Source organism: Providencia sp. PROV114, from assembly GCF_032704305.1.
GTDB lineage: Bacteria > Pseudomonadota > Gammaproteobacteria > Enterobacterales > Enterobacteriaceae > Providencia > Providencia rettgeri.
This window is the reverse complement of the sequence record NZ_CP120528.1, coordinates 3,632,680-3,748,022: the sequence shown is the minus strand read 5'-3', so window position 1 is coordinate 3,748,022 and position 115,343 is coordinate 3,632,680. Positions and strand designations below refer to the sequence as shown.

Annotated in this window: 107 protein-coding genes and 1 tRNA gene (2 of these 108 only partly in view); 58 read left to right on the top strand and 50 right to left on the bottom strand. The window is 39.7% G+C overall.

Annotated features, from left to right (window positions below):
• From P3L37_RS16845 to P3L37_RS16820, 6 genes are all read right to left on the bottom strand, one after another.
• A protein-coding gene (locus tag P3L37_RS16845) for a hypothetical protein (RefSeq protein WP_109912685.1) crosses the window boundary here: on the bottom strand, positions 1-64 show its start. The gene continues 569 nt to the left of window position 1, outside the view; 64 of the gene's 633 nt are visible here — the first part of the coding sequence; the start codon lies at positions 62-64; its stop codon lies beyond the left edge, outside the window.
• Positions 65-74: 10 nt separating this feature from the next.
• Complete coding sequence (locus tag P3L37_RS16840) at positions 75-545, bottom strand: CYTH domain-containing protein (RefSeq protein ID WP_109912684.1); 471 nt, start codon at positions 543-545, stop codon at positions 75-77.
• A gap of 164 nt (positions 546-709) precedes the next feature.
• Positions 710-1,681 (bottom strand): LysR family transcriptional regulator, encoded by a 972-nt coding sequence (locus tag P3L37_RS16835; RefSeq protein ID WP_109912683.1) that lies wholly within the window; start codon positions 1,679-1,681, stop codon positions 710-712.
• A gap of 242 nt (positions 1,682-1,923) precedes the next feature.
• On the bottom strand, positions 1,924-2,424 hold the full coding sequence (locus P3L37_RS16830; RefSeq protein WP_004259262.1) for a RidA family protein: 501 nt from the start codon (positions 2,422-2,424) through the stop codon (positions 1,924-1,926).
• A 123-nt stretch (positions 2,425-2,547) separates the two neighbouring features.
• Positions 2,548-3,966, bottom strand: coding sequence for an NAD(P)/FAD-dependent oxidoreductase (locus P3L37_RS16825; RefSeq protein WP_272667412.1), 1,419 nt, complete (start codon positions 3,964-3,966; stop codon positions 2,548-2,550).
• 921 nt (positions 3,967-4,887) lie between these two features.
• On the bottom strand, positions 4,888-5,550 hold the full coding sequence (locus tag P3L37_RS16820; protein WP_109912682.1) for a DUF1028 domain-containing protein: 663 nt from the start codon (positions 5,548-5,550) through the stop codon (positions 4,888-4,890).
• 163 nt (positions 5,551-5,713) lie between these two features.
• On the opposite strand from P3L37_RS16820, the gene P3L37_RS16815 reads away from it, so the two are divergent.
• Genes P3L37_RS16815 through P3L37_RS16790 form a run of 6 tightly spaced genes read left to right on the top strand, consistent with a single transcriptional unit; the run spans position 5,714 to position 12,757 of the window.
• Entirely contained in the window at positions 5,714-7,273 is a 1,560-nt protein-coding gene (locus P3L37_RS16815) for an ABC transporter substrate-binding protein (protein ID WP_272667411.1), read from the top strand.
• Between the two features lie 55 nt (positions 7,274-7,328).
• Positions 7,329-8,276, top strand: a complete 948-nt coding sequence (locus P3L37_RS16810) for an ABC transporter permease (protein ID WP_004907851.1) — start codon at positions 7,329-7,331, stop codon at positions 8,274-8,276.
• On the top strand, positions 8,273-10,087 hold the full coding sequence (locus P3L37_RS16805; protein WP_109912680.1) for a dipeptide/oligopeptide/nickel ABC transporter permease/ATP-binding protein: 1,815 nt from the start codon (positions 8,273-8,275) through the stop codon (positions 10,085-10,087). The genes P3L37_RS16810 and P3L37_RS16805 overlap by 4 nt, the downstream gene beginning before the upstream one ends.
• Positions 10,087-10,890 (top strand): ABC transporter ATP-binding protein, encoded by an 804-nt coding sequence (locus tag P3L37_RS16800; RefSeq protein WP_109912679.1) that lies wholly within the window; start codon positions 10,087-10,089, stop codon positions 10,888-10,890. Before P3L37_RS16805 ends, P3L37_RS16800 begins: the two co-directional genes overlap by 1 nt.
• A 30-nt stretch (positions 10,891-10,920) precedes the next feature.
• A complete protein-coding gene (locus tag P3L37_RS16795) occupies positions 10,921-11,691 on the top strand; it encodes a FadR/GntR family transcriptional regulator (RefSeq protein ID WP_109912678.1) in 771 nt (256 codons plus the stop codon).
• A 4-nt stretch (positions 11,692-11,695) separates the two neighbouring features.
• A complete protein-coding gene (locus P3L37_RS16790; RefSeq protein ID WP_109912677.1) occupies positions 11,696-12,757 on the top strand; it encodes an osmoprotectant NAGGN system M42 family peptidase in 1,062 nt (353 codons plus the stop codon).
• Positions 12,758-12,826: 69 nt separating this feature from the next.
• Here P3L37_RS16790 and dsdA read toward each other — a convergent pair whose 3' ends face one another.
• Positions 12,827-14,161 carry a D-serine ammonia-lyase gene (dsdA, locus tag P3L37_RS16785; protein WP_110731637.1) on the bottom strand — a complete coding sequence of 445 codons (1,335 nt, stop codon included), beginning with the start codon at positions 14,159-14,161 and terminating at the stop codon, positions 12,827-12,829.
• Between the two features lie 12 nt (positions 14,162-14,173).
• Complete coding sequence (gene dsdX / locus P3L37_RS16780) at positions 14,174-15,511, bottom strand: D-serine transporter DsdX (protein WP_109912675.1); 1,338 nt, start codon at positions 15,509-15,511, stop codon at positions 14,174-14,176.
• A gap of 216 nt (positions 15,512-15,727) precedes the next feature.
• On the opposite strand from dsdX, the gene dsdC reads away from it, so the two are divergent.
• From dsdC to P3L37_RS16765, 3 genes are all read left to right on the top strand, one after another.
• Positions 15,728-16,699 carry a DNA-binding transcriptional regulator DsdC gene (gene dsdC, locus P3L37_RS16775; RefSeq protein ID WP_051128906.1) on the top strand — a complete coding sequence of 324 codons (972 nt, stop codon included), beginning with the start codon at positions 15,728-15,730 and terminating at the stop codon, positions 16,697-16,699.
• A 43-nt stretch (positions 16,700-16,742) separates the two neighbouring features.
• Positions 16,743-17,783, top strand: a complete 1,041-nt coding sequence (locus tag P3L37_RS16770; RefSeq protein WP_109912674.1) for a LacI family DNA-binding transcriptional regulator — start codon at positions 16,743-16,745, stop codon at positions 17,781-17,783.
• 125 nt (positions 17,784-17,908) lie between these two features.
• A complete protein-coding gene (locus tag P3L37_RS16765) occupies positions 17,909-18,376 on the top strand; it encodes a hypothetical protein (protein ID WP_109912673.1) in 468 nt (155 codons plus the stop codon).
• A gap of 52 nt (positions 18,377-18,428) precedes the next feature.
• Here P3L37_RS16765 and ghrB read toward each other — a convergent pair whose 3' ends face one another.
• From ghrB to P3L37_RS16745, 4 genes are read right to left on the bottom strand one after another with little or no spacing between them, the layout of a single operon-like run.
• The gene (ghrB, locus tag P3L37_RS16760; RefSeq protein WP_109912672.1) at positions 18,429-19,403 is read right to left on the bottom strand and encodes a glyoxylate/hydroxypyruvate reductase GhrB; all 975 of its coding nucleotides are present in this window, start codon (positions 19,401-19,403) and stop codon (positions 18,429-18,431) included.
• Positions 19,404-19,413: 10 nt separating this feature from the next.
• Positions 19,414-20,694, bottom strand: a complete 1,281-nt coding sequence (locus tag P3L37_RS16755; RefSeq protein ID WP_109912671.1) for an MFS transporter — start codon at positions 20,692-20,694, stop codon at positions 19,414-19,416.
• A gap of 13 nt (positions 20,695-20,707) precedes the next feature.
• Positions 20,708-21,688 (bottom strand): sugar kinase, encoded by a 981-nt coding sequence (locus P3L37_RS16750; protein ID WP_109912670.1) that lies wholly within the window; start codon positions 21,686-21,688, stop codon positions 20,708-20,710.
• Positions 21,689-21,692: 4 nt separating this feature from the next.
• Positions 21,693-22,475 carry a sugar phosphate isomerase/epimerase family protein gene (locus tag P3L37_RS16745; protein ID WP_109912669.1) on the bottom strand — a complete coding sequence of 261 codons (783 nt, stop codon included), beginning with the start codon at positions 22,473-22,475 and terminating at the stop codon, positions 21,693-21,695.
• A gap of 473 nt (positions 22,476-22,948) precedes the next feature.
• Between P3L37_RS16745 and P3L37_RS16740 the strand changes: the two genes are divergently transcribed.
• Positions 22,949-24,295, top strand: a complete 1,347-nt coding sequence (locus P3L37_RS16740; protein ID WP_109912668.1) for a phosphoethanolamine transferase — start codon at positions 22,949-22,951, stop codon at positions 24,293-24,295.
• A 63-nt stretch (positions 24,296-24,358) separates the two neighbouring features.
• Here the strand turns inward: P3L37_RS16740 and P3L37_RS16735 are convergent, their stop codons facing one another.
• From P3L37_RS16735 to P3L37_RS16705, 7 genes are all read right to left on the bottom strand, one after another.
• Positions 24,359-25,831 carry an FGGY-family carbohydrate kinase gene (locus P3L37_RS16735; protein WP_109912667.1) on the bottom strand — a complete coding sequence of 491 codons (1,473 nt, stop codon included), beginning with the start codon at positions 25,829-25,831 and terminating at the stop codon, positions 24,359-24,361.
• Between the two features lie 11 nt (positions 25,832-25,842).
• The gene (locus tag P3L37_RS16730) at positions 25,843-26,706 is read right to left on the bottom strand and encodes an L-ribulose-5-phosphate 3-epimerase (protein ID WP_109912666.1); all 864 of its coding nucleotides are present in this window, start codon (positions 26,704-26,706) and stop codon (positions 25,843-25,845) included.
• An 18-nt stretch (positions 26,707-26,724) separates the two neighbouring features.
• Positions 26,725-27,759 carry an ABC transporter permease gene (locus P3L37_RS16725; protein ID WP_004259206.1) on the bottom strand — a complete coding sequence of 345 codons (1,035 nt, stop codon included), beginning with the start codon at positions 27,757-27,759 and terminating at the stop codon, positions 26,725-26,727.
• A 13-nt stretch (positions 27,760-27,772) separates the two neighbouring features.
• Positions 27,773-28,762 carry an ABC transporter permease gene (locus tag P3L37_RS16720; protein WP_004259203.1) on the bottom strand — a complete coding sequence of 330 codons (990 nt, stop codon included), beginning with the start codon at positions 28,760-28,762 and terminating at the stop codon, positions 27,773-27,775.
• Positions 28,755-30,272: a sugar ABC transporter ATP-binding protein gene (locus tag P3L37_RS16715; protein ID WP_004907876.1), complete on the bottom strand. Its 1,518-nt coding sequence runs from the start codon at positions 30,270-30,272 to the stop codon at positions 28,755-28,757. The genes P3L37_RS16720 and P3L37_RS16715 overlap by 8 nt, the downstream gene beginning before the upstream one ends.
• Before the next feature lie 157 nt (positions 30,273-30,429).
• Positions 30,430-31,422: a substrate-binding domain-containing protein gene (locus P3L37_RS16710; protein WP_036958239.1), complete on the bottom strand. Its 993-nt coding sequence runs from the start codon at positions 31,420-31,422 to the stop codon at positions 30,430-30,432.
• A gap of 209 nt (positions 31,423-31,631) precedes the next feature.
• Positions 31,632-32,444: a DeoR/GlpR family DNA-binding transcription regulator gene (locus tag P3L37_RS16705; protein ID WP_004907878.1), complete on the bottom strand. Its 813-nt coding sequence runs from the start codon at positions 32,442-32,444 to the stop codon at positions 31,632-31,634.
• A gap of 455 nt (positions 32,445-32,899) precedes the next feature.
• Here P3L37_RS16705 and araD point away from each other — a divergent pair, with 455 nt between their 5' ends.
• Positions 32,900-33,598 carry an L-ribulose-5-phosphate 4-epimerase gene (gene araD / locus P3L37_RS16700; RefSeq protein WP_004907879.1) on the top strand — a complete coding sequence of 233 codons (699 nt, stop codon included), beginning with the start codon at positions 32,900-32,902 and terminating at the stop codon, positions 33,596-33,598.
• Positions 33,599-33,792: 194 nt separating this feature from the next.
• On the opposite strand, the gene P3L37_RS16695 is transcribed toward araD, so the two are convergent.
• From P3L37_RS16695 to P3L37_RS16665, 7 genes are all read right to left on the bottom strand, one after another.
• Positions 33,793-34,836 (bottom strand): tyrosine-protein phosphatase, encoded by a 1,044-nt coding sequence (locus tag P3L37_RS16695; RefSeq protein WP_109912665.1) that lies wholly within the window; start codon positions 34,834-34,836, stop codon positions 33,793-33,795.
• A gap of 13 nt (positions 34,837-34,849) precedes the next feature.
• Positions 34,850-35,680, bottom strand: coding sequence for a PTS system mannose/fructose/sorbose family transporter subunit IID (locus tag P3L37_RS16690; protein WP_004907883.1), 831 nt, complete (start codon positions 35,678-35,680; stop codon positions 34,850-34,852).
• Entirely contained in the window at positions 35,677-36,468 is a 792-nt protein-coding gene (locus P3L37_RS16685) for a PTS mannose/fructose/sorbose/N-acetylgalactosamine transporter subunit IIC (RefSeq protein WP_004907885.1), read from the bottom strand. Before P3L37_RS16685 ends, P3L37_RS16690 begins: the two co-directional genes overlap by 4 nt.
• Before the next feature lie 46 nt (positions 36,469-36,514).
• Positions 36,515-36,988: a PTS system mannose/fructose/N-acetylgalactosamine-transporter subunit IIB gene (locus P3L37_RS16680; protein ID WP_109912664.1), complete on the bottom strand. Its 474-nt coding sequence runs from the start codon at positions 36,986-36,988 to the stop codon at positions 36,515-36,517.
• A gap of 9 nt (positions 36,989-36,997) precedes the next feature.
• Positions 36,998-37,429 carry a PTS sugar transporter subunit IIA gene (locus P3L37_RS16675; protein ID WP_109912663.1) on the bottom strand — a complete coding sequence of 144 codons (432 nt, stop codon included), beginning with the start codon at positions 37,427-37,429 and terminating at the stop codon, positions 36,998-37,000.
• Positions 37,430-37,616: 187 nt separating this feature from the next.
• Entirely contained in the window at positions 37,617-38,468 is an 852-nt protein-coding gene (locus P3L37_RS16670; RefSeq protein WP_109912662.1) for a MurR/RpiR family transcriptional regulator, read from the bottom strand.
• Between the two features lie 223 nt (positions 38,469-38,691).
• Positions 38,692-40,185 (bottom strand): UxaA family hydrolase, encoded by a 1,494-nt coding sequence (locus P3L37_RS16665; RefSeq protein ID WP_222959946.1) that lies wholly within the window; start codon positions 40,183-40,185, stop codon positions 38,692-38,694.
• A gap of 237 nt (positions 40,186-40,422) precedes the next feature.
• Between P3L37_RS16665 and exuR the strand changes: the two genes are divergently transcribed.
• Positions 40,423-41,184 carry a transcriptional regulator ExuR gene (gene exuR / locus P3L37_RS16660; protein ID WP_004907894.1) on the top strand — a complete coding sequence of 254 codons (762 nt, stop codon included), beginning with the start codon at positions 40,423-40,425 and terminating at the stop codon, positions 41,182-41,184.
• Here the strand turns inward: exuR and P3L37_RS16655 are convergent, their stop codons facing one another.
• From P3L37_RS16655 to P3L37_RS16645, 3 genes are all read right to left on the bottom strand, one after another.
• The gene (locus tag P3L37_RS16655) at positions 41,185-41,919 is read right to left on the bottom strand and encodes a Crp/Fnr family transcriptional regulator (protein WP_227024198.1); all 735 of its coding nucleotides are present in this window, start codon (positions 41,917-41,919) and stop codon (positions 41,185-41,187) included.
• Between the two features lie 165 nt (positions 41,920-42,084).
• The gene (locus tag P3L37_RS16650) at positions 42,085-43,395 is read right to left on the bottom strand and encodes an MFS transporter (RefSeq protein ID WP_042851501.1); all 1,311 of its coding nucleotides are present in this window, start codon (positions 43,393-43,395) and stop codon (positions 42,085-42,087) included.
• 249 nt (positions 43,396-43,644) lie between these two features.
• The gene (locus tag P3L37_RS16645; protein ID WP_004907900.1) at positions 43,645-44,757 is read right to left on the bottom strand and encodes a mandelate racemase/muconate lactonizing enzyme family protein; all 1,113 of its coding nucleotides are present in this window, start codon (positions 44,755-44,757) and stop codon (positions 43,645-43,647) included.
• Between the two features lie 328 nt (positions 44,758-45,085).
• Here P3L37_RS16645 and P3L37_RS16640 point away from each other — a divergent pair, with 328 nt between their 5' ends.
• Complete coding sequence (locus P3L37_RS16640) at positions 45,086-46,405, top strand: polysaccharide deacetylase family protein (protein ID WP_004907902.1); 1,320 nt, start codon at positions 45,086-45,088, stop codon at positions 46,403-46,405.
• A gap of 34 nt (positions 46,406-46,439) precedes the next feature.
• On the opposite strand, the gene P3L37_RS16635 is transcribed toward P3L37_RS16640, so the two are convergent.
• The 9 genes from P3L37_RS16635 to P3L37_RS16595 form a co-directional block, all read right to left on the bottom strand.
• A complete protein-coding gene (locus P3L37_RS16635) occupies positions 46,440-47,543 on the bottom strand; it encodes a fatty acid desaturase family protein (protein ID WP_110731644.1) in 1,104 nt (367 codons plus the stop codon).
• Complete coding sequence (locus tag P3L37_RS16630) at positions 47,533-48,657, bottom strand: sterol desaturase family protein (protein WP_109912659.1); 1,125 nt, start codon at positions 48,655-48,657, stop codon at positions 47,533-47,535. Before P3L37_RS16630 ends, P3L37_RS16635 begins: the two co-directional genes overlap by 11 nt.
• On the bottom strand, positions 48,650-49,264 hold the full coding sequence (locus P3L37_RS16625; RefSeq protein WP_110731645.1) for a phosphatase PAP2 family protein: 615 nt from the start codon (positions 49,262-49,264) through the stop codon (positions 48,650-48,652). Before P3L37_RS16625 ends, P3L37_RS16630 begins: the two co-directional genes overlap by 8 nt.
• Positions 49,261-50,541, bottom strand: a complete 1,281-nt coding sequence (locus tag P3L37_RS16620) for a F390 synthetase-related protein (protein ID WP_204163275.1) — start codon at positions 50,539-50,541, stop codon at positions 49,261-49,263. The genes P3L37_RS16625 and P3L37_RS16620 overlap by 4 nt, the downstream gene beginning before the upstream one ends.
• Entirely contained in the window at positions 50,535-51,338 is an 804-nt protein-coding gene (locus P3L37_RS16615) for an MBL fold metallo-hydrolase (protein ID WP_004907913.1), read from the bottom strand. The genes P3L37_RS16620 and P3L37_RS16615 overlap by 7 nt, the downstream gene beginning before the upstream one ends.
• The gene (locus P3L37_RS16610) at positions 51,332-52,339 is read right to left on the bottom strand and encodes an NAD-dependent epimerase/dehydratase family protein (RefSeq protein WP_109912655.1); all 1,008 of its coding nucleotides are present in this window, start codon (positions 52,337-52,339) and stop codon (positions 51,332-51,334) included. Before P3L37_RS16610 ends, P3L37_RS16615 begins: the two co-directional genes overlap by 7 nt.
• Entirely contained in the window at positions 52,336-53,334 is a 999-nt protein-coding gene (locus P3L37_RS16605; protein WP_004907922.1) for a 3-oxoacyl-[acyl-carrier-protein] synthase III C-terminal domain-containing protein, read from the bottom strand. The genes P3L37_RS16610 and P3L37_RS16605 overlap by 4 nt, the downstream gene beginning before the upstream one ends.
• A gap of 78 nt (positions 53,335-53,412) precedes the next feature.
• Entirely contained in the window at positions 53,413-54,318 is a 906-nt protein-coding gene (locus P3L37_RS16600) for a LysR family transcriptional regulator (RefSeq protein WP_109912654.1), read from the bottom strand.
• An 81-nt stretch (positions 54,319-54,399) separates the two neighbouring features.
• Entirely contained in the window at positions 54,400-55,395 is a 996-nt protein-coding gene (locus P3L37_RS16595) for a nitrilase family protein (protein ID WP_042851748.1), read from the bottom strand.
• A 1,289-nt stretch (positions 55,396-56,684) separates the two neighbouring features.
• Here P3L37_RS16595 and P3L37_RS16590 point away from each other — a divergent pair.
• From P3L37_RS16590 to P3L37_RS16565, 6 genes are all read left to right on the top strand, one after another.
• Complete coding sequence (locus P3L37_RS16590) at positions 56,685-56,921, top strand: helix-turn-helix domain-containing protein (protein WP_004907928.1); 237 nt, start codon at positions 56,685-56,687, stop codon at positions 56,919-56,921.
• Between the two features lie 239 nt (positions 56,922-57,160).
• Positions 57,161-57,718 carry a fimbrial protein gene (locus tag P3L37_RS16585; protein ID WP_109912653.1) on the top strand — a complete coding sequence of 186 codons (558 nt, stop codon included), beginning with the start codon at positions 57,161-57,163 and terminating at the stop codon, positions 57,716-57,718.
• A gap of 77 nt (positions 57,719-57,795) precedes the next feature.
• Positions 57,796-60,291 carry a fimbria/pilus outer membrane usher protein gene (locus tag P3L37_RS16580; protein ID WP_004907932.1) on the top strand — a complete coding sequence of 832 codons (2,496 nt, stop codon included), beginning with the start codon at positions 57,796-57,798 and terminating at the stop codon, positions 60,289-60,291.
• An 11-nt stretch (positions 60,292-60,302) separates the two neighbouring features.
• Complete coding sequence (locus P3L37_RS16575) at positions 60,303-61,031, top strand: molecular chaperone (RefSeq protein WP_004907935.1); 729 nt, start codon at positions 60,303-60,305, stop codon at positions 61,029-61,031.
• Between the two features lie 85 nt (positions 61,032-61,116).
• Complete coding sequence (locus P3L37_RS16570) at positions 61,117-61,593, top strand: fimbrial protein (protein WP_004907936.1); 477 nt, start codon at positions 61,117-61,119, stop codon at positions 61,591-61,593.
• Between the two features lie 12 nt (positions 61,594-61,605).
• Positions 61,606-62,571, top strand: a complete 966-nt coding sequence (locus P3L37_RS16565) for a fimbrial protein (protein WP_109912652.1) — start codon at positions 61,606-61,608, stop codon at positions 62,569-62,571.
• A 141-nt stretch (positions 62,572-62,712) separates the two neighbouring features.
• On the opposite strand, the gene P3L37_RS16560 is transcribed toward P3L37_RS16565, so the two are convergent.
• A complete protein-coding gene (locus tag P3L37_RS16560) occupies positions 62,713-64,359 on the bottom strand; it encodes a fumarate hydratase (protein WP_109912651.1) in 1,647 nt (548 codons plus the stop codon).
• A gap of 859 nt (positions 64,360-65,218) precedes the next feature.
• Here P3L37_RS16560 and potA point away from each other — a divergent pair.
• The 4 genes from potA (at position 65,219) to potD (ending at position 69,172) form a co-directional block, all read left to right on the top strand.
• Positions 65,219-66,328, top strand: coding sequence for a spermidine/putrescine ABC transporter ATP-binding protein PotA (gene potA / locus P3L37_RS16555; protein WP_004907942.1), 1,110 nt, complete (start codon positions 65,219-65,221; stop codon positions 66,326-66,328).
• Positions 66,315-67,178 (top strand): spermidine/putrescine ABC transporter permease PotB, encoded by an 864-nt coding sequence (potB, locus tag P3L37_RS16550; protein ID WP_004907944.1) that lies wholly within the window; start codon positions 66,315-66,317, stop codon positions 67,176-67,178. Before potA ends, potB begins: the two co-directional genes overlap by 14 nt.
• The gene (gene potC, locus P3L37_RS16545; RefSeq protein ID WP_004907946.1) at positions 67,175-67,963 is read left to right on the top strand and encodes a spermidine/putrescine ABC transporter permease PotC; all 789 of its coding nucleotides are present in this window, start codon (positions 67,175-67,177) and stop codon (positions 67,961-67,963) included. The genes potB and potC overlap by 4 nt, the downstream gene beginning before the upstream one ends.
• Positions 67,964-68,122: 159 nt before the next feature.
• Positions 68,123-69,172 carry a spermidine/putrescine ABC transporter substrate-binding protein PotD gene (potD, locus tag P3L37_RS16540; protein ID WP_109912650.1) on the top strand — a complete coding sequence of 350 codons (1,050 nt, stop codon included), beginning with the start codon at positions 68,123-68,125 and terminating at the stop codon, positions 69,170-69,172.
• A gap of 241 nt (positions 69,173-69,413) precedes the next feature.
• Here the strand turns inward: potD and P3L37_RS16535 are convergent, their stop codons facing one another.
• Positions 69,414-69,971: an NADPH-dependent FMN reductase gene (locus P3L37_RS16535; RefSeq protein WP_109912649.1), complete on the bottom strand. Its 558-nt coding sequence runs from the start codon at positions 69,969-69,971 to the stop codon at positions 69,414-69,416.
• Between the two features lie 302 nt (positions 69,972-70,273).
• Here P3L37_RS16535 and P3L37_RS16530 point away from each other — a divergent pair, with 302 nt between their 5' ends.
• The 20 genes from P3L37_RS16530 (at position 70,274) to P3L37_RS16435 (ending at position 86,101) form a co-directional block, all read left to right on the top strand.
• A complete protein-coding gene (locus P3L37_RS16530; RefSeq protein WP_109912693.1) occupies positions 70,274-70,846 on the top strand; it encodes a TetR/AcrR family transcriptional regulator in 573 nt (190 codons plus the stop codon).
• A 79-nt stretch (positions 70,847-70,925) separates the two neighbouring features.
• Positions 70,926-71,768: a transcriptional regulator gene (locus P3L37_RS16525; RefSeq protein WP_110731647.1), complete on the top strand. Its 843-nt coding sequence runs from the start codon at positions 70,926-70,928 to the stop codon at positions 71,766-71,768.
• A complete protein-coding gene (locus P3L37_RS16520; protein WP_004907954.1) occupies positions 71,765-72,283 on the top strand; it encodes a FidL-like protein in 519 nt (172 codons plus the stop codon). The genes P3L37_RS16525 and P3L37_RS16520 overlap by 4 nt, the downstream gene beginning before the upstream one ends.
• A 714-nt stretch (positions 72,284-72,997) precedes the next feature.
• Positions 72,998-73,276, top strand: coding sequence for a BMC domain-containing protein (locus tag P3L37_RS16515; protein WP_004249182.1), 279 nt, complete (start codon positions 72,998-73,000; stop codon positions 73,274-73,276).
• A gap of 20 nt (positions 73,277-73,296) precedes the next feature.
• Positions 73,297-73,581 (top strand): BMC domain-containing protein, encoded by a 285-nt coding sequence (locus P3L37_RS16510; protein WP_004907958.1) that lies wholly within the window; start codon positions 73,297-73,299, stop codon positions 73,579-73,581.
• 15 nt (positions 73,582-73,596) lie between these two features.
• Complete coding sequence (locus P3L37_RS16505; RefSeq protein WP_004259063.1) at positions 73,597-73,875, top strand: BMC domain-containing protein; 279 nt, start codon at positions 73,597-73,599, stop codon at positions 73,873-73,875.
• A 70-nt stretch (positions 73,876-73,945) separates the two neighbouring features.
• Positions 73,946-75,580: an acetaldehyde dehydrogenase (acetylating) gene (locus P3L37_RS16500; protein ID WP_110731648.1), complete on the top strand. Its 1,635-nt coding sequence runs from the start codon at positions 73,946-73,948 to the stop codon at positions 75,578-75,580.
• A 26-nt stretch (positions 75,581-75,606) separates the two neighbouring features.
• Complete coding sequence (locus P3L37_RS16495) at positions 75,607-75,864, top strand: EutN/CcmL family microcompartment protein (protein WP_004259057.1); 258 nt, start codon at positions 75,607-75,609, stop codon at positions 75,862-75,864.
• Between the two features lie 7 nt (positions 75,865-75,871).
• Positions 75,872-77,002: a 1-propanol dehydrogenase PduQ gene (locus tag P3L37_RS16490; RefSeq protein ID WP_110731649.1), complete on the top strand. Its 1,131-nt coding sequence runs from the start codon at positions 75,872-75,874 to the stop codon at positions 77,000-77,002.
• A 58-nt stretch (positions 77,003-77,060) separates the two neighbouring features.
• Complete coding sequence (gene cutC, locus P3L37_RS16485; protein ID WP_110731650.1) at positions 77,061-80,492, top strand: choline trimethylamine-lyase; 3,432 nt, start codon at positions 77,061-77,063, stop codon at positions 80,490-80,492.
• Positions 80,493-80,585: 93 nt separating this feature from the next.
• Complete coding sequence (cutD, locus tag P3L37_RS16480; protein ID WP_042851506.1) at positions 80,586-81,536, top strand: choline TMA-lyase-activating enzyme; 951 nt, start codon at positions 80,586-80,588, stop codon at positions 81,534-81,536.
• Positions 81,537-81,549: 13 nt separating this feature from the next.
• Positions 81,550-81,987 (top strand): BMC domain-containing protein, encoded by a 438-nt coding sequence (locus P3L37_RS16475; RefSeq protein WP_272667410.1) that lies wholly within the window; start codon positions 81,550-81,552, stop codon positions 81,985-81,987.
• Positions 81,984-82,628 (top strand): phosphate propanoyltransferase, encoded by a 645-nt coding sequence (locus P3L37_RS16470; protein WP_004907971.1) that lies wholly within the window; start codon positions 81,984-81,986, stop codon positions 82,626-82,628. Before P3L37_RS16475 ends, P3L37_RS16470 begins: the two co-directional genes overlap by 4 nt.
• 14 nt (positions 82,629-82,642) lie before the next feature.
• The gene (locus P3L37_RS16465; protein WP_109912643.1) at positions 82,643-83,335 is read left to right on the top strand and encodes a hypothetical protein; all 693 of its coding nucleotides are present in this window, start codon (positions 82,643-82,645) and stop codon (positions 83,333-83,335) included.
• A gap of 61 nt (positions 83,336-83,396) precedes the next feature.
• Positions 83,397-83,825, top strand: coding sequence for a DMT family transporter (locus tag P3L37_RS16460; protein WP_004907975.1), 429 nt, complete (start codon positions 83,397-83,399; stop codon positions 83,823-83,825).
• Between the two features lie 21 nt (positions 83,826-83,846).
• Positions 83,847-84,173, top strand: coding sequence for a DMT family transporter (locus tag P3L37_RS16455; RefSeq protein ID WP_004907976.1), 327 nt, complete (start codon positions 83,847-83,849; stop codon positions 84,171-84,173).
• A 195-nt stretch (positions 84,174-84,368) separates the two neighbouring features.
• Positions 84,369-84,704, top strand: coding sequence for a tRNA-binding protein (locus tag P3L37_RS16450; RefSeq protein WP_222959943.1), 336 nt, complete (start codon positions 84,369-84,371; stop codon positions 84,702-84,704).
• Positions 84,705-84,778: 74 nt separating this feature from the next.
• Positions 84,779-85,021 (top strand): type II toxin-antitoxin system ParD family antitoxin, encoded by a 243-nt coding sequence (locus P3L37_RS16445; protein ID WP_004907981.1) that lies wholly within the window; start codon positions 84,779-84,781, stop codon positions 85,019-85,021.
• The gene (locus tag P3L37_RS16440; RefSeq protein ID WP_042851508.1) at positions 85,014-85,319 is read left to right on the top strand and encodes a type II toxin-antitoxin system RelE/ParE family toxin; all 306 of its coding nucleotides are present in this window, start codon (positions 85,014-85,016) and stop codon (positions 85,317-85,319) included. The genes P3L37_RS16445 and P3L37_RS16440 overlap by 8 nt, the downstream gene beginning before the upstream one ends.
• Before the next feature lie 80 nt (positions 85,320-85,399).
• Positions 85,400-86,101: a helix-turn-helix domain-containing protein gene (locus P3L37_RS16435; RefSeq protein ID WP_110731651.1), complete on the top strand. Its 702-nt coding sequence runs from the start codon at positions 85,400-85,402 to the stop codon at positions 86,099-86,101.
• Between the two features lie 74 nt (positions 86,102-86,175).
• On the opposite strand, the gene P3L37_RS16430 is transcribed toward P3L37_RS16435, so the two are convergent.
• Both P3L37_RS16430 and P3L37_RS16425 read right to left on the bottom strand, forming a co-directional pair.
• Positions 86,176-86,583, bottom strand: a complete 408-nt coding sequence (locus P3L37_RS16430; RefSeq protein ID WP_004907987.1) for a DUF2628 domain-containing protein — start codon at positions 86,581-86,583, stop codon at positions 86,176-86,178.
• Positions 86,584-86,816: 233 nt separating this feature from the next.
• Positions 86,817-87,197 (bottom strand): DUF1992 domain-containing protein, encoded by a 381-nt coding sequence (locus tag P3L37_RS16425; RefSeq protein WP_004907989.1) that lies wholly within the window; start codon positions 87,195-87,197, stop codon positions 86,817-86,819.
• A gap of 457 nt (positions 87,198-87,654) precedes the next feature.
• On the opposite strand from P3L37_RS16425, the gene P3L37_RS16420 reads away from it, so the two are divergent.
• From P3L37_RS16420 to P3L37_RS16370, 11 genes are all read left to right on the top strand, one after another.
• Positions 87,655-89,226, top strand: a complete 1,572-nt coding sequence (locus P3L37_RS16420) for an AbgT family transporter (protein WP_004907990.1) — start codon at positions 87,655-87,657, stop codon at positions 89,224-89,226.
• Between the two features lie 674 nt (positions 89,227-89,900).
• On the top strand, positions 89,901-90,431 hold the full coding sequence (locus P3L37_RS16415; protein WP_109912640.1) for a fimbrial protein: 531 nt from the start codon (positions 89,901-89,903) through the stop codon (positions 90,429-90,431).
• Positions 90,432-90,517: 86 nt separating this feature from the next.
• A complete protein-coding gene (locus P3L37_RS16410) occupies positions 90,518-92,992 on the top strand; it encodes a fimbria/pilus outer membrane usher protein (RefSeq protein WP_110731652.1) in 2,475 nt (824 codons plus the stop codon).
• 23 nt (positions 92,993-93,015) lie between these two features.
• Complete coding sequence (locus tag P3L37_RS16405) at positions 93,016-93,750, top strand: molecular chaperone (protein WP_109912638.1); 735 nt, start codon at positions 93,016-93,018, stop codon at positions 93,748-93,750.
• A complete protein-coding gene (locus P3L37_RS16400; protein WP_272667409.1) occupies positions 93,751-94,737 on the top strand; it encodes a fimbrial protein in 987 nt (328 codons plus the stop codon).
• Between the two features lie 508 nt (positions 94,738-95,245).
• The gene (locus P3L37_RS16395; protein ID WP_109912636.1) at positions 95,246-95,548 is read left to right on the top strand and encodes a helix-turn-helix domain-containing protein; all 303 of its coding nucleotides are present in this window, start codon (positions 95,246-95,248) and stop codon (positions 95,546-95,548) included.
• A 209-nt stretch (positions 95,549-95,757) separates the two neighbouring features.
• Complete coding sequence (locus tag P3L37_RS16390) at positions 95,758-96,291, top strand: fimbrial protein (protein ID WP_004907996.1); 534 nt, start codon at positions 95,758-95,760, stop codon at positions 96,289-96,291.
• 131 nt (positions 96,292-96,422) lie between these two features.
• Positions 96,423-98,903 (top strand): fimbria/pilus outer membrane usher protein, encoded by a 2,481-nt coding sequence (locus P3L37_RS16385; protein ID WP_109912635.1) that lies wholly within the window; start codon positions 96,423-96,425, stop codon positions 98,901-98,903.
• Positions 98,904-98,909: 6 nt separating this feature from the next.
• Complete coding sequence (locus tag P3L37_RS16380; RefSeq protein WP_109912634.1) at positions 98,910-99,635, top strand: molecular chaperone; 726 nt, start codon at positions 98,910-98,912, stop codon at positions 99,633-99,635.
• A 3-nt stretch (positions 99,636-99,638) separates the two neighbouring features.
• Positions 99,639-100,622 carry a fimbrial protein gene (locus P3L37_RS16375; RefSeq protein WP_109912633.1) on the top strand — a complete coding sequence of 328 codons (984 nt, stop codon included), beginning with the start codon at positions 99,639-99,641 and terminating at the stop codon, positions 100,620-100,622.
• Between the two features lie 69 nt (positions 100,623-100,691).
• Positions 100,692-101,345, top strand: coding sequence for a response regulator transcription factor (locus P3L37_RS16370; protein WP_110731653.1), 654 nt, complete (start codon positions 100,692-100,694; stop codon positions 101,343-101,345).
• Here P3L37_RS16370 and P3L37_RS16365 read toward each other — a convergent pair.
• The 7 genes from P3L37_RS16365 to aspA form a co-directional block, all read right to left on the bottom strand.
• Complete coding sequence (locus P3L37_RS16365) at positions 101,323-104,526, bottom strand: ATP-binding protein (RefSeq protein WP_226538027.1); 3,204 nt, start codon at positions 104,524-104,526, stop codon at positions 101,323-101,325. The genes P3L37_RS16370 and P3L37_RS16365 overlap by 23 nt on opposite strands.
• Positions 104,527-104,616: 90 nt before the next feature.
• Positions 104,617-104,958 carry a helix-turn-helix domain-containing protein gene (locus P3L37_RS16360; protein ID WP_109912631.1) on the bottom strand — a complete coding sequence of 114 codons (342 nt, stop codon included), beginning with the start codon at positions 104,956-104,958 and terminating at the stop codon, positions 104,617-104,619.
• Positions 104,959-105,739: 781 nt separating this feature from the next.
• A tRNA-Phe gene (locus P3L37_RS16355) sits at positions 105,740-105,815 on the bottom strand.
• Between the two features lie 126 nt (positions 105,816-105,941).
• Positions 105,942-106,514, bottom strand: coding sequence for a division control transcriptional repressor DicD (gene dicD / locus P3L37_RS16350; RefSeq protein ID WP_410479550.1), 573 nt, complete (start codon positions 106,512-106,514; stop codon positions 105,942-105,944).
• Between the two features lie 220 nt (positions 106,515-106,734).
• Complete coding sequence (locus P3L37_RS16345) at positions 106,735-107,028, bottom strand: helix-turn-helix domain-containing protein (protein ID WP_004908080.1); 294 nt, start codon at positions 107,026-107,028, stop codon at positions 106,735-106,737.
• Positions 107,029-107,662: 634 nt separating this feature from the next.
• Complete coding sequence (locus tag P3L37_RS16340) at positions 107,663-108,985, bottom strand: anaerobic C4-dicarboxylate transporter (RefSeq protein ID WP_004258703.1); 1,323 nt, start codon at positions 108,983-108,985, stop codon at positions 107,663-107,665.
• 144 nt (positions 108,986-109,129) lie between these two features.
• The gene (gene aspA, locus P3L37_RS16335; protein ID WP_004908081.1) at positions 109,130-110,554 is read right to left on the bottom strand and encodes an aspartate ammonia-lyase; all 1,425 of its coding nucleotides are present in this window, start codon (positions 110,552-110,554) and stop codon (positions 109,130-109,132) included.
• 436 nt (positions 110,555-110,990) lie between these two features.
• Here aspA and P3L37_RS16330 point away from each other — a divergent pair, with 436 nt between their 5' ends.
• The 4 genes from P3L37_RS16330 to P3L37_RS16315 all read left to right on the top strand — a co-directional run bounded on the left by P3L37_RS16330 (position 110,991) and on the right by P3L37_RS16315 (position 114,421).
• The gene (locus P3L37_RS16330; RefSeq protein WP_004908083.1) at positions 110,991-111,506 is read left to right on the top strand and encodes an FxsA family protein; all 516 of its coding nucleotides are present in this window, start codon (positions 110,991-110,993) and stop codon (positions 111,504-111,506) included.
• A gap of 163 nt (positions 111,507-111,669) precedes the next feature.
• Positions 111,670-111,963: a co-chaperone GroES gene (locus P3L37_RS16325; RefSeq protein WP_004908085.1), complete on the top strand. Its 294-nt coding sequence runs from the start codon at positions 111,670-111,672 to the stop codon at positions 111,961-111,963.
• Between the two features lie 51 nt (positions 111,964-112,014).
• Complete coding sequence (gene groL / locus P3L37_RS16320; RefSeq protein ID WP_109911639.1) at positions 112,015-113,658, top strand: chaperonin GroEL; 1,644 nt, start codon at positions 112,015-112,017, stop codon at positions 113,656-113,658.
• 418 nt (positions 113,659-114,076) lie between these two features.
• Positions 114,077-114,421, top strand: a complete 345-nt coding sequence (locus P3L37_RS16315; RefSeq protein WP_004908089.1) for a DUF4156 domain-containing protein — start codon at positions 114,077-114,079, stop codon at positions 114,419-114,421.
• Between the two features lie 44 nt (positions 114,422-114,465).
• On the opposite strand, the gene epmB is transcribed toward P3L37_RS16315, so the two are convergent.
• On the bottom strand, positions 114,466-115,343 hold the 3' portion of the coding sequence (gene epmB / locus P3L37_RS16310; protein ID WP_110731654.1) for an EF-P beta-lysylation protein EpmB. 151 nt of this gene lie beyond the right edge of the window; the window shows 878 of its 1,029 coding nt (coding positions 152-1,029); its start codon lies beyond the right edge, outside the window; the stop codon is at positions 114,466-114,468.

Genomic DNA, 115,343 nt, shown 5'->3' with positions numbered 1-115,343 from the left:
CTCTAGGTACTATTTTACTTGCATCTTCTTCTGATATCGCAATATTTTTAGTTAATGTATTCATAAAATTCCCCTTATTTTTTCCATGTGGTATAAGGATTAGCAACAAGATTAGAATTAAAATATTTGGGGTCTGAAGATATTTCGTCGCCTACCCATTCGGGTTTTTTAAAGGATTGGTTTTCATCGCTAAGTTCGACTTCAGCAACAATTAACCCTTCGTTAACACCAAAAAATTCATCTACCTCCCAAATTAAGCCATCGAAGGGGATTTTATAACGTTTCTTGTCGATAATGGGTTGTTCTGCTAATTGCGTCAGCATAGCAACACAATCAGCATGGGGAATTTCATATTCATATTCAGTTCGAGTAATACCGACGGTAATTCCTTTAATTGTTAAGAAGGCTTTATCATCGATAGTTCTTATTCTAACGGTACGTTCTTTCTGGCTATTTAAATAACCTTGGGTGTAACGAACACCATTGGCTAATTCTCTCCATGAATCACCCGATACTAAAAATTTACGTTCAATTTCTTTAGCCATTATGATTACTCCTGAGAAGAACAAAGTGGTTAATTTTTATTATTAACCATGCATTTTATTTAAAACCATCTTTGCACATTCATAGAGGAACCAAAAATCAGCAAGTTGTATGCGTAATATAAGTAAATATTATAGTTGCTTATCTGTTGTATAATTGATGCGATTTAGATATTTTCGGTATGAATAAGTTGCGCTATATCACTATTTAATGATATTTCGTCAGATATTTCGCGTAATAGCATAATAAATTGAAAAGCAGCTGCGGAAAGCGAACGATTAGTTTGATAAGTTAAATAATAATCTGCATCAACATCAAAGGCATTAATTTGTAGCTGGATCAATTTTCCAACACTAATATCATCGATAACACTTAAATAAGGCAACGCGGTAATCCCAAAACCACTTGCGACTAATCTTTTTGTCGCCTCTAAATTAGTGACAGTAATAATAGGGGGAGGGGAATCATGGAGTGCAATATGTGCTTTTAGCCAATCTTCAATTTTAGCACGAGTGCGTGTTCCCTTTTCCCTCATCACGAGAGAAGCGTTTGTGAACTCTTCTATTGTTAATGGACGCTGAAGTTGTAGAAGTGGAGAATTGGGACCGACAACGGCGATATAGGGCTCCCGGTGTAAGAATACTTGGTTTACATTCGGTACAATAGGGACTCGGCCTGCTAAACCAATTTCTGCCTCTTGTTCTGCTACCCAATCCATCACTTGCTGTGAATTGCCAATTTTTATTTTTATATGAATCAGCGGATAGCGAGTATTAAATTGTTTTAGGATATCTGGCAAATAATAACTGCCCATAACAGCAGTTGCTGCAATTGTTAGCGTTCCAGTTTGTAATAAATTTAAATCTTGAAAGACATGCTCTATCTCATCAAATAATGAAAATAATCTTTTGGTATAGCTATAGAGTACTTTTCCTTCACTGGTTAAGGTGATTTTTTTTCGGGAACGATCAAATAAAGCAACCCGTAGAGAATTTTCTAAACCTTGGATTTGTTGGCTAACAGCTGGTTGGCTCAAAAATAAAATATGTGCTGCTTGAGTAAAGCTACCACTTTTAGCCACGTAATGAAAAGTTTTAAGATGGTCTAAATTCATTCGACTGACAGTATTGTGAGTCATTTTTGTTTACCCGCGATGTCATATTTTTCAGCCCTGATCCGTTCTTTGAAATTATAAGTAGGTGTGAAACGGTTGCACAGAAAAGGAGTGATAATTTGTGACCGCACAGAGGATAGGGGGATAAATAATAGCGGTAGCGTGAAGTAATGTATCAAAAAAAGAATGGAATAGGGTTATTAGGGGGAAATATAATGGGGCATAATGATTATGCCCCATTATTGATTATTCTTCGTTAGAAGAACTTATTTTTTTGCAGCAGGGCGTACCGCTGTCACTTCGATTTCTACTCTCCAAGCTGGGTTAGCCAGTTTAGCGACTTGGAAGGTAGAACGAGCTGGCAGATTAGTAATTTTCTCAGACTCATAGAACTTGTTGTAACCAGCCATAAAGCCAGCGAAGTCCATAGTACCTTGAGTTTCTTCACCACCAACTAAGAATACTTGCATTTTAACAACGTCATTCATCGTCAAGCCCATACCTTCGAGGTTAGCTTGGATTTGTTTTAATACGTTGATTGTTTGTGCTTCGGTATTACCATAAGACTCTAAAACGCCTTCTTTTGCGTCAGCAGAGATTTTAGAAGGAACTTTTCCGCTTAGGAAAATGAGGTTGCCCGCGTTGATTTCTACTGATTCAGAGATAGGGAATCCTTTCACTGGAACGCGTTTAACATCATCGGCTGCATTCGCACTTGCTACACCTAAAATCAAAGGCAGAGAAAGCAATAAAGTTTTATAGCGCATGTAAACTCCTTAACATTATCAAAGTAAATAGGATCTATTAGTTTTATCAAAAATTAAACTTTCATGTAACTTTAAACTATTCGCTAATAGATCCACAGTAAAAATCGCTTTTTTTCCTGTTTTTTAGCTAAAACGGGAAAGTTTATACGGCGTAGGATCAATAAATGGTGTTTCGCCCATTAACAATTCTGCCGTTAATCGACCAGATGCAGGGCTTTCCGTCATACCCCAGCCTGTGGCGGTGTTGATGACTAGTCCTGGATACTGCTCGATTGTTGAAATAATTGGAATTTCATCATCCGTTGGTGCAACGGTACCACCCCAACGTTCAACCACTTTAGACTCTTTAAATACTGGGAATTCTTTTCTCAGTCTTTCCAGAACGCCATCTAAGTGTTCGTTGTTTGGTGTATTAGTTGCGGTACGGAACTCTTCAAAAGGTGTTTTCTCGTCTAAGTTCCAAGACGTTGCCATCATGAAGGAGTTGAATAAATCTTTACCAAGAGAGAACTCTAATGGTAATTCCCCGCCGCCTAATACGTGTAGGAATCTTGGTCCTAACAGGAAGCTGTCTTTTACGATAGAGCTAGTAAAGATACGTGGCGCAACGGCGTAGGTACCATCAGCTTGTTCACGGAAGTGAATACCGTTAGGTAAGTGGACGTTACCTTTTGGTGCGCCTGGTACGCCAGTAATACGCTGTTGTGATAGGTAAACGTTCAGTGTTGGAGCATCAATGCCTAAGTTACCCATGAACAGACGCGACCAAATACCGCCCGTCAGAACAACACGAGAAGTTTTGATTGCACCTTTTTCTGTGACAACATCAGAAATTTTGCCGCCCGCCGTTTCAATACCACGTACTGCGCAATTGGTGTAGATGCGAATACCGATTGATTTTGCGTAGTTTGCCATGGTTGGTGTGACAACTTCAGGGTCAAGGCTACCTGAGTCTTCTTCAAATCCACCGATTTTCCATGGAGTTTGTGCATCAACCAGACGATTCGCCAGTTCAGTTCCTTCAATCATACGGGTACGTAAAGGTGTATCGAAACCTGGATTTTCAGATGCAGATTTAATCCACGCTCTTGAAATTTCTAAATCTTCTTCGCTTGAAGGTACTTCAACACGGCCTTGAACACGGTAGCTGGTATCAGCACCGATTTTTTCGTTCATGCCAAGCCATTGAATTTTTCCGTAATGGTGTAAAGGGAAAATAGCTGGGGAAGTCTTATAACTGATAATTTGGCTATATGCACGGCCTGATTGCTCACCACCGACAACACCTTTTTCACAGATAACAACATTAAGACCTTTTTCAGCAAGGTTAATTGCAGTCATGATCCCTTGAAGGCCGGCACCGATGATGACTGCATCTGCAGACTCTGGTAATTTGCCTTCTGTGCCAGCAACAGCTGGTACACGTGATTTAGTCGATTCAAAACGACCTTCACGATTGATCATAGGAACAACCGCAGCACCCCCTGCTAAAACACCAGCAGCACCAACCCCTAATAATAGCTTTCTTCTCGAGATTTTCATCTATAACCTCAATAACAATCTTGTTTTTTATATAGTAAATAATTTCAAATTGAGATTATGATCTTATCATATATTTCATAATTATTAAGTATGGGTAGCATTTGTTAATAAAGTTGGGTGAATGATTCGCGAAAGTAAATTGATATTGTCAGTGTTGTAAAGGGTTTGTCGGAGATTATGCTGTTTTTCTAATTTGTGATTTATTATTTTTTATAACTAACTGTCATGAAAAGTGTACGGGTGTAAATATAAATATTTCGCTTAAATAGTGTTATAAAGAGTGAAACCAAAATAAGGGATGAATATTTCATCACAGAAGAAAGTGCTGAATATCCCTTAAATGCTAAAGGGGGGGGTGAATATAAAAAATATGTTTTAAATGAAATAAATGAGTTATTTTTTGTTCGTTTGATTATTAATTATACGTAGAGTCAGAGCAATATAATTCATATTGATTTAAAAATACTCACTTATTTGTATGTATTTTATACATCTAGGTGGTGTTTTTTAATTTATTGATAATTATGATTATTTTGTTTTCATCTATTTTTTAGCGTAGTAACTGAGTGAGGGTAATAACCTAATTGTTATTAAGGTTAATAATCTTGATAAATTAACAAAGTGCATTTGTAGATTACGAAAAACCAGTCACTTTGATTACTTTGAGTATTATAGCTAAATAATTAGAGACTTTGGTTTCCACTACTGTGCAGCAAATGATTAAGATGCTGCAAGATAGAAATCAATTATTAAGAATATATTATAAAATAGTTTTTTGGGATGAATGAAAGAATTAAGAATAATAAAAAAATACATAATTATTCATTGAGTTAATAATAAAATGATTTATTAACCATTTTGTTTCAGGGTGTATATCATTAAATTATTTTACATTATTAGTCGATACACACCTAAATAGCATCAATTACGAGTGATATATTCATTTCCTGTAGGAATTTGTGCAAAAAAATCAGCATAATCTTCGGAACGAACCTGTTGAAGAATGATGGAAAGCGCTGATAGCGGTGCTTCTGACCAGTCACTGCGAATATCGATATCTGGATATTGTCGGTTATTCCATACTTTTAATGCAGCGGAACGGATCCCTCTGTAGTCACCACCTTTATCTGCACCTGCTTGCATGGCGATGAGTAATCGATCAGCCAGAGCTTGATGTGAGTTGTTATGGTAGCTCTGATAAATGGCATTCAGGACTTGCTCTCCAACTAACATATTTCCAGCAATGGCTAAGTTAGGCTCCGATAAACTTCCGCACCAAGGTAAGCAATTTTGGCCGGTCCAATCAGCTGTACCTCCATGATTATCAAGAACAATCAGCTGTCGTTGCTTCCGCTCAATATCTTGCGTTACAAGGTAGTCTAAGCTGTTATTTGCATTATGGCCTTGCTGCAAATATTCAATACCGGTTAAGCCTGCAATTGGGTTTGTCATTGCTTGAGTGGCGATGGCTCCCGTTTGGCTTTTACCGTGTAAGACTAATGCTCCAACCGCAGGACCACCTGTTGCCGTCGCTGCACCTATTTTTCCTGTCAATGGGCAGCGCGCCACAATTGAAAATGTCATTTTGCACCTCATAAATTAGACCTTGATCAAATTTATCATTATAAATTCTTGCTTGAAATATAATTTATCATCATAAATAAAGAAAAAGATAAAATTATTAACAAAATTGACACAAATCACACTTCACAATCATATGGCAATGTCAGTACTCGGGGAGGAGCGAATGAATATGCGTTTATGTAGGTGGATAGCCAGTTTTTGGCTTTTATGCTTTATTTCGCTACCGACATTGGAGGTGAACCACCCGAATGTTTTGTTATTAGGGCAAGTTGCAGAGCCGCAGTCATTAGACCCGCAAGTTGCAACCGCTGCGAATGATTCCCGAATTTTGGTTAACTTGTACGAAGGGTTAGTTCGTAATGCTGATGGCACATTAACGCTTGAACCTGCTTTAGCCCAATCATGGTCTATTAGTGATGATGGCCTCACATACACTTTCCACTTGCGTGAGAATATAAAGTTCCATGATGGCAGCCCCTTCAACGCGGATGCAGTCAAATTCACGTTTGAACGAATGTTGGATAACCAGCACCCGTATTACCATACTGGGCCATTCCCATTATCGTTTTTTTTCTCTGCGATAGACAAGATTACAACCCCGAATGACAAGACTGTGGTTTTTACCTTAAAAGAACCGTTTGCCCCGTTTTTATCAAACTTAGCCACACCCGCAGGGCTGATTGTTTCACCCGCAGCAGTAAAGCAATATGACAAAGACTTTAGTCGCCATCCCAGCGGAACAGGCCCCTTTAAATTTGATGAATGGACGGCAAACCAAAGGGTTGTCATATCCGCTAATGAAGACTATTGGGATGGTAGACCCAGCTTACAACATGTTGTTTTTCGGCCTATTACTGACGCCAATACCCGGGTAGCCGAAATGTTATCAGGGGGGATTGATGCCATGGTTGAAGTCCCTGCTGATAATGTCCCGTTATTTGTTAATGACAACCGCTTCCATGTTTATGAAGCTGTAGGACCTCATGTTTGGTATGCCATGCTTAATGCGTCTCAGCCACCGTTTGATGATGTGCGTGTAAGGCAAGCAGTTAACTACGCGGTAAATAAAGAAAATATTGTGAAATATATTCTTCAGGACTCCGCAGGCGTCGCACAAGGTCCGATTCCATCAGCTTTCGATTGGGCATTTGATGAAGAAACCAACGCTTACCCTTATGACCCTGAAAAAGCTCGCCAATTGATAGCAGAAGCGGGGGCACAAGGGCAAAAAATTATTTTTTATGTCACCGAAGGGGGCTCAGGAATGTTAGACCCGATTCCTATGGCTACTGCTATTCAAGCTGACCTAAAAGCGGTTGGTTTAGCTGTCGAAATTCAAACCTTTGAGTGGAATACCTACTTATCCAAGGTCAATGCAGGCCTCAAACAAGCGCATATGGCCGAAATGGCGTGGATGACGAATGACCCAGATACCTTACCTTTTTTAACCTTGCATAGCGCTTCTTGGCCGGATAAAGGCGGATTTAACTCCGGTTATTACAGTAACAAGCAACTGGATGAATTGTTAGATAAAGCGCGGGTCACAAATAACCTTGAGGAGCGCGCTCAGTTATATCGACAAGTTCAAAAAATTGTTCATCAAGATGCACCTTGGTTGTTTGTGGCGAACTGGAAGCAAAATGCGGTCGCTAATGAGCATGTTAAGCATTTCAAATTGCAGCCTAATTTTAACTTATTACTTAAAGACGTTCGTAAAGATTGATTAATTAATGTGAGTTAGCTATTCAATTAATTATTTGATTTTATGGGGAAAAACTATGTGGTTATACTGTTTGAAACGCATTTTAGCGACCATACCCATACTGATTGGTTTGACGTTAATTGTCTTTTTTATCATGGCAATGATCCCTGGAGAGCCAGCTCAAGCACTGCTTGGCCCTTGGGCGACTCCTGAAAATGTGGCTAGAGTAAAAACAGAGCTTGGGTTGGATAAGCCGTTATATCAGCAATATTTTATTTGGATGAATAATTTGATTTCGGGAGATTTTGGCCGCTCATTTGTCCTTAACCGACCTGTTGTTGATGAGGTTTTAGAGCGATTTTCTGCCACATTAATTTTGGGCGGAAGTGCGCTGTTACTCAGCTCAATTTTAGGGCTATTGGCCGGGGTTCTTTCTGCCATTCGTCAATTTAGTTGGAGTGACCGATTTATTACACTCGCCGTTTTATTGGGTATCTCAATGCCATCTTTTTGGATTGGTTTATTGATGATTATGCTTTTTTCTGTTCAATTACAATGGTTTCCGGCATCTGGAATGTACGATATTTGGCAAGGCGGTGGCCTGAGTGATTTATTGCATCACCTTGTTTTACCTGCTGTGACGCTTTCATTGGTTGCGACAGGGGTGATAGCACGTTTGACGCGCACAGCAATGTTAGAAGTACTGCGACTTGATTTTATTCGCACCGCAAGGGCAAAAGGCTTAAGTGAGCGCAAAGTGATTTTCCGCCATGCATTTCGTATGGCATTAGTTTCCGTCATTCCCGTCATTGGTATCCAAGCGGGCTTTGTTTTTGGTGGGGCGGTATATATTGAAACCGTTTTTCAATGGCCGGGGCTAGGCGCCATGTTGGTGAAGGCTGTGGCAACTCGTGATTTGTTTTTAGTCCAAGGGGGCGTATTGATTGCCGCGGCGTCCTATGTCTTTATCAATTTACTTGCGGATGTTGCGCAAGCCATATTAGACCCGAGGTTGAAATCATGAGCCAATCTGTGACCCCTGTTATTCAGCATCGTCATCGCCAATCGGTCGGCTCGTTACTGCTAGCGAACCGCCTAGCAACTTTGGGGCTATTTACTTTATCTATCATTATGCTCTTGGCATTCTTAGCGCCTTGGCTCCCCCTTGCTAATCCTGATGAAACTGATTTAGTTAATCGGCTACTTCCCGCTTTTTCGTCTGGTCATTTATTAGGTACTGACCATTTAGGGCGAGATATTTTATCTCGATTGCTGTGGGGAACGCGAGTGTCTCTATTAGTCGGTATTTCAGCAACACTAATCGCTGCAATATTCGGCACCCTGATTGGTTTAGTGGCTGGGTATGTCGGCCATCGCACCGATACATTATTGATGCGTTGTATTGATATGCTAATGGCATTTCCATACATTCTATTGGCATTAGCCATTGTCGCGGTACTTGGGCCAGGGTTACTCAATGCGTTATATGCGATCGCATTAGTGAATATTCCCTTTTTTGCTAGGAATATTCGTGGGTTAACAGTGGGTTTACGCGATAGGGATTTTATTCAAGCAGCTAGGTTGTCAGGTAAAAACCATTTACAAGTCCTATTAACAGAAGTGTTACCGAATGTCTTGCCAATCATTGTGGTTACTATGTCAACGACCATCGGTTGGATGATTTTAGAGACGGCAGGTTTGTCATTTTTAGGGCTAGGTACTCAGCCACCTAATGCAGACTTAGGTTCAATGCTAGGACAAGGGCGCGCACAGATGTTTGTCGCTCCTCATGTGGCATTGGTACCCGGTATTATGATCTTTCTTATTGTGATTAGTTTTAACCTGCTAGGGGATGGCGTGCGTGACATTCTTGATCCCCGGTTAAAATCGGGAGCCTTACAGCGATCACAACCAATGACACAAACCGATAGAGTTAATATTCCTGCGAAAACGGGAGGTGAACAAGCGGTATTAGAAGTCAAAGATTTGTCGGTTGCTTTTCGCCAAGGAAATCAATTACGTTTAACTGTAAAAGGGATCAGTTTTACTGTTGGGGCGGGGGAGTGTCTAGGGTTAATTGGGGAAAGCGGCTCGGGTAAGAGTGTCACCGCTTTATCTGTGATGGGGCTGCTCGCATCACCTCCGGCATTGATTACGGCGGGGGGAATTTATGTGGAACACGAAGAAATGCTGTCATTGCCGCTATCTGTTATGCAGCGCCGTCGCGGTGCGAAGGTTTCATATATTTTCCAAGACCCACTGACGACGCTCCATCCCCAGTTTACCATCGGTGTGCAATTACGTGAGGCCATCACCGCTCACCAATCTTTGTCACTCTATGAGGCGAAAAACAAAGCCATTGAATTGTTGGACAGCGTCGGGATCCCAGATGCGCGAGAACGTTTCGATGCCTATCCCCATGAGCTTTCGGGCGGACAGCGCCAGCGGGTAGGGATCGCAATGGCTCTGGCTAATGACCCCGTGTTGATTATTGCTGATGAGCCGACCACCGCATTAGATGTCACAGTACAAGCGCGAATTCTAGAATTACTTGACCAGCTACGCCGTGATCGCGGTGTTGCGCTCTTATTTATTACCCATGATTTTGCGGTCATTAACCAAATTTGCGACCGTGTTGCGGTGATGCAGCAAGGTGAGATAGTCGAAACCGGTGATACGCAAACGGTATTACGGCAGCCTCAGCATCCTTATACACAACGTCTGATCGCCAGTGTACCTAAGTTAGGGGAAGGACGTGGGTTTTTAAAACAAGTCCAACAACTCTATGGTCATCAGCCCGATAGTAATGATTTGACATCGGCACAGGAGGTTTAATGAAAAAAGTGATTGAGGTTAATCAGTTAGTGAAAACCTTCGGGCAGCCAAGAAGCCTATTTCACCCTCGAGGGCGCCAAGTTCATGCATTAAAAAATATTTCTTTATCACTTTATGAAGGTGAAACTCTGTCGGTGGTTGGGGAGAGTGGCTCAGGGAAAAGCACTTTAGCGCGTATTTTAGTTGGCTTGGACCGCGAGACCTCAGGAGATATTACTGTCTTAGGACAAACTCGTGCAGAGTGGCAGCAGCAAGGTTCACGAGCTTTTGGGCAAGCCATTCAGTATGTTTTTCAAGACCCTGTCGCATCTTTGAACCCGCGAAAAACCATTGGAGAAACTTTGTCTGTTCCGTTGAAATATTTAAAACACATGAACTCATCACAAAGAGCGGCTCGGCTGGCGGAATTACTTGAGGCCGTCAATATGCCAATCGATGCTTTAGCTTGTTATCCCCATGAGTTTTCGGGAGGGCAAGCACAGCGGTTAGCCATTGCGAGAGCTTTAGCCGCAGATGCACGAATATTAGTACTAGATGAGCCGGTTAGTGCGTTGGATGTTTCGGTACAAGCGCAAGTTTTGTTGTTACTAGAACAACTTAAACAACAGTTTTCGTTATCCTATTTATTTATTAGTCACGATTTAGCGGTAGTGGAATCAATAGCAGATCGAGTCGCCGTACTCTATTTAGGGGATTTGCTAGAATGTCGAGATACCCGCAGCTTATTTGCCGCACCGGAGCATGAATATACGCGAAATTTATTGGCTAGTGCCCCTCGTATTCGTGTTGATTCAGTCGCTTAGAAACTTATTTAAACCAGTTGAGAACCTAATATGAGCACCAATAAGCCGACAACGATAGAACCAGTACGTATTAAGCGGACTGATGAAATCGTCAATGCAATAAAAGAAACTATCATGGCCGATAACCTCATACCCGGTGACCGTTTGCCACAAGAAAAAGAACTTATTGAACATTACAACGCCAGCAAAAGTACTGTGCGAGAAGCACTGAAATCACTGGAAGTTCAAGGGTTAATTAAAACGAAAACCGGGCCGGGTGGTGGTGCGTTTATTGATTCCATGACTGAATCGCGAGCAATGAGTTTGTTATCGAACTATTTGTTTACGCGGGATATATCAATCAAAGATATTTATACGTTACGTAAATTACTAGAACCGGTGGTTGCGGTTAGTGCGATTGACAACATCGATAATGACGGTATCCAGAAGCTATACGATACCATCGCCATTTATGACCATGAACCCGCAGATGAAAACGAACGCTGGCAGCAACGGATGGCAGAACTGGATTTTCATGCGGTGGTTGCCAGCTATTCCGATAACGTTTTATTAGTGTTTATTTGCCACTTTTTACAGCGTTTACTCAAAGATTTAGCGGTTTGTAAGGACATTTATTTAAAACCTGAGCCCGTCGACAGGCGCCAAGGTATTGAATACCAATATCAATTAATCGAGGCTTTACGCCGTAAAGACGCCGAGAAGGTTCAATCGGTGATGGAAGCACACATGGCCTACGCAGAAAAAGCTATGTTAGCGCTACAAGCCACATTGCAAGAACGTTTTTTAAGTGAAGATAGGTAACGTAATGATAGATAAAGCATATCTGACCTCTGTATTAAAAACATTGTTATGTACGCCTAGCCCGGTTGGGATGACTGAACAAGCCGTTGCGCGGACACATCAATGGTTGACTGAGTTGGGGTTCACGCCGAAATATACACGCCGCGGAGTGCTATATATCACGCTTGGCTCTGAAGAACCTAAACGTGCATTAGCCGCACACCTTGATACGCTTGGGGCGATGGTGACACAACTCAAACCAAATGGGCGCTTGGCACTGCGTAATACAGGCACATGGGCAGCACGCTTTGCGGAAGGTGCAAGGGTGACGGTATTTAGTGACAATCACCAATATCGCGGCACTATTTTGCCATTAAAAGCGTCTGGGCATCGCTTTAATACTGAAGTTGATACTCAAATTGCGGATTGGGATAATTTAGAAATTCGCCTTGATGCCCCTTGTTATAATTTCGCTGATTTACAATCCCATGGCTTAAATGTCGGTGATATTGTTGCGGTTGATGCACAACCCGAATTTATTGATAACGGCTTTATTGTATCGCGTCATTTGGATGATAAGGCTGGATGTGCGGTGATGTTAGCCGCATTAAAATCACTGGTGGATGATGGCGTTGTGCCTGAGGTGCCTTGCCAAATGATGTTCACAATTTCAGAAGAGGTCGGAATTGGCGGTACACACGGTTTTGGTTCGCAAGTTCAAGAATTGTTAGCGATTGATAACTCAGTTTCTGCCCCAGATCAAACCACACGAGATGACGCATTGACTTTAGCCTTTCGTGACAGAACCGGCCCGTTTGATTTGGCAATTACACGACATTTGCTGCAATTATGCCAGCAGTATGATATTCCTCACGTCCGCGATACGTTTAAACATTATCGTTCTGATAGTGCTGCGGCCATTGATGCCGGATGGGATATTCGTGCGGCTTTAGCGTGTTTCGCACTAGACAGCTCCCACGGCTGGGAAAGGACTCATTTGGACTCGTTAGTGGCGCTCGCGACCTTAGTGAGACGTTATATTGAAAGTAATTTAGTGCCATTACCGGGGCAATTATTACAAAGCTAATAAGGTGTGGTTGATACTAAAAAGCCCTCTTCTCATTGAACGCGAAGAGGGCGTTGAATACATTAATTGTTAACTTAGGTTGGCTTGTGATAAATATTTTTGCATCTCATTCACAGGCACCATACCGCCCCCCGTTGCCCATACAAGATGTGTTGCGTTGGCCAGTTTCGTCGGCGTGAGGGATTTGGATTGCAAATAACCCGTGTTTTGCGTGACATGTACGCAGCCAGTCATACCTGCCAAGGCTGACGGTTCTAATTTAATCGACTCAGTTTGGTTGAGTAAACCTAACAGGTTATACATTTCGCTATCGTCAATGGTGTAATAACCATCAATAAGCCGCTCCATTGCACGCCCCACAAAACCGGATGCACGGCCAACTGCCAGCCCGTCTGCGGCGGTAATATTATCAATACCAATTTCTTGGACTGACACACCATCATGTAGGCCAGTATGCACTCCTAGCAGCATACAAGGCGAGTGCGTTGGTTCGGCAAATAAGCAATGGACGGCATCACCAAAGGCCAGTTTTAACCCGAAAGCGACACCACCGGGGCCACCGCCGACACCACAAGGTAAATAGACAAATAGCGGGTGGTCGTTATCCACAGTAATCCCTTGCTCTAAAAATTGTCTTTTTAGACGAAGGCCTGCGACAGCATAGCCGAGAAACAGGGTGGTTGAGTTTTCATCATCAATAAAAAAGCAGTTAGGATCTTTTTCGGCTTCTTTACGGCCTTGCTCAACTGCGATGCTGTAATCTTGCTCATATTCCACCACATTCACACCATGTGAACGCAATTTGTCTTTTTTCCACTGTCTGGCATCAGCGGACATATGCACGCTGACGCTAAAGCCGAGTTTAGCGCTCATAATGCCGATGGACATACCAAGGTTACCGGTTGAACCGACTGCAATACGGTATTGGCTAAAGAATTGGCGAAATTGTTCAGAGAATAAAATTTCGTAATTATCATCTGTCGATAAAATACCGGCGGCTAAGGCAAGTTTTTCCGCATGAGTGAGTACTTCATAGATCCCCCCTCGGGCTTTAATTGACCCCGAAATTGGCAGGTGACTATCTTTTTTCAGTAACATTTTTCCCGCGATTGGCGTTTGATAACGTTTTTCCAGCGCGGCTTGCATGTTTGGAATATCGATAACTTCAGATTCGATAATTCCTTGTGTTGCTTGAGTTTCTGGAAACGCTTTCATCAAATAAGGCGCAAAGCGATTTAAGCGCGCTTCTGCATCTTGCACATCTTCAATGGTTAGCCCGACATAAGGCAAACCCGCTTGTGTCGTCGTGACATTTGGGTTGAACCACGCAATTTGCTTTAAATCGATTAAGTCCTGAACTAAAGGGTAGTCAGCAATTAACTTATCAACATTTATCTGAGTCATAATTACTCTCTTTTAAATCACAAATGAAAGTGCAAAAGTCCCTGCCAGCGCGACGAAAGATGCAATCAACGTGGCGACACTGTAAAAACGGAATGTTTCGGCTAAAGTGGCATTACAGTACTGTTTGACTAACCAGAACAGCGAGTCAGTGACGATAGTGCAACCAATTGCGCCTGAACCAATGGCTAATGTCATGATTTCTGGGCTAATATGCGGGTACATTGGCATTAGCGGAGCCACAATCGCAGTTGCGCCCATCATCGCAACAGTGGCAGAACCGACTGCGGCATGCAGGATGATTGCCACTAGCCAGGCCAGTAAGATTGGGTGCATATCAATACCCGATAGCACCATCGCTAAGGAGTCACTCAGCCCACTGCCTTTTAAGATACCGTTAAATGCCCCTCCCGCACCGATAATCAATAAAATATTAGCGATTGAGCTAAAACTCTCTTCGGTTTTGCTGAGTAATACGCTCATTCCCATATTACGTCGGATCCCTAACATGTAATAAGCGACAAAAGCGGCAATAAACATAGCGGTTATTGGGTTACCAATAAACTGTAAAAAGGTAAATAACTGGTTATCTTTGCTCATGTTTAAATCAGCGGCTGTTTTGATCAACATGAGGATAATTGGCAGTAAAACGGTAAACAGTGTGGCACCGAGAGACGGTAAATCTTTCTCTTCTCGTACTTCGAGGTCAGAGAAGGCTTCTGGCACCGTTTTAAATGGTAAGCGGTCACCTAAGAACTTAAGGAACAGCGGCCCACCCACTAATGACGCGACTAAGCCTACTGCGAGCCCTGCCACAATCACTGTACCAATGTCAGCACCTAATTCATTTGTGACAAAGAGAGCCGCAGGGTGTGGTGGTACAATACAGTGTACCGCCATCAGTGCGGTACATAATGGGATAGCCAGTTTTAATAACGAGGTATTGGTTTTTTTCGCAATAGAAAAAGCTAATGGGATTAGCAGGACAACGCCCACCTCAACAAACAGCGTAATACCGCAGATTAAGCCAATCAGCACCATGGTAACGTCAGGCGTTAACCAACGGCTCTTTTGTAATGTCACCCCAATGCGCTCTGCTGCACCGGAGATTTCCATCATTTTACCGAGTATGGTACCCAAGCCGATAATAGCGGCTAAAAACCCAAGTGTACCCCCAATGCCATTTTCGATGGCGCTGACCATCTCTAATGGGTTCATTTGCATGGAGATACCGACAAAGAAGCTGGCGAGTAAAAGTGCTAAAAAAGGGTGAAACTTAAACTTAATAATTGAAACGATGATTAGTAAAATACTGATAACTAAAGTACCAATCATCCACATTGTAGAGTCCATATCCTACCTCTGATCATCTTGTTGTTGTTCTTCTATTGGATAATAAATATTCAGAGGTGACAAACGATGAAACATGCAGTTTAGATGAACTAAATTAACCCAAGGCTGTGATATTAGTCATGTAAATTGGATTTTAGAGTCTTTGGGACACCTAAATTCATCTTAAAATGGGTATTGTAGGGATTATTAGGCATCATGGTTTTTATTGGGGGCATTGTGTCGGCAAATTTCAATCAATTTGAGCAATCTGGATTTATTCAATGGAATAAACGGCTATCAAGTTATCAACTATCGCGCTTGCATACCTTTGAAGCAGCAGCACGGCATCTTTCTTTTGCCTTAGCGGCGCAGGAACTTTCGTTAACACCAAGTGCAGTTAGTCACCGAATTAACATGTTAGAAGGGGAATTGGGGTTTAAATTATTTGAGCGTTTTCATCGGCGTATTGAGCTAACCTCTGACGGGGAACGAATTTACTGGGCTCTACGTAAAAATTTGGATGATATTAACCAAGAAATCATTGATATCAAAAACCAAGAAATCTCGGGTGAACTGACGGTGTATTCACGGCCATCTATCGCTCAGTGCTGGTTAATCCCCAAAATTGCAGATTTTGCTAATCAATACCCCTCAATTCAGTTGAATCTCTTAACGGGAAACGATGATGTTAATTTTCGTGGGTATGGTATTGATATTGCTATTTATTATGATGATATGACAAGATCTAATCTGTATTGTGAGGATTTGATGACTGAATCTATTGTGCCTGTTTGTAGCCCGCAATACGCGCAGCAATATGATTTACTTAATAATATTCATCAACTAAAAAATTGCACTTTATTACATGACCGTCAGGCATGGAGTAGCAACTCCGATTATGATGAATGGAAAGCGTGGAGTGAGCATTACCAGTTGGCACTGTTTCCACATCGTCGCAACCTGTGCTTTGATCGTTCCGATTTAGCGATTGTTGCCGCAATGAACCATGCCGGTGTGGCAATGGGGCGTAAACAATTGGTTGAAAAACGGCTGAAGCGACAAGAACTGGTGATGCCATTTGGCGATATTTCGCTGAAGTGCCAACAACGCTATTATTTTGCCATGTTGAATGAAAAACGAAACCCAAAGGCAGATATATTTATTCAATGGCTAAAACAGCAAGTTAACGCAATACCGCAAGTAAAATGACACTTATTCGAGTAAGATAACCACTTGGTGATGTTTTTAGAGAATGGAAAAACCGAAAGCTATGGCCCCGAAAACGCAAAAAGTTGCCACGATCAAAGATGTCGCTGCCAAAGCTCAGGCAGGGAAAACCAGTATCTCACGTTATTTGAATGGTGAATTTCATTTGCTTTCAGATAATTTGCGTCAACGTATTGAAAGCGCTATTCGTGAATTAAACTATCGGCCAAACCAAATGGCGCGTAGCTTGAAACATGGGCGGACAGGCTTGATCGGTTTGATTATTGCCGATATCGGTAATCCATTCTCTGTTGAAGTGCTAAAAGGGGTGGAAGCCGAGTCAATCAAACAAGGTTTTATGACCGTCGTTTGCAATGCGGATAACAGCATTGAACGTGAATGCCAATTTATTCAACTGTTAAAAGGTTACCGCGTGGATGGGCTTATCATAAATTCAGCGGGTGTTAACGAACAATTTATTGACGTACTGAAAGAAACCACCCTGCCTTTTGTCTTATTAGATAGAAAAATCGACAATTTTCCCAGCGATATGGTTGGATTAGATAACCCCGCATCCGCACAAATGGCCTTTAATCATCTGGTTGAACAAGGGTTCGAAGCGATTTGCTTCGTTACTGAGCCTATTGTGTATAACAGTGCACGCCAAGAGCGCTTACAGACATTCCAAGCGTTATCGCAGAATCATCAACATATTCAAAGCGAATTTCATGAAGTCACCTTGCCTGATCCGGCAAAATTAGAAGCCATCGTTGCTGATTTTTGTACTGCACATCGTGGTATGCGTAAAGTGATTGTCGCCGCCAATGGCGTACTGACCTTGCAGCTGGCGTATGTCATGAATAAACAAGGGTTACGCTGGGGGACAGATATTGGCTTTTTAAGTTTCGATAACCTCGAATGGGCTGCATTAGCTGGGCAAGGGGTGACCTCGGTGTCTCAACCGACAGCGGAAATGGGGCACAAGGCGGTGGAGTGCTTATTAGAAAAACTGGAAAACCCGGATAAACCTCCAATGCAATACTTATTTAATGGGGAATTGCTGATCCGTAAATCGACGACATTGTAGCTTTTGAACGCTAAATTGTTCGGCTCTTAAGATTTGGTTACCATTTTTCAATTTAGCTTAAGGTGTATTGCAGGTATATTGGCATGTAGATTACGTTATAACCATTTTGAGAGTGTAGGGAACATATGAAAAAGATAGGGATATTATTGCTAGCTAGCCTTATTTTAGCGGGGTGTAGCACCAGAAGTCAGGTTAAAGAATATACCTGCCAAGTTGACCAAAGTTATAATCACATCACGATAGAGCGTAATGGTAAGTTTTTCTTCCCCACCGGTGCCAGTAAAGTTCAAATCTTTTTCAATAATAATCAAATTAATGTTGTTGATTTTGTTGGCTATGAGTATATGAGTTATCCGCTAGTGAAAAGCACAGAGCAGCAACGTGTTGAGAAAATAAAAGATTTTAATGTTGTGATCAACAAAGGTGATTTTTATTCTGATGTCAATGGCATGTTGGAGATTTACTCACCCAGCCAAAAAACCATCGGATTATATTATTTAGCGCCGTCAACCAGTAAACTTAATTCTATCCAGTTTCTGACGGAGTGCGAGCGAACAAATTTTGCTCGTCAGGGCAGTACCCATAGCCACTAACTCTTTATTTAAAAGCCCTAATTTATATGATTAGGGCTCGATAGTATTTCTGCTATTTCCTAATTTCAGGATTTACACAGTTCTTGCTCAGATCGCCATTTAAGGCTGCAATCAAGTTATCGACGGCACATTCTACCATCGCATAGCGGGTCTCATGGGTCGCAGAACCGATATGCGGCAGTGCGACCACATTAGGTAGCGTGAGTAGTTTAGAGTTGCAGGGAAGGGGTTCAACTTCAAACACATCTAAACCTGCTCCTTGAATTGTGCCTCTTTCTAATGCGTCGATCAGCGCGGCTTCATCAACGATCCGGCCTCTTGAACCGTTGATCAAAAATGCACTGGGTTTCATTTTTGCCAACTCATTTTTACCGATCAACTTTTCGGTTGATGCTGATAATGGCAGCACGACACAGACAAAATCAGATTCTGCCAGCAACGTATCGAGGTCACAACGGCGTGCGTTAAGTTGGTTTTCTGCATCAGGATGGGTATGGTTATTGTAATAGAGAACCGGCATTCCGAAGCCTAAATGAGCGCGTTTGGCAACGGCATAGCCAATGCGTCCCATACCTAAAATGCCGATAGTTTTACCATTCACATTACTGCCGTATGCATCTTCACCAATGCTTTTTGTCCATTGGCCATTTTTTACCATTTCAGCCATTTCGATAATGCGGCGTGCACTGCAAAGCACTAACGTAAAAATGGTATCCGCAGTTGTTTCGGTTAATACATTAGGCGTATGCATCAAGGCGATCTTTCTGGTATTCATTGCATCAATATCAAATTGGTCGATACCAACGGAAATGGTCGATGCCGCTTTCAAATTTGGTGCATTGGCAATGTCATCTGCGGTGATAGGATAACTGGCCCCGATAATGCCGTCAGCGCTGGATAACGCTTGTTGAAAGCTAACAAGATTCTCAGGTGTAATGCTGTCAAATGCAGTGACATTAAAGTGCTGTTGTAGCCGCTCAAGTTGATCCGCGGGAATGGATTTATATAAAATAATGTTCTGTTTCATAGTATCCCTTTTAAGCATGTTTCGTGATGACCGCATCACTATTTTGTTCTTGGCTTGGTTTGACAATTAAGGTAAAGAAGACCGAGGCTAATAGTGCGAGCCCCATAAACATATACGAAGCACTTGGGCTACCGGTCGCCCCATTTAAATAGCCAACAAACCATGAACCAAAGAATGAACCTAATGCGCCCATACTATTGATTAATGCCATTGCACCACCTGCAACGTTCTTTGGCAACATTTCAGGAATGATAGCGAAGAAGGGCCCGTACGGAGCGTACATTGCAGCGCCTGCAATCACCAATAAGGTATAAGAGAACCAGAAATTCGTGCTACCGAGCAGGTATGAGCCGAGGAAACAAACCGCCCCAAGCAAAAGCATTGGCCAAACGAATAGTTTACGGTTATGCATACGGTCAGATGCCCATGACACGAGGATCATGGCTAAGGTTGCAGCAAGGTAAGGCACGGCAGAAAGCCAGCCTGTTTCTACCATTCCAAGGTTGGATGCCCCACGAATAATAGATGGCAACCACAGTACAAAACCATACACCCCAATGCTCCAACAGAAATATTGAGCACATAGTAAAATTACATTACGAGACTTAAAGGCTTCGCGGTAATTGCGAACAGGCTTGATATTTTTTTGTTCGTCACTAAGAATTTTATCTAATGTCTCTTTTTCAGTCTGGCTGAGCCAGCTCACTTGGCTGGGTTTATCACGTGCAGTTCTCCACCAGAAAAAAGCCCACAAAATCGCAGGAACCCCTTCAATGATAAACATTTCCCGCCAACCGAATGCCTGAATGAGGTAACCGGATAGCACAGACATCCACAGCACTGTAACTGGGTTGCCTAAAATTAAAAAGGTGTTGGCGCGTGACCGTTCTGACTGAGTAAACCAGTTACTGATATAGATAAGCATCGCAGGCATGACTGCGGCCTCAACGACTCCAAGGCTAAAGCGAATAATTACCAACATCGGAATATTGCTGACCATCCCTGTTAGGCTAGCAAAAATTCCCCAGAGAAAAATACAGGCAAAAATCAGTTTGCGGACACTGCGCTTTTCCGCGTAAATAGCGCCAGGTATTTGGAAAAAGAAATAGCCAAGGAAAAATAATGAGCCGAGTAGCGACGACATCCCTTTGGTAATACCTAAGTCGGCATTGATACCTGCGGCGGCGGCAAAGCTGTAGTTTGCTCTATCCAAATAGGCAAGGCTATAGGTGATAAACACGATTGGCATGATGCGCCACCAACGTGACATTGCTGGAGTATTCATTGTCATAATCGATTTCCTTTTAACATACCGCTTTAGTGGTGGCTGCGTAGAGTAATGCCATTTCATGCTGCAGTTGCGCTTGGGTTGGTAAACCTTCACTATCACCTATAACTTGAATGGCTCTTGCTCCAACAAAATTACCTCTTGCAACAGCTTGCGGTAATGTTAAGCCTTCAAGTAAGGCGCTAATGACGCCAACGGCAAAGCCATCGCCAGCTCCAACGGTATCAATGACGTGTTTAACATGAACGGCAGGAGATATGCCCTGCTGGTTATCCGCTGTTTTATAATATGCGCCGTGTTCTCCGGTTTTAATCACAACGGCTTCAACACCGTGAGCGAGATAAAAATCAGCAATAGACTCGGGTTGGTCGAAGCCTGTCAGAATTTTGCCTTCTTTTAAGCCAGGTAAAACCCAATTAGCTTGAAACGCGAGTTGGTTGAGCTGTTTCACCATTTCTGTTTCACTCTTCCATAGAGAAGGGCGCAAGTTTGGGTCAAATGATAGTGTTTTGCCTGCATTTCGCATCCATTTCGCGGCATACAGTGACAGTTGGTAGCTGGTGGGTGAAAGCGCGGCTGCCACACCACTTAAATGCAAATGGCGTGCGGATAAGAAATAATTTTCATTAAAATCGGTTAAATCTAAATGGCTTGCCGCAGATCCTTGACGGAAATACTCCACGATGGGATCGGTTCCATTTTCAGCTTTAGATTTAAGTTGAAAGCCTGTTGGGTAATGAGAGTCTACCGTAACACATTGAGTATCCACATGTTCATTATCTAATGTGGCTTGGATAAAACGCCCGAAAGAGTCATTACCTAAGCGGCTTATCCATCCTGTTCTTAACCCAAGGCGTGAAAGGCCAACAGCAACGTTGAGCTCTGCTCCTGCAGCACGGCGAACAAAGTTTTCGACCTCATGCAATTTCCCTGTTTGCGTGGCGACGAACATCATCATGGCTTCGCCAAGAGTAACTACATCTAATTGATTTTTCATTAAATTAATTTCCCCTTTCACTGAGAGAGCTTTTAACAGAGAAGTTCTTTAATAGAGAAACATAGTATTCAGTGACTGCGCGTAAATCATGCCCTTCGAGCGGAAACTCGATACCACAAGGAGCGTCATTTGGTAGAAGGTTGAGTACTTCTTTCCATGTGCCGTCGCTGTCATCAAGTGCTACAGCAACGCGTTTATTGCTACGCAATTGGCAGGCTTTAACGTGAATGTAAGCGACTTGGGAAGCAAAAATATGTGCAGCTTTTAACGGATCTTCCCGATGCCAGTACCAGTTCGCCATATCAAACGCCATTTTTATAGGCATATTTTGGTGTTTTACATCAGCAAAAAAACGTTCAAGAGGCGCAATATGGCCACCGACTTCGGTTTGGTCATTCTCGATCACTAACTGCGTGTTGTATTGATTGAGAAGATTAATGACTTCCAATAAATCATAATTTTCTGGTAATTCACCGAGTGATAGTTTTAAAAAGCGAGCATTAAGTTGTTTGGCATCTTCAAAATAGCCTTGTAGTTTAGTGATAGAGATAGGGCTACGTTGCTGAAATAGCGTGTCAGGCACGGAATAAACGGCGGTGAGTTGCCTTGATTGTAACCCTTTGGCAATATCCGAAAGATTATCGCTTGGTAGTAAGAGTTCTTGGCGAATCTCTGCGCCATCCGCATGGCTGTTTTGAATAATATCTAATACAGCCTGTTGGCCACCTAATTGTTTTACGGTTTGTGCCCCATAGGCGGCGGTGACAACAATAATGTGTTTGCTCATGACTTTCCTCTCTCTGAATAGGGCATTAGCCTATTTGTCATTGCGAATAACTCATTATGGAACCGGTTCCATTGTGCTTTCTAGTGACAAAAGAGCAAAATCAGAGCTATATCACTAACCCAATAGCGACAAATGTTTAATTGCCGATCTTTATCACAACTCTAGATGTAATGGGTGTAACGCCTATTATTCTTTCTGATCAATACATTTATATTCCATAACTAATTGATTATTATTTTTTTATATACAGGCAATATGAAAATGTACCTAATAAATGCGTGATTCTTCATAATTAATTATTGTTATCGGTATCTCAATTTCGTCTTCTTCGCCTTTCAATGAAATAATATTTCAATATATTAATCACGGTGTGAAATTTTAGTGCAATTACTGCATTAATTTCACAAACTCTACCCTGACTACACCACAGCAACTCATAAAAAATAATAAGTTACGAAGATGAGGTTCTGAATATGAAAGTAATGAAATTAACCGCACTTTGTAGTGCGCTTCTGTTAGCTAGCGTTACATGGGCTCAAGCAAATACTAATGAAAGTGCGGGAGTCTATAAAAAAGCCTGTACACCAGAGTTAATCCAAGCAGCAAAAAGCAATGCAGATCTTTGCTATGGGGTGAATACGGCTAGTGATATTCAAATTACTAAAAAAAATGATGATAAATATAAGATAAAAGTCGTCATTATTGGTGAAAGTACCAATAAAAATTATATGAATACTTATGGTTATCCATTAGAAAATACACCATTTCTTTCATCGGTAAATGGACGTTTTTTCAATAATTTTATTAGTGCAGCATCCAATACGGTACCGACCTTAACGCGTGCATTAGCGAAAAATGATTTAAATACAATCACACAGCACCATGAAAAGCCGTATTACAATAATAATTCGGTTGTTGATTTAGCCAACAAAGCGGGTTATGAAACCTATTACATCGGTAATAATGGCAGCTTTGGTGATGATGAAATTGGCTTTACAAATTATTTTCTAAAGGCGAATTATTTTTTACCGGTTAGAGACAGCAAGCCTGGTTTTGACAACCTTTTCGTGCAAGAAAAGGTTGTCGTTGATGACAGTGTGAATAAACTCACCAATGATTTTAAAATGTTACCTGCCTTTAAAGCCGCGTTAAATAACCCATCCGATAAAGAAAAAGTCATTTTTGTTCATATGTGGGGGCCTCACCATGATGGTTGGCCGAAAGGAGCTTGTGAACTCGTTAAAAATAATTACAACATTAACCCTGAGCAATTTGATACGGGCTGGGGAAGTATAGCGAACTGTTATGTTTCAGCGATTAAACTGAGTGATGATTTTATTAGCGATATTTATAGTATCTTGCAAGAAAATAATAAAAATGGGGATAACCCATTCTCCATTTTATATTTTTCTGACCATGGGCAAGGGCTAGTCAAAGCTAATAAACAGCACGTAAAAGCACTGGAAGCAGAGTATAAAGGGTATATCAAAGAAGGAAATCTATACTTACGTCATGGTCAACTCGTGAAAGGGGCATATCAAGTTCCATTAGTGGTCATCAATTCGGATGATACTAAACGTGAATTTCGCGATGAAACGTTAAGTGAGTGGAATTTATTTGATTATTTCGCGTCGTGGTTAGGCGTAGAAACTAACCTAACATCCCCAGCGAAAAGTATCGTAGCGGAGACTATCACACCTGAAAAAGATATTGATGTCTTTGTTTTCCCACGGGATGAGTTTGTGAAGTACGATAGCTTGCCGCAGGATACCGTATTATCACCAGCCACAGTTAATACCCAAGTCGTCGCTGACAATTAATTTGTCAAAAAATAAGGCAGAACCGAATTATCTGTTCTGCCTTTATTATCTTTATTCAATAGGTTATTGACTCAATGCATCGGCAACCGCTTTAAAACGGGCAAATTTATCACGTAACTGTTGATACCCAACGGTGTTTGGTTGGTAAGTGGTGATTTTAGGGGTACTTGCTGCAATGGCGACATCAAAACCTGAGTAGTAACCTGTTCCGACAGCGGCACAAAGTGCTGCAGCTTGGCAACCTGATTGCTGTACGTTGACGACATCTAACGGCAAGTTACTGGCATCACAGAACATTTGCATCCACAATGGTGACTGTGTTGGGCCACCCGTGAAGCGAATAGATTCAGTTGTATTATCAAGTCCAACGATACGGTCTTGGTGCAATAAATGTGAAAATACAATCCCTTGATAGATAGCATAAACAATATCGGCATCCGTATGGTGTGAACTTAATCCGAGTAGACCACCGTGCAAATTACTGTGGTAGTTAGAACCGTACAGCCAAGGGAAAAATAGAATATCGTTTGGCCGCGTTGCCCCTTCAGCCACACAGTGATTTAGTACATCATAATCTTGCAAACGTTGATTGAAGAAGTGACGAGTGAACCACGCGAGGTTACTGGCGGAAGTCGGGCTGCCTTCGTGGACAAAATAGGTACCTGGAATACAGTATTTACTCCATACGTATGGGTAATCTGAAGGCACGATTTCATCGAAGACACGTGTTGAAATGGTCCAAGTTCCGGCTACGGCGCTGAGTTTATCTTTTTGACTCACCCCTGACGCCAACGCTGCACCCACGACATCAAAGAAGCCACCAAATACAGGGGTTCCTTCCACAAGCCCAGATTCTACAGCAGCTTTGTGGGTTACCGTTCCTGCTAATTGCGCTGAGTTAATTACTGGGGCCAGCTTGTCATTTGCTTCATCAATACCAAATAGTTGGCATAATTTAGGATCATAGCTCGACAGGGTTTGGTTAAATAATTGGCTACCAGAAATATTGGTTTCTTCGCAGGCAATTTGGTCGGTTAGACGGTAGCGGATGTAATCGTGGACCATCAAAACATGCTGAGTATCACGATAATTATCAGGCTCGTATTGTTTTAACCAGCGTAGTAGGGCCACAGGATGAGAAGCCCATAATTGCTGCAAACTCAATGGATAAGCTTTATCCGCAGTGCCATCTTGGTGCCATTCATCAACAATAGATTGAGCGCGTGAATCAGATGACACAATCCCATTTCTAACCGGTTTTCCTTGGCTATTGAGTAAATACAGCCCTTTGCCGTGAGAAGAAAAGCTGACACCGGAAATTTGGGCGGGACTGAGTTGGCTATTTTGAATCGCTTGGCGGATCACGCTGCAAGTCGCTTCCCACAGCATCTCCATATTACGTTCACTAAAACCTGCTTGTGGACTCTCAGTGGGAAAAGAATGTTCAGCAACGGTAATTTCTAGGCCTTCTGCGGTGTAGATACCCGCTTTAATGACGGTACCACCAAGGTCAACACCCATAAAAAATGCATTCATTATCGGCTCCTTTAGGCGTTGTACCAGCCTGCTTGTTGCATTTTGTCTTCCATCCAATGACGGGCTTTGATAATTTCAATCAGCGGCTCATCGGCTTTTTCTGTCCACATTTCAATTAGGAAGGAACCGCGGTAATTTAAACGTTTTAATAATTTGAATAAATTAACAAAATCTACGCAGCCTTCACCGAAAGGCACATCACGAAATTGGCCTTTGCAGGTTTCGGTCACTGCATACGTATCTTTTAAGTGAATCGCTGCGACGTGTTCAATTCCTTGGGTGAATTCTTTTTCGACATCATTACCCCATGCGGTTAAGTTACCGACATCAGGATACACACTGAACCAAGGTGAGCGAATCTTATCGGAAAGCGTTTGCCATTTGCTAATGGAATTCATAAAAGGCGTATCCATGATTTCCACTGCACACATCACTTGAGAAGCGGCTGCAATTTCACTGACCCATTGCATGCCTTTTTCGAAATTAGCAATCGTTTCGGCATCTTGCTCTTCATAGTAAACGTCATAACCCGCAAGCTGTATAGTACGAATACCTAAGTCTTGAGCGAGCTTAATGGCTTTTTCCATTAAGGTATAGGCCATCATACGGGTGGCTTCATCATGGCTACCGAAAGGAAAGCGGCGATGGCCGGATAAACACATACTTGGAATGCGAATGCCTGTTTCTTGAATGGCGCTAACAACTTCCAGGCGTTCTGCGGTGCTCCAGTCTAACCGAGCTAAACGCTCGTCAGTTTCATCTACTGACATTTCCACAAAATCGTAACCCGCAGATTTTGCGATAACTAATTTTTCTAACCAACTGCTGTTTTTCGGTAATGCTTTTTCATAAATACCAATTGGATGCTTGCGCATGGTTTTCCCCTTGAAAAATTAACTTTGTGTCGATGCTTTATTAAGGCGTTGGTTGCGGTTCATCGCACGTTTAGCACTCCATTTTTCTTTGAAGAACTTGAATGCTAATGCCAAGATGAGCGTGATCCCCCAAACAGCGAGGTTAAAGTGCAGGCTCACGCCTAGCAGGCTTAAACCTGTCGCAATGACCTGTAAAACCAATAAGGCACAGAACACTCGGCTAACCTTACCAACCCCCCCAAATGGGTTAGTTCCACCTAATACGATGGCAAGAATGGTGAGCAGTAAATAGGAATCTCCGTAGCCCATACGTGCAGAGTTAAAGCGAGCCATCATGATTAGCCCAGCTAACACACATAACAGACTAGAAATGGTGTATATCGCAATCATGACACGGTCGGTACGAATACCGCTGAACCACGTTGCATTGATATTACTGCCACTCATATAGATATTTTTACCTAGCCGAGTACAGCCTAGAAAAAGCGCTAAGAGAATTGCGGTAACGATGAAAATAATCATCGCGATTGGCACCCCAAGCACGGTATCGGAACCAATGGCACGAACAATGGGCGGCATGCCACTCAGTGCCGCTCCTTTGGTGAGGTAAACACCAATACCGCTGATAATCGTCATGGTGCCGAGAGTGACTAGAATAGGGTGTGCCCCGATGTGGGAGATCATCAGTCCCGTTAAGCTACCAATAATGACCGCAATTACGGTTGCGCCAATTAATGCGAAGACTAACCACATCAGCTGTGTACCCGTTCCTGCATCCACCGGAAGGTAATTGATAAACACCCAAGCCATAAACAGGCCGGTTAAGTTAGCGGTACTAATAATTGCAAGGTTTAAGCCGCCACTTAACATAGGTACAAACATGGCAAAGGTAAGTAAGCCCAATTCAGGTAACTGAAAAGTGATACTTAAAAACGTGTTTTGGGTAAAAAAGTGACCTGGCATGGCAATACTAAATGCGGCGATAGCCAGAACAAAGATTGAAAGCAGTCCGATAACAGAGCCATCAATTTTAAAAAAAGCATTTTTTTTCATGGTGATATTCCTGTTAAACAAAACCTACGTCCGTCTCTTTACGTTTTTTGTAGTGAGTAATACAAATCGCAATGAGAATAACCAGCCCAATGACGATATTGACGAAGTAGTTTGAAACACCAATCAGGTTTAGGCCGTTTTTCAAGATACCAATCAGGAAAACGCCCATTAGTGTACCTATCACAGAGCCTCGTCCACCGGATAAACTGGCGCCACCTAATACAGCTGCAGCAAGCACATCCAGCTCTCCGCCCACAAGGGCACTCGGTACCACTTCGCTCATTCGGTAGGTTTGCAACATGCCGCCAATCGCCGCCATTGCACCAAGGTAGCCATAGGCAAACAAGTAAATCACTGAAACACGGATACCAATACGAGATGCAGATTCTTGACTTCCTCCTACAGCGTATAACTGACGGCCGATGTGGGTTTTATTCATCAAAATCCACGTTAAGAAGGCAATGCCAAGCATCACAATTAACGGCAAGCCAACTTGGTAATATTCGCCATCCACTTCAAAAGGCAAGATAGTCACAGGGTCAACCCACCAATCAGGCAAGTCATAAATACTGTGCCCATTGGTTAACCACATCAGCATCCCAAACAGCAGTGATTGCATACTAATGGTGATAATGATCGACACAACATTCAGCGAATAAATTAAAATGGCATTGATTAATCCAAAGGCGATACCGATGATAATCGCTAATGTGATACTGACCGCAGGGCTTGCAATAAAACCTTGTAATAACCAAGTCGCAATCACGTATTGCACTACGGAAGCCACAGCAGCAAACGAAATATCAATGCCCCCAGTGACAAGAACCACAAATAAGCCCAAGGCGAAAATACCCGTCACCGCATAGCTTTCACTGAGGTCGAGTAAATTTTGAATAGTCAGAAATTGCGGGCTCATCAATGTGAAGAACACCACCATGATAAGAATGACCCAAGTCAGCCAGCCTTCGACAGATTGTGGTCGTAATTTTTGCCAATTAGCCATTGATGATTTCCTCCAATTGTTGCTCATTGATGGAATCTGTCACAATTTCTTTGACGATAGAGCCTTGTTTCATATGTAAAATTCTGTCGCAATTGTAATAAGCTTCGGAGGCTTCATCGGTAATTAATAAAATAGAGATACCGACACCTGACAAACGGTGAATGAGTTTGTAAATACTGTCTTTTGCACCGATATCGACGCCAACGGTTGGCGAATCTAAAATCAGTACTTTAGGGCGTGTTAAAATCCATTTGGCAAGTACCACTTTTTGCTGGTTACCGCCTGAAAGTGTTGAAAGGGCGTTATTTGGGTCGGTGACTTTAATATCTAAGTCGGCTATCCACTCTTGTACGATGTCTTGGCACTGTTTTTCATCGATTAAATGCCATGGTGTTTTGAGTCGATCAAGAATCGAAATCACCATATTGTCTGCGATGGATTGCTGTAAGATAGCGCCTAAAGTCAGGCGGTCTTCAGATACATAACCAATACCACGCTTAATAGCGTCGGTGTTATTTTTTAACTTAACAGGCTTGCCTTCGATGAATAATTCGCCGCTGTCTGGATGGGTAATGCCAAACAACGATAGCGCTAATTCGGTGCGGCCTGAACCAAGCAAACCACATAAACCTAATACTTCGCCGCGTTTTAAATTTAAGTTGATATCACGATATTGCCCAGCTCGACTGAGGTTTTTTATCTCGAGTACAGTGCGTCGGTCTTCCGCGTTATTTGGTGGCTTACGTTCATGGACAATGTCTAAGCCAGTCATTAATTCAGTAATTTTGCGTGTAGTTAAGCCTTCAGCAGGCCATGTCCCAATTTTTTGACCATCACGGATCACTGTGATGCGGTCAGAGATCTCTTTGACTTCTTCTAGTCGATGACTCACAAAAACAACGGTAATTCCCTTATCTTTTAGGTAATTAACTGTTGAGAGTAGTTGGTTGACTTCTGTACGGGTCAATGAAGCTGTTGGTTCATCCATAATCACCAGACGTGCATCGGCGACTAAAGCTCGGCAGATAGCAACTTGTTGGCGTTGAGCAATGGGTAAGAATTGTACCGGTGTGTCAGGGTCAATGGTGAAAGCCAACTCATTGAGGATTTCTAACGCTTTTTCGCGCAGTTGTTTTTTGCGAAACCAGCCAAAATAGCCTTTGAGATTCAGCTCAAAAGCGATATTTTCGGCAACGGTTAAATTTGGAAATAACGACAAATCTTGGTAGATAACTTGTACACCTAATTCACGGGCTTTATCTGGCGTCAGCCGATGATAGCTTTTTCCATCAATTTCAATTTTGCTACCGTCATCAGGGGCATAGACACCACTGATGGTTTTAATTAATGTGCTTTTCCCACACCCATTGGTGCCTGCTAAACAGTGCACTTCACCTTTGTTGAGCGTCAAATCGATATTGCGTAATGCACGGTGACCACCGAAGCTTTTGGAAAGGTCTCGCAAGGTAATGAGTGGATCGGATTTGTCAGCTTTTGAGGTGCTTGTCATAAGTACAATTCCTACTGCAAATAAATTGGTGTTGGCTTGTTCGTGATGAGTTCGAGCTACTGTGTTAGTACAGGCAACTCGAACTCAAAGAACATAAAATTTAATATATTGATAAATATTGTATTTTTGTTGTGAATGTTATTTTAACAGGGTGAAATTACAGACCGACTTCGACTAATTTTTTAGTATTTTCAATATTCAAATTAACGGGGTTATCACTCAAAATGGTGTTACCACTGACTTTGATTTCACCCATATCACCAATAGACACGCCATCTTTAATTTCTTCACCATTCATCATGGCAGTCGCAACCTGTACAAATACTTGTCCTGCGACTTTTGGATTGGAAATATAGCCGCCATCAATTGCACCTTTTTCCAGTAATTTGATGCCTTGGCCTGGCGTAAATGTCCCGAATACACAGGTTTCATCATTTTTGCGGCGTTTATCAATGGCACGGCCTGCACCGATAGGGCCTTGTGAACCAAATGACATGATGCCTTTTAAGTCTTTGTGTTTAGATAATAAATCATTGGCTGTGCGCATTGAGTCATCAACGGATTCGGCAACACCAAAGCGGTCATCGACCATTTGCATTTTCGGGTAATTTGCTTTTTGGTAAGCAATTGCCGCGTCGGCCCATTCGTTCACTAATGGTACTGTCAGGCTTCCCACAAACATGGCATATTTGCCTTCTTCGCCCATGCATGCCGCCATATCTCTCATATGGTTAGCCCCCATACTTTGGGTATCAAGTAATTCAAAGTCCCAATCTGCATTTTTTTGGTTTGGTGATTCGTGGGTAATGACTTTAATTCCAGCGTCTTGAGCTCGCTTTAATACAGGTTCAAGAACTTTAGCGTCGTTAGGGACAACGCCAATGACATCTACTTTTTTGGCGATTAAATCTTCGATAGCACGAACTTGTTCTGCAGGGTCAGCAGTTGTTGGGCCAACTTGGAAGGCGTTTACTCCCAGTTTTTTGCCTTCTTCAGTAATACCTTGTTCCATAACATTAAACCAAGGAATACCACCGACTTTCACGACGACACCCATGGTAAAGGGCTTTTGTGCTTTTTGTGATTCAGCCATCGCGACATTTGAAAATAGTGCAACGCTCATTAAACAAGGTAAAACTAGCTTCTTCATGTTCATAGTTGTATTCCTTAGTGTAGATGGATACTAAATCAAGAATTTTCATTTTTAGAAATAATGAATTTCTCATATTTAGATATGCCTATAATTAAGTGCTAGGAATTATGAGTAAATAATATCCCTGCACTTATTTAATACAGAAAATAAAATGGAACTTATTAATTTTACTTACATTACAGCTATATAATTTTTATTTTTATAAATTATTTGTCACACTCGATAATTTTAAGATTAGAGAATTGTTTTTGAAAATTATTATCATTTAGTTTGTTTGTAATTAATACGTCAATATCATCAAATGTACAAACCTGACTAAATGCATACTTTCCTAATTTACTATTATCCGCGAGCAAAACTTTATTTTCAGAAACCTGTAACATAATATTTTTTAATTTTGAGTTTATTTCACTGCCATCGCGAATACCATTTTCGATATTGAATCCTTGGCATGAAAGAAATAAGGTTTTTATCTGAAAGCTACGAATAATACTTTCTGCAATTGGGCCATGAAAATCATCATGACGTTCTGAATATTCCCCACCAATACCAATAACACGAACTCGGTCACGGCAGGCCAACGCTTGGATAATTTTGACCGAGTTTGTCACCACAGTGATGTCGATATCGGGTATTTGCCGTGCTAGAAACCAGCAAGTACTGCTGTTATCTAGCATAATACAGTCACCAGGCTGAATTAATTTTAGTGCAGCCTTCGAAATTTTCATTTTGGCATCAGGATGTTCTTCAGTTCTTTTACGAAAAGACTCTGCGCCATCAACCATTTGACTGAGTTTGACCGAAGATGGCATAACATTCACCATCGGCATTTCTTCTTGGTCGATGGCTACCGCGCCTCCAAAGCTACGGATGATCCTATTTTCTCGCTCAAGAGTCGTTAAATCGCGACGAATAGTTTCTTGAGACACGAGACATAATTGAGCTAAATCACGTACCAACGCCGAACCATTCTGCGAAACATGAGAACATATTAATTTATGGCGTTCGGCTTGTAACATATTTAGCTCCTATTATTTCCATGGTATTCATTCTGCCCGTGTTGCTTTTTTTTTGTCGTGATTGGATTCAAGTAATCTCTTTTTGAAAAAAACAAAGCCGATTAAAGTGACTTTGATCTTCATTTTATGAATTTAATATAATTTTATTACATAATAATTAGACTCATATCACTATATTGGCGGTGTCTTTTTGTTTTTCTCACAATAAACAAAAAATATTGGGCTAACTCGGTCAATTAACCACATCTTAGTGGTGACTTTATTTGACCGAGTGTGACTTATTATGCCCGAATTGGGCTGTTTTGTTGCGAATTTGTAAAGTGAGGTGCTTTTTAAATGGCCTAAATCTGTTTACCTTAATAGGTAGATATAGGTTATCAACACACAAAAAACATCACCATAATAAATTTTTGTTGTTGATATTAAAGCATATTTTAGCAAGCTAGGGAGTTGTTATGTTAGAACAATTGAAACAACAGGTTTTTGAAGCGAATCTCGCCTTACCCAAACATAACCTAGTAACTTTTACTTGGGGTAATGTGAGTGGTATTGACCGTGAAGCTGGGTTAATGGTGATAAAACCTTCTGGCGTTGACTATGAAACCATGAAAGCAGAGGACATGGTGGTGGTCTCGTTAGAAAGTGGAGAAGTGGTAGAAGGGAAATATCGCCCTTCTTCAGATACTGACACGCATTTGGCGCTGTACCAAGCATTCCCTGAAATTGGCGGTATTGTTCATACTCACTCCCGTCATGCCACTATTTGGGCTCAAGCAGGGCAGCCATTGAGTGCCTTAGGGACAACCCACGCTGATTATTTCTATGGTGAAATTCCTTGTACCCGTAAAATGACAGAAAGTGAAATTGAAGGGGAATATGAAAGAGAAACAGGCCATGTGATCATCGAAACCTTCAAGGAAAAAGGGCTGTCAGCAAAAGATATTCCAGCGGTATTAGTGAATAGCCATGGCCCATTTGCTTGGGGAACAAGCCCCGATAATGCAGTGCATAATGCCGTGGTATTAGAAGAAATTGCCTATATGAATTTATTTACCCGTCAATTAAGTTCACAAATAGGTTCAATGCAACAAGTATTATTAGATAAACATTATTTACGTAAACACGGTAAAAATGCGTATTACGGGCAAAAATAAAGCAGTTAAAAATTTATTGAATAAAACTGGCGAATAAAAGTAATTATTGATTTTATAACCAATAACGGATTTTTTCGTCAATAAAATAGCCACAATAAATAGGCTATGTGGCTATTTTACTATTTATTAAATACAGCCATCACTCAGGTTTATTTTATTAAGCCTGTGGTTGTTTATATAACAAGTGAATTTATTTAAACTAAGTATATTTCTCTAAGTTGCTTAATATCATTATTTGTGAATTTAAGCTCATTTTTAATATAGTTTTCTACAGAGCCGGATATTTCTTCCATCGTATTAAATACCTCTATAATAAATGATTCTTGAGTATCAATCAGTGAAAGTAAATAATCCAGTACATTTTTGTCTTGAGTTATTTTCCGATATCCTGCCATTTTAATTTCGTTACGTTCAAGCCGGTTAAAATGGGTGAGCATATAGTCCTGCACAATGGTTTCTTTCGGAACACCTAACATGGAAAGTACCAGTAATGCGCCATAACCGGTTCGATCTTTTCCGCCGCGGCAATGCTGAATATTTGGGGCATTATGACTATCTAATAAGACTTCTATCATTTGCTTAAAGGCGGATTTTGACTTATCACTCACTACAAATTGGCGATATTGTTCTAATATTTGTAACCCATCGCCGTTAATCATCTCTTTCGGAATATGCTGGATAACACTTTCGATTAACGCTTTATCTTCATTATCTGGTGATGCGGCAAATTGTGCTGCTAATTCAGCAGTTTGAGCCGTTGCATCAAGATGGTAGGTTTTCTTTTCACCAACATGGCAATTGGGCGATTTATTAATTTCATTTTGAGTACGATAATCGATAATGCTGTTAATCCCTAGATGGGAAATATAATTTACCGCTTGTTCATTCAAATTAAATAGATGGTTGGAACGGTATAACATTCCCCATTTCACCTGTTTTCCGTCTGTTGTGGTATAACCCCCAAAATCACGGAAGTTATTTAATCCCTCAATAGGTAATGTTCTTTCAGCGAATAATTTACGTCCATTGGCATTTTGTAAAATAAAATAGATGCGTTGTTTAGCATTTAATGGGTCTTGAACTGTAATGGTATTCTCTAATTTATCTGTAATGAAATTCTCAGGATAAACCTGAGTATCAGGTTTATCCGTCCAATATAATGCCAGAGGAGAGGATGGAATTTCACTAAACTTTATTTCGAGTGTTGATTCATTCACTCTGTTGACTTCGATTTCCATATATTTCCCTTTATCATCCTAAAATTCCGAACACGGAACAAACAACACCTAAAACCATAATGGCAACAATGAGTGCAACGGTATGTTTTCCTTGAAATTTACGAACAAGGAAGAAAATACCGAGTGCAAAGAGAAGGGTGAGTAAGTTAGGTATTACCTTGTCAAACATCTCTTGTACTTTGATAGATTGTTCACCGACGGCGATGGTTAGCGGAGTGGAAAGCTTGACGGTCGTCGCTATCAAGGAACCTAGGACCATGACCCCGACAACGTTCGCTATATTAGTAATTCGCTGAATAATATTTGATTTTTTCGATTGCTCGATTAAATCAACGCCTTTGTTATAGCCATAATGAATAAAGAAATATTTGGTACCGATATTGACGATATTAAACAGAATAAACATTAATATAGGGCCGATAATATTACCTTGCAGCGCAAATGCGGCTCCGATGCTGCCGCAAATGGGCAGCCATGTAAATTTTAATAAGCTATCACCAAGACCTGCAAATGGCCCCATCAAACCAGCTTTTACAGAAATGACTGCCTCTTTTTCTTCTTCTGTTGTTTTTTCTTCTAATGCTGCGGTGACACCGAGAATTAATGCACCTGCGTTAATTTGTGTATTAAAAAACTCGAAGTGGCGTTGCATGGCTTTAATACGTGTTTCTTGATCTGCTTTTTCATAAAGTTTATCGAGAACGGGTACCATACAATGAGCAAAACCAATTGTTTGCAGTTTTTCGTAGTTGTATGAGAATGACATGGTTTGAATTCGCCAAAACATACCATTAAGCTCTTTTTTCGTGAGTTTTTTATTTTCAGAGGTGGTTATTTCACTCATAGGTCATACTCCTCTTCTTCATTTTTATGGGAAGTTGGTGCTGTTTTTTCTTCTGGTGTTTGGCGCAAGCTGTTGGCAAATGCCATGTCATAAAGCACAGCAAATGCCAGAGCGATAAAAGTAATTGGGATAATTGGTAGTTTTAAATAGGTTGTGAGCATAAAACCGAGCAGAAAGAAAAACCACATTCTGCCTTTAAGTAACATGAGTAACAGAATACAGATACCGACAGCAGGGATTAGTTTAGATGCGACACCCATACCGGTAAGAATACTTTCAGGTACGGCATTTAATATGCTATTGACTAAGTCACTACCAAAATAAACCGCAATAAAGCAGGGAATGGCACGAATAAAAAACCACAGTGGCGTCGAGAAATAATGCACTTTTGTTAGGCCACTGTAGTTGCCATCAAGAATGGATTTACTGGCCCAGACATTTAAAAAACTAGCAAAAGAACGCCAGATAATCAGTAATTGCTGACATAGAATAGAGACTGGTACGGCAAGGGCGATACCCGCTGCAATTCCGCCATTGGAAGCAATACCGAGCGCAACTCCAATAATTGAACCGGCGATAATATCGGGTGCAGAATAAGCACCAACATTACCAATTCCCATCCACATTAATTCTAATGTGGCGCTAATGGCTAACCCTTGCACCATATCGCCCATGATAATACCGGCCACAGTACCGGTGAGTAATGGGCGTCTTAGCATTTGCGGACCGACATCATCCAATGAGCAAATACCTGCCCAAATCGCAATTAAAATGGCCTCTACCAACATAATAGGCTCCTCACTTATTGAGTGAAAATAAGTATGATTAGATGAATTAATTGAGTAATGTTTTTAATTCAACAATGGGATCTTTAGGAACCATTTGAATTTCAACAGTAACGTTATTGTTGATGAGCGACCTAAAGGCTTGTTCTTCATCCGGTGTCACAGCAACCGCACGAGATAAATTACGACGGCCTTCTTGCATGCGCATTCCGCCGACATTCAGTTTTTCCAATTTTAAGCCACTTTCGACGAGCCTATTCACATCAATACTGTTAGTAAACAGCAACATAGTACGACGTTTAATTTCTGCTTTTTTTAAGACTTCAATGAATTTATCGACACCAAAAACGACGACTTTTAGATCTGGTGGCGCCGCCATAGTAAGAACGGATTGTTGAACGGTGTCATTGGCAACTTTGTCGTTGACGATAATCACCTGCTCAATATCAAAATTTTTAACCCAAGTAGTAATAACTTGGCCGTGGATAAGTCTGTCATCAATTCGGGCAACATTAATTGGCATGGGATTCTCCTAAAGTTCGCTATCGTTTTGTGCTAATGGTTTAAGTTGTTCACCGACATTAATGCAACTATCAGGGAATACATCATTAATGACTTGATGAAGTTCATGTAAAGGAAGGTCTCGGTTGCTGAGTATTTCGAGAAAAGTCGGAACGTTGATTCCGCAGTACAGCACGACATCATTTTGAGTAATAACGAGCTCACTGGCTAAATTGCAAGGAGAACCGCCTAATAAATCGACCAAAATTAAAACGCCATTGCCTTTATTAACATGCTGATATGTTTCAAATAAATGTTTTTTTACCTCATTAATATTGCTTTCTCTTTGAATCGAAATCACGCTGATATCTTCTTGCGAGCCGATCAGCATTTCAGCACATTCCAGTAATCCTTGTGCAAAAGGCCCATGGCTAGCCAGTATGATAGGTATTTGAGAGCTCATTTTTTCCCCTTGTATTTATCTTTTTTATTTTAGTAATAAAATTACTTTTATATATTTATTTTAAAGTAACAATATCACAAAAAATAGGAATGAAAAGAGGGAGCTCCCTAGAAAGGGTCATTTTTGTGAGCAAGATCGAAGTGGCTACTCAGAGCCACATAGTCGATATTAAGAAGGAGAAAGCTGATCAGTTATTGCTATTTAGACGAGTAAAGCGTTCCGCACGAGTGTTAATTTGTTTTTGAATTCTTTCATCATACTGTTTGATAAATAAGTTAGTAATCAACATATTAATTACAGTGAGTTGGGATATTTTTGAGCGAATGGGGATGATCCTTGAAATATTTTCAGTCGATATTGTATGCAAGATAGTCTCAGCTAAGGTTGATACTGAACTTTGTCCCATTTTTGTGATAGCAATGGTCGGAACTTTCAATTCTCTGGCAAGAGTGAGTAGCTTGATACATTCGTGGTTTTCACCGGAATGAGATATGACAATGACAAGATCGTTCTGATCTAACGTATTCACGATACTAAATTGAATGCTGTAATCAAGGTGACAATTAACATCTTTTTTTATTTTAATTAATTGATATTCAAATTCTTTTGCAACTAATCCACTACTACCAGCACCATAAATTACAATTTTTTTACTCTTGCTAATTAACTCATTTGCTTGCTTAAAGGCATTTAAATTAACCAAAGCACAAGTTTCTTCTATGGATGATTTTTCAATCAGTCCTACTTTGTGATTAACTGTTTCCATCGAGTCATTAATATCAATATCTTCTTGTAATAGGGTGCCGTAAGATTTGTGATTAATCGATGAAATTAAATCAATTTTTAGGTCACTAAAACCTTGGTAGCCTAACTTATGACACAGGCGCAAAATAGTGGTGGTACTGACCTTATTTTCTTGGGCAAGGGATTGAATGCTAATACTTTGCATGTTTTTCTTATTAGCAATAATGTACTCAGCGACTTGTTTTTCTTTGGTGGAAAGGCTGTCTCTGGCCTCTCTAAGTTTTAGGTCTATCATTATTTATCCTGCTAATAAATTAAAATTTGCCATCAAGAAACGGATCCTACCATATCCTAAAAATAGGGAAATGGTGACTTTTCTTTATTGGGTTCATGTCACGATAAATGAATTTATGGCTCAGGATAGAAAGTCAGGTCTGTAGGGAAAATTAATAAATATAAGTAGTTAGTTATATCCCTATTGCTTAACGATGGCCTGAGCAATAGGGAATAGTTTGTTTTTAAAGTGTGACGCCCATTTTGAAAATTGCTAATTCACGAAAGTCATTGATTTCATTTTTGGTGTGCTCACCATTAACGGTTTTCACAACAAGCTGAATGAAGTCATCTAATAACTGATCCATAGATTTTCCTGTTAATAGGGCGCCCGCATTGAAGTCAATCCAATGGGGTTTTTTGGAGGCTAACTCATTATTAGTCGCAATTTTCATGGTGGGAACAAAGCCACCGTATGGTGTACCTCGACCGGTGGTAAATAACACCATATGACAGCCTGCTGCACCTAAGGCACTGGTCGCAATGGCATCATTACCCGGTGCACTTAACAAGTTGAACCCTGGGGTTGTCAGGCGCTCTCCGTATTTTAAAACATCCATTACTTGGCTAGTGCCTGCTTTTTGTGTGCAGCCGAGGGATTTTTCTTCGAGTGTCGAAATACCGCCTGCTTTATTCCCTGGAGATGGGTTTTCATAAATTGGCTGGTCATGGGCAATAAAATATTGTTTGAAGTCATTGATCATATTGACCGTTTTCTCAAACGTCGGTTCATCATGGCAGTGGTTCATTAGAATTTGTTCCGCGCCAAACATTTCAGGGACTTCCGTTAACACCGTGGTTCCGTTATGGCTGACTAAAAAATCAGAAAAACAGCCCAACAGTGGGTTAGCGGTGATGCCTGAAAGCCCATCAGATCCACCACATTCAAGGCCAAATTTCACTTCACTCAGTTTGCCTGCTTCACGTTTGTCCTGCTGTACGAATTGATAAAGCGTATTAAGGTGCTCGACACCGGCTTCAATTTCATCATCTAATTGTTGGCATACCATGAATTTTACACGTTCATCATCATAGTCACCTAATGTTTCTTTAAAGGCGGCTACTTGATTGTTTTCACAGCCTAAACCAATGACTAGAACACCACCTGCGTTAGGGTGCTTAACCATATCTTGTAAAATAGTACGCGTTGTTAAATGGTCATCACCGAGCTGGGAACATCCTAAAGTATGGTTATACAGATAAACGCCATCAATATCAGAAGCACCATGATGTTGTTTATTAAAGCGCTCGATCATTTTTCTAGCGAGTGCATTCACGCAGCCAACGGTTGGGATCACCCAAATTTCATTGCGGATCGCGACATCACCGTTTGCTCGACGATAGATTTGCACATCTGGATCCGGCCGTGTAGCGGTAATTATGTTGTGTTCAGGGTGGTATTCATATTCATTTAAGGCACTTAAATTAGTCGCTGTATTATGTGTATGAATATGCTCACCAACGGTTATTTTCGTTGTTGCGTGGCCGATAGGCGCGCCATACTTCATGACATTTTCACCCGCTTCAATCGTATCTAGGGCAATTTTATGGCCGCGACCGATGTCCTGCTTTAATGTCACGGATTGGCCATCAACGCTGACAGTATCACCCGAGAGTCTATCGATTAAGGTAATGGCGACATTGTCATTCGGATGTATTTTTATTATATCTTTTATCATATTGCATTCTCTGGGTTGAAAATCGGATTCAGTGCGATCGGCCACTTAGTGTCGATTTTTGGGTTGTCTAAATTTCAAACATTATACGATCCGGTTTATAACTTTTAAAGGTGTTATACCAATTTATTGTGATTTATTTATGGGAGCACTTCTATTTCACCCATCACCATAAAATTTCGTTATACTGTGAGGCATTAGTGGCCAATGAGTCGGGTTGTTATATGAAAGGAGAAAATAATGAGCTCACAAGAGAGTGAACCGCGCCTATACCAACAAGTTGCGGCTTTGGTCAAAGAACGCATCGAAAATGATGAATACCCAATTGGCACTAAATTGCCTGCAGAACGGTTACTTGCTGATGAAATGAAGGTGAGCCGTACGGTGATCCGCGAAGCTATCATTATGTTAGAAGTGGAAGGATATGTGGATGTACGCAAAGGATCTGGCATACACGTCATCAGTAATCGGTCTAATAACTCAGTCAATACAGAAACCGGATTAGAATTTAGTCGTTGTGGGCCATTTGAGCTATTACAAGCAAGGCAACTGATTGAAAGCCACATCGCCGAATTTGCCGCAAGCCAAGCCACGAAAGAAGATATTTTAAAATTGGTTGATATTCAAAAGCATGCTCGTAAAGAGGATCGTTTTCGCGACTCAACATGGGATCTTGCCTTTCACATGCAAATTGCCGCGTCGACCCATAACAGTGCGATGGTGGTAATTGTTGAGCAAATGTGGAGCCAACGCTTACGTAATCCTTACTGGCTCAAGCTTCATGAGCACATTGATAACCGTTCGATTGAGAGCTGGTGTGATGAGCACGACCAAATTTTACAGGCGTTAGCGCGTCGAGACCCGAAAGGGGCGCGGCAAGCCATGTGGCAACATTTGGAAAATACCAAAAAAATGTTGTTCAATGCGACCAGTGATGACTTTGAATTCACTATGGATCGCTACTTCTTCGCAGATAGCCCAACGATGGATGATAACAGCTAGTTATTCTTCATCATCCTCAGAGATCTGCTTCAGCGCGGGGAGATTAACTAAAATAATTTTCCCGTATTTTGCATCAATCCAACCGAGTTTTTCCCATGCAACTAAACGCTTATTGATAGTTTGCCGTGTGGTATTAATGATGGTCGCCAAGTCATCTTGTGTCAGGTATAGGCTCAATTGAATCCCCTTTTCATGAGGTTCACCATAACCTTCCGCTAAGCTCAATAAGCGCTTGGCCAGCCGGGCGGAAACAGACAATAAGGCGCTGTCATTGATAATGGTAAAGGCGTTACGAATCACTTTGCAGAGCAAAATATTCAGAAATTGGTAAAAAACGGGGTGCTTTTCCAAGATCATGGCTAAATCTTTCGGTGATATAGTCAGTAAAATGGTTGGGCTGATTGCTTTAGCATCATGGGTGCGCGCTGACTTATCTAGCATGGCAATTTCGCCAAACCAATTGCCAGGTGAAAGATAGCGAAATACACATTCACGGCCATCTGAGGATATCGAACTCACTTTTACTGAGCCTTGAATCACCGCATATAAACCACGTGCAGGGTCACCTTGATAGTGGACCATTTCACCATCAGGATAGAAGCGTAATGTGGCGCATGTCATTAAGATGGAAATTAAATAATCGGGTAAGTTACTAAACCAACTATTTGTTTTTAATATTTCAAGAATATTTTCATGCGTTAGAACTAATTGACTGTTTTGTACCGCAATGTTCATCTGAATGCTCCCTGCATGATTAGCTAACTTTATCATGACATTTGGTAGGGTTATGTTCAATCATGAACCGCCGTAATATTCGAGTAAACCTCACAAATAAGAAATAGAGTAATAGAAAACCCGAGCCATTTATTGCGGCTCGGGAGGGATTCAAAAGATCATTAATTAATCTTCAAATCGTTTTTCAATACCTAATCTTCTTAATGTCAGAATCAACAGACCACCGATAAAGGCGACTAAAGCGATAAAATAGAGCCCTGCACGGGCAGACTCAAAGGTGGTTTCTGCCCACACTCTTAAGTTTGGTGCCACAAAGCCACCTAAGTTACCCACAGAGTTAATCAGGGCGATTCCTGATGCCGCAGCGGTACCGCCTAAGTATGCAGATGGGAAGCTCCAATACAGAGGTTGCATGGCTAAGTGGCCTGCTGCTGCGACACATAACGCAATAATGGCAATAACTGGAATGCTATCGAATAAACCAGAAACAGCGATCCCAGCAGCCCCTAACATAAAGGTAATGGCAGCAACTTTACGGCGTTCTTTTAGACGTTCTGAAATACGAGGAACGTAGTAAACTGCAATGGCTGCACACAGTGGTGGTATGGCGGTGACAAAGCCTACTAGTATGCCGACTTTACTGCCTAATAATGTACCAATTTGGGTTGGTAAGAAGAAATAAATACCGTAACCACAGACTTGAACGGTAAACCAAATCAGACACAGGTAGAGAACACGCATATCTAATAATGCTCTCAGGGCACCTTTCGGGCTATGACCTGCTTTGGCGTCTTCTTCCAAAGCTAATTTAGCGGAAAGTGCATTTTTTTCCTCAGCCGTCAGCCATTTGGCTTTTTCTGGGCGGTCATCAAGGTAAAAGAATACCCAAATCCCGACAATAGATGCCAATAAGCCTTCTACGACAAACATTAACTGCCAGCCGTATAAACCGAAGGCAAATGAAGTTCCTTCTAGTGACAGGAGTGAGCCTGATAATGGGCCCCCAATGATAAATGCCAGTGGTGCACCAAATAAGAAGTAGCCTGTCACCCGTGCCCGGATATTTTGTGGGAACCAGAAGGTTAAATACAAAATAACCCCCGGAAAGAAGCCAGCTTCACTGACACCAAGCAAGAAGCGCAGCACAATAAAGGTGGTTTCATCATGGGCAAACATCATGGCGGCAGAGACTAGCCCCCATGTGACCATAATGCGCGATAGCCATACTCGAGCACCAATGCGGTACAGTAGAATATTACTTGGCACTTCAAACAGTGCGTAGCCGATAAAAAAGATCCCTGCGCCAAATGCGTATGCAGCGTCACTTAACCCAGTCGTTAACTGAAACTCTTGTTTTGCGAAACCAATATTAGAACGGTCTAAATAAGCCAATATGAACATTAATACCACCATTGGTATTATTTTTCGTATTGCTTTGCTGGTAGCCGATGATAAATGATCCGTATTGGTGGACATGGTTCACCCCAGTTTTTTGTAAGATAGTAATGTTATCTATTCATTTTTATTATGTGTTTAGCCCGCCGCTGAATAACCAGCAGAGTAGAGTATAGAGCTAAAATACTCGCCATACTTCAAGTTGCAGTGTTGTTGACCGCGTCATGAATTATTTAGAGTGTAAATAAGTAATTTAAAATGAATAATTCTTGTTATTAATTTCCCTTTTTCATGTTGTTAGAAATGAAATATTGAAAAAGGGAATGATCATTATTTCACGTTAAATTTAGCTAATGCTTCAGGTTTTAACGTTGTACCTGCCCCAGGCGCGGTTGGTGTGGTATAAACACCATCAATAACTTCGACCGGGTCAACAAAGCAGTCCAGTGTCCAAGGAATGAATTCTAGTAAAGAGCAGGCTGGATGCGCCATGACCAGATGCAATTGTGCCTGCATCATATCGCCATGGTGTGGTGTCACCGGTAAATTAAAGGCCATACCTAAATCAGCAATTTCCCATACTGCTGTTAAACCACCACAGCGTGTGGCGTCAGGTTGTAAGTAATCAACGGCACCTGCCAAGACAAATTCCTTAAACGAATCATTGTGATAAAGTAATTCACCTAATGCGATAGGTGTGTCCATATAAGCGGCAAGTTGTTTATGGCTGGCGACATCATCATGCCACAACGGCTCTTCAAACCACTTAATATTAAAATCATTTAAACGGTGGCCATATTGCTTGGCTATACTGATATCCCACTTACCATTCGCATCTACCATTAAGTCGATATCATCGCCAATTGCGTGGCGAACCGCTTCAATACGTTGTAGATCTTCGCGTGGGTCTGGTTTGCCAATCTTCATTTTTATTGCTTTGAAGCCTTCTTCGAAGATCATTTTTTTACAATCATCGACTAAGTCTTCTTGGCTACGCACTAACCAACCGCAGTCGGTGTTATAGGCGTTAACTTTATTGTGTTTTGAACCGCCAAACAGTTGCCATAACGGCTGATCTGCGGCTTTAGCTTTGAGATCCCAAAGGGCGATGTCGATGGCAGAAATTGCCATTTGCATTAAACCACCGCGACCAACCCAAATATTGGTTGAGCTGCGAGTGAGTTTTCGATGCAAATAACGTACTTCTGTTGGGTCTTCACCGAGTAACATTGGACCGAAAACATCTTCAATAATGGTGGTGATTAACCGGTCGGTAGTGATATCGGCGTGTGTTCCGGTGTGGCCATAGCCGACTAACCCACATTCTGTTTTGATCATGACACCCGGCATTCCCCAATGGGTAATACTGTGAGTTGAGTCACCAATTAGGTCATTAGTGACAGGTACGTGCATGATAAAAGTACTAATTTCTTTTATTTTCATTGTTGTTCCCAGGTGTTGTAAGGTGGTTGAATGCCAATCTAGCAGTGGGAAATGGATTAAACTGTCAAATGATTTACAGATTGTGCCTTGATGGCGCCTTTTACTGATAAATATGAGCTAGATCTCTTTATTTTGTATGATAGATCACGATGGAATATCTAAATTGGTATAACAACTTAAGGGGTTAAGATAACAACCATACATTTTAAGTATTATTTTTCGTGATAATAATGAGAGTGGGACAATAAAAATTTTTATTGGGGTATGGGGTTCAATCTAGAGTAGGTTTAGAATAATTGCGGAAACCCAGCGTTATAGCGGATGAAAAATGTCTAAACGATTACTTTTATTACTGTGTATTTTATTTACGAATTATCTCTCTCAATCTATGGCTTCTGAAATCGTCAATGATACAGATGATTGGCAGTTGGCAGACATCCCCCCCAAGCTAATTCAAACAAAACAGCCTGAAATTATTTTTGCGATGATTGCTGGAGAAATGCGCGCTGTCGCAGAACTGAACGCAGAACACGGGTTTTACGCTTATTCTCCCTCAGGGGATTATTGTGCTATGCAGTTTGGCAATGACTACGCATTTGTGAAAACGATATCATTTTCTAACAAAAAGCCACGCTATGTACCTGAAGTAGATAGGCTAAATGACTTACAAAATCCCATTTATGATTATTTAGTCACACACCAAAAAACAGCGGTATACAACTCAACTCAAAGTAATCGTAAGCAAATAGCCTCTTTATGGGAAAACCTGCGTTATCCTGTGTTAGCGCGAATGATTAAAACGGATAAAACAGGTGAAAAAACGGCATGGTTAACCATTCGTATTGGGGATAGGCTAGGCTATGTGCGTTTAGATGATGTTTCGTTGGATAAAGGCATTCCGATTTTAACTTATCACCATATTCTCAAAGACAATGAAAATAAGCATTTTCGTGAAACATCTACCACGACATCGGTGGAAGCATTTCGCGAACAAATGAATTATTTAAAACAAGCGGGCTACCAAACCCTTTCGCTTGCTGATGTGGAAGATTATTTAAATAAATCTGCAAATCTACCGGGTAAGGCTGTTGTGTTGACATTTGACGACGGTTTAAAGTCAGTTTATCGCTATGCATTACCGATTTTAAGGCATAACCGCCAGCAAGCAACGCTGTTTATTATTTCTTCCCGGATTAAAACGCAGCCACAAAAATGGTCAGCGGATGGCTTACAATTTATGAGTAAGCAAGAAATTAAAGATAGCCGAGACGTTTTTAACATCCAATCTCATACTCACTTTTTGCATCGTTTAGATAACCATAACTCACCAATTTTATTTAGCCGGAAAGAACATACCATTATGTTGGACTTTAAACGGTCGATGAAAATTTTGAGTCGCTTCGAACCGGAACAACGCTATTTAGCCTATCCTTTTGGTGGATATAACTCCGCAGCGATGGACGCGGGGGGGAAAGCTGGCTTACATTTAGCACTGACAACCATTCAAGGAAAAGTCAAATTAGGGGATAACCCATTTGCCCTCAAACGTTTGTATGCTTTTCGGACTGACCCATTAGAGAAATTTGCTCAGATGGTTGGAAATAGTGAAAAAAGCGTAATAAATCAAAATATTATTATCGATAGATAATCAATATAGCGAAGTAAGCACTGGGGTGTTTGGCTCAGTGCTCATCCGCTTGCTTACCCTTTCCCATTTCTTTTAAAAACTTCTGTTGGTAAATAAACAATTCTTTCGCGCTAATACAATGATAATCCATCGAAAACTGCTTGGCAGTTTGCTCAATGATTTTAGCAAGGGCAGGGTAATGGCGGTGGTTCCAATTGGGAAATAAATGGTGTGTAAGATGTAAGTTTAATCCACCTAACCAATAAGTTAACCAACGAGGTGTAGTTTGCCAATCATAAGTGGTTGAAAAAGTGTGAGTATAAAAACCATGCGGCATATTGCCTTCTTTGGGGGGCGTATAAAAAGTCGCTTTCGCCCAATGGGTGCCAAGTATCAATACAACAAATATAAGAGAGGCTAACATTTGGCTAAATAAGTAAGTGAGTAGCAAGATCGCTAAACTGATATCAGTGATAACAAAAGCGGGTATGACTATCGCCACAATCAAATGCAGTAACTTAGCCAATAAAAATGCTCCAATACCACGACGGCCTTGATGGCGCATATGAGGGGCGACGCGCGTCAAATGAAATCTATCCATCCAATCAAAGAACCAAATGAGTGCAGGGAAAGTCATTGCGGCAATTAATGGCCAATACAGATGCTGAGCTCGCATAAACGGGTACCAGCGCTGATAAGGCGTTTGCCGTAAGACAAAATTTTCTTCGATATCTAAATCATAATGGCGAATATTGGTGTGAGCGTGGTGAAAAATAATATGCCTGACGCGCCAGCATTCAGGATCTAAGCCCAACGGAATAGTGACCCAAAAATTGAGCCAATAGTTGGCTTTGGCCTGCTTGAAAATTGCATTATGGGAAGCATCGTGAACGAGATTAATGGCTAATAATAATGCGAAACAGATAAACAGAGGGTAAAAAATAAAAAATGCCCAAGACGTGTTAGCGCATAATGCTATGCCGTAACTGCCTAGGCAGCACAAAATTAAAACTAGACTTTTTAAATAAAAACGTAAGTCAGCGAACCGATGATCAGCACGCTGTTGTAAATAGTGTTTAGCGGCCATGTTCAATGCTTTTTGGAACGCTTGGTCATGGCGGTGTTGGTAGCCTAGTGGCCTTAGCGGCTCAGGGAACATCTCGCACCTGTATGGGTTTTCGGCCTATACCAAGTAACATTAACAAACTATGCAGCCATAGTGCACTGGTAAAAATAACCCAAAACGGGGTTGTCCATTGCCAAATAAATAAAATACAAATTAGTAGCAAGCAAGCGATGAAAAACCAGCTCATCAGGCCAATTTTACGTCCATCTGAAATACCCGATAGAGCTACGGTACCTAAGGCTAATAAGATAAATAAAACCACTTGCTGTTGGGTTGTACCTTGATAACCATAACCATAAATATAGACGTAACCAATAACCAAGCTAAATAGGAGAAGTGTTCCCATTACTAATGCGATTTGGTTTACGCGAAATAATGGTGCGGGTTTTGCTTTGGGTTGGCTACGGCGTTTAATGATACGCCAAAAAGGTAAGTTGCTGTCAATAAACGGGTTTTCAGAAGCGGGAGCGCCTTTGATACCAAAATGGTGTTCAGTTTCAGGTAACTTGGAAAATGTGCCAAACAGTTTGTCCCAAAAAATAAAACTGCCCCCGAAATTACGATTGGAATAATGCCCTTCTTTCACATGGTGAACTCTATGGTGCTGTGGCGTTACCATAAATTTCTCCAACCAACCCAAACGCGGGATCAGCGCACTGTGGTTAAAGAATTGAATAGTATAGTGCAATATTGAAACGGTGATAAACACCTCTAAGGGAATCCCCATTAGTGCCAGTAGCATAAAGAATGGGATTGATGTCAGTGATGAATACCACGAATTACGCACTCCTAATGATAGGTTATAGTGCTCCCCTTGGTGATGAACCACATGAACGGCCCATAGAACACGGTAGGTATGGTGCAAGCGGTGTAGCCAGTAAAAACCAAAGTCCCAAGCAAAAATCGCAAACACCCACACCAGTGCGGTTGGCCAGTTTTCAACGAGGTTGAATGAGTAGTGGGTCACGACAAAGCCGTAACAAAAAATTTCTAACCCTCTAAATAACCACAACATAATATGGCCAGAGTTCAGGTTGAACACCAATTCTTGCCAGCTAACGGTTCCTTTTTGCGTTTTGGCGATCACTAAACCTTCTGCGACCACGACCGCTAACATGAAAACAATCGGAAAGGTTAATTCATTCATCAGTGTTTCTCTTTAAGACAAATTTCGCTGTGTGAACAATCAGTAATGCACCACAAGCGGTGAGTGCACCAGTAACCACATCAATAACTAAATGGCGCTTTAGCACCAATACCGAGGTACAAATAGCAATCGCCCAAATAACGGCTAAAACCGTGCGAAATTTTTGTTGTGTTGACCATAATGCATTGAGCACGATGAGAGTCAATGAGACATGTAGAGAAGGTAATAAATTTTGTGGGCTATCAATATTAATCAAAGCAGACAAAGCCTGCCCAGATAAGGCCAATAAATCGTAGTCGTGGTACAGCATAGTCGTGGGGTACCACAAATAGACCGCCCCAGAAACCAGCGCACAGAGCTGCATGGCATACATGAGTGAGTAAGCTTTTTTTAGAGGGCTGAGAAAATACCCAAGTGGGATAAACAGAAAAAAGGAGAGATAAAGCCAGATGGCATCGGGTGAAAATGGGACGGCATTATCCAGCTCACTGGGTGATAAAACATGAGCTTGCCCAGTCACTTGCCCGGTATATTGATAAACAATGCCAACGGTTCCCCAACCGAGTAGGCAATAGATAAAGCGAGTGAATAATTCTCTGCTATTCATTTCGCTTCCTTACGGGTTATACGTCGCTTTTTAACGGAGAGTGTTTGTGTAATAGTGGCAGTGGATAATTGCCAATCTAATTGAGAAATATCAACATGTTGGTTTGTAAAATAGCGTGTTAGCTGTTGCTGGCAGAGAGATAGCTCTGTAGGAGAACATTCAGCCTGTAAATATAATGCGTTGCCTTGCTGGGTTAAGCGAAAGTCAGCAGTAACAGGCAAGTGATTCACAATCACCCGCGCACAGGGATCTGCAAAAATAGTCACCATTTTGCCGTTATAGCCCGGAAGTTGAAGCAAATCATCACAGCGACCCTCAATACGTTCAATCGCCATTTCAGGAGAGCCACAAGGGCAAGGTGTATTTTTCACCACTAAAACATCATCGAGTTGATAACGTATGATAGGCTGTGTTTTGCGCGTAAAGTCCGTGATAATGGGTGAAAAACGGTCATTATCAAGCCAATTAGGCTCAATATGCACAAAAGCTTCATTTAAATGCATAGTACCATGAGAACAAGTGCAGCCTAAAAACCCTTCCGTTGCTTGGTAGACTTCCCCTACATGGGAAAAACAACCCTGTAATTTTTGTTTGTCATGGGGTTCTAGTACTTCAGCGACGGAAATTACTTTTTGTACATTTAATTGAATTTTCTGCTGGTTGATGGCGTCAGCAATCGTACATAACACTTGGGCTGGCGCAACGATAATCGAAGGCTGATATTGTTCAAGAGCGCTAAGTTGCAGATCAAAATCCGCGAAAAGGTCATAAAACCGCAGTGAAATCCAACGGTTATTGACACTTTCATACAGGTTATTATTGGCGCGTAAAAACAGAGCAACACGCTCACCATTAAACAGGCCTTGGGGTAACATTTTAGCTAACATACTGCCAGACCAGACATTTTGTTCTTCTGGGCTGACAACGAAAAGGCCTCGACGGCCCGAAGTTCCAGAGGATAGCCCGACACTGTAGCGCCCCACTTTAGGGGCAAAATCCCGAGATTGTTCACTTTTTTGCGCACATTCTAGAAGTGTTTGGCTTAACAGCCCGGCGGTATTCATCTCATCAAAATTATCCATCATGATTTGTTTATTCATTATGGGGAAATTAGATAATGGCTGATTGATATACCGCTGAAAATAGGGGCTTTTCGCTAATACTTTGTGTTTAAAATGCGCTAAACGTTTTTGTTGATAAGCTTCCAGTTCACCACGGTTACGAAACGTCAAATGACGAGCTCGCCAGTAATGCCAAAGCATCGAGAGGATCACAATAAATCCCCTTCGTGGCACAGTTGGATAACCACATTGCGCTTATCAATTTCATGTAATTTATTCAGTGTTTCATAATAAGCCTGCTTATCATCCATAATAATATTGGCAATTGCCATGGGGCCACGCAATTCGCGGTAATTAGTGGGTGACCAAGCAGCATCACCTGCGAGCAATATCCAGCCTGAGTCAGTTAGTACACACAAACCAATATGCCCTGCGGCATGCCCAGGGAGCGGCACAATCAATAACGTCTTCTGCTGATTAACTGCATAGCCTTCGCCTAAAATTTGCAATTCATTTGGTAGCGCCACCTTGGGGAAACCTTCATAAAATACAGTGCGTTGTTCGAAGTCATCTGGTAATAGTCCACTGACAAAGGCATTTTTCAATGCAGCAAACCCAGTCAAAGGGCGTGTTTTAGCCCAGCCATCTCCTGAACAAATAATGGGGATATTAGGGAAGTCACGTAGCCCCGCGATATGGTCACCATGGAAATGAGATAAAATCACACCATTGATATCATTAGGTTTTAGGCCATCATTAGCCAATTGATTGACAAGGGCATCTTTGCTTTCGAAATACACTGGAGTGACTGCTCGATATAGCCGCATAATGCCATGGCGCGTATGATCATAAAAATGAGTGGCATACCCGGTATCAAACAGCCAACGCTGGTGTTCATCCTCTATCAGCCATGCCCTTGCTGGAAATTTACAAGATTTAAAACTGGCGCCTTTTAACGCGACACAGCCCGGATGTGTGCAATAACCCACTTCATATTGATGAATAGTTAGCATGGGTTCTCCTGTTTTTTCAGCCATTTTGCGGTCAAATGAACACCTTGTTGCATACTATATAAAGGATAGTAGCCCAGCTCTTGCTGTGCCTTTTGGTTATCTAATGTCATGGTGAAATAGGCTGCACCGAGGCTATAGCGTGTGAGTAATGGCTCTTTTCCCGTTAAACGGCCAATGACTTCTAATAGACTGGCAATAGCATACAGCAAAGGGTAAGGGGCTGAACGAATTTCGCACTCTAAATTAAGTTCATTAAACAATTGATTTAATGTCTTTTTTAGTGCTTGTGGCTGTTGGTTGGTAATATTGTAAATGGCTCCGTTAGGGAGTGTTTCTTTGAACGTCGCCAGCTGCATGCTGTGAACCACATTTCCCACATAGGTGAGGTCAAAATGGTTATTTCCCCCATTAGGTAACACCAGTTTTCCCTTGCGTGATTTTATTTGGGTGAGCAAACGCGGTAGCAAAACACGATCATGAGGACCAAATAAGCCACGAGGGCGCAAAATAGTATAACGAGTTGCCGGAAATTGACTAACGCATTGCTCGATCATGGTTTCGGCTAAATACTTTGTTCTGGCATATTGGTTAGCGAAATGTTTATTAACCGTGGACTCATGAATATTTTGCTGGTGGGTGAAATTAAAATAAATGGCAGGGGTGGAAATATGGATAAAGCGTGAGATTTTTGCTTCCCCTGCTGCGATAGCCAATATTTGAGTGGCGTGAACATTTGTTTTTTCAAAATCTTGGCGTGTTCCCCAAGGCGAAGAAAGGGCGGCGCAATGCCAAATAGCATCACAACCCGCCATGAGCATTTTCGCTTCTTCAACGGTGAGTTCAGCTAATTCAACAGCAATAAATGTTGCACCTAATTGACTTAGTTGTTCTCCTGCTTGTTGGTTTCGCCCACAAGCGACCACATCAATGCCTCTTTCAAGTAAGTACTCACTAGCATTGCGTCCCAGGCCACTTGTTGCGCCTGTTACCAATATTTTCATGGCACTAATACCATGGCGCACAGCGCTAACCCAGCAGCAGTACCGATTAACATGGCACTGGGTTTTTCATAGAAACGTTCTGTAATAATGGCTTCATGTAATGCAGAAGGGATGGAGGCCGCAACCTGATTCCCTCGATGTTTATAGATATCGACTAATTGCTCCGTTGTTACCCCGACACGTTGGCGCATATGCTCTAAAGAAAGGTGACTCGCTTGGTGTGGGATCACGGTACCAATTTGCTTAAGCTGTAAACCCGATTCACTGAAAACCTGTTGCATAAAATCTTCAATCAAAGAAGACGCGAGGCGAAACAATTTTTTCCCTTGCATGTGGAACAGGAAGTCATCATCGGTCATACCCGAGCGCGGATTGCATCTTGTACCACCTGCGCGAATTTCACAAAAATCAATGCCTGCAGTATGTGTGGTGTGGGTATAAGAAATAATTCCGCTATTTCCATCTCCTTTTTCCACGACAACACAAGCAGCACCGTCCCCAAAAATCAGTGATGACTCTTTATCCCGCCAGTCAATACCGCGCGAGGCGATATCCGCAGAAACAATCACAATGCGTTGATAAGCGCTGGTGGCTAATAGCCCCGCTGCAATCTGTAACGCAGTGATAAAGCTGATACAACTTGAATTGACATCAAAGCAGGCAATTCCTTGGTTTAAATTCGATTGCTCAAGGATATGCGCTGCTGAACACGGTAGCGCTTGCACTGGGATAGCAGAGGCATTAATCAACATATCAATACTGTTTGGTGGGATATGGTTCGCCTGCAATGCATTTTGAATCGCCTGGGCGGCTAAAAGGGCTTGTGAATCGGTATGACTTGCATGGAAGCGATATTCGATACCTGAATGCTTTTCGACAAACCCTTTTGATTTATTTAACTTTTCATCCAACATGGACGAGAGAATTTTATGCTCAGGAAGTGCCACACCAGAAGCGATAATTTTAAGGGGAGTTATTGACTGGTTACCAGACATATCAATATGTGCCTATCTTACGATGATAATGATAATAAATATCAGAGTTCAAATGTTTAATATATAGGAATTACGGAGTTATTCTGATTCACTCTCTCTTGAGAATGCTCCATAAACTTCATCAATTAATTCATGGATGGTGTTTTGCCATAATTTAGGTAATGAAGCCTGCCATACCACATCAATCCGCCATTGGGCATGTTCACAATGTTGAATCGGAATAAAACGTATGTCTTTTGAGCTGATATTTTTTGCACTATAGGGTAAGAGGCTCACACCAACCTCAGCGGCGACGAGTGCAATTAATGTTTGAATATCATTTGCTTCCTGAGAAGGCGTAATTAATAAGCTTTCATATTTTAGGTAGCGCTGAATTTGTTGATGAAGCTTTGAGCCACGTTCTGCGCGTAACAATAATAAAGGAAAATGAGTTAGATATTCCTTAACTGATAATCGAGACGCCGATTTTTGTGCGACGGCTAAAGCAAGTACTTCAAATTTTAATGCTTTGCTCACTAAGCTATCTGTGTTTTTAAATGCAAATTGGCGAGTAAAAGCAATATGCAATTCATGAGTTTGTAGCTGTTTCTCCATTTCGTGAGAAGGCATGTCATCCAGCTGAATTGGAATATCAGGGAGTTTTTCACGCAGCCGTGCAACAAATAAGGACGCTTCGTGAAATGTTGATATGCCAAATCCGACAGTTAGTTTTACAGGAGGTTGTTCTCGAAGTATTGCGGATTGACGTAAAAGCTCAGTAGTGTGAGCAAGCACTTGCTGTGCATAGGGAAATAGTATTTTACCGTGTGGAGTCAATACAGCGCCATGACGTCCACGCTCAAACAGAGTCATCTCTAATTGTTTTTCAAGTAATTGAATTTGTTTCGTTAAGGCTGGCTGGCTAATATATAAACGTGATGAAGCTTCGCGATAATTTTTTGTTTCTGCAAGAACGATAAATGCGCGGAGTAGTCGAGTATCCATGATGGTTAGCCAGTTCCTAATAGTAGAAGACGCCATAGTATTTGTATTATGAATGCTATGGCGTGTCATTGACTTTAGCTATTATGGCTTTTCTTTATGATAAGGGGAATTCTGCTCCGCAAAGCGAACACTACGAATATCGGTTTCATAGCCCAGAGTTTCAGTCATAATGCGGTATAATTCAGGTCTTCTACCTGTAAGCCAACGCCGCCCATTCGAGGTTGGAAGCAAACTAAGGTCAAGATCTGCAATGACCACATCATCCTCAACCAATAAACTCTCTTTGACAATTCGGCCATAGGGGTCTATCACCATTGCATTACCTGTGCGAATTTCATCATCATCTAGGCCAACGCCATTACTAAACAGATAAAAAACGCCATTATCGTGAGCTCTTGAAGGTAACCAGCGCATTAGCCATCCTCGCCCATTTTCACCTTGGCATGCCTCCAATAGTGCTTGGGGGTTCTGTTTTCTATTTTCCCAGAGACTAAGGTTGAGTGGTTTCATTCCATAAGGGCTACTCGAATGAGTTCCACCGGTTTGGTGGGGAGCAAGAATAATATCTGCGCCAAGTAGTGCGTTTATGCGTGGGTTTTCAATTAAGTTATTATCCCAACAAATTAAAATACCAACTTTTACCCCCCATGGTGTATCGAATACCGTGTAACTATCTCCACTATGAATGGTTGGGTGCTCAAACGCATGCAATTTACGGTGAGCATGGTATTGTCCATTTGGCATGCAAGCGACCCAAGTATTGTAGCATTTGCCATCTAACCCTTTTTCAATCAATCCAACACCAATAATCATGTCTAATTCAATCGCACGCTGGCGGATCAATGCTAATGATGGGCTATCGTGCAAGGTTTCACTCAATGCATAAACGGCGTCATCTGGTAGCTTCGGCACGTGCCAATAACCAGTGATACACATTTCAGGTAACACCAGTATTTTCACTTTTTGTTGTGCAGCTTGAGTAATAAAGTCATGGATACGTTCTAAATTATAGGGTTTGTCGCTAGGGCGGTGTTGGAACTGTACAGTTGCAACACGAAGCTGTGATTGTGTTGGCATCATTTTGATCTCCTTGGTTTAAGGAGATCAAACCATGTTGTTCAAACAAAAAATAATGAGTTATTTTCTTATTCAATAACGGTTAGTTATTGAATAAAGCTTTAAGAACACTTAAAAATAGTTTTTTTATACGTAAATTAACGTAAAAAGATGGATTTGCATTATATTATACGAAATAAAACCTCACATTAAGCGTGATATTCTTATATTATCTACTTTATTTAAAGAGTGATTGGTTAATTATTCCTCAATAAATACTCTTATTTAGTGAATTAGGTATGCAAGTAGTCCTTATTCTCCGAATTAAAAGCATAAATTTAACCTAAGCTATATGAGCAAAATACAATATTCATATGCCTCCTTCTTGTCGTTTTGACTATTTTCTTGGGAAAAGGCGAGGTAAAACACTTGTTTTACTCGTTTTATTATGCCTGAAGCTATAATTATTATGTTTTATTTTTGTTATATTTCATTTTTATCCTATAAGTTTGCAATATACTTTTGTGATTTGTTACAATTGGAAATAAATGTAACGCATTGTTATTTAAGAGTTATTTTTGTTGTAGACTGTTGGTTTTTACTCAATATGTGGGTTATTGAAGGTTATCAATATTGATATTACTCTTATTACGGATAATTTGTTTTACTTATGAGTAGATCGTGGCCATTAAAAAAAAATCACCATTTTTTATATTCTAAACTCTTATTGCGAGTAAGCAAAAACCTCTGTTAATTTAATTAAAATAAATAATAAAAATAAAAAAACCATTGACAGTTGTTTTTTTGAAGCAAACATTAAAAATGTAAAAAATAAATTAATATATAAAAAATAAGTATATAAAAATACTTAGTAATCAATGAATACCATAATAAATTTATGATAAATGTCTTAGTTATATTATAAATTAAATCCTCGCCATATTTTTGTTTATTACCACTGTTAATGGTAATAAATTATTTTTCTTTAAAATCAATTTGTTATGTTATATTTAATCATTTTCATTAAAATAGTGACTAATAAGAATAATGTGTTTTTTATCCTATAAGATAATTAAAACTAAAATAATGAAATATTGATAGGTTTCAATGGCTTTAATTTATTCGATTGATCGTTATAAACAGTTTTACTTTTATATATTGAAAACTATAATTAACTCAAATTTCGTGTTTTAATTGGTTTGTTCTACTTTGATTTGGTTATATAAGCAGTGCTGTTCATTATGTTAAAGGTTTTGATCTGTAATATAATTTAGCCATTTAATATTTTAGGTTATTTTGGGCTATTGTTGATGATAAATGTAAATCGGATAGTAGGTAGAGAGATTAGAAAAAGAAGAAAGCACTTAGGGCTTTCTGGTATTGAATTAGCGAATCTTGTTGGTGTAAGTCAGCAACAAATATCACGCTATGAAAGAGGTGAGTGCAATATCAATATTGAAAATTTGCACGTGCTTGCTAATGCGTTAGAAACTGAAATGATTTGTTTTTTTATCGATGATGTTTTTATCAATAAAGAAAATAATTAATTTAAAATATTAAGAATAATCTAATTATAAATCGAAATTAATAAGATAATTATAAATAATATGTTTTAAAATTAATAAAACATCTAATCTAATAAAGATATAGCGTTTTTATTTTTCTTAATAAAAACCTAATCTTTATGTTTTTTATCATTAAATTCTCAGCAAATAGATATCAACTTAATAATTTATTGATTATTAGGTGATTGGTACGTATGTCGTCTTTTTATAGGAAAATATAAATGAAATTAACTAAAATTGCATTAGCTACAATTATCGCTTCTTCATTCGGTATTGCAAACGCAGCACCTGTAGATCAAGGAAGTGGTATCATCAATTTTACTGGTAAAGTTATTAATGCACCTTGCTCAATCCCAGGTGACGGTACAATTAACGTTGACCTTGGCCAAGTTGCAAATAAAGTATTAGAAACTGGTAACAAATATAGCCAAAGCGTTCAATACAATATCCAGTTAGAAAACTGTGATTTAGGTGAAGTTAAAGATTCTAGCGATGTAGTTGTCTTCCCTGCAGTTAGCAAAGTTAAAGTAACTTTCACGGGTACTCCAGATACTACAGCTAAAGAATTACTGGCAAACACTGGTACTTCTAAAGGTGTTGGTGTTCGTTTAATCAACGCTGATGGTGCAACAATGAAAGTTGGTGACACCAGTGTTGAGCTGCCATTAGCGGATGGTCCAAATAAATTAGTATTCAGTGCACGTGTTGAAGCAAATGGTAGTAAAGTTGAAACTGGTAGCATCATTTCTCAAGCAACTTATGCTTTAAACTACCTGTAATTTTTTATTTAAAATAACAGGCATATATTTGCCTGTTATTTTCCTTTCTTAGCTTTTATTTTTTGACAGGGAACATCATGTCTCTATTGCCTCAGTTTAAAATAAATAAAATATTATTTTCGATTGCGTTGGCATTTTCCGTTTCGGGAATATCAAATGCAGTGGAATTTAATATGAATATTATTGATGCTAAGGACAGAGATAATATTGATTTGAGTCAATTTTCAAACCCTGACTTTATTCCTGCCGGCGAATATCTAACGGATATTACATTAAATGGTAGAAAACTATCAGGGCAGTATTTAATTAAGTTCATTGAAGAGAGTAAAGATACTTCAACACTCTGTGTTACACCAGAGATGGTAAATATTTTTGCATTAAAAAAGAAGATAAAGGAAGAGCTTCTGCAAAATAATAATGGCCAGTGTGTTGAACTATCTAAAAATTTAGATATTAGTTATCGCTTTGATAAAGCGAATCAAAATATCTTATTTTCTATTCCTCAAGCTTGGCTTGAATACGATGATCCGTATTGGGTTCCACCTTCCCAATGGGAAAATGGGATTATGGGAGCATTTCTCGACTATAACCTGTTTGCTAATTATTCTGCGCCTAAAAATAACAGTGAAACATTCAGTGGTAGTAGTAACGGTACCGCTGGCGTTAACTTAGGTGCTTGGCGTTTCCGTGCGGACTATCAATATCAATATAATCGTTCTCAAGGTAAAACGAATGAACGGTTTGATTGGACTCAGTTATATGCCTTTCGTGCCTTACCTCAAATGGGGGCAAAGGTTTTACTTGGTGAGTCTTATTTGAAGACTGATTTATTTGATAGTTTTCGCTTTATAGGGGCGTCTATTTTTAGTGATAATCGGATGCTTCCGCCTTCACTACGTGGTTATGCGCCTCAGGTTACGGGTATCGCTAAAACAAATGCGATGGTGATTATTTCACAGAATGGGCGTGTGATTAAGCAAGTTAAAGTCGCTCCCGGGCCATTTAATGTTCAAGATATTACTGAAGCAGTACAAGGTACTTTAGATGTAACTATTGAGGAAGAAGACGGTTCAAAAACCACTTATCAAGTAACAGCAGCATCGTTGCCGTTTTTAACCCGTCAGGGGCAGCTGCTTTATAAATTTACCATGGGGCAATCTGACCCATTTGGCCGCTCACAGAAAATTGACCCTAAATTTATTGTCGGGGAAGTCTCCTATGGTTTATTTGGTAACACATCAATTTTCGGCGGGTTAATTGCCACGGTCGATAATAACAATTATCAAGCGATGAACTTGGGAATAGGGCAAAACATGAATATGTTTGGTGCTATTTCCCTTGATATTACTCGTACCCATGCAAATTTAGATAATTTTGGCTCTTATTCAGGTAACAGCTACCGTTTAAATTATTCTAAACGTTTTGAATCTACCAATTCGCAGGTGACATTTGCAGGCTATAAGTTTTCTGAAAAAGAATTCTTAACAATGCCTCAATACATTGATGCAGCTAATGGTGTGCTTGATTTTAGGCGTGACAAAAACGTCTATACCGCGTCTTTTAATCAATACATTAGCCCATTGGATTTAACGGTTTATTTTAATGCCTCTCATCGTCAATTTTGGAATAGCGAATCGACAACAAACTTTGGGATGAGCTTTAGTAAGTTATTCAGTATTGGGCAAATTAAAAATATTTCCGGCACATTATCTCTTAATAAAATTAAATATGAAGAGACGGATGATAACCAAATTTATCTGTCTTTCTCCGTGCCACTCGAAAACGGGGCTTCAGTGAGTTATGACGCACAATATGCAGATAGTGACCATAGCTTTGGCCAGTCAGTGGGTTATTACAGTGCAAATGAGAATAACAACTACTGGAGTATGCGTGTGGGCGGTGACCAGCACAAACTTGGGCGTGCAGAACCTAATATCAGCGGTAGTTATCAATATTCATCGCCTTATGGCGTGTTAAATGTTAATGCGACAGAGAATGTGAATTCATATCGCGCTGTCGGCGGTAGTTGGTATGGCTCCATGACTGCAACAAAATACGGTGCGGCCATGCACCGTAACGGGACTAACAACGAACCTCGGGTAATGATTGATAGTGATAATGTCGCAGGAATTTCTATTGATAATGGAGAATCTGTCACGAACCGATTTGGTATTGGTGTTGCGACAAGTTTAAATAGTTTTTCTAATTCAGATGTTTACATTGATATGAATACATTACCTGATGATGTGGATGTCAATGACAACATTATTGGTAAAACATTGACTGAGGGCTCAATTGGTTATCAGAGAATAAAAGCGAACCAAGGAAAACGTATTCTAGCAATTATCCGTTTGAATAATGGAAATTATCCACCGCTTGGTACCAGTGTGATTGAAGTAGGCACAGGAAGAGAAGTCGGAATTATTGCAGATAGTGGCGTTGCTTATTTAACGGGTGTGGTTCCAGAAGAAAGCTACATAGTGAAATGGGCCGCTGGCGCAAACCAATGTAGTTTGAATTTACCTAATATTGCCGAAAAAAATCAGGGTAAAGTCCTGATCCCTTGCCAATAAAGGAATGATGTATGAGTAAAAAGTATGTAGTAGCTTTAGGATTTTCATTAGTTTTTGTCGGCATGCAAGTTGCGTCTGCTGCGATTAATATCGACCGTACACGGATTATTTTTCCAGGCAAAGATAAATCAATGAGTTTGGTTATTAACAACCAAAGTAAAACAATGCCCTACTTAGCTCAATCTTGGATGGAAGACGAAAAAGGGAATAAGATTTCTGAACCTTTTACCGTTTTACCTCCAATGCAACGTGTCGAACCGAATGCTAAAAACCAGATAAAAATTATTAAAACGGAGGGAATTGACGCTCTTCCACAAGATAGAGAATCGCTGTTCTATTTAAATGTGCGCGAAATTCCCCCTGTTGCAGATAAGGAAAATGTTGTCCAGATTGCGATTCAAAGTCGTCTAAAAATGTTTTATCGTCCACCTCAAATCGAAAATAATAGCGACAAAGTATGGGCTAAAGAGCTGAAATATACACATACAGGTGGGCAATTATTAATTGAAAATCCAACTAAATATTACGTGACTCTTGGTTACCTGAGTAATACCAACCAGAAAAACTTTCCTGGTTTTGAAAGTGTCATGATAGCCCCGTTTTCTAAAGAAAGTGTCCCCGTGCCATCAAGCAGTTTTAATCAGTTATATACCGGGTATATGGATGATTACGGTGGTATGAAAATGTTGACTTACCAATGCGCTGCATCAACCTGCCAGTTGTCAAAAGAGAGCCAATAGGATTTTAGATATGAGAAATTGCTACTTTTCAATATGTCTTTTTATGCTATCGCTATGCACCAGCCAAGCTTATGCAGATAGTAGCATGATGAGAGGTGATCTTAATTTTACGGGAAATGTGGTGGCATTGCCTTGTAAGATTTCATTTTACTCGATAGATCAAAATATTGAATTAGGGCCAATATCTCTGAATTACTTTAATGAAATTGGGGACAGAAGCCCTAAGCATGAAATCAAATTGAAATTTGATGACTGCATTTTTCCAAAACGTGATCGCGATGATAGAGATCCGGTTGTCCGGATCATGTTTATTTCAGAGCCAACTGAAAGTACAGACCGCAATTTATTTGGTGGTAAAACCATTCTAAATGGCTATGGCATTCGTTTGATGGATAAAGATGGCAATATTGTTCCTAATGGAGAATACCGCAGTTATCCCATCTATTTTGATGATAACCAGCAAATTACGATTTATTCCATGCTAGAGAGTTATCTGCCAAGAAATGAATTAACAGTGGGTAATATTAAAACGCAAATTACCTTAAATATTACTTACATATAAGGTGTATAAATCATGATACACACGTTTATTCAAAAATATGGTTTTTATATTTTATTTCTGTTCGTTTTTATTAGCCCAAAAACATTTGCTTTAGATTGTGTTGAAGCTGGGACTGGAGTCGTCATTAAACCTGCGGTACCGGTTGGGCAATTAGCGATTCCTTCAGATACACCTGCGGGAACGGTTATTTGGCAATCTGACCCATTAACAGTCACTGTTTATTGCGATAACGTACTCGGTAATATGGTTGACGTTGTTCATATGTATTTTAACCCGACATCACAAAAATTAGGGACAGGATTACTACTTGGAGCTAACTACCAAGGTGAACAACTTGAGCGTGATAAACAAAAAGTCAGCTTGGGAACACCGCCAATTAGTGGCAAGCAAAGCGTTACTGTGACTGTCACATTTAATTTATATATTAAGGTAACAGGTACGGTCCCGCCGTCTGGGAATTATGAAGGTGATAACCAATTTACGGTTTTCCAATTTGATGGGAGCGGGGGGATCAATACGACACCGGGAGCGAAAAACTTACGCTATTCGATATCTGGGTTACGAGGGATTCGTTTCTTAAAATGTGGTGCGGATATTAAAGTTTTCCCAGAATCACAGCAAATTGATTTTGGCCAGTTAATGATCACAGAATTGAATCAAGGGAAAGAATTTAAAAAAGATTTTCAAGTTCAAGCAGTGAAAAGAGGTTGTCTTGATAACTTCTCGATGAATATCAATTTTGAAACAACCGATCCATTAAATGGCGAATATGCGATTGATTTGAAAAATGGAACCAATTTGACAATTATGGATGATAAAAGTAATCAGATAAAATTCAATTACTTCCAATTTTTCGGCAGTTTACCGCAAGGAAGCACATCAGTAACGCGTGATTATAGTGCAACCATTAAAAAGGCGGGAACGGTGAAAACGGGAGGATTTAACGCCTCAACCATTGTTCGAATTAACTATTATTGATGTTAGTTATGCATTGATGTGAGTGATAATAAAAGAGCGGGTTTTTGGCCTGCTCTTTTACTATGTAACTGTATGACTATGTAACATAATCATACAGGCTAACGAAAGTTAGCGCATTCCATTGCGCTAGAGTGGCAAATATTACTTAACGCATTTACTGCAAGTCTCATTTTGGACTTGTTCAAAGAAGTTATTGCCCTTGTCATCAACGAGAATGAATGCTGGCAGCCCTTCAACTTCCATTTTCCAAATTGCTTCCATGCCTAATTCTGGGTACTCAAGGCAATTTAAGCTTTTCACATATTCTTGCGCCAGTATTGCTGCTGAACCACCAATACTACCTAAGTAGAAACCGCCGTGTTTCTTACATGCATCGGTTACCGCTTGAGTTCGGTTGCCTTTCGCCAACATTATCATGCTACCACCGTGGGATTGGAACAGGTCAACGTAGGGGTCCATTCGGTTACCCGTTGTTGGGCCTAAAGAACCAGAAACCATATCTTCCGGTTTTTTGGCTGGCCCTGCGTAATAGACCATGTGGTCTTTAAAGTATTGTGGTAATTCTTCGCCGTTATCTAAACGTTCTTTAAGCTTGGTATGCGCAATATCTCGAGCGATGATCAGTGGGCCACTGAGGGAAACACGGGTCGATACAGGGTGTTTACTTAGCTCAGCCAAAATATCTTTCATTGGACGGTTGAGGTCGATATGCACCACTTTTCCTTCAGCTTGGTGACGCATAGATTCAGGAATGTATTGGGCTGGGTTATGCTCCATTTTTTCAAGCCATAAACCGCTTTTGGTGATTTTAGCCTTAATATTTCGGTCAGCCGAGCAAGAAATGGCTAAACCGATTGGGCAAGAGGCGCCATGACGAGGTAAACGAATAACACGCACATCGTGAGCAAAATATTTACCACCAAATTGGGCGCCAAAGCCAAGATGACGTGACGCTTCTAATAACTCATTTTCTAGCTCAATATCACGGAAAGCTCGGCCATATTCATTACCCGTGGTTGGCAGATTGTCGTAGTATTTCGCTGAGGCGAGTTTGGCTGTTTTCAGTGTTGTTTCCGCAGAGGTGCCACCGATAACGAAAGCAATATGATAAGGTGGACAAGCTGTTGTTCCTAAATTTCTCATTTTTTCAATTAAGAAGTTTTTTAACTTAGCTGGTGTTAAGGTTGCTTTTGTTTCTTGATAAAGTGCTGATTTATTTGCAGAACCGCCGCCTTTATTGACAAACAGGAAGTGATACTCATCACCTGTGGTCGCAAAAATGTCAAACTGTGCTGGCAGGTTTGTACCTGTATTGACTTCATTAAACATATCTAGCGGTGCATTTTGCGAAAAACGCAGGTTTTCGTGTTGGAAGACGTTGTAAATCCCTCGTGACAGGTACTCTTCGTCATCACAGTCTGTCCAAACTTGTTGGCCTTTTTTCCCAACAACCGCAACGGTGCCGGTATCTTGGCAGTTTGGCAAAATACCTTTTGCAGAAATTTCAGCATTGCGAAGTAATTGCAATGCCACATATTTGTCGTTTTCGCTGGCTTCTGGGTCTTGTAAGATAGCAGCGACTTGTTTTTGGTGCGCAGCCCTTAAAAAAAACTGGGATTCATAAATTGCATGTTCCGCAAGGAGGGTTAATGCTTCAGGTTCAATCTTTAAAATTTGCTTGCCTGCAAATTGTTCTACAGAAACATATTTATCAGAGACTTGGAAATACTCGGTTTTATCCTCAGATAATGGATAAGGTTCTTGGTAAAAAAACGCTTTATTGGCCATTTTGCTCACTCACATATTAATTTCAGTGGAATTTCCAAAAATAATCACCCGTAGGTTTATGCTTATTCTTTAATTGGTTTAACTCGAAAGATACAAAGTAAAATTTATAGGTGTAATAATGAAACAAAAATTACAAAATAAGTCACTAAAAGTTACAGTTTAGCTTGAAATTATATCAATTTGATTATTATATTCAAAGAGATGCAAAGGATAATATGATGTTGGTTAAATTTATTGAGATAAAAAACAAGGATTAATAAAAATTAGATTTAAATCACATAATAATATTATTAACTGCGACTTTAATTATTTGTTATAGATGTTGCCAGTTATTAGCTTTTTTCATGTGTAATCACGATATATATCTAGCAGATATAATCATCATAAAAACTTGAATTAAAGCTTATATCATTCAATATATGAATTAAAAATTTAAAATTAATAAAAACTATTAATTCCATAATTATTATTATTTTTATTATGAATCATTTTAACTCTATGAATTTCATTGAATTTGACTTAAGTTTTGCCTTCCGATTTTTCATGTAAATCTATAGATATAGACAGACTGATTCTATAGATCGCTATGTCGCTTATTTTTCTAAAAAATCTGTTTTATTTATTGATAATTCATAATGAAAGGCAAACGAAGTTGTGAAAATGGCTTTCAATTTGCAAAAACAGTGTTTATCATGCATGCCTTATGAAGTTTAAATGGCGCTACTGGTTTTGGGCTTTGCTGGGGAAAATTAGTTACTCATGTTACTTAAGTCGACAGAGTAAACCTCCGACAAGCTTATACAGTCTTTAACGGTGGCGGTTCTATCTGCATTATTCCTAGGGATAGAGTGTATAATAAATGACTGAGACAACCTCTCTGACACCACTCATTGAATTAAAATCTTTAAGTAAAGGTTTTGATGGCAAACAAATTATTTCTGAGCTTGACTTAACCATTCAGAACGGTGAGTTTTTGACCATTCTGGGGCCTTCTGGTTGCGGTAAAACGACGGTTTTACGTCTTATTGCTGGGCTAGAAGATGTCGATGATGGTCAAATTATTCTTGATGGTCAAGATATTACGGATATTCCAGCGGAAAACCGCTTTGTAAATACCGTATTCCAAAGCTACGCTTTATTTCCTCATATGACAGTCTTCGACAACGTGGCATTTGGCCTACGCATGCAAAAAACGCCTGCGGCTGAAATCCAAAAACGTGTCGATCAAGCCTTACGTATGGTGCAGCTAGAAGATTTTGCTGAGCGTAGACCCAACCAACTGTCTGGTGGTCAACAACAGCGTGTGGCGATAGCCCGTGCGGTAGTGAATCGCCCGAAAGTCCTATTACTGGATGAATCATTGTCTGCGCTTGATTACAAACTGCGCAAACAAATGCAAAATGAGCTAAAAGCGCTTCAACGAAAACTGGGGATCACGTTTATTTTTGTGACTCACGATCAAGAAGAAGCCTTAGCCATGTCTGATCGAATCATTGTGATGCGTGAAGGGAAAATTGAGCAAGACGGAACACCTCGTGAAATCTATGAGGAACCAAAAAACCTGTTTGTTGCTCAATTTATTGGTGAAATTAATATTTTTGATGCGAAAGTATTGTATCGCATTGATGATAAACGTATTCGTGCCAATGTTGAAGGCCACGAATGCGATATTTTTACCGAGCTCTCTGTCAAAGAAGGGCAGCACGTTAGTGTGTTATTACGTCCTGAAGACTTACGTGTTGAAGAGGTGAATGATGCAGATAACTATCCGGGGCTGATTGGCTACGTTCGTGAGCGTAACTATAAAGGCATGACGTTAGATTCAGTGGTTGAAATGGAAGATGGCAAAATTGTCATGGTAAGCGAATTCTTCAATGAAGATGACCCCGATGTCGACCACTCCCTTAACCAAAAAGTTGCTGTAACTTGGGTTGAAAGTTGGGAGGTAGTTCTGGATGATCATTCGTAAGCATAAAATTTTGCAGAACGTTATTATCACCGGGGTGGTCGCCTGGCTGCTGCTGTTCGTCTTTTTGCCTAATATTATGATTATTGGCACTAGCTTTTTGACGCGCAGTGACACCAACTTAGTTGACTTAGTTTTTACATGGGATAACTACATTCGCTTGTCTGACCCGATGTATGCAGAGGTCATGTTGCACTCGCTCAATATGGCGGTGATAGCAACCTTTTTCTGTTTGGTTATCGGCTATCCATTTGCCTTTATATTGGCAAGGTTACCGAAACGGATACAACCGTTGATGCTATTTTTGTTAATTGTGCCATTTTGGACCAATTCATTGATTCGTATTTACGGGTTAAAAGTTTTTCTTAGTACCAAAGGGTACTTAAATGACTTTTTACTGTGGGTTGGTGTTATCGATAAACCATTGAAAATTATGTATACACCTGAGGCCGTAATATTAGGCCTTATCTATATATTGTTGCCGTTTATGGTGATGCCACTGTATTCAAGTATTGAAAAGTTGGATAAGTCATATATAGAAGCTGCAAAGGATCTCGGAGCGAATAAATTTCAACGGTTCGTGAAAATCATCATTCCTTTAACGATGCCAGGAATTATTGCAGGTTGCTTGCTGGTTTTATTACCTGCAATGGGGCTGTTCTATGTGGCGGATTTAATGGGTGGTGCGAAAAATCTACTGATTGGTAACGTGATTAAGAGCCAGTTCTTAAATATTCGAGATTGGCCATTCGGGGCAGCAACAAGCATTTTCCTCACGGCGATGATGGGATTATTGCTGTATGTGTATTACCGAGCAGCTAAGCTTCTGAATAAAAAGGCATATGAAGAATGATCGGACGTACTCTGCGTGGTGGCTTTATGGCCATCATCTACGCTTATCTTTATATTCCAATCATCATTTTGATTGTTAATTCTTTTAATGAATCGCGTTTTGGTATTCAGTGGCAAGGGTTTTCGACCAAATGGTATGAGCTACTAAGTAATAACGATAGCTTATTAGAAGCCGCAGGGCATTCATTAACCATGGCAGTTTTATCGGCGACCTTCGCAACAGCCATTGGTACACTAACGGCTGTCGCATTATTTCGTTATCGTTTTAGAGGGAAACCATTCGTCGGTGGTATGTTATTTGTGGTAATGATGTCCCCTGATATCGTTATGGCGATTTCATTATTGGTTCTATTTATGATCCTTGGGGTCTCGTTAGGTTTTTGGTCATTGCTTTTTTCCCATATTACATTCTGTTTACCCTTTGTGGTGGTGACGGTGTATGCAAGGTTAAAGGATTTTGATGTAAAAATGCTAGAAGCGGCACGTGACCTTGGTGCGGGTGAGTTTACTATTTTAAGAAAAATCATTTTGCCATTAGCGCTACCCGCGGTTGTGGCAGGATGGTTACTGAGCTTTACATTGTCGATGGACGATGTGGTGGTTTCGTCATTTGTCACGGGGCCAAGCTATGAAATTTTGCCACTGAAAATATATTCAATGGTAAAAGTTGGGGTTTCCCCAGAAGTAAATGCTTTGGCGACAGTGTTGTTGATTATGTCCTTGCTACTTGTTTGTTTAAGTCAATGGGTGATGCGGGATAAATACTCGAAAAAAGCGAGATCATAAACGATTGGTAGCGCTGGTTTTTCTATAACAGCGCCTTTTTGATGCCATGCGGCGAGAGGGTGGGCTTCATTTAGCCTATAAGATATATGCCCTAAATAACTCAAGTGGTTACTTGATGTATATAGGGATAAAAAACACTTTGTTGAGGGAAACTCAGTAATGAAAAAATGGTCCTACCTACTGGCAGCAGGGTTAATGGCTGCAAGTATTGGCACGGCAACTGCCGCTGACGATAACAAAGATGTACTGTATTTCTATAACTGGACAGAATATGTTCCCCCCGGTTTATTAGAGCAATTCACCAAAGAAACTGGCATCAAGGTGATTTACTCCACCTATGAATCAAACGAAAGTATGTATACCAAGTTAAAGACCTATAAAGAAGGGGCTTATGACTTGGTGGTACCTTCGACTTATTTTATTGCCAAAATGAGTAAAGAAGGGATGCTACAAAAAATTGATCAAAGCAAACTGACCAATTTTAAAAATCTTGATCCAAACTTAATTCATAAAGAATTCGACCCGAATAATGATTATTCTGTACCTTATATTTGGGGAGCTACAGGGATTGGTATTAACGGTGAAGCGGTTGACCCACAATCTGTCACCTCATGGGCGGATTTTTGGAAACCTGAATATAAAAATAGCTTGCTGATGATGGATGATGCACGGGAAGTTTTCCAAGTTGCGCTCACCAAGTTAGGTTATTCAGGTAATACCACTGACCCGAAACAAATTGAAGAGGCGTATAAAGAGCTACAAAAATTACGTCCAAATATTCTAGCCTTTAACTCTGACAACCCAGCGACGCCATTTATTGAAGGTGAAGTGGATGTCGGTATGTTATGGAATGGCTCTGCGTTCGTTGCACGGCAAGCAGGCTTACCAATTGAAGTGGTATGGCCAAAAGAAGGCGGAATTTTTTGGATGGATAGCTTAGCGATTCCGGCCAATGCAAAAAATGTGGAAGGGGCTCATAAGCTAATTAATTTCTTATTGCGTCCAGAAATTGCGGCTCAAGTGGCTGAATCTATTGGTTACCCAACACCAAATTTAGCCGCTAAAAAATTATTACCTGCTGAGATTGCCAATGACCCATCACTTTATCCAAGTGAAGAAGTTCTGCAAAAAGGCGAATGGCAAAGCGACGTGGGGAATACCAATATCCTGTATGAAGAGTATTTCCAAAAGCTCAAAGCAGGGCGTTAATTGCTGTTTTAGTAGTAAGCCAAATAGTGTTTGAAGATAAAACAAAGGCATCACAATCGTGATGCCTTGAGGTTGTTGACAAAGCGCGATAAAAGCGTGGTTTTTCCCGCTTTGTGTTATCAGCTGAAAATCAATAAATTGATTTTCCTAATTTATTTTCAAAACCTATTAGACTTACTGCCAAACATAATAGGTTTGGCAGCAGTCTGAAAGCATCACAATCGTGATGCTTTTTTAAAGGCTAATGTTTGGCATTATGGCCAACAAATTTCACAAAGGTATCTACCCACGGTTGTAGGAAATCTTTACTTTTTGGTGAGATGTTACCTTGTTCATCGACCATACCGTCATACCATTTTAGGAAACACTCAGGCTGGTTCATGGTCGGCATATTTAAAAATGCCAGGCTGTTGCGTAAGTGCTGTTGGGCAATTGCTGTGCTGATATTACCAATAGAAACACCTAAAACGCCTGCTGGAATACCATCCCACGAGTTATCTCCCCATGGACGAGAACCTTGGTCTATTGCATTTTTCAATACGCCAGGCATTGAACGGTTATATTCAGGGGTGGCAAAAATAATGCCATCACAAGCTTTAATTTGAGATTTAAAATTGGCCACAACTGAGGGCACATTTTGGTCTGCATCTTGGTTGTAGAGAGGTAGTTCACCAATATTGATAAAGTTAAACGTGAAATTCGCGGGGAATAATTTAGTTATGGCTTTAGCGACAACTAAATTGTAAGAATCAGCACGTAAGCTACCAACAATAACGCCAATATTGTATTGATTTGACATGATAAAACCTCTTTCACGGATAGTTAATTAGGAATATTGCAAACCGATATTACTTCTTCAGAATTTTATTTCGTTGTTATCATTAAACATCATAATCTGAATGTGTGCAAAACTAAGTTAAATTAATTAAGTCAATGGGCATCAAAAAAAATTGATATTTTAAAATTAACTATGGGGATACAACAGCTCATAATTCGATATTGTGAGTCCTCTTCCACTATTTAGATTTACCCATGAACAAATCAGGGTTACTTGATTTTAGTCAAAATGAAACATACCGACTGGTCGGTATCATTCATCGCATGAACAAATCCGCGCAGCATAGAAAAAAAGACCCAATCAAGCTTCAAGTGGAGCTACTGAAAGCTGCTCGTATTATTGCGGGTAGAGAAGGGATTTCTTCGTTATCTCTCAATGCAGTAGCAAGAGAAGCGGGTGTCAGTAAAGGTGGATTGATGCACCATTTTCCCTCGAAGCAAGAGCTTATTCATGCCCTTTTCCTTCAATTGCTGGAAATTATGGATGAGCGTATAAATATCATTATGGAGAATGACCAAAACACTTATGGACGCTTTTCTCGTGCGTATTTGCATTACATCGGTGAGTTAAAAGAGTCAGATGAAAGTTTTCAACTTGCCTTACTGTCCTTAGCGATGCCAACTGAGCCTGTATTACGCCAGTGTTGGCGAGATTGGGTAGCCAGCCATTTAGCGAAGGGCGATGAGTTTGATAACAGTTATTTAGGGGCGTTAGTACGTTATGCGGCTGATGGGTTATGGCTTTCGTCATTGACTGAGGGAGAAACATTATCACAGCAAGAACGTGATGCGATTGTTAGTCGGCTAACGGCAATATCATTTGAAAAAATTCCATAAGTAAAAACAGTACATAAGTAAAAATAGTAATAATAACGGTAGTGCAATTTTATTCATAAAATAAGCACATGAGGCGACAGTGAAATATAAAATCAATGCTTTCATTCTATATGATGCAGTTGATGGCACTTTATCTTTAAAAGAAGATGAGGTGGATACACAGCTGTCGATAACTGCCAATGCATTATTATTTTATTTTATTCAACACAGAGGCGTTGTTTCTCGAGATGAGGTATTAAAAGCGGTATGGGATGATAATGGATTAGTTTCATCGAACAGTAATTTAAACCAATACCTAAGTATATTAAGAAAAGCATTTCGCCCATATGGTATTGAAAATATTATTGTGACAGTTGCTCGTGGGCGATTAGAATTTAATTCCGATGTTTCCCTTGAATTAATTGATGATATTAAAATTCCTCAAACTGAATTAATAACTAGCTTAAGTGAAATAGAAGCAGCAGCGGTTGTTTTATCTCCAATTCCCAAACCCATTTCTGTCCCTAAAGATCCCCAAAGAATAGAATCAACATTGACGCCAGAAAAAAAAGAAATTTGTTGGTATCTCGCTAGTGGTGCTTTTTTATTGTGTTCTGTTTTACTCGCGACGATGGCTTATTTATCAAACCAACCGTCAGTGCCGATTAACATGACGGTACTTGAGCATACTAATTGTGATGTGTTATCGAATGAAAAAATGATCAATAACACCGTAGCACTAAACTATGTACAAAACTTTGATAAAGTAAGAGATAACTTAAATCTAGAATGTGTTGAGAAAGAACGATTTGTTTTTTTCTATGGCGATAAACTGCAAACAAATGGACTGGGGCGAGTGTTCCTAGCGCATTGCGCAGTCAATGAAGACAATCCCTTTAGCTATTGCGATAATTACTTTTACTATTCTTGGAAACCATCATGAAGATATCAGGAAAAGTATTATGCTTACTGAGCTTTTTACTATTTATTATTGTAGTGATTTACACTCAATCGGTTTTATTTTCAAATAAACAAGATGGTTTAATGGTGTGTTCCACGAAAGGCATCATGCGTTTTGAAAACATGAAAGATGAAAACGTTAATGGCAATATTCACTTCAATTTTGGCGCGAATGGAAAAGGATCAATTGTAGTAGAAGGTTATACCGACTCCAAAGCGGGATGGTTGTATTTACAACGCTATGTGAAATTTAACTATACGACAAAGCGCATTTCGCCTACTGAACGACACTATAATATTAGCCAATGGGAAGCGAGTGCTTCTTCTATTGATGAATCTCCCGATGTAATATTTGATTACTTTATGCGAGAAATGTCAGATAGCCATGACGGTTTGTTTCTGAATGCGCAAAAGCTCAATGACAAAGCCTTATTACTAAGCTCAATCAATTCCCCTCTTTATATTTGTACACTCAAGCCGGGCAGTAAGTTTGATTAATCGCAGGATGATTAAAAGGCGAGACGAGGTATTTTATTGATCCCTTCCTGAGTTATCTAGGCTATTTACCTTCCTCCATGAACTTAAATTATTGTGACACGATACAGCTTTAGCCGCCTTGTATATTTGCACGATACATCAAATTGTACTACGACTGACGGCGCTAATTTACTCTTGTCACCTAGATGTGTGTTACATTTTTTACCGTCATTAGCCCAACCGCATTTATGTGCTTTATTCTGATATCCTGCAACAGAGAATCAACTATTCTATCAACAACGGCTTAGCAAAGCTTATAAGCAGGTGAGCCGCCCCACAGTTATTACTCTCTAAATTACCCCCACTTATCAGCTCGATAATATCTTGTTAACAATTCCATTGATTAACATCAATTCTGTTTTTTATCCATTTTCACTCTCCAGATAGATACGTGAATTTTTATTTTTTTTAGCATGGTTATATGAATCGACTACTAAATTACTCTAATTTTCAGAGTAAAAAACTAATTATAATGAATGCGTGGATTTATATTTTGTTTTTATTTTTCAGCTCTATAGTGAGTTTGAAGCCAAAGGCTGCGTTCAATAAATCACCGCGCAGACACCATTGGCGTAAATGATTACCCAGATTCTTCAAGGGACATGTACTCGGACACATCAACTTGAAGCATCAGCGGTAAAGAAAAACAAAGAAGGCTTTTCGGAGGAAACAACAATGGGTGATGCATTAGGTCTTATTGAAACTAAAGGTCTGGTGGCTTGTATTGAAGCGGCGGATGCCATGTGCAAAGCGGCGAATGTTGAGCTAATTGGCTATGAAAATGTCGGTTCAGGCCTCGTGACTGCGATGGTCAAAGGCGATGTGGGTGCAGTCAAAGCGGCTGTCGATTCAGGCGTTGAGTCAGCTCAACGTGTTGGCGAAGTCGTGACTTCACTGGTCATTGCGCGTCCACACAACGATATCAACAAAATCGTTATTAAACATAAGGCATAACTTTTTCCGGAGGAAAAAACATGGGTGACGCATTAGGTCTTATTGAAACTCAAGGGTTAGTGGCTTGTATTGAAGCTGCGGACTCGATGTGCAAAGCCGCAAACGTTGTGCTGATTGGTTATGAAAATGTTGGGTCAGGTTTAGTTACCGCCATGGTCAAGGGCGATGTGGGCGCAGTGAAAGCTGCCGTAGATTCAGGTGTTGAATCTGCCTCTCGCGTTGGCACCGTCGTGACATCTTTGGTTATCGCACGTCCTCATAACGATATCCAAAAAATCGTCTCCCAGTATAAAGTCACGGAATAAAACAGGAAATTACTTATGAAAGAAGCACTTGGTCTAATTGAAACCAAAGGTTTAGTGGCGTGTATTGAAGCTGCTGATGCCATGTGTAAAGCCGCGAATGTTGAGCTAATTGGTTATGAAAATGTGGGTTCAGGGCTAGTAACAGCAATGGTTAAAGGTGATGTCGGTGCCGTTAACGCTGCTGTTGAGTCTGGTGTTGAGGCGGCAAAACGTATCGGAACTGTGGTGACTTCACGTGTTATTGCAAGACCACACAACGATATTGGCAAAATTGCACAGCAACACAAAGCCTAAGTTGTTGGCTGATTAGTAAATAAAACCACAAGTTAATGAGTTAATTTTTGACTCCGATACGGGGGAAGACATGGTTGCATTAGATAAAGATCTGCAATCCAGACAACTAGCAAGAGAGCTGGTTAGAAACGCGAAACAAGCACAGAAAGAATTTGCGACATTTTCGCAGGAAAAAATCGACAGTATTGTTAAGCACATCGCGATTGAGTCGGCACTTCATGCAGAAGAGCTGGCAAAAATGGCCAATGAAGAAACAGGGTTCGGTAAGTGGCAAGATAAAGTCCTGAAGAACACTTTTGCTTCAATACGTGTTTATGAGCACATTAAAGATCTCAAAACCGTTGGCATCATTAATGATGACAAAATCAACAAAGTTATGGATGTGGGTGTCCCTCTTGGTGTGATTACGGCGTTAGTACCTTCTACTAACCCAACATCTACCATCATCTACAAAACGTTGATTGCCTTGAAGGCAGGTAATGCCATTGTCTTTTCCCCTCACCCAAATGCGAAAGCCTGTAGTTTTCGTACATTAGAAATTGTCAAAAAAGCCGCATTAGAAGCAGGGGCACCAGCGGGTATTGTGGATGGCGTCACGATGTTGACTCTTGAAGCAACGAAAGAACTGATGCACAGCAAAGACGTTTCTTTAATTTTGGCAACGGGAGGTGAAGGCATGGTACGCGCAGCTTACGCATCCGGTACACCAACCATTAGTGGCGGTCCAGGTAATGGCCCTGCATTTATTGAACATAGCGCCAATATCAAACAAGCGGTGAGTGACATCATCACCAGTAAAACTTTTGATAACGGTGTCATTTGCGCTTCAGAACAATCCATCATTGTAGAACGTTGCATTTACAACGAAGTTCATCGTGAACTACTCGCTCAAGGCGCTTACTTCATGAATGAAGACGAAGCGAAACGCATGGCATCCATGCTGCTAAGAGCGAATGGCACTATCAACCCAGAAGTGGTGGGTAAAGATGCCATCACATTAAGCCAGCGTGCAGGTTTCACTGTTCCAGCTAATACGCGTGTATTGATTGCTCTGCAAGACACGGTATCACCGAAAAACCCATACTCCCGGGAAAAATTATGCCCAATTTTAGGGATGTATATCGAGGAAGACTGGCAGTCAGCTTGTCACCGTGTAGTTGACTTACTGACCAATGAAGGTCTCGGCCATACTTTGGTTATTCACACACAAAACGAAGATGTTATTCGTCAATTTTCTCTGGAAAAACCCGTTAATCGCATTTTGATTAATACACCGGCTGCATTGGGTGGGATCGGCGCAACGACCAATATCACGCCAGCGTTAACACTGGGTTGTGGCGCAGTAGGTGGTGGCTCTAGCTCCGATAACGTCGGCCCGATGAACTTGCTGAACATCCGTAAAGTCGGTTATGGCGTACGTTCCATTGATGATTTAAGACAGCCCGCCCAGTCTTGTACTTCTACCCAGCCAGCGGTATCAGCAGCTGGCAATCAACCGCAAGTCAGCATTTTTGATGATAACCGCTTCCGTAACCCTGTTGCAGCGACAACGTCAGCGGTGACTGCTAACCCAACAGGCGACGACCGATTTGGCAGTACGGCAACGACGGCTGCGATTGCTGAGGCAGTGGTTTCTCAAGGTGATATTACTGAAGAAAATGTTGAGCAAATCATCAAGGCCGTTCTCGGACGCCTAAATAAGTAACTTATTGGAATAAGGCGGTATAAACCATGATCCTCGCAAAGGTAGTTGGACATGTTGTTGCAACGCAGAAATGCCAAGAACTTAGCGGCAGTAACTTATTGATGGTAACCAAGCTAGGGGATGACCTTGAACCGTTGAAAAACAAAACGTATGTGGCAGTCGACAGTGTTGGCGCAGGTATTAACGACATTGTTTTAGCTGAAGCTTACTTCGCTTTGAATAAAGACAATTACAAAGCCATGTCAGTGGTTGCCATTGTTGAGAAGGTTTATACCAAGGAGTAAAAACAGCATGAACCAGTTTTTGATTAAACCTAAAGTTCAATTCGGTGCGAATGCATTGGACTTTATCTCACACATGAGTGCTCACCATGCCTTTATCGTCACTGACAAAGCGATGGTGAAGTTTGGCTTAGCCGATGAAGTCACTCGCAGGTTAACCCAAAGTGGCATCACATTTTCAATTTACGATGATGTTAAGCCAGATCCTGATATTTCAGCCATTGTTAACGGTATGAAAATCATGGATATGCAATATCCAGATGTGGTGATTGCACTCGGTGGTGGGTCGGTTATTGATGCTGCGAAAGCTGTTATTTACTCCCTCTGGCACACAAAAAAAGACGTCAGCCGCGTTAAACCACAGTTTATTGCCATCCCAACTACCAGTGGGACGGGCTCAGAAGTGACGTCGTTTTCAGTGATCAAATCCCAGTCTGAAAAACTGGTTTTGGTTGATGAGTTCATGCTGCCAGATGTGGCTATCTTAGACCCTGCACTGGTGAAGTCAGTACCCGCTTCTATTACGGCAGACACAGGTATGGACGTGCTATGCCACGCGCTAGAAGCCTATGTTTCTCGCACTGCATCTGACTTTTCTGATGCCTTAGCTGAAAAAGCGGTGCAATTAGTGTTCGGCCATTTAATTGACTGCTATCGCGATGGTAGCAACTTAGTGGCTCGCGAAAAAATGCATAACGCGTCATGTATTGCGGGAATGGCTTTTACCAATGCCTCATTGGGAATAACGCATAGCTTAGCCCATGCATTAGGCGGCGTATTCCATATTCCTCATGGCCGTGCCAATGCGTTGTTGATGGCGCAAGTCGTGGCTTTCAATGCGGATTTAGAAGGGCGATGCGATAACGAAGCTGCAAAACGTTATGCCCATCTCGCAAAAAATTTAAGTTTACCTGCCTCAACAATACGTGAAGGTGTTGAAAGCCTAATTGTGGCAATCAACGTATTGAAAGATGAAATGAATATGCCAAAAGGCATTCAAGCAACCGGCACTAATGAATTCGATTTTAACGCCCGTTTAGGGGAAATGGTTGGGCAAGCACTGCGCGATAGTTGCACTCCGACCAATCCACGGGATGTGAGCAAGGTGCAACTGGAAGTGCTGTATAGACAGTCTTTTTAACAGTTAACGCTTTTATGTGATGAACAACAAACTAGAAAGAACATCAGGATAGGCTAACATGAATAAATATGCTTTGACCCCACGCGTAAAAATGCTGGCTGAACGCTTAAGTGCCCGCAACAGCTCAATTATTACTGAACGTGCCAATATTTTAGAAGCGCTTGGCAACCAACTGTCTGGCGCACCGCAGGCGATTAAACCTGCCCAACGTTTTTATGAATTTATCCGTCATTTTCCGGCATTTATTGCTCAAGATGAGCTGATTATTGGTAGCCAATCATCGACCCCTCGCGGAGCGATTTTTCATACTGAAAATGAAATCAATAGCCACAGTATTTATACCTTTTTAGCTGGCGATAGCACCATCGATGCGCCAGATTACTTAGCGGTATTAAACATCGGCTTTTTAGCTATCAAAGCACAGTTAGAGAACAAAGTTAGAAACATTGGTAGTGCGGTCAGTCGCAATAGTATTGATGAGGCAAATAACTGCCGTTCGGCAATTTACGCATGTGATGCGGCCATTCATTTTGCACAAGCTTTAGCTTCTAAAGCAGAGAGCATGGCAGCGGCAGAATCTAATCAATACCGTCGTGCAGAATTACAAGAAAGTGCAGCGATTTTACGCAATGTACCGGCAAAACCGGCGCAAACTTTTAAAGAAGCGTGCCAAGCTTTCTACTTACTTCAATTAATCCTGCATTTAGAAAATGGTAGCTATGCCGTTAACCCAATGGGATTCGATAAAGCGGTCTATCCATTCTACCAACGTGATATTGAACAAGGCCGTTTGACCCAAGCACAAGCTTATGAAATTGTAGAAAGTTTATGGTTGAAACTGGCTGAACTCTCTGAAGTTCGCTCAACCAAGCAAGTTGATGGCTACCCAATGTTCGATGCATTGAAAGACGGCATTTATCTGAATGACCCACGCGTATGCCTTAACGAATTATCAGCCATGATGTTATCCGCACATGAAAACATCAGCGCTATCAATAATGGATTGAAAGTCCGTTTATATTGTGGAAAAAATAGCGTTCAGCCGCAATATGCAGCACCAAATGCCAGCTATGTTGCGCCGGCAGCTCAAGCTGAAACTGAATTCAAAGTCATGGAAGGTTTAACGCCTCGCTTACAGCGCTTGCGTAACCGTTACTTAGAAGAGCGCCCAAGCGTGTCTATCTACCGCGCACTCGCTTTTACTGAAGTTGTCAAAAATAACCCAGGTTTACCGCCAATTTTATTGCGTGCGAAAGCATTCCGCCGTGCTTGTGAAACTGCACCAATCTTAATTCAACCCGAAGAGCTGATTGTGGGGCATCCATGTGGTAAAGCCCGCGCAGGTGCATTCTCACCGGATATCGCATGGCGCTGGGTAGTCGAAGAACTCGATACAATGAGCACACGTCCACAAGATCCGTTTGTTATCTCTGAAGAAGATAAAAAAGTGATCCGCGAGGAAATCGCTCCATTCTGGGAAGGCCGTTCACTGGATGAAATTTGTGAAGCTCAATACCGTGAAGCGGGAGTCTGGGAATTCAGTGGTGAAACTTTCGTCAGTGACTTGTCTTATCACCAAATCAATGGCGGTGGGGATACTTGCCCCGGTTATGACGTGTTGTTATTCACCAAAGGAATGAATGGCATCAAAGCAGATGCTCAGGCGAAACTGGCTGAATTAAGCATGGAAAACCCTGATGATATTGATCGCATTTATTTCTATAAAGCGTCAATTGAAACCTGTGAAGGGGTGATTGCGTATTCACACCGCATTGCTGCCCATGCTCGCGAATTAGCGGTGCTGGAGTCAGACCAAAAACGCCGTGAAGAATTGCTGACTATCGCACAAGTCAACGAAAACGTGCCAGCGAATCCGCCGGTGACGTTACAAGAAGCATTACAAAGCATTTGGACAGTTGAGTCACTGTTTGAAATCGAAGAAAACCAAACTGGCCTTTCTTTGGGACGTCTTGACCAATATTGCTTACCAATGTACGAAAACGACATCAAAACAGGCCGCTTAACCCAAGACCAAGCATTAGAAATGATGCAGGCATTTATTATCAAATGTGCGGAATTAATGTGGATGTCGAGTGAATTAGGCGCGAAATATTTCGCAGGTTATCAGCCATTTATCAACTTAACAGTGGGTGGACAAAAACGTTCAGGTGGCGATGCATGTAACGACTTAACCTACTTAATTATGGATGCGGTTCGCTTTGTTAAAGTGTATCAGCCATCTCTGGCTTGCCGTATTCATAACCAATCACCACAGAAATACATGGAAAAAATCGTTGATGTGGTGAAAGCCGGTATGGGCTTCCCTGCCTGTCACTTCGATGATTCCCACATCAAAATGATGCTGCGTAAAGGTTTTGACTTTGAAGATGCGCGTGATTACTGCTTGATGGGCTGTGTAGAGCCACAGAAATCTGGCCGTATTTATCAATGGACTTCAACGGGTTACACCCAATGGCCAATTGCGATTGAATTCGTATTAAACCGTGGCCGCATGGTGTTATTCGATAGCTATCAAGGTTTAGATACCGGTGACTTACGTGAGCTAAAAACATTCGAAGACTTTGATAATGCTGTGAAAGCGCAGATAGCTCATATTGTTCGCTTATCCGCTATCGGTACCGTCATCAGCCAACGTGTTCACCGTGATGTGGCACCAAAACCATTAATGTCCTTGCTGGTGGAAGGCTGTATGGAAAAAGGCAAGGACGTTGCGGCAGGTGGGGCGATGATCAACCACGGCCCAGGGCTGATTTTCTCTGGTCTGGCGACCTATGTTGACTCGATTGTCGCTATTCGCAAATTGGTTTACGAAGATGGCCGCTACACACTTGAGCAAATTCGTGATGGCTTATTAGCAAACTTTGAAGGCTACGACGAACTACGCCGTGACTGCTTAAATGCACCTAAATTTGGTAACGATGATGACTACGTTGACCAATATGCGCTGGATATTACGGAGTGGACAGAGCGTGAGTGCCGTAAGTACGACATGTTGTATTCAACACTGAGCCACGGAACCTTATCCATCTCTAACAACACGCCGATTGGTGAGTTAACCGCCGCGAGTGCCAACGGTCGCTTGGCTTGGATGCCGTTATCAGATGGTATCAGCCCGACACAAGGTGCGGATAAACAAGGCCCAACTGCCATCATTAAATCAATCAGTAAAATGAATGTTGAAACGATGAACATTGGCATGGTGCATAACTTTAAGTTCTTAAAAGGCTTATTGGACACACCAGAAGGTCGTCACGGTTTAATCACCTTGTTGAGAACCGCGTCTATCTTAGGCAATGGCCAAATGCAGTTCAGCTATGTCGATAACGAAATGCTGAAAAAAGCCCAGCAAGAGCCTGAAAAATATCGTGATTTAATCGTTCGTGTTGCAGGTTACAGTGCCTACTTCGTCGAACTTTGTAAAGAGGTTCAAGATGAAATTATTAGCCGTACTGTGATTGAGAAGTTCTAAATCAACGCTGGCAGGTATGGCTTCATACCTGCCATGTCATACCGGCTATTTAATAACAACAATAATAAATTTTGAACTGATTTTAGAGGTGCAATGATGAGCGCGGCAGAAATTAAAGGTCGGATATTTAATATCCAAAAATACTCGATTTATGATGGCGACGGTATTCGGACGCTGATTTTCTTAAAAGGGTGCAATATTCGTTGCCCTTGGTGTGCTAACCCTGAAGGGTTAAGCAGCCAGTTCCAAGTGATGTTTTCCCACGATAAATGCGTCAATTGTGGGAAATGTGTTGATGTCTGCCCTACAGGGATCCACTACAAAACCATTAATGACCAAGGTGAACAAATTCACCGTGTGAATCGCAGCATTGACTGCATTGGTTGTCGTAAATGCGAAGAGGTGTGTATTGGTGGCGCGTTAGACATCATGGGGAAAGATGTCACGGTAGCTGAAATGATGGACATCATTATGCAAGATTATGATTTTTATATTTCTTCTGGTGGTGGCGTAACAATCGGTGGTGGCGAAATGAGCCTACAAACCGATTTTGCCGTCGCGCTGCTGCGTGAGTGTAAAAAAATGATGATCAATACGGCGATAGAAACCCAAGGGACGACATCATTAGAAAATTATGAAAAGTTATCTGAAGTTGTCGACCTGTTCCTCTATGACATTAAGCACATTGATACTGTTCAGCATAAAAACCTATTCGGCATTGGTAATGAAAATGTTCGCCGCAACCTCGAAAGACTGGTTGATCTCGGTGCGAACGTCGTCGTCAGAATGCCACTCGTTCGTGGTTATAACGACTCCTTTGATGCCATCACGGGGGCGATTCACTATGCGATGGAATTGTCCAAACGCGGCAATGTAAAACGCATCGATATTCTGCCTTATCACCAGTTGGGGCGTGGTAAATACGACAAGCTGGATATGATTTATCCCGTTAAGCAAGACCCAACCTATAGTGCAGAAGAATTAGACCAACTTGAAGCATTCTTCAAACAATTTGATTTCGATATTCGACTGGTTCGTCACTAAGTAGGAGAGACAGATGAAAAGTTTAGGCGTAATTGAAACTCGGGGACTGACATCCGCTATACAGGCTGCAGATGCGGCATGCAAAGCAGCCAGCGTAGAAATTGTAGGTTATCGAAAAATAGGTTCTGGACTGGTATCCGTTTGTTTTCAAGGGGAAATCAGTGCGGTTCGTACTGCGGTTGACCACGGCATTGAGGTCATCGCGAATAGCCAACTATTAGTCGGCTCATTAGTCATTGCTCGCCCAGAAGAAAGTGTTATCAGCAAACTGCTTACCGTGAAAAGCAAAAAAGGCGAATTAGAGAAAAGTATTCAGCTGGAAGTGAAAGCCGAAAAACTAGTGGAAAAAGTGGTCGTTGAAACTAAAACGGAAGCACCAGTGGCTGAAGTCAAAACCGACATCAATGCGAAAGATGTCAAAAATGACCCGCGTAAAGGGAAAAAATCATGATGAATGAGCAATTGATGGGGAAAATACTGGCTCGGCTTTCAGCTTACACACCAGCACAAGCAGGTGTCGCTAACATTGCTATCCCTGTCGGAATATCTAACCGCCATGTTCATCTTTCACAGCAGGACGTTGAAGCCTTGTTTGGCCAAGGTTATCAGCTAACGCCATTCAAAGATTTAAAACAGCCGGGGCAATTTGCTGCGAAAGAATGCGTCATGGTGGTGGGGCCAAAAGGGTCGATTAGCAAAGTCAGAGTATTGGGACCCGTTCGCCCAAAAACGCAGCTCGAAGTGTCTAAGGCCGACTGCTTTGCCCTTGGTATAAAAGCGCCGGTAAGAGAGTCTGGTGACATGGCAGGTTCAGGCAATGCTTTACTGATTGGCCCCGCAGGGCATGTCAATCTTGAATCACAAGTCATTTGTGCTCAGCGCCATATTCATATGAGTGTGATGGATGCGAGAGCCTTAAATGTGGTGAATGGGCAAAAAGTGAATATCCGTACAGAAGGTGAGCGTCGCTTGGTATTCGATGAGGTTGTCGTGAGGGTTGATGAGCGATTTTCCCTTGAGTTTCATATCGATACTGATGAGGCGAATGCTGCGGGATTACGTAATAACGATAGCGTATTCATCGCGGGTTAAGGGATGGTGGCAAAATGAACGAAAAACTGATTGAACAAATTGTGCAGCAAGTTTTACGTCAGTTAAAGCGACAAGTTTTGGTTGTGCTATCGCCAGTTGAGGGGTACCAGCAAGCCATTTACCAAAGGCTGGCACAGCTAGAGTCTGTGGCTTTTTCCTTTTATGCCACCGCATCCATGCTTCAGTCTTCCCAAGTTGAAAAATGGGCTGAACTGGGAAGTGTTATAAATAAAAACACCTTATCAATAAATGGGTTAAGTCATTATGACAGCCTGTTTTTACCTTTTATTGATGCAAAAGTAGTTGGTGAGATAGCCAATGGTTTGTTTGCCAGTGAAGAAAGTGAATTAGTCTTGTGTGCCTTATCACAAAACATGCCTATATTGGCATTGAAATACCATTGCTGCCCTGAAAGTGAATTAAGTCAGGTTTTAGGTTTAAATAAAAATGAAAATTATAATCGTCTGATTAAAGAAAATATTAGTAAGGCTATCAAGTTAGGTATTCATTTCGATTCATTAAATGAAATAGAAAAGAAAATATCAACGAATGAACTTTCTGAATGTTTAAAACCTGAAATAAATAATGAACACCCAAGTCGCTATATTACTTTAAAAGAAGTAATGAATAACCCTAGGGGGTACTGTGCGAATGAAAATAAATTAACGGATTCAGCAATCGATTATTTAAAGTCTCTTAAAAAATAAAGCTATTTAATCAAATTAAAAATTAATTTTAATCTTTCTATTTATCGTAGGAGTATTATCTATGTCCCCTAAAGCAAAATCATGGCTTTGGATGTTGGCGGTTATTATTTCTGAAACCTCAGCCACATCGACCTTAAAAATGTTTGATAACAGTGAAGGCATGACCAAATCATTATTATTGGCATTAATCGTTGTGTTGTATGTTATTTGTTATTACTCACTCTCTCGCGCAGTAAAATATATTCCAGTTGGTTTAGCTTATGCTACATGGTCAGGTACAGGAATTTTAATGGTTTCTACGCTGGGCATGTTGTTTTATGGTCAACATCCAGATACTGCGGCCATAATTGGAATGGTGGTGATTGCAAGTGGTATTGTGATCATGAATCTATTCTCCAAGATGGGCTCAGATGACCCAGAAGAAACAGAATCATCGAAAGATGAAACTGAGTCTTCATTAATATCCGCAAAAAATAACACTGCTCATTAAATCAACGCTAAGGGGAATATTATGTTTACTGGATTTTTATGGTTAGCGCTTTCTATTGGCTCTGAAATAACGGGCACCTCAATGATTAAAAAGACTAATAGCTTTAGCAAATTAGGTCCATCGGTATTAGTTATTATTGCTTATTGTTTATGCTATTTTGCCTTAACTCGTGCAATGGGTTATATCCCAGTCGGTGTTGCGTATTCACTGTGGTGTGGGTTTGGTATTGTCGGTGTAACTTTAGTTTCTATGATTTTATATAAACAAAAACCGGATTTTCCAGCGGTATTTGCGATGGGATTAATTATCTCTGGTGGGATCATTATGAATACATTTTCAACAATGTAATTAACAAGAAATTTTTATTTCAACCTATTTCCTGTCTTGTATCTTTTGCCCTCAATTTCTAATGAGGGCTATTTTTTGCTTATCTTCTTAACTCATGGTGGTCTGGCTACATAAAATGACGTTCTGGCGATAAAACGCAAAATCTGTTGTATGTTAACTTATGACACATAAGCAATTTAATTCAGGAATAAATTTATGCAAATTATTGAATGGGATGATTTTACTCGTGTTGAAATGCGTGTTGGCACGATTATTAGCGCACAAGTTAACAGTAAAGCCAAAAAGCCTGCTTATGTGATGGAAGTCGACCTAGGAGAATTGGGTATCAAGCGCTCAAGCGCACAGATCACCGTCAATTATACGCCAGAAGATTTGATTGGTAAGCAGGTGTTATGCGTGTGCAATTTTGAGGTTAAGCGAATCGCGGGGATCAAATCCGAAGTATTAATTACCGGGGCTCCCGATGAAACAGGGGCAATTGTCCTTGCAGAGTTTAACTTACCTTTGCCGAATGGTGCGCTTCTAGCCTAATGACTACATGGATTGATTTTATAGCGATAACCCACTAAAATATTTGTGTTAATAATTAACACAAAGGTGATCCTATGGCTCGTACCACAAGTGTGACAATCGGAGCGCAATTAGATGAATTTGTAAATCAACTGATTTCGTCTGGAAGGTATGGCTCAACAAGTGAAGTCGTTCGCTCCGCACTGCGTTTACTTGAAGCTCAAGAAAAACAAACGGCAGCATTAAAGATGCTAATTGATGCCGGTGAAAAAAGCGGTGAATCATCATTAACACTCCACGATATCGCCAAGAAAGTGAAGAATGCACATAATGTATAAACTTTCTAACTTAGCCGCTAAAGATTTTGAAGGAATATTTGAATATACTTTAATCAATTTTGGTGTCAGGAAAGCGGATGAGTATACAAAAAGTTTACATTGCGTATTAGAAATGCTTAGCTCCAATCCTTTGATAGGACTGGAGTGTGCGGAAATTTCAGTGGGAATTAGACGTTATAATCATTCTAAGCATGTCATTTTTTATCGACATAGAACCAACGATATCTTTGTTATGCGTGTTCTTCACCAGCAAATGGAACCGCTGAAACACTTCTATTTTGATGAATTTACTAAATAGGCTGGTCACTTCTTCTATAGCTATATTGCTGCCAATAGCCCTATACTCTTACTATTCATTGACTGTGGGAGTATAACCCTTTGCGATTACCTGAGCTTCATTTTCGCCAATATTCGGACGAAGTCATTTCTCATCAACATGATGGGCAGTGGCAAGTTGTTCTGTCGTTATCTGGGCAAATGGAAATCAATATGTATCGCCAGCATTTTTTACTCAATGCAGGCAAGGGGATGGTGATCCCGCCAAGTGTTAATCACGCTTTTAGTGGACAGGTCGGCAATCAAAATTATGTATTAGAAATGCCAGCCACAGCACAATGGGCATTAAGTGAAAAAATGACGGAATTTACTCTGACACCTGCCGCAGTCGGTTTTTTGAATTGGCTGCAAAGTTTTCCACAAGCTCCCGAACATAATTTTACTGTTGCCCGTTTGTTATTGGCCCAGTTAAAACCTGAAAAAAAATGGATTGATGAAGTTTCTCAATGGGTGGAGCTGCGTTTACATCATCCTATTAGTTGTGAAGATATGGCGACCGCTTTTTGTATGTCAGTGAGTACGCTTCAACGAAAAATAAAGGCAGAAGCACAATTAACAGCGATGCAATTTTTATTACAAAAACGTATGGAAGCGGCAGGGAGCTTGTTATTAACCAACACATCAATAGAACAAATTGCATTAGCAGTGGGTTATGACTCACATTCCTCATTTAGTCACGCATTTCGCCAATTTTATGGCAAAACGCCGAATGAATATCGTTTGCAGAGTGTTAATTTAGAGTAGCTATTTATTCTAAATTTTATTTTACGGTAAAAATTAGCTGCCTTGCCAGCAGCCAACTTTGATTTGATCGTCACTTAAAGCATTCGGATCCCTTCAAACGGATTCCAATTATCCAATCCTTTGGTTTCTTTAATATAATAAGCATAGTTAGCAATCATTGCCCACATTGCGGACATACCGACAGATACCCCGGTATAAACTGCATTTGGGATAGTTCCACCAATCATAAAATCAATAATATTCAAAACCAGACCAACCCCAATAGTGATACCAAGCATCACTAACCCTTTTTTCCAAAGTCCTAAAATCAGGAAATAAATAATACCGAAGAAGAAAGCAAAAATGTTCATGTTAATGAGAATACGCTCACCGAAAGAGGCGGCTTTTAACGCTGCTTTGAATTCAGGTGTATTAGGTGCACCATGCTTATCAAAGAAATCAAAACGTTTTTGCCATTTACTAGAATATTGTTTCTGTTCCATCTTTATCCCTTGTCTATTAATAATAAAGTCGAGGTTGATAATACTGAGATGTTCACATAAATATAGGGGGAAATAGTCTTAATATGATTATTGCGGAGCTTTCTTAAAAAAGTGTTAAGAAACTATAGAAAATGGCAAATTACTCGTATATTTACTCGGTTACTATTTGACATAAGTTTATTTGCTATTTGCTATTTGCTATTTGCTATTTGCTATTTGCTATTTGCTATTTGCTATTTGCTATTTGGTTTATTATTTATTTGTTCAGAAATTGAATCTGCATAATTACCATGTAAAAAATCGGTATTGACATTGGCTTGCTTGAGCTTTAATTCAAGCAAAGCCAGCTGTTTACTCATTGATGTATAATTTGGGTCATCCACTGATAGGCTTTGTAACATGTGGCTAAGTGTCAGTGCATCTTTTCTTTGCTGTAATTCTGCGGGTAAATAACCTGAATTTTTCAATATCCGATATCCAGCCCTGAGTTCAGGCGGAACCAGGCTATCATCTTCAAGCTGCAAAGCTTTACCTTCCCCTGCTAAATTTGTAAGTTCTCCTCTGCTTAGTGCTTCTTGTATGTGGCGTTCAGCCCAAAGGTCGATAACTGACATTATAGAGGCTCCATGAGTTAATTTTCTGACATTATAACCTTCCATGACAGTGTAAATAAAGTTGGCATATTATGCTTTATTAGGTTTGTTATTCCGAGTTATAAGTAAGGTTTTATCGAGTATTGATAAATAAGGGTTTTCCGATTTATATAAAATAAAACCGCTAAAAAATGATATTTAATTAGTGATAAATGACGAAAAAAAGCCATAGATAATATGAAAATTGTTATGTTGACCACACTTATCGAAATTAATTTACTAAAACTATTTTGGTTGTAATTATCTTCTTTAGCTAAATTAATAATATTAATAGCTGATAAAATGGAGTTAGTCCTAATTATGTTGAATTTTATGTCTGATTTGTGTTTATTTTGTTAATTTAGAATTATCTATTTGTAAATAGCAAAAAGCAAAAACATTGTGTAATGTCCGTTTTTCTTGTTTATAAGGAGAAAATATGGAACAAAAAAAGCAAGAGGGAAGCCGTTTTTTAAGAACGGTTGAGTGGCTAGGCAATGCTCTACCACATCCTGTTATTTTATTTATTATTTTAATTGCGATTTTATTAGTTTCCTCGGCAATTGGTCAGTACTTCGGTGTCAGCGTGCCAGACCCTCGTCCCGAAGGTGCAAAAGGGCGCGCAGAAGATGGTATTATTCATATTGTGAGTTTATTGGATGCCGAAGGGATCCGAAAAATTATTGCGAATGTCGTCACTAATTTTACAGGCTTTGCACCGTTAGGAACGGTACTCGTCGCATTATTAGGGGTGGGGATTGCTGAACGAGCAGGTTTACTTTCCGCTGCCATGCGTTTGGTTGTCACCAAAGCCCCTCGAAAATTAACCACAATGGCGATCGTGTTTGCTGGGATCATGTCAAATACCGCGGCAGAGTTAGGTTATGTGGTACTTATTCCGCTCGCAGCTATCATTTTTCATTCATTAGGTCGTCACCCTTTAGCCGGCCTTGCTGCGGCATTTGCTGGTGTTTCCGGAGGTTATTCAGCAAACTTATTATTAGGCACGGTTGACCCGTTATTGTCGGGTATCACTCAACAAGCCGCACAAATCATTGATCCAACTTATATCGTGGGTGCAGAAGCAAACTGGTACTTTATGTTTGCCAGTACGTTTTTAATCACTATTTTAGGTTATTTGATCACTGAAAAAATTGTTGAGCCACAACTTGGCCCATACACTGGCGGTGCAGTAGATGATGATGAAAATAGCCTCTATGCCTCGGCAAATGTCACTCCGTTAGAGAAAAAAGCCTTATTTTGGGCATCTGTGACTTTTTGGGGATTGGCAGCACTTTTGGCGTTAATGGTAGTACCAGAAAATGGAATATTACGTAACCAAGACACTGGGTTAGTGAGTAACTCGCCGTTCTTAAAAGGGATAGTGGTCTTTATTTTTGTCTTCTTTGCTGTCCCCGGTATTGTGTATGGCTATATTGCTAAAACCATGCGCTCTGATAAGGATATCGTGGATGCAATGGCTGGCGCAATGAGCACGCTTGGCTTATATTTGGTTATTATTTTCTTTGCTGCGCAATTTGTGGCTTTCTTTGGTTGGACAAACATCGGGCAAGTTATTGCGGTTAAAGGTGCCAACTTCTTAAATAGTATTGACCTTCATGGTGGTGTACTGTTTATTGGCTTTATTCTTATCTGCGCATTTATTAACTTAATGATTGGCTCTGCATCCGCACAATGGGCTGTCACAGCACCTATCTTCGTACCTATGTTGATGTTGGCGGGCTACGCGCCAGAAACTATTCAAGCCGCGTATCGTATCGGTGACTCGGTCACGAACATTATTACGCCGATGATGAGTTACTTTGGCTTAATTATGGCGATTGTTGTGAAATATAAGAAGGATGCAGGAATAGGAACATTAGTTTCAATGATGTTGCCATATTCAATTATTTTCCTGATCGGCTGGTCATTATTCTTTATTGTCTGGGTATTTGTGTTGGGCATCCCTGTCGGCCCTGGCTCACCAATTTATTTCACGCCGGGAAGTTAAGTACAGTTTATTTTCTTTATATAAAACTAAAAAAGCTGCTTATTAAGGCAGCTTTTTTTATGATTAAGATAAAATGTCAGTATCTCATTCTATTAATTGATTTTTTACTTTTATTTTCACATAAAAAAGAGGATGAACGAGTTTTTTTGCGAAAATAGCTTAAAGTAAATTATAAAAGAGGGTGTATTGAAATATTTAATAATAATTTAGCTTATTGTTTTATAAATGATTTATTTATATGTGGATGGATTGATACTTTATTTTTTATTGAATTGGTAACAGAACCTTGAATGGATGTAAATAAATGTCTCTATAAGTGCATTTTAAGAGTATTTATGATGTTTTAGTTTGTGTTTTTTCTTTTTTTTATTTAAATTCTTTTGTTTTTATTTATATCAACATTTAATTCCTTTTATTTTTAATCTCTCAGTTTTTAATTCTGGGTTATTCGTGTTTTTTTATGTGACCATCAGGATTTTAACTTTAAATTGGAAGGGGGTAAATTCATTATTTATTAAATTTCAATTAGTTATGGTGGTTATGTTTGGTTACACTCTACAAGTTAAATACACATTTCAGTTGTATCGTTTAACTCGAATGCTGAGTATTATTCATCTCGTTCAGAAATTAAATAAATCCCTAGAAATTAATTATTAACTAATAAGGTATGCAAGATGAATAAAACATTAATCGCAGTTTTCTTGGCACTAACAACAACTTCTATTTCTACAATGGCTGCGGATGCTGGTTCAGGTAAAATTACATTTAAAGGTACAGTTAATAGTGGTGCATGTACTATCGCACCTTCAGATATAAATAAAGAAGTTCAATTAGGTAGTATTTCAGCTGCAAACTTAGGAGCTGCAGGTAAAACAGGTCCACTAAATGCTTTTGAATTAAAATTACAAGATTGCCAGTTAGATTCAGGTACACCAGGAACGCCTTATTCTAAAGTTAAAATTGCATTTAATGGACAACCAGATGCAACTAAATCAACTTTATGGGCAAATACAGGTAGTGCAGATAATATTGCCGTAGCATTCTTTAATAATGATGGAAAAGCAATCAAACCTGGTGATGTTTTAGAGCAAAAATTAAAAGAAGCAGAAACAACAATTATTTTATCTGCCCAAGTAGAATCAACAGGTGCAGCGACAGCCGGTAGTATTAATTCTGTTGCGAACTATGTATTAAGCTACGAGTAATATCATCTTTATTTACTTGCTAATTGCTTTACGCCGTTTCGGCGTAAAGCATTTTCTCTGCATTTTTTAATTAAAAGAGTGAAATCATGTATTTTAAGAAAAAAAATATTTGTTATATCATTTCACTTCTTGTATGTGGTGGATACTCTAATGCAGAAACATTTAATATAAATGCACTGAATTTATCTGTTGATGATAATATTGACTTAAGCTATTTTGAAAAAAATAACTTTAGTGAAGGTTTGTATGAAACAGATATTGTTTTAAATGGAAAGAGAATTTTACGTGGCGAAAAAATTAAATTTATTAGCCATGATGGAATAATTGAACCTTGTATTACAGCGAGTGTTATTAAACGCTTTCCATTAACTGAAGATGCAAAAGAAATATTACTATCTTCGGAAGAAGACCATTGTATCAATATTAGTGTGTTGGATAAAAATGTCACTGTCGATTTTAATGACAGCGATCAAGTTCTGACAATCTCTATTCCACAAAAATACCTTGTAGCGGTGTATTCATCTTGGATTAGTCCTGAGCTACGTGACTACGGTATTGCTGGTTTAATTTTAGATTATACGGTTAGTGATAATAATTTTTACCGAAAAGATTCTGGTAATCGTAATAACCTCAGCGCATTTGGTAATGTGGGTGCTAACCTTGCTGAGTGGCGTTTACGTGCGAATTATCAATATGAAAATAAGCTAGTTGACAGCAGTAATGATAAAAAAAGCCGCTTTGAATGGGAGCAAATTTATGCATTCAGAGATATGGCGAGTTTATCGGCAAAATTATTTGTCGGCGAGATTTATATTAAATCTGATTTGTTTGATAGTGTACGCTTTAAAGGGATCAGTGTCTTTACTGACGAAAGTATGATGCCACCTAACCTCCGAGGGTATGCACCGCAAATAACTGGTGTTGCAGCATCGAATGCGACCGTGACTTTATCTCAAAATGGGCGAATTATTAGCCAAATTAAAGTACCCGCAGGGCCTTTTGTTATTAAAGATTTGAGCCAGTCTGTGATGGGTACAATTGATGTTACTGTGATTGAAGATAATGGTAAAGAAACCAGGTTCCAATACACTACCACGAATATTCCATTTTTGACCCGTAAAGGCCAAGTGCGCTATACCATGAATTTAGGGCAACTTTCGCCAGAAAATAATGAAAATATCGATAAGAATTTTATAACAGTTGAAAGTTCTATCGGGGTTCTCAACAACACTTCAGTGTTTGGTGGCTTGGTTGCTACATCAAACAATCAATATCGAGCAATCAACCTTGGTGTTGGTCAAAACTTAGGTTTCTTAGGTGCTCTTTCTATTGATGTAACTCAATCATATGCCGATGTGGGTACAAGAGAAACAGGAAAGAGCTATCGTATTAATTACGCTAAAAATTTACCGAGTATTGATGGGCAATTAACTTTAACTGGTTACCGCTTTGCTGACCGTACATTTAATTCATTATCTAATTTTGTTGAAAAGAACTTTAGTGATAACTCGCAAGGTGAATTGGATAAAGATAAACATGTATTTTCACTGTCATATGCACAGCAATTACATTTTATGAATGCGAGTGCGAATATTACAGCATCACGCAAAACCTATTGGAACGGCAAACAAAATAACTATTTTAGCATTGGATTAAATAAATTCTTTGATGAAGGAATTATGAAAGGAGGGAGCGTTTCTTTATCTTTAAATCAATCGCGTAACTCCCGTGATAAAACAGATAATCAAATTTATTTATCGGTAAGTCGGCCATTACAGACTGAAAGCCAAAATGCCTCAATCTCTTACTTTGCTTCTTATAGTGATCAAGATAAGCGCTATACTAATAATGTCAACTACAGTAATTATGTGAATAAAGATACAAACTATAACCTGACAGCATCAACTCAAGACGGTTTATCTCAAGGAAGTGTGAATGCGTTTATTTCACACAGTGGTGATACAGGGCAGTTGCAAATGAGTGGGGCATTATCCGACTCAATGAATTCAGCGAGTATTATGGTGAGTGGTTCAATCACAGCGACTCAACATGGTATTTCCGCGCATCGATTAACATATCGTGACCAATCTCGCTTAGTGGTTGATGTCCCTAAAGCGAAAGGTGTCATCATTGAAAATAGCCATGCCATCACCAATGACCTTGGGTTAGCGACCATCAGTAATGTACCGACTTATTACAATATGGAATATAAAGTGGATGTTAACAACTTGCCGGATACTGTTAACGTTGAAGATAACGTTTTAGAAACGGCACTGACGGATGGCGCTATTGGTTATATCAAAATGGATGCTGACATCGGCAAATCATTAATTTCACGGATTAAATTGGCGAATGGCCAATACCCACCACTAGGCGCAGTGGTGACAAATACCTCGAATAATAAAGTTTCTGGGATCATTGCAGAATCCGGTATTGTTTACTTAACAGGGTTAAATATGGGCGACCAGTTAAGTATCAACTGGGGAGAAGGAAAGTCATGCAGCTTCTCTGCCGACAGTATTCTGGTAAAAAGCAGTGATGCCATCATGTGCAATCAGTAAAATAACGAAAAAATGGGTGAAAAATGACATTCTTTAAAAAGGTAATTTCGGTTGTTTTATTATCTGGCGTAATGACGCAAGCCCACGCAGTATTAGGGCTTGACCGGACTCGTATTATTTTGAATCAAGCGGATGGCGGTACGAGTGTAGTTGTTGATAACCAAGATAAAACATCATCATTTTTAGCGCAGACATGGATAGAAACCGCCAAAGGCGATAAATTAACAAACTCTTTAGTGGCACTACCCTTTTTACAGAAAATAGGGCCGCTACAGAAAAAACAAATTAAAATTACGCATATGGAAGGGCTGAACACCTTACCGCAAGATAGAGAAAGTTTATTATATTTCAATGTTCTTGGAATCCCACCACAAGGCAAAGAAGCGAATGTGGTGCAGTTTACCATCCAATCACGGTTGAAACTGTTCTATCGCCCAAAAGGAATTAATTACCCATTATCTGCCGATAAAGATTTTCAACAGGATCTTAAAGTCGCTAAGCAAGGGGGAAGCTTAAAATTAACTAATCCAACACCATTTAATATTATTGTTACGAATATTAATGTGGATAGAAGCAAGGATAACCAATTTCCAGAAACTGTTGTTGCGCCTTTCAGTGATGCAGTTGTCACATTAAAAAACGCATCTTTAAACAGTTTTGAGGTTGCTTATATTGATGACTTTGGCGGATTAAAATTTAATAAATACCAATGTGATTCATCACAATCTTGCCAGTTATTGCCACAGGCGAAAAAATAAATGAAAAGCTTTAATCATACAAAAAAAGATCACAAGAAAAGACTGATTAAAGGCATATTAGGGTCTTTATTATTACTCTCAGGAGCGTCGTCTTATGCGGGGGTAAATTGTAAACCTGGCAGCGGGAATGCCTGGTTTCCTCTACCTTTGATATCGATTGATATGAATACAACTCCTGGTCCTATTCCTACAGGCACTGAGTTAGGCAGTGGACGCTCGATGATGGCATGGGAATGTAATTTTTCGGGGTCTGTAGCTGATAGAACGATTTGGTTTTATAACCAAACGCCAGCCCAGACTAAGGCATATCTCTTATCTAGTGGTATTCAGGTTTATCAACATTCTTATAGCCTTAGCAAGGTTGTTGAGATCACGGCACCGAACACACCGCGTTTAGAAGTAGGTTATTGGGGGGTAGGTACGCAAAATATTGGGTTATGGCATGTGTTTACGCTAAAAAGAGGATATGGTGAGCTAAAATCTTTTGATACAGGAAATTTTGTTATTGGTTATCATACAGATGGAGTAGGGAAACGTATAGGAGACTTATATACTATCCGTCTAGTTGGGAAGTTGGTTAATTATTGTCCCACTCCGATAGTAACAATAAGCGATAAAGTCGTTGATTTTAAAGAGCTTACTCCTGAGCAATTCAATAATGGTAAAACGGTTAAAGAGAATTTTAATATCACGTTAACGCCTATTTCTACTTGTGAAGCGGCACTTGAAGTTAGCGTGGCTTTTCAAAGTAACAGTGGTGTTGTGAATAAAAAATATTTGATGTTTGACAATGGGTTACAAATTGCAATTACGGATAAAAATTTAGGACAGGAAATCAACTTTGACCAGTATTACTATAAAGGTCAAATTTCTCAGCAACGACCTGGAAACTACCAATATACTGCTGAATTATCGAATAAAAGTAATGATCCAATTAAATCAGGACAATTTAGTAATACTGTAAATGTATTATTTTCATACCGTTAACGTTACCTCATTTTATTTCATGAAAGCTCATCATATTGAATATGATGGGCTTTTTTGTTTTCATGCTTTCAATCAATTTAGTCATTTATAGCTTTAAGTCTTATTATTTTATAGATGTATGTTTCACTCTATCTTGGGGATATAAAATTCCATTAAAAAGAAAATGTTAACGTCAGGTTAATTAATAACATTTTACATTGAAGATTTTTTAGATAAAAAAACTGTATTTTTAAAATATATGAGATAAGTAACTATATTTAGTGATGGTGTTTACCCGAAAAATGACGAGTTCGCTAGATAATGTTTCATAAACCTTACTTATATTAAGGGTAAATCATATATTAATAGTCAAAAATCAGAGATTTTAATAAATAAAATTAATGTTTGGTTTTATTTATTACTCGTATGTGAGTTTGTTATTTTTATTTTATTTAATTAGTATTGCTCGCAGTTAGTTATTCTTATGTTATTCAGTATCTACTTTGTATTTTTCAGAAAGGAAATAAAAATGGCAGCTAGATATCCTATTGCCAAAATAGTAGGGAGCAGAATAAAGAAGCTTAGAAGGGAGTATGGGCTAACGGGAACTGAAGTGGCAATGGCTTTGAATGTTAGTCAACAACAGTTTTCTCGCTATGAACGAGGTATTAACAGAATAGATATCGATTCATTAGTTATGATTGCAGACTTCCTTAAAGTCAGTGTTCATTATTTCCTTGAAGATATAGAACAATCAAATAGCTGGACCTCTGAATATAATTCATTATTGAGTCATGGTTTTTATTCAAAAAATAAAAAAAACGAAGGTTAGTGCTTGTTTTAAGGATCTCCTTATATTTACGGTTCATGTTAGTAGTTATATTACTTCACATGTTATCGGACATCTCAAGTCATTAAAATAATGATATGAATAAAGTTAACTGAATTCTAGTTATATCAATAATACTATTGGTATGGCTGTGTACCAACTAAGGTATTTCCTTAGTATATATTAATAATATCATGAAATAAGGGTTTAAAATGAAAAAGACGCTATTAGCATCTTCAATTATCGCATTAACATTCACTGCTGCATCAACTTCATTCGCTGCGGATGTAGGAAGTGGTACTATTGAATTTAATGGTACAGTGAATACTGGTGCTTGTACTATTGCACCTTCTTCTGTTAATAAAGAAGTTCAATTAGGTTCTGTTCCAGCGGCATCATTACAAACAGCTGGTTCACAAGGTCCAAATGTTGATTTTACATTAGAATTAACAGATTGTATTTTGGACCCTACTGCAAGTGGTACTGATTATTCTAAGGTAACAGTTAAATTCACGGGCCAAATGGATGCTGCAGGCACCTTATGGGCAAATACTGGTACTGCTACCAATGTTGGTGTGTTATTCCAAAATGCAAGTGGAACAAATTTAAAAACAAATGATACTGTTGAGCAAAGCTTAAATGCAGGGACAAATGTTATTAATTTATCTGCTCGTATGCAGGCATTAGGTGCAGCTACAGCCGGTTCTGTTAAATCTACAGTCGCTTACGTTTTAGATTACCAATAAGTATTAATATAAAAATATTAAAAAAACAATAAATCTTATATTTGCTGATTATGCTGTGTATAGCAATTGCTTCACAGCATTTTCAGTTATATGAGTTCATTCAATAAATCCATTATAGAATATTGCGGCTAATGAAAAAGAACAATTTTAATAAAAACATAGTGACTAGTTTAGTATCTAGTTTATTGTTTTACACTTACTATGTTAATGCGGATTCTGTTCAATTTAATGAAGACGCATTATCTATTTTGGGTAATACTAATATAGATCTAAGTGCATTTGAGAAAAATAAAATTAGTGAAGGTTCTTATTTTTCTAATGTATCGGTAAATGGTCGAAGAATTAATTATTTTGATCAAATAAATTTTTTAAAAAAAGATGAAAAGATACAACCTTGTATTTCTAGAAGCTTAGTAGAAGTTATTGGGTTAAAAGAAGATTTTATTAAAGAAGTGCCTACATGGGGAAATGGTCAGTGTTATGATCTTACATCACAGGATCAAAACATTCAGGCTAGATTCGATGATGAAAAGCAAGAGTTAATGCTTTCAATACCTCAAGCTTACTTTCAGTATTCTGATGACAATTGGGTTCCGCCTATGCAGCGGGAAGTTGGGGTTAATGCGCTCGTCTTGGATTACAACCTTGTTGAAAACTATATTAAATATAAGAATACTCGAGATATTAATAATTTTAGCTCATTCGGTTCTGTTGGTGCGAATGTAGGGCGTTGGCGTGTCCGCAGTAATTATCAATACCAAAAAGATTTTAATGATAATAAAAATGATAATTTTAAATGGGTACAAACTTATTTATTTACAGATTTACCTAGCTTATCTGCAAAATTTTTTGCGGGTAAATATTATACAGTAAGCAATGTATTTGATTCTGTACGTTTTAACGGTGTTAGTGTCTTTACTGATGAGAACATGTTACCGGCTTCTCTAAGAGGGTATGCACCGAGTGTCACAGGAACCGCGACAAGTAATGCGACGGTTACTATCTCGCAAAATGGACGTATCTTGAATCAAATGAAAGTGGCACCAGGGCCTTTTTCAATTGATAATTTAAGTTCCTCTTTATCGGGGGCTCTTGATGTTAAAATTACAGAGGAAGACGGCTCTATACGTGAGTACCAAGTTTCCTCGACTAATATTCCATTTTTAACACGCCCAGGCATGGTGCAATATAAACTAAATGCAGGTCGGTTAGACCCAATGGGATATAAAAACATTAATGATGATTTTATATCAACTGAAGCCTCTTGGGGGATCCTCAACAATTTGTCTATTTTTGGTGGTGTTTTCGCAACCTCTAATGATGAATACCATGCCTATAATGCGGGTGTTGGGGTAAATATGGAACGCTTTGGTGCAATATCTTTTGATATTACACAGTCGAGAAACCAACTACAGGATATCTTTTTACATACTGGTGAAAGTTACCGTATTAATTATGCAAAACGTTTTTCAAATTCGAGTCGACTGGATTTAACAGGGTATCAGTTTTCTAACGAAGGCTTTATGTCAGTGAATGACTATATTAGTTTAAAAGAAACTCCGTTAACACCACATTATCGGCAGAAAAATGTATTTACGACTTCTTTTACACAACAACTCCCTGATATACAGGCTGATATAAGTTTAAGTTACTCGCGGGAAAGTTATTGGAAAGAATCAAAAAATAACAATACTCTTAATTTATCGTTTAATAAAACAATTAACACAAGTTTTATAAATAATGCGATTTTATCATTATCGGTCGGTGAAAGTAGTTACGTAAAAGGTAAGCGCTCTAAGCAAGCATACCTTTCGTTAAGCGTCCCATTTGGTGGTGAAAGAAATTCTCGGATTCAATACTTTAGTTCTTATAATGATATTGATAAGAAATATAATAGTAATATTAATTACAATTCTAAAATTAATGATAATAACGTTAGTTTAGGTTTATCAAGTAAAGACTTTTTTGAAAATGCAACAATGAATGCATCCGTTTATCGTGACACGCAATATGGTACTGCACAACTAACGGGTTCCTATGGTGAAGACTACCATACATTAAGTGGTTCTCTAGACGGCTCTTTGACCATTACCAGCCAAGGCCCAGTCTTACACCGACGAGTTTATGATAACCAAGCTCGTATGGTTATTGATACAGATAAGGCTAAAGGAGTATCAATTAATAAAAATGAATCAGTCACGAATGGGTTTGGTTTAGCCGCAATTAGTAATGTTCCAACCTATTATAGGTCGACCCAGTATGTGGATCTTAATAATGTACCAGACAATGTCAGCATTGATGACAGCGTGATTGAATCAAATTTAACTGATGGTGCGGTTGGTTATTCAAAACTCAATACATTAGTAGGTGAAAAAGCGTTAGTCACAATTAAATTCCCTGACGGCAATACGCCTCCATTTGGTGCTTTAGTTTATGGCTCTGATAATAAAAATGTATTGGGAATGATTGCAGAGGAAGGGCAAGTTTATTTAACGGGCTTTCAGCCAGACCAACAATTAATAGTTAAATGGAGTGGTGACCAGTCATGTCGAATTATGCTAGGTAAACAAAGTCATTTAACCAGTAAAAATATAACCTGTAATAAAGAATAGAAAATTATGAAAAAACTTAAATTAATAATGAGTGCTTTAATTTTAATTAGCACATACACACATGCATCAATTTCTGTTGACCGTACTCGCGTTATTTATGATGAAGCAAGTAAAGGTGTTAGCGTTGTGATTGAAAATATTGATAAAAAAGATCCTTATTTAGTCCAGTCATGGATCGAAAATGAAAATGGCGAAAAAATTTCAGAACCACTGATTGCTTTGCCTTTATTACAACGTGTTGAAGCAAATCAAAAGAAGCAGGTTAGAATTAGTTTATCAAAAAATGATGTGAAAATACCGAACAACCAAGAGTCATTATTTTATTTTAATGTCTTGGGTATTCCACCGAAAACTAAGCTAGAAAATGCAGTTGAAATTGTTATTCAATCACGTTTTAAATTATTTTATCGCCCGAGTGAATTGAAAAAATACCCTAATAATGATTGGCAAAAAGAGTTGAAAGTGGAGAAAGTGGGAAAATCATTAAAATTAACTAACCCGACTCCCTATCACATTGTTGTGATTAATGTTAATGATAATGAATCTAAAGTTCCTGATTTTAAAGAAATTGTTGTGAAGCCAAATAGCAATGCAACATATTTACTATCAGATAAACAAGTGAAATCACCAAAAATGATTGTGACTTATATTGATGATTATGGGACACCAAACTTATTGAAATATACATGTAATACAACTTGTTCCTTGTCAAATGAAAAGGATAAGAGGTAAGTTATGTTAATTTTGAAAAAAATAAATGCATTCGCTATATTATCTTTATTTTTGCTAAGTTTTCAATCAGTAGCTGCAGTTAATAATTGTGTACCGAGTTCAGGAGCTACATCTATAGAACAAGAATTAACCTTTGATATTGCAAATAGTAGTGCTTCAATTCCAAATGGTACCTTATTGACATCAGCAATGAGCTCATATATATCAATGAGATGTGAGTTTACTGGTTCATCAAGTACAACTAATGCTGTTTACTTTAAAAATACAATGCCGAATGCAATTAAAACATTGTTGATTAATAGTGGTGTCAGTGTGACACAACAAAATGCAATTTCATCGCCTAATCCAGTAACGATAACTAATCCAACTGTTCCAAATATTTATTTAGGGTATTGGAGTCAACCAGAGACAGGAATTACACGTAATATTGCTTTCATGTATAACTTCTATGTTTATAAGGGGGCTAATGCTCTTAAACCTTTTGATACTGGGTTATTTTTATTAGGAACTCATGTGGATTATTTAGGCAAGGATTTAGGCGGACCAACTTATGTGCGAATTAAAGGTAACTTAACCTTACTCTGCCCTGCGCCGGCGGTGAATATTACGGCTTCTAATGGGGGGAGTGTAAACTTTGACACGATTTCACCTAAACAAATGAATGCGGGAGATGTGGTTAGCCGAACTTTTAATTTAGGTATGTCAGTGCCACAGGACTGCGAAACAGGGCTGAATATATCAGTTCGTTTTGAACCAAATAATAATACGGTGCTAGGCGGAAAATATCTCGATATGGGTAATGGATTACAAACACTATTAACCCGTAATTCAACTGATATTAACTATAATGAAAGTTACAGTATTGGCGAAATCATGCCACAATCACCGATTAGTGTCCCTTTTACTGCGACATTAAGCAAGATAGCAGGTAGCACCATCGCTTCAGGTCCGTTTTCTAAAACAGTTCGAGTTGTTGTTTCATATTAAGAGTGTTAATTGACATTTTTTCTATGGTGTTATATTGAATATACATATTCTGATGCTGAGTATTATTAAATGAAAAAACTCAAATTAGTATTAGTTGATGATCATCCCATTGTGCTTTCAGGTTTGAAAGATACACTTTCTCAATCAATGAATTTAGAAATTTTAGGTGCCTACACTCAGGATGCTGAACTATTTTCTTTTTTGAAAAAAAATGAGGTTGATGTGATCGTAACTGATTATATGATGCCTAATAATACCCAATCTAGCGATGGCCAGAATTATATTCAATTTTTACGTCGTCAATACCCAAATATTGCTGTGATTGTATTAACGATGGTTTCTAACCCAATGATTATACAAATGTTATATGATTCAGGGGTGAGCGCGGTGGTGTCAAAAGAGGCACCATTAAGCGACCTGATGAAGGCTATCACATTAGCGGGGCAAGGCCGCCAATATCGTATTCCTGTTGCAGATATGACAACGACATTAAAAAGCCGTAATGCGATAACATTAAATGATAGGGTAAAGACATTATCACCTCGTGAACTTGAGGTATTGCGACTTTTTGTTCAAGGTAAGCCTATTGTTGATATTGCTAAGCAATTAAACCGCAGTGATAAAACTATCAGCTTACAGAAAAATGCTGCAATGCGTAAATTGGGTGTTGATAATAATCAAGCGTTAATCAGTTATTGCCTTACACACCATTTATTTGACTGATTTTTTTTATCCAATTAGCTAATTGATTGCAAATATTCTGGTTAACCTGAGTATCAATGTGTGTTGATGCCTGTGAATCTAATGTTGCCTCAAACTCACGAAGCTCATTAGCTAATTCACGTTGTTCAACACTAATTAATGCGCCACGGATACGGTGGGATAACTGCTTTATTTCATCAGTATTATTATCTTCGACAGCTCGGCAAAATTGAGCAATATCGGTAATAAAATGATGAATAATTTTTTCTCTATCCTCTCCATTTAGTGGGTTAATCATTTTTAGGGTTGCCGTTTCTAAAGTTGAGGAGGAGTAAATCGGGAATAAACGGTTGAATAATTGAATTAAGGTTTCTAGCTCTATAGGTTTTACAAGCCATGAATCCATTCCAGATTCTAGACATCGCTCTTCTTCTTCTTTTAATCCATTCGCAGTAACACCAATAATTGGACATGTTTCGCCTTCACTGCGTAGCTGTTGTGCAAGCTCATAACCATTACGATAAGGCATATTAACGTCTGTAAGGATGATATCGACAATTTCGTTATCCCAAATTACCAATGCTTCTTCACCATCATTGGCAATAAATACCTTACAACCGAGTAATTCAAGCTGCTCTTGTAGAACAACTTGGTTAATGGGGTTATCTTCAGCAATTAAAACGCGAAGCGGATATTTATGCATATGAGTTTGTATACGAGATGTTGGACAAATAAGGGGTAACTGTTCTTTATTATTTTGTAGTAAGAATAACTGCTGATTTAATTCGGATAGTCGAAAATTCATCTCAGGGCTTACCCATTGTTGTCCATCCCAATGAGTCGGCAGAGGAAACGATGGAATTAATATGCCGACAGCAATAACGGATGAGGTATCTATGGGGAGGCTATTTTCTGTGAAATAAACATTAGCTCCCCACCGTTTTAGCCATTGCGTTATATTTTCAGTCAATAATGGGTTTGGGGTTTGTAACCATATATTGGTGTTTTTTAGCGGCAGCCAATGTGGTTGCTGTATATCGAGAGCTAAAGGTAGTGTTACGAGAAACGAGCTACCAACCCCAGTTTCACTTTGTAAGCTTATTTGCCCATCCATCAATTTGATAAGTTTAGAGCAAATAAATAGGCCTAAGCCAGTACCGCCATAGGCATGAATTTCTGAATGAGCTTGATAAAATGGCTCAAATAATTTTATTTGTTGTTCAGGGCTAATTCCAACACCGGTATCACTGACACGTATTAATATATTATTATTACTTCTTTTAAGTTCAATAGTAACCGTACCCTTGTGGGTAAATTTAATTGCATTACTGAGTAAATTACCTAAGATTTGTTGCAGTCTAGCAGAGTCACCAATTCTATTTGCTTGTACACTTGGGTCAATAGTAGCAAATAGGAGTAACCCTTTTTGCTGAGCAATACCTTGATATAGTTGAACAGTTTGTTGTACTAACTCTAATAAATCAAATGGCTGATTATGGATTTGAATTTGATTAGCTTCTATTTTACTAATATCTAAAATATCGCCAATTAATTGCATAAGTAATTGGGACGTTGTTGATATTCTCTCAATAAAATGAGCTTGTTGAGATGAAAGAGAAGTATTTGCGAGTAATTCTAACGTGCCGATTAGGCCATAAAGTGGGGTTCGTATTTCATGGCTCATTGTTGCTAAAAATGTTGATTTAGCTCGGTTGGCTTCTTCTGCAAGCCGCTTAGCATCATCAAGTTGTTTTTCAGTTTCTGCTTGGATGGTAATATCAGTAAATGCACATAAAATAACAGGACGCTGTTGGTAATAAGTTGCTGTACTCACAACATAGAGGACATGCTCCCCTGATTTTAAAGTTGTTTTAACGTGTTCTGTGTCAGAAAGAACCTTGATGAGTAATTCATTATATTCATTTGAGTCGTGGGGGGGTGCTGTATTGGTTATTTTTAGCCAGTAACGAGCTAACTCATTCGCGAAGCGTAACTGCTGGGTTTCTTTATCTATTACACATAAGCCGATAGGTGTTGTTGCGATAAGCGCTTGGTTGAATGCTTCATTTTCTAAAATGGCTTGTTGGGAGTCTATTGCAGGTTGTAAGATTTTTCGCTGGTACCAGCGGTGGTATCCCCATCCACAAAATAAACTAAAGAAAAGTGCAATAACTAAGCTGATAGGAAACCACAGGTTGTCTTCAAAAAAAGCAGCATAACTAATTCTATAATATCCAGTCCATTCGTCAGTTTTAGATGAAAGCTTAAGAACTAGGCCATCTTTGGTATAAAAAATACCTTCTAATGCTTCTTCCTCAGGCGCTTGGGTTGTGCCAAGTAACTGACCATATTTTGTATGAATTAGCCAAAATTGATGTGTGAGTGTGGGGTTTAACATTCGTTCCAGCACACTTAACCTAGCTTGGCTTAACATACTGACCGCATAAATATTTTTAGGGGAAATATGAGCATTTTGCCATAAATGTTCATCAAAACCGGCTGGAATAATCCCGATGAGAATATTATCAAAAGGCACTGGGCGTAGCCAAATAATTTGTTTTAAGTCAGTCGGTTGCGATTCTGAAAACTGGGCATGGATAGCCGGTAAATTTTTCCTGACGTTATCAATAACGGAATAATATAAATTTGGAGATATCGATTCATTTCCTAACACAGTGCCAACAGAAGGCACACTAATACTAATTTGGTCGTGCTCATTGACAAAAAATACAGCGGCTGCTGGGAAATAGGATCCCCCCCAAAACGTGGAATAATAATCAGCTAAATAAGCCCCCAGAGAAAATAATATGCTGGGCACTTTGGTGCATTCTAAACTTTTATCACAAGCTAGCGTGAATGGCATTGCGACTAAAGATTCTTTACCTTCGAGTAGGTGTAATGATAGTTTGGTTGGTAGTGATTGCTCTTGTATTGCATAAGTTCGGCTTTCAACTAGCTCTGATAGGTCTTGGTTTTGCTTATTTAACGATCTTAAAAATTTCTCTTGCTCATTGATATAGCCTATTAGTGACCTAAAATCGACTTCTAACCGCTTAGTTTCTTGTTGGACAATGCGTTCTGCGCTCCAAAATAATGTTGCTATTAGGATAAACAACAGAGGGAAGGCGACAGTGAGTATGCTGTTTGTGCGTCCTGACGTGCGAGTTATCCTTGAAAATGCAGTCGGAGAAGGGGTAGGCATAGTGCTGTTCTCATCGATTATAGGCAAACTCCATAATTTTCATAATAATATAAAATAAACAAATTAAACAATATTTCTTTATGCCAAAGGTTAGACAATTGCTGAATTATAATAGTCTTTCAAATCATCTAATTCCCAACCAAAACCATTTAAATTAGTGATATGGTGTGAAAGTTTAGGATGATGGCTAACGATATAGAATAGCCTATGGTAAAAATCTGGGAAGTTAATACCGAGTATAAGAATAAATTTAAACAATACATCTACGGTTAATGCATTCTCACCTCGTTCATAACGGGATAATTGCTGTTGGCTAATACCTAGCTCTTTTGCAATGCTCTCACCGCTAACACCTAACTCTTGTCGGTATTCTTGTAGGCATTTACCAACTAGCTGGCTGATATAATAAGTTGTATTTTTTTTCTTTTTCATGTGGAAACTTGACCCTAGTATCATTGATTCATAAAACTATGTTTATCTTTAAGAGTAAATTATGGCAAAAATAAAATTTTAGAATATAAGGTATTCCTTAATTAAAAATAATATTAAGTCACTTATTTCAGATTCATATGCAGAGTCTTATTTTAAACATATAGTTTTTTCTTTTTATTTTTGAGAGCTATTTTTATTATTTAACAGTATGTTAAGCATTGGCTGTGAATTGCTCGGTAAGGTTTAGTTGACTTTATTGCATTAAGGCTTGGTTACATTCTCATTACAAATTATTATTATTTATTGTTTAATATTGTATTTGATTATTTTTTTAGCTCAATAGATGGGAATAAAAAATGATATTATGGTTTTTTAATGGTTTATTTGAATAACTATTAATATAAAAACTTATTTTTAGGTTCCTAAATGAGACAATAGGCCAGCAAATACACGTAATAAGAGTGATCAATGGCCGTTTAATGGATGAAATGAGAAAAGGGTGAGAATAATAATCTAGTTATAAGCCCTAGCGTTTGGTTTTTTCCTGTTCCTCCCTAATTATTTGGCATAAGTTAAGTTAATTAACTTTGGCTTGTGGTTATTTTTATATCTATATTCTGTTTATAGGCTTATTACTCATAGCTTGCAAACAGAGAGTATAGAGAAATAGGTGTTTAGAGGAGAGTAAAGGCCATTCCGTGTCTTTAGCCTAGTTAGCTAAGTATGAGTGTTTGAAAATACAAAAGCAAAAACCCGCCTTTTGGGCGGGTTCTTTAAATAGTGGTGCCCGGACTCGGAATCGAACCAAGGACACGGGGATTTTCAATCCCCTGCTCTACCGACTGAGCTATCCGGGCAACGGGGCGCATTAAACCGTATTCAGCCGTTTGCGTCAATGCATTTTTAATAAAAAAACACTTTTTTTTACTGAGTGTTTTCTTTTTCAACAAAAGGTGTGTGTTTAGTATGCGTTAATTGGTTTTTTAGCTTAACGCTCCTTTTTTACGGCACAGTGCGATTGTCAGGATATCCTCAGAAAGGTGTTGTGCAATCTCGACATCTTGAATGTCCCTTTGTACTAATAAGCGGTTTAAACAGCCTTCGAGCACTAATTCCATTTGGTTAGCAACTAATTCCGAGTCTTCAATATCTAGCTCATCTAATAGGCTTTTTGTGAAATGAAACGAATTATCTTTTTGTAGGCGGCTTAATTGGTGGATAGGGTGTTCTGCATCTGGATAATAATTACATGCAGAAATGAATAAACAGCCCGGAAAACGCCCTTCACTGACTTTTTCAGACAATTGTTGGTAACGAGCCATTAATTTTTGTTGCGGGGTTAGGGATTCATCTAGCAAGGTTTGGCGCTGCCATACTTCAATTTGCTGGCTATGATAGCGCAAGCAATCATAAACAAGAGCTTCATCGTCTGGCCAAAACTGCCGAATAGTAGAGAAATCAGATTCAATTTCGCTGAGTAAATTTTCTGTAGATGCGGATAACCCTTGGATTTCCAATTGATTTAACGCATGACTTAAAATAATTTCACGTTGGATAGGCATTGTTAACTCCATCACAATAATGTCTGATTTTTCTCCATCATAACAATGTTCAATTGTGAATTATAGCGGTTTGCAGTGCTATCATGAGGCGCCGTTTCTGAGGTGAAATAAAATCAAATAAGAAATTGAATGGGTATTTTAAAGTGGGGAGTTTTAAGCACACAGGAGGGGGAAGAACCCCCCTGGAACGAACTTCATGGGTTTATATCGGGCTTTAATTGATCAATTTAGCTTCTAACGCTGCATCGATATAGTAATACTGAAAGACTTTTTTCATAAAGTCATCGATGTCATGTTTTCGCAATTCGAGAGCTTGTAAAATGTCCAAAAGACCTTGGATAGTAATGGCATTTTTACCTCTTTCATAACGGGAAACTTGCTGCTGGCTGATTCTTAGGCGAGAAGCTAATTGTGCACCAGTTAAACCAACCACTTTTCTGCGGTGCTTTAAAAAGGTTCCAATATAAACGGTTACATTTGTGTTTTTATTTCGTTGAGTATTTAGCATACCTCCTCCAAATATATAAATTTTGTTAAAATAAATTATTTTTGCTATTGAAAAGTTCTTGATATTTAATTCGTATTACTCCGAGTAATTAAATTATCATTATCAGATTTTTCGGGTGTTATTAAACAAGGATGAGTTAATGATTACCAATATTTATGGCGGATTGATTTTAAATTTTTGATAGATTATTTCTATCTTTGGTGCCTTCAATTCATGTGTCAAGAAAGATGGGTTAGCATTACTACCTATTCAGGAGTAAATATCAGAGCTTTATTCTGATTTTTATTTATTTTTATTTTATTCTTGAATCTATATTCCATCTGGTAATTGTAAGGAAAAAATGAGATAACTTATTATTGCGTAATTGTAGTCATTATTTGTTACAATTATATGTATAGCCTTAATATATATTATTAGAAAAATTCTTATTTTGATTTGTTTATAATCTAAAGTAATATATTTAAATGCATATTATTAAAAAATAGTTTGAGTTTTTTATCTAAATGGTTATTGTATTTTTATAATTGCCTACGTGACTTTATATGGGATAACAAAAATAATATGTTATAGGTAGGTATAAAGAACCCGTGCTATTTGCACGGGCCTGTATAAGATTAATTTTAATTAATATAAACTATAGGATCATACCGCCAAATAAGAAGCCGAATGAAACAGCTAATGCGACAGCGATAGTGCCTGGAATAAAGAATGGGTGGTTAAAGACGAATCGGCCAATACGCGTTGTCCCTGTGTCATCCATCTGTACTGCTGCAACCAGTGTTGGGTAGGTAGGCAGAATAAATAGGCCAGAAACCGCAGAGAATGATGCGATAGCAGTTAATGGGCTAACATTCAGCGCTAATGCCATTGGCATCAGAGCTTTCGCTGTTGCGGCTTGTGAGTATAGTAAAGCGGAGCAGAAAAAGAATATAACTGCTAACATCCAAGAATGTTCATGAATTAAATCCCCCGCAGTTTCTTTGATCCAGTCAATGTTGTGCTGTACGAAAGTATCACCTAACCAAGCCACACCTAAAATACAAATACATGCGCTCATACCTGCTTTAAAGGTACTTGAGTTCAAGATAGCATCAGTATTTACACGGCAGAAAATAGTGATTAATGTCGCCACAGTCAGCATGATAATCAAAATTGCATTTGTGGTGTTCATTAATGGTGTTTCAACAATCCCTAAGCTTGGGCTGTTAATGATGGCATAGCAGACAACGCCAACAACCCCAAGCAAGAACAGCAGTACAGAAGACTTAGCGCCCGCTTTGATTTCTTTAACTTGGCTACCACGCAGTTCAACTAAACCTTCAGCTAAACGTTTTTGGTAGATAGGGTCATCAGATAATTTAGAGTTAAACGTCCAAGAGATGATGAATGACATCAAAATGATAGCAAGGAATGTCGCAGGTAATAGAACACTTAGAAGCGAAATATAGCTGACTGTGTTACCTGCACCCACCATTGCTGGATTTTCCATGACGGATGCCATGTAAACCACTGCCGCAGAAATTGGTGATGCTGTAATACCTATCTGTGCTGCAACGACCGCAGTCGATAATGGACGACAAGGTTTCACTCCCTGTTCTTTAGCGACTTCTGCAATAACAGGCAGTGTTGCTAACGAGATATTACCTGTCCCTGCGAAAAGTGTCAGAAAGTAGGTAACAATAGGTGCAAGGATGGTGATGTACTTAGGATTACGACGCAGTAATTTTTCGGTTTGGGCAACTAAATAGTCCAGACCTCCAGCAATTTGCATTGCAGAGATAGCGGCAATAACAGCCATGATAATTGAGATAACGTCAAATGGAATGGTTCCTGGTTTTACGCCAATAGCTGCGAGTACCAGTACACCAAGGCCACCGGCAAAGCCGATACCTATCCCACCTAAACGGGCCCCCAAAAAGATGGCCAGCAGAACAATAATAAATTCTACGGCTAACATAGTGTTTACTCCTCGACAAAATGAAAATTAAAATTATGAAACTGTTATGTTAATTATTTGTGTGTGTATTAATCAAAAAAGGCACGCTTTCTGTTGAGAGGCGTGCCTTTATTTTTAAGTATTATTTATGATAAACATAAATTTTTAGTCATCAAAGCGTTTTGCTTTATAAGCTGGGTGTTTTAAGTTCTCAACAGAGAAAATATCATCCAGTTCTGCTTCAGTCAGTAAACCGCGTTCTAAAACAACTTCGCGTACGCTCTTACCCGTTTCAGCACAGATTTTACCCACGATATCACCATTATGGTGACCAATGAATGGGTTCAGATAAGTGACGATACCGATGGAGTTAAATACAAATGCTTCACAGATTTCTTTGTTCACAGTAATGCCGCTAATACATTTTTCTTGCAGGTTACGACATGCGTTGCTCATCAGAGAGATAGACTCGAACATCGCTTGGCCAATCGCTGGTTCCATTACATTTAATTGTAATTGACCTGCTTCAGCAGCCATCGTTACACAGATATCATTACCAATAACTTTGAAACATGCTTGGTTGACGACTTCAGGAATAACAGGGTTAACTTTTGCTGGCATGATAGACGAACCAGCTTGTAACTCAGGTAAGTTGATTTCTTTAAGGCCAGCACGAGGACCTGAAGATAGCAGACGTAAGTCGTTACAAATTTTAGACAGTTTCATCGCTAGACGTTTTAAGCCTGCATGAACAGTGATGTAAGCACCACAGTCAGAGGTTGCTTCGATTAAGTCTTCTGCTGGAACGCATGGTAAACCAGTTACTTCTGCTAATTTTTTAACTGCAAGTTCTGAGTAACCAGGAGCAGTATTCAGGCCTGTACCAATAGCAGTTGCGCCCAAGTTAACTTCGAGCAGTAATTCAATGCTGCGTTTTAAGTTTTTCTCTTCTTCTTTTAAGAGAGTAGCGAAAGCATGGAATTCTTGGCCGACAGTCATTGGAACGGCATCCTGCAGCTGGGTACGACCCATTTTCAGAATGTCTTTGTATTCTTCAGCTTTAGCTTCAAAGCCTTTTTTCAGGTATTCAACAGACTCAATTAACTTCAATATAGAATTATACACTGCGATACGGAACCCTGTAGGGTATGCATCGTTAGTGGATTGACTTTTGTTCAGGTGGTCATTTGGATTTAAGAATTCATACTCACCTTTTTTATGACCCATCAGTTCAAGACCGATGTTTGCTAGAACCTCGTTGGTATTCATGTTCAGTGATGTGCCCGCACCACCTTGGAATACGTCAACCGGGAATTGGTCCATGCATTTGCCTTCATTTAGAACAACGTCACACGCTTTGATGATGGTATCCGCGATATTACGTGGAATAGTGTGCTGTTCTTTGTTGGCTAAAGCCGCCGCTTTTTTAACCATAACCATGCCACGAATAAATTCTGGGACATCGTTAATGGTGCGGTCGCTGATATAAAAGTTTTCAATCGCACGCAGAGTATGAACACCATAATAGGCATCAGCTGGAACTTCTTTTTTACCTAACAGGTCTTCTTCGATACGAGTATTGTTTGACATGAGAACCTTCTTAATTAGATTACAGTTACTGTCCGTTTATGCGCTTTAAAAATCGATACTTCGTAAAACAAAATTCACAGGTGATTAATATTGCAAAGTAAAACTTTACAAGCAATTAACACCGTCTACTACGTTGTCAGCATTATGATCTACTGATTTATGGGTAGATGATATGCTTTTAATCATCTATTGCCTTGAACCTAGATCACTATATAGTTTGATTTATGCAACAGATTTCACGTTGTGTGATATTCATCACAGATAAGTACCATTAATGAAAAAAATCCGTGAGTTGAAAAGCGTTATATCTGCCCCAATTATTATGGCTATACTAAAGAAAAAAGCGAATATTGATAGTTGTCTCTTAGATGCAGTTCACAAAGGTTTCCCTAGGGGCGTAAAATAATCGATAGCTTATTGAAATAAAGGAGAACTTGTGCGCTGGTTACCACTCATTCTGATATGTATTCTCGTTTACATTGAATCCGTCATTTTTGTGCGGGTTGCATCTGAAGTTGGTGTTTTAATGACGTTAATTTTAGTCGTTTTGACATCCTGCTTAGGTGTGTCACTTGTGAAAAATCAAGGCATGAAAAATGTACTGCAAATCCAACAAAAGTTAGCATCAGGTGAAAGCCCTGCAGCTGAAATGATCAAGAGCGTTGCATTGGTCTTAGCGGGTTTCTTGTTGATTGTGCCTGGGTTCTTTACGGATTTTATTGGTTTACTGTTATTACTACCGCCAATTCAAAAGCTTATTGTAATGCGCTTAATTCCTCATATTCGTTTCTACCAACCAGGTGCTGGTTTTAACCAAACGGGAAATGGCGGCTTTCAACGTGGCGATACTTTTGAGGGGGAATTCCAACGTAAGCAAGACGATCCTTCTTTTACAATCGATAATTCAGATAAAACAGATTCGTCAGATAAAGACGATCGCCCTAAACCATAAAACCATCCTATTTATGGGGAGATAAAAATGAAAAATTTTTTATCTCCCCCCTTGAAGTCCCTCTTCTTCGCCCCAATCTGCTCAAACATGGTACTAGTTTATTTAAGACATGCTGGTATCGTCCTTTTACCTAGTATGGACTTTATTTATAGGAGAACTATTAATGAAAATTCGTCCATTGCATGACCGTGTTATCGTTAAACGTAAAGAAGTTGAATCAAAATCTGCAGGCGGGATCGTTCTGACGGGTACTGCTGCAAGCAAATCAACTCGTGGTGAAGTTCTTGCAGTTGGCAACGGCCGCATCCTCGAAAATGGTGAAATCAAAGCACTGGATGTGAAAGTTGGCGATATCGTAATCTTTAACGATGGTTATGGCGTGAAAGCTGAAAAAATCGACAATGAAGAAGTCCTGATTATGTCCGAAAGTGACATTCTGGCAATTGTTGAAGCGTAATTTTCACTTAAAACTTCTCAACGAACGAAAAGAATTTGAAGGAAAGAGATAATGGCAGCTAAAGACGTTAAATTTGGTAGTGATGCACGTACGAAAATGCTTCGTGGTGTGAATGTTCTGGCAGACGCAGTAAAAGTGACTTTAGGTCCTAAAGGCCGTAACGTAGTTTTAGATAAATCTTTTGGCTCACCAGTTATCACCAAAGATGGTGTTTCAGTTGCTCGTGAAATCGAATTAGAAGACAAATTCGAAAACATGGGCGCACAAATGGTGAAAGAAGTTGCTTCTAAAGCTAACGACGCTGCAGGTGACGGTACTACAACGGCAACTGTACTAGCTCAAGCTATCATTACTGAAGGCTTAAAAGCGGTTGCTGCGGGTATGAATCCAATGGACCTGAAACGCGGTATCGACAAAGCAGTTGTTGCTGCTGTTGAAGAACTGAAAGCACTGTCTGTTCCTTGTTCAGACACTAAATCAATCGCACAGGTTGGTACAATTTCTGCAAACTCCGACGAAACCGTGGGTAAATTAATTGCAGAAGCGATGGATAAAGTCGGTAAAGAAGGCGTTATCACAGTTGAAGAAGGTACTGGTCTGGAAGACGAGCTGGATGTGGTTGAAGGTATGCAATTTGACCGCGGTTACCTGTCTCCTTACTTTATCAACAAACCAGAAACTGGTGCTGTTGAGTTAGAAAACCCATTCATCCTGTTAGTTGACAAAAAAGTTTCTAACATCCGTGAATTACTGCCAGTATTAGAAGGCGTTGCTAAGGCAAGCAAACCACTGTTAATCATCGCTGAAGATGTTGAAGGTGAAGCACTGGCAACTCTGGTTGTTAACACCATGCGTGGTATTGTTAAAGTTGCAGCGGTTAAAGCCCCCGGCTTCGGTGACCGTCGTAAAGCAATGCTACAAGATATCGCAATTCTGACCAATGGTACTGTTATCTCTGAAGAGATCGGTATGGAGTTAGAAAAAGCGACATTAGAAGATTTAGGTCAAGCAAAGCGTATCGTTATCAACAAAGACACAACCACTATCATTGATGGTGTGGGTGAAGAGTCTGCGATTGCAAACCGTGTTACTCAAATTCGTCAACAAATCGAAGAATCTTCTTCAGATTACGACCGTGAAAAACTGCAAGAGCGCGTTGCTAAATTAGCAGGCGGTGTCGCAGTAATTAAAGTGGGCGCAGCAACTGAAGTTGAAATGAAAGAAAAACGTGCTCGTGTTGACGATGCTCTGCATGCAACTCGTGCCGCTGTCGAAGAAGGTGTTGTTGCTGGTGGTGGTACTGCACTGGTTCGCGTTGCAGCGAAACTGGAAGCACTGACTGGTGAAAACGAAGAACAAAACGTAGGTATTCGTGTTGCTCTGCGTGCGATGGAAGCGCCAATGCGTCAAATCGTTACTAACGCAGGTGAAGAAGCCTCTGTTGTTGTTAACAACGTGAAAGCAGCAAAAGGTAACGAAGGTTACAACGCGGCGACTGACACTTATGGCGATATGATCGACATGGGTATCTTAGACCCAACTAAAGTAACGCGTTCTGCTCTGCAATTCGCAGCGTCTATCGCAGGTCTGATGATCACAACTGAAGCGATGATCACTGATCTGCCAAAATCAGATGCACCTGACTTAGGTGCTGCTGGTATGGGCGGCATGGGTGGAATGGGCGGTATGATGTAAGCCAGTTGGCGACATCAAGCTCAAGTAGTTACTAACTAGGTTAGGGCTACCCACCATAAGACCGGCATCGTTATATTTCTAGCGGTGCCGGTTTTTTTATTGATTTTTAATTAATAAATAACCATTAATTATTGATGAAGGTAATATATCAAAACAAGATACAATTAATGCGTTATATGATTTATTTTTGCGTCAATGTTGCTTCGCAGGTTATATTTAACGTAAGGTAAGTGGTTTGAATTAGCAAAGAATAGAGCAGGTTCTTGATTAATTTGTGGTAGACTCTATTCGGCTGGTGATGTGCGGCAATTATGACGCTGTATGTTAATCACCTCCTAGATATTTCAATTAGTAGGCTATTGGAACTAAAGAGATTTTCAAACCAGCTGCAAAAACACAATGAAAAATGAGGGAAAACATGCGAATTAAAGTCTTGCTTGGTGCTGCTGCATTATTGCTTTTAGCAGGTTGTTCAACAACAACTAATTTGACTGCGGCAGGCTCACAAGTTCGTTTTGTTGAGAATCAACCTGGAAGTGATTGCCAACTTCTCGGTCAGGTTGCAGGGACTCAAAGCAACTGGTTGAGTGGTGTCAACAATGAATCTAGCTCAATGCGCAGCGCAGCAAATGATTTACGTAATAAAGCAGCGGCGATGGGCGGTAACGTGATTTTTGGTGCATCAAGTCCAAGTGAAACCGTGTTATCTAGCTTCATTCCATTAGATAGCAAAATGGTTGGCCAAGTTTATAAGTGCCCCTAAAATGAATTCATAGCGCCCAAATAATTGTTTGGGCGTTTTGCTTTCTAGTTCTGTCTTAAGTTAAGGTCAAGCAGTGTTTTACTTGGCTCTCCCCCTATTTCCCGAGCGAGCTTAGGTACAAGGTACCCAGAGACCTTACTCAGTAATTGCTGTATCAATTGTCTAGCTTCGGTATCACTCACTAAAAAGTGCGCAGCGCCTTGAACTTTATCTAATACATGTAAGTAATAAGGTAAAATACCTGCATCAAATAAGGCATTACTTAAATTCATCAGAGCCGTCACGTTGTCATTAACTTGGCGCAGTAATACGCTTTGGTTTAATAATGTCACACCTGATAGTTTTAGTTTTTGTATTGCCTTGGTGAATGGCTCGTCAATTTCGTTAGCATGATTAACGTGTGTAACCATAATGACCTGTAACCTAGAGCTAGCAAGACGGTTACAGAGCGTATCTGTAATGCGTTCTGGTATCACCACAGGCAAACGAGTATGAATTCTAAGGCGTTTTATATGAGGAATCGCCTCTAATTGGCTGATGAGCCAATCAAGTTCATGGTCTTTTGCCATCAACGGATCACCACCTGAGAAGATGATTTCATTGAGTTCGGTGTGGTTTTTTATATAATCCACAGCCATCAACCAGTTATTTTTATTTCCTTTGTTGTCTTCGTAAGGAAAATGCCGGCGAAAACAGTAGCGACAGTTGACTGCGCAGCCACCTTTTACCAGCAGTAATGCGCGGTTGTGGTATTTATGCAGTAAACTTGGAATTTCATTATCCTGCTCTTCTAGTGGGTCAGTAGAAAAACCTGGATGTATATCAAACTCTGCTTTTGCAGTTAATACCTGCAATAGCAGAGGGTCTAGTGGATCACCTTTTTTCATGCGGGAAATAAAGGGCACTGGAACGCGTAAAGGAA

Excerpts from the sequence above, each read along its gene's own strand:
- P3L37_RS16345 (WP_004908080.1), bottom strand. The coding sequence starts at position 107,028 with ATGCTAAATACTCAACGAAATAAAAACACAAATGTAACCGTTTATATT.
- P3L37_RS16365 (WP_226538027.1), bottom strand. The coding sequence starts at position 104,526 with ATGCCTACCCCTTCTCCGACTGCATTTTCAAGGATAACTCGCACGTCA.
- P3L37_RS16815 (WP_272667411.1), top strand. The coding sequence starts at position 5,714 with ATGAATATGCGTTTATGTAGGTGGATAGCCAGTTTTTGGCTTTTATGC.
- P3L37_RS16695 (WP_109912665.1), bottom strand. The coding sequence starts at position 34,836 with ATGGAAATCGAAGTCAACAGAGTGAATGAATCAACACTCGAAATAAAG.
- P3L37_RS16625 (WP_110731645.1), bottom strand. The coding sequence starts at position 49,264 with ATGAATAGCAGAGAATTATTCACTCGCTTTATCTATTGCCTACTCGGT.
- P3L37_RS16655 (WP_227024198.1), bottom strand. The coding sequence starts at position 41,919 with ATGAACATTGCGGTACAAAACAGTCAATTAGTTCTAACGCATGAAAAT.
- P3L37_RS16795 (WP_109912678.1), top strand. The coding sequence starts at position 10,921 with ATGAGCACCAATAAGCCGACAACGATAGAACCAGTACGTATTAAGCGG.
- P3L37_RS16410 (WP_110731652.1), top strand. The coding sequence starts at position 90,518 with ATGTATTTTAAGAAAAAAAATATTTGTTATATCATTTCACTTCTTGTA.
- P3L37_RS16770 (WP_109912674.1), top strand. The coding sequence starts at position 16,743 with ATGGAAAAACCGAAAGCTATGGCCCCGAAAACGCAAAAAGTTGCCACG.
- P3L37_RS16630 (WP_109912659.1), bottom strand. The coding sequence starts at position 48,657 with ATGAATGAATTAACCTTTCCGATTGTTTTCATGTTAGCGGTCGTGGTC.
- P3L37_RS16725 (WP_004259206.1), bottom strand. The coding sequence starts at position 27,759 with ATGAAAAAAAATGCTTTTTTTAAAATTGATGGCTCTGTTATCGGACTG.
- P3L37_RS16465 (WP_109912643.1), top strand. The coding sequence starts at position 82,643 with ATGAACGAAAAACTGATTGAACAAATTGTGCAGCAAGTTTTACGTCAG.
- exuR (WP_004907894.1), top strand. The coding sequence starts at position 40,423 with ATGAGCTCACAAGAGAGTGAACCGCGCCTATACCAACAAGTTGCGGCT.
- P3L37_RS16800 (WP_109912679.1), top strand. The coding sequence starts at position 10,087 with ATGAAAAAAGTGATTGAGGTTAATCAGTTAGTGAAAACCTTCGGGCAG.
- P3L37_RS16375 (WP_109912633.1), top strand. The coding sequence starts at position 99,639 with ATGTTAATTTTGAAAAAAATAAATGCATTCGCTATATTATCTTTATTT.
- P3L37_RS16400 (WP_272667409.1), top strand. The coding sequence starts at position 93,751 with ATGAAAAGCTTTAATCATACAAAAAAAGATCACAAGAAAAGACTGATT.
- P3L37_RS16510 (WP_004907958.1), top strand. The coding sequence starts at position 73,297 with ATGGGTGACGCATTAGGTCTTATTGAAACTCAAGGGTTAGTGGCTTGT.
- P3L37_RS16560 (WP_109912651.1), bottom strand. The coding sequence starts at position 64,359 with ATGGCCAATAAAGCGTTTTTTTACCAAGAACCTTATCCATTATCTGAG.
- P3L37_RS16535 (WP_109912649.1), bottom strand. The coding sequence starts at position 69,971 with ATGTCAAATCAATACAATATTGGCGTTATTGTTGGTAGCTTACGTGCT.
- cutC (WP_110731650.1), top strand. The coding sequence starts at position 77,061 with ATGAATAAATATGCTTTGACCCCACGCGTAAAAATGCTGGCTGAACGC.
- ghrB (WP_109912672.1), bottom strand. The coding sequence starts at position 19,403 with ATGAAACAGAACATTATTTTATATAAATCCATTCCCGCGGATCAACTT.
- P3L37_RS16395 (WP_109912636.1), top strand. The coding sequence starts at position 95,246 with ATGGCAGCTAGATATCCTATTGCCAAAATAGTAGGGAGCAGAATAAAG.
- P3L37_RS16605 (WP_004907922.1), bottom strand. The coding sequence starts at position 53,334 with ATGTCTGGTAACCAGTCAATAACTCCCCTTAAAATTATCGCTTCTGGT.
- potA (WP_004907942.1), top strand. The coding sequence starts at position 65,219 with ATGACTGAGACAACCTCTCTGACACCACTCATTGAATTAAAATCTTTA.
- P3L37_RS16650 (WP_042851501.1), bottom strand. The coding sequence starts at position 43,395 with ATGTCCACCAATACGGATCATTTATCATCGGCTACCAGCAAAGCAATA.
- P3L37_RS16490 (WP_110731649.1), top strand. The coding sequence starts at position 75,872 with ATGAACCAGTTTTTGATTAAACCTAAAGTTCAATTCGGTGCGAATGCA.
- P3L37_RS16705 (WP_004907878.1), bottom strand. The coding sequence starts at position 32,444 with ATGTTACAAGCCGAACGCCATAAATTAATATGTTCTCATGTTTCGCAG.
- P3L37_RS16460 (WP_004907975.1), top strand. The coding sequence starts at position 83,397 with ATGTCCCCTAAAGCAAAATCATGGCTTTGGATGTTGGCGGTTATTATT.
- P3L37_RS16425 (WP_004907989.1), bottom strand. The coding sequence starts at position 87,197 with ATGTCAGTTATCGACCTTTGGGCTGAACGCCACATACAAGAAGCACTA.
- P3L37_RS16325 (WP_004908085.1), top strand. The coding sequence starts at position 111,670 with ATGAAAATTCGTCCATTGCATGACCGTGTTATCGTTAAACGTAAAGAA.
- P3L37_RS16580 (WP_004907932.1), top strand. The coding sequence starts at position 57,796 with ATGTCTCTATTGCCTCAGTTTAAAATAAATAAAATATTATTTTCGATT.
- groL (WP_109911639.1), top strand. The coding sequence starts at position 112,015 with ATGGCAGCTAAAGACGTTAAATTTGGTAGTGATGCACGTACGAAAATG.
- P3L37_RS16455 (WP_004907976.1), top strand. The coding sequence starts at position 83,847 with ATGTTTACTGGATTTTTATGGTTAGCGCTTTCTATTGGCTCTGAAATA.
- P3L37_RS16570 (WP_004907936.1), top strand. The coding sequence starts at position 61,117 with ATGATGAGAGGTGATCTTAATTTTACGGGAAATGTGGTGGCATTGCCT.
- P3L37_RS16745 (WP_109912669.1), bottom strand. The coding sequence starts at position 22,475 with ATGAGCAAACACATTATTGTTGTCACCGCCGCCTATGGGGCACAAACC.
- P3L37_RS16475 (WP_272667410.1), top strand. The coding sequence starts at position 81,550 with ATGAAAAGTTTAGGCGTAATTGAAACTCGGGGACTGACATCCGCTATA.
- P3L37_RS16715 (WP_004907876.1), bottom strand. The coding sequence starts at position 30,272 with ATGACAAGCACCTCAAAAGCTGACAAATCCGATCCACTCATTACCTTG.
- aspA (WP_004908081.1), bottom strand. The coding sequence starts at position 110,554 with ATGTCAAACAATACTCGTATCGAAGAAGACCTGTTAGGTAAAAAAGAA.
- cutD (WP_042851506.1), top strand. The coding sequence starts at position 80,586 with ATGATGAGCGCGGCAGAAATTAAAGGTCGGATATTTAATATCCAAAAA.
- potB (WP_004907944.1), top strand. The coding sequence starts at position 66,315 with ATGATCATTCGTAAGCATAAAATTTTGCAGAACGTTATTATCACCGGG.
- P3L37_RS16565 (WP_109912652.1), top strand. The coding sequence starts at position 61,606 with ATGATACACACGTTTATTCAAAAATATGGTTTTTATATTTTATTTCTG.
- P3L37_RS16805 (WP_109912680.1), top strand. The coding sequence starts at position 8,273 with ATGAGCCAATCTGTGACCCCTGTTATTCAGCATCGTCATCGCCAATCG.
- P3L37_RS16830 (WP_004259262.1), bottom strand. The coding sequence starts at position 2,424 with ATGCGCTATAAAACTTTATTGCTTTCTCTGCCTTTGATTTTAGGTGTA.
- P3L37_RS16385 (WP_109912635.1), top strand. The coding sequence starts at position 96,423 with ATGAAAAAGAACAATTTTAATAAAAACATAGTGACTAGTTTAGTATCT.
- P3L37_RS16690 (WP_004907883.1), bottom strand. The coding sequence starts at position 35,680 with ATGAGTGAAATAACCACCTCTGAAAATAAAAAACTCACGAAAAAAGAG.
- P3L37_RS16340 (WP_004258703.1), bottom strand. The coding sequence starts at position 108,985 with ATGTTAGCCGTAGAATTTATTATTGTTCTGCTGGCCATCTTTTTGGGG.
- P3L37_RS16750 (WP_109912670.1), bottom strand. The coding sequence starts at position 21,688 with ATGAAAAATCAATTAGATGTAGTTACTCTTGGCGAAGCCATGATGATG.
- P3L37_RS16680 (WP_109912664.1), bottom strand. The coding sequence starts at position 36,988 with ATGCCAATTAATGTTGCCCGAATTGATGACAGACTTATCCACGGCCAA.
- P3L37_RS16530 (WP_109912693.1), top strand. The coding sequence starts at position 70,274 with ATGAACAAATCCGCGCAGCATAGAAAAAAAGACCCAATCAAGCTTCAA.
- P3L37_RS16665 (WP_222959946.1), bottom strand. The coding sequence starts at position 40,185 with ATGATAAAAGATATAATAAAAATACATCCGAATGACAATGTCGCCATT.
- P3L37_RS16765 (WP_109912673.1), top strand. The coding sequence starts at position 17,909 with ATGAAAAAGATAGGGATATTATTGCTAGCTAGCCTTATTTTAGCGGGG.
- P3L37_RS16500 (WP_110731648.1), top strand. The coding sequence starts at position 73,946 with ATGGTTGCATTAGATAAAGATCTGCAATCCAGACAACTAGCAAGAGAG.
- P3L37_RS16415 (WP_109912640.1), top strand. The coding sequence starts at position 89,901 with ATGAATAAAACATTAATCGCAGTTTTCTTGGCACTAACAACAACTTCT.
- P3L37_RS16615 (WP_004907913.1), bottom strand. The coding sequence starts at position 51,338 with ATGCTAACTATTCATCAATATGAAGTGGGTTATTGCACACATCCGGGC.
- P3L37_RS16445 (WP_004907981.1), top strand. The coding sequence starts at position 84,779 with ATGGCTCGTACCACAAGTGTGACAATCGGAGCGCAATTAGATGAATTT.
- P3L37_RS16675 (WP_109912663.1), bottom strand. The coding sequence starts at position 37,429 with ATGAGCTCTCAAATACCTATCATACTGGCTAGCCATGGGCCTTTTGCA.
- P3L37_RS16810 (WP_004907851.1), top strand. The coding sequence starts at position 7,329 with ATGTGGTTATACTGTTTGAAACGCATTTTAGCGACCATACCCATACTG.
- P3L37_RS16645 (WP_004907900.1), bottom strand. The coding sequence starts at position 44,757 with ATGAAAATAAAAGAAATTAGTACTTTTATCATGCACGTACCTGTCACT.
- P3L37_RS16840 (WP_109912684.1), bottom strand. The coding sequence starts at position 545 with ATGGCTAAAGAAATTGAACGTAAATTTTTAGTATCGGGTGATTCATGG.
- potD (WP_109912650.1), top strand. The coding sequence starts at position 68,123 with ATGAAAAAATGGTCCTACCTACTGGCAGCAGGGTTAATGGCTGCAAGT.
- P3L37_RS16610 (WP_109912655.1), bottom strand. The coding sequence starts at position 52,339 with ATGAAAATATTGGTAACAGGCGCAACAAGTGGCCTGGGACGCAATGCT.
- P3L37_RS16495 (WP_004259057.1), top strand. The coding sequence starts at position 75,607 with ATGATCCTCGCAAAGGTAGTTGGACATGTTGTTGCAACGCAGAAATGC.
- P3L37_RS16370 (WP_110731653.1), top strand. The coding sequence starts at position 100,692 with ATGAAAAAACTCAAATTAGTATTAGTTGATGATCATCCCATTGTGCTT.
- P3L37_RS16430 (WP_004907987.1), bottom strand. The coding sequence starts at position 86,583 with ATGGAACAGAAACAATATTCTAGTAAATGGCAAAAACGTTTTGATTTC.
- P3L37_RS16685 (WP_004907885.1), bottom strand. The coding sequence starts at position 36,468 with ATGTTGGTAGAGGCCATTTTAATTGCGATTTGGGCAGGTATTTGCTCA.
- P3L37_RS16740 (WP_109912668.1), top strand. The coding sequence starts at position 22,949 with ATGAAAGTAATGAAATTAACCGCACTTTGTAGTGCGCTTCTGTTAGCT.
- P3L37_RS16360 (WP_109912631.1), bottom strand. The coding sequence starts at position 104,958 with ATGAAAAAGAAAAAAAATACAACTTATTATATCAGCCAGCTAGTTGGT.
- P3L37_RS16450 (WP_222959943.1), top strand. The coding sequence starts at position 84,369 with ATGCAAATTATTGAATGGGATGATTTTACTCGTGTTGAAATGCGTGTT.
- P3L37_RS16315 (WP_004908089.1), top strand. The coding sequence starts at position 114,077 with ATGCGAATTAAAGTCTTGCTTGGTGCTGCTGCATTATTGCTTTTAGCA.
- P3L37_RS16730 (WP_109912666.1), bottom strand. The coding sequence starts at position 26,706 with ATGCGCAAGCATCCAATTGGTATTTATGAAAAAGCATTACCGAAAAAC.
- P3L37_RS16505 (WP_004259063.1), top strand. The coding sequence starts at position 73,597 with ATGAAAGAAGCACTTGGTCTAATTGAAACCAAAGGTTTAGTGGCGTGT.
- P3L37_RS16600 (WP_109912654.1), bottom strand. The coding sequence starts at position 54,318 with ATGGATACTCGACTACTCCGCGCATTTATCGTTCTTGCAGAAACAAAA.
- P3L37_RS16670 (WP_109912662.1), bottom strand. The coding sequence starts at position 38,468 with ATGATAGACCTAAAACTTAGAGAGGCCAGAGACAGCCTTTCCACCAAA.
- P3L37_RS16595 (WP_042851748.1), bottom strand. The coding sequence starts at position 55,395 with ATGCCAACACAATCACAGCTTCGTGTTGCAACTGTACAGTTCCAACAC.
- P3L37_RS16420 (WP_004907990.1), top strand. The coding sequence starts at position 87,655 with ATGGAACAAAAAAAGCAAGAGGGAAGCCGTTTTTTAAGAACGGTTGAG.
- P3L37_RS16575 (WP_004907935.1), top strand. The coding sequence starts at position 60,303 with ATGAGTAAAAAGTATGTAGTAGCTTTAGGATTTTCATTAGTTTTTGTC.
- dsdX (WP_109912675.1), bottom strand. The coding sequence starts at position 15,511 with ATGGACTCTACAATGTGGATGATTGGTACTTTAGTTATCAGTATTTTA.
- P3L37_RS16390 (WP_004907996.1), top strand. The coding sequence starts at position 95,758 with ATGAAAAAGACGCTATTAGCATCTTCAATTATCGCATTAACATTCACT.
- P3L37_RS16590 (WP_004907928.1), top strand. The coding sequence starts at position 56,685 with ATGATAAATGTAAATCGGATAGTAGGTAGAGAGATTAGAAAAAGAAGA.
- P3L37_RS16380 (WP_109912634.1), top strand. The coding sequence starts at position 98,910 with ATGAAAAAACTTAAATTAATAATGAGTGCTTTAATTTTAATTAGCACA.
- P3L37_RS16585 (WP_109912653.1), top strand. The coding sequence starts at position 57,161 with ATGAAATTAACTAAAATTGCATTAGCTACAATTATCGCTTCTTCATTC.
- P3L37_RS16790 (WP_109912677.1), top strand. The coding sequence starts at position 11,696 with ATGATAGATAAAGCATATCTGACCTCTGTATTAAAAACATTGTTATGT.
- P3L37_RS16515 (WP_004249182.1), top strand. The coding sequence starts at position 72,998 with ATGGGTGATGCATTAGGTCTTATTGAAACTAAAGGTCTGGTGGCTTGT.
- P3L37_RS16835 (WP_109912683.1), bottom strand. The coding sequence starts at position 1,681 with ATGACTCACAATACTGTCAGTCGAATGAATTTAGACCATCTTAAAACT.
- P3L37_RS16720 (WP_004259203.1), bottom strand. The coding sequence starts at position 28,762 with ATGGCTAATTGGCAAAAATTACGACCACAATCTGTCGAAGGCTGGCTG.
- P3L37_RS16470 (WP_004907971.1), top strand. The coding sequence starts at position 81,984 with ATGATGAATGAGCAATTGATGGGGAAAATACTGGCTCGGCTTTCAGCT.
- P3L37_RS16405 (WP_109912638.1), top strand. The coding sequence starts at position 93,016 with ATGACATTCTTTAAAAAGGTAATTTCGGTTGTTTTATTATCTGGCGTA.
- P3L37_RS16820 (WP_109912682.1), bottom strand. The coding sequence starts at position 5,550 with ATGACATTTTCAATTGTGGCGCGCTGCCCATTGACAGGAAAAATAGGT.
- P3L37_RS16710 (WP_036958239.1), bottom strand. The coding sequence starts at position 31,422 with ATGAAGAAGCTAGTTTTACCTTGTTTAATGAGCGTTGCACTATTTTCA.
- P3L37_RS16520 (WP_004907954.1), top strand. The coding sequence starts at position 71,765 with ATGAAGATATCAGGAAAAGTATTATGCTTACTGAGCTTTTTACTATTT.
- araD (WP_004907879.1), top strand. The coding sequence starts at position 32,900 with ATGTTAGAACAATTGAAACAACAGGTTTTTGAAGCGAATCTCGCCTTA.
- P3L37_RS16755 (WP_109912671.1), bottom strand. The coding sequence starts at position 20,694 with ATGACAATGAATACTCCAGCAATGTCACGTTGGTGGCGCATCATGCCA.
- P3L37_RS16440 (WP_042851508.1), top strand. The coding sequence starts at position 85,014 with ATGTATAAACTTTCTAACTTAGCCGCTAAAGATTTTGAAGGAATATTT.
- P3L37_RS16735 (WP_109912667.1), bottom strand. The coding sequence starts at position 25,831 with ATGAATGCATTTTTTATGGGTGTTGACCTTGGTGGTACCGTCATTAAA.
- P3L37_RS16635 (WP_110731644.1), bottom strand. The coding sequence starts at position 47,543 with ATGTTCCCTGAGCCGCTAAGGCCACTAGGCTACCAACACCGCCATGAC.
- P3L37_RS16825 (WP_272667412.1), bottom strand. The coding sequence starts at position 3,966 with ATGAAAATCTCGAGAAGAAAGCTATTATTAGGGGTTGGTGCTGCTGGT.
- potC (WP_004907946.1), top strand. The coding sequence starts at position 67,175 with ATGATCGGACGTACTCTGCGTGGTGGCTTTATGGCCATCATCTACGCT.
- P3L37_RS16640 (WP_004907902.1), top strand. The coding sequence starts at position 45,086 with ATGTCTAAACGATTACTTTTATTACTGTGTATTTTATTTACGAATTAT.
- dsdA (WP_110731637.1), bottom strand. The coding sequence starts at position 14,161 with ATGACTCAGATAAATGTTGATAAGTTAATTGCTGACTACCCTTTAGTT.